General features: G+C 36.4%; 115 protein-coding genes (1 of these 115 running past the window's edge). 2 read left to right on the forward strand and 113 right to left on the reverse strand.

The window, feature by feature from the left end:
* The 99 genes from D569_RS0111680 to smc all read right to left on the reverse strand — a co-directional run.
* Positions 1-203: transposase (locus D569_RS0111680; protein ID WP_018932604.1), on the reverse strand; the 203-nt coding region annotated here is incomplete at its 3' end.
* A 74-nt stretch (positions 204-277) separates the two neighbouring features.
* Positions 278-1,309 carry a recombinase RecA gene (gene recA, locus D569_RS0111685; protein WP_018932605.1) on the reverse strand — a complete coding sequence of 344 codons (1,032 nt, stop codon included), beginning with the start codon at positions 1,307-1,309 and terminating at the stop codon, positions 278-280.
* A gap of 193 nt (positions 1,310-1,502) precedes the next feature.
* Complete coding sequence (locus D569_RS0111690; protein ID WP_018932606.1) at positions 1,503-2,750, reverse strand: competence/damage-inducible protein A; 1,248 nt, start codon at positions 2,748-2,750, stop codon at positions 1,503-1,505.
* A complete protein-coding gene (pgsA, locus tag D569_RS0111695; protein WP_018932607.1) occupies positions 2,750-3,328 on the reverse strand; it encodes a CDP-diacylglycerol--glycerol-3-phosphate 3-phosphatidyltransferase in 579 nt (192 codons plus the stop codon). Before pgsA ends, D569_RS0111690 begins: the two co-directional genes overlap by 1 nt.
* 391 nt (positions 3,329-3,719) lie before the next feature.
* On the reverse strand, positions 3,720-4,616 hold the full coding sequence (locus D569_RS0111700) for a helix-turn-helix domain-containing protein (RefSeq protein WP_018932608.1): 897 nt from the start codon (positions 4,614-4,616) through the stop codon (positions 3,720-3,722).
* Positions 4,617-4,877: 261 nt separating this feature from the next.
* The gene (locus D569_RS0111705; RefSeq protein WP_018932609.1) at positions 4,878-5,135 is read right to left on the reverse strand and encodes a DUF3243 domain-containing protein; all 258 of its coding nucleotides are present in this window, start codon (positions 5,133-5,135) and stop codon (positions 4,878-4,880) included.
* A 187-nt stretch (positions 5,136-5,322) separates the two neighbouring features.
* Complete coding sequence (ymfI, locus tag D569_RS0111710; RefSeq protein WP_018932610.1) at positions 5,323-6,042, reverse strand: elongation factor P 5-aminopentanone reductase; 720 nt, start codon at positions 6,040-6,042, stop codon at positions 5,323-5,325.
* A 9-nt stretch (positions 6,043-6,051) separates the two neighbouring features.
* A complete protein-coding gene (gene yfmH / locus D569_RS0111715; protein ID WP_018932611.1) occupies positions 6,052-7,338 on the reverse strand; it encodes an EF-P 5-aminopentanol modification-associated protein YfmH in 1,287 nt (428 codons plus the stop codon).
* Positions 7,328-8,611 carry an EF-P 5-aminopentanol modification-associated protein YfmF gene (gene yfmF / locus D569_RS0111720; protein ID WP_018932612.1) on the reverse strand — a complete coding sequence of 428 codons (1,284 nt, stop codon included), beginning with the start codon at positions 8,609-8,611 and terminating at the stop codon, positions 7,328-7,330. Before yfmF ends, yfmH begins: the two co-directional genes overlap by 11 nt.
* 214 nt (positions 8,612-8,825) lie before the next feature.
* Entirely contained in the window at positions 8,826-9,548 is a 723-nt protein-coding gene (locus tag D569_RS0111725) for a GntR family transcriptional regulator (protein ID WP_018932613.1), read from the reverse strand.
* A gap of 103 nt (positions 9,549-9,651) precedes the next feature.
* Entirely contained in the window at positions 9,652-11,958 is a 2,307-nt protein-coding gene (locus D569_RS0111730) for an FtsK/SpoIIIE family DNA translocase (RefSeq protein ID WP_018932614.1), read from the reverse strand.
* Positions 11,959-12,083: 125 nt separating this feature from the next.
* A complete protein-coding gene (locus D569_RS0111735) occupies positions 12,084-12,305 on the reverse strand; it encodes a YlzJ-like family protein (protein WP_018932615.1) in 222 nt (73 codons plus the stop codon).
* Positions 12,302-13,021, reverse strand: coding sequence for a ClpP family protease (locus D569_RS0111740; RefSeq protein WP_018932616.1), 720 nt, complete (start codon positions 13,019-13,021; stop codon positions 12,302-12,304). The genes D569_RS0111735 and D569_RS0111740 overlap by 4 nt, the downstream gene beginning before the upstream one ends.
* A gap of 429 nt (positions 13,022-13,450) precedes the next feature.
* Positions 13,451-14,326 (reverse strand): 4-hydroxy-tetrahydrodipicolinate synthase, encoded by an 876-nt coding sequence (dapA, locus tag D569_RS0111745; RefSeq protein WP_026287311.1) that lies wholly within the window; start codon positions 14,324-14,326, stop codon positions 13,451-13,453.
* Positions 14,327-14,655: 329 nt separating this feature from the next.
* The gene (dapG, locus tag D569_RS0111750) at positions 14,656-15,870 is read right to left on the reverse strand and encodes an aspartate kinase (protein WP_018932618.1); all 1,215 of its coding nucleotides are present in this window, start codon (positions 15,868-15,870) and stop codon (positions 14,656-14,658) included.
* 13 nt (positions 15,871-15,883) lie between these two features.
* Positions 15,884-16,936: an aspartate-semialdehyde dehydrogenase gene (asd, locus tag D569_RS0111755; RefSeq protein ID WP_018932619.1), complete on the reverse strand. Its 1,053-nt coding sequence runs from the start codon at positions 16,934-16,936 to the stop codon at positions 15,884-15,886.
* A 94-nt stretch (positions 16,937-17,030) separates the two neighbouring features.
* Entirely contained in the window at positions 17,031-17,621 is a 591-nt protein-coding gene (locus D569_RS0111760; RefSeq protein WP_018932620.1) for a dipicolinate synthase subunit B, read from the reverse strand.
* Between the two features lie 103 nt (positions 17,622-17,724).
* Entirely contained in the window at positions 17,725-18,603 is an 879-nt protein-coding gene (dpaA, locus tag D569_RS0111765) for a dipicolinic acid synthetase subunit A (protein ID WP_018932621.1), read from the reverse strand.
* 263 nt (positions 18,604-18,866) lie between these two features.
* Positions 18,867-19,106: a YlmC/YmxH family sporulation protein gene (locus D569_RS0111770; RefSeq protein ID WP_018932622.1), complete on the reverse strand. Its 240-nt coding sequence runs from the start codon at positions 19,104-19,106 to the stop codon at positions 18,867-18,869.
* Between the two features lie 19 nt (positions 19,107-19,125).
* Positions 19,126-20,343 carry a M16 family metallopeptidase gene (locus D569_RS0111775; RefSeq protein ID WP_018932623.1) on the reverse strand — a complete coding sequence of 406 codons (1,218 nt, stop codon included), beginning with the start codon at positions 20,341-20,343 and terminating at the stop codon, positions 19,126-19,128.
* 663 nt (positions 20,344-21,006) lie between these two features.
* Positions 21,007-23,112: a polyribonucleotide nucleotidyltransferase gene (pnp, locus tag D569_RS0111780; RefSeq protein WP_018932624.1), complete on the reverse strand. Its 2,106-nt coding sequence runs from the start codon at positions 23,110-23,112 to the stop codon at positions 21,007-21,009.
* Between the two features lie 262 nt (positions 23,113-23,374).
* Complete coding sequence (gene rpsO / locus D569_RS0111785; RefSeq protein ID WP_018932625.1) at positions 23,375-23,644, reverse strand: 30S ribosomal protein S15; 270 nt, start codon at positions 23,642-23,644, stop codon at positions 23,375-23,377.
* Between the two features lie 126 nt (positions 23,645-23,770).
* Positions 23,771-24,715 (reverse strand): bifunctional riboflavin kinase/FAD synthetase, encoded by a 945-nt coding sequence (locus D569_RS0111790; RefSeq protein WP_018932626.1) that lies wholly within the window; start codon positions 24,713-24,715, stop codon positions 23,771-23,773.
* A gap of 9 nt (positions 24,716-24,724) precedes the next feature.
* Positions 24,725-25,636, reverse strand: a complete 912-nt coding sequence (gene truB, locus D569_RS0111795; protein WP_018932627.1) for a tRNA pseudouridine(55) synthase TruB — start codon at positions 25,634-25,636, stop codon at positions 24,725-24,727.
* A 199-nt stretch (positions 25,637-25,835) separates the two neighbouring features.
* Positions 25,836-26,192, reverse strand: coding sequence for a 30S ribosome-binding factor RbfA (gene rbfA, locus D569_RS0111800; RefSeq protein ID WP_018932628.1), 357 nt, complete (start codon positions 26,190-26,192; stop codon positions 25,836-25,838).
* Between the two features lie 26 nt (positions 26,193-26,218).
* On the reverse strand, positions 26,219-26,497 hold the full coding sequence (locus tag D569_RS0111805; RefSeq protein ID WP_018932629.1) for a DUF503 domain-containing protein: 279 nt from the start codon (positions 26,495-26,497) through the stop codon (positions 26,219-26,221).
* A complete protein-coding gene (gene infB / locus D569_RS0111810; protein ID WP_018932630.1) occupies positions 26,497-28,581 on the reverse strand; it encodes a translation initiation factor IF-2 in 2,085 nt (694 codons plus the stop codon). Before infB ends, D569_RS0111805 begins: the two co-directional genes overlap by 1 nt.
* A 4-nt stretch (positions 28,582-28,585) precedes the next feature.
* On the reverse strand, positions 28,586-28,906 hold the full coding sequence (locus D569_RS0111815) for a YlxQ family RNA-binding protein (protein ID WP_018932631.1): 321 nt from the start codon (positions 28,904-28,906) through the stop codon (positions 28,586-28,588).
* A 1-nt stretch (position 28,907) separates the two neighbouring features.
* On the reverse strand, positions 28,908-29,177 hold the full coding sequence (gene rnpM / locus D569_RS0111820) for an RNase P modulator RnpM (protein WP_018932632.1): 270 nt from the start codon (positions 29,175-29,177) through the stop codon (positions 28,908-28,910).
* Between the two features lie 12 nt (positions 29,178-29,189).
* Entirely contained in the window at positions 29,190-30,338 is a 1,149-nt protein-coding gene (gene nusA, locus D569_RS0111825) for a transcription termination factor NusA (RefSeq protein WP_018932633.1), read from the reverse strand.
* Between the two features lie 14 nt (positions 30,339-30,352).
* Positions 30,353-30,826: a ribosome maturation factor RimP gene (gene rimP / locus D569_RS0111830; RefSeq protein WP_018932634.1), complete on the reverse strand. Its 474-nt coding sequence runs from the start codon at positions 30,824-30,826 to the stop codon at positions 30,353-30,355.
* A gap of 546 nt (positions 30,827-31,372) precedes the next feature.
* A complete protein-coding gene (locus tag D569_RS0111835) occupies positions 31,373-35,659 on the reverse strand; it encodes a PolC-type DNA polymerase III (RefSeq protein ID WP_018932635.1) in 4,287 nt (1,428 codons plus the stop codon).
* A gap of 586 nt (positions 35,660-36,245) precedes the next feature.
* Entirely contained in the window at positions 36,246-37,946 is a 1,701-nt protein-coding gene (locus tag D569_RS0111840) for a proline--tRNA ligase (RefSeq protein ID WP_018932636.1), read from the reverse strand.
* A 52-nt stretch (positions 37,947-37,998) separates the two neighbouring features.
* Positions 37,999-39,255, reverse strand: coding sequence for an RIP metalloprotease RseP (gene rseP / locus D569_RS0111845; protein WP_018932637.1), 1,257 nt, complete (start codon positions 39,253-39,255; stop codon positions 37,999-38,001).
* Between the two features lie 30 nt (positions 39,256-39,285).
* A complete protein-coding gene (gene dxr, locus D569_RS0111850) occupies positions 39,286-40,428 on the reverse strand; it encodes a 1-deoxy-D-xylulose-5-phosphate reductoisomerase (protein WP_018932638.1) in 1,143 nt (380 codons plus the stop codon).
* Between the two features lie 24 nt (positions 40,429-40,452).
* Positions 40,453-41,235: a phosphatidate cytidylyltransferase gene (locus D569_RS0111855; protein WP_018932639.1), complete on the reverse strand. Its 783-nt coding sequence runs from the start codon at positions 41,233-41,235 to the stop codon at positions 40,453-40,455.
* 14 nt (positions 41,236-41,249) lie between these two features.
* Positions 41,250-42,017: an undecaprenyl pyrophosphate synthase gene (locus D569_RS0111860; protein ID WP_018932640.1), complete on the reverse strand. Its 768-nt coding sequence runs from the start codon at positions 42,015-42,017 to the stop codon at positions 41,250-41,252.
* A 131-nt stretch (positions 42,018-42,148) separates the two neighbouring features.
* Positions 42,149-42,706 (reverse strand): ribosome recycling factor, encoded by a 558-nt coding sequence (gene frr / locus D569_RS0111865; RefSeq protein ID WP_018932641.1) that lies wholly within the window; start codon positions 42,704-42,706, stop codon positions 42,149-42,151.
* Positions 42,707-42,709: 3 nt separating this feature from the next.
* Positions 42,710-43,432 carry a UMP kinase gene (gene pyrH, locus D569_RS0111870; protein ID WP_018932642.1) on the reverse strand — a complete coding sequence of 241 codons (723 nt, stop codon included), beginning with the start codon at positions 43,430-43,432 and terminating at the stop codon, positions 42,710-42,712.
* Between the two features lie 163 nt (positions 43,433-43,595).
* Positions 43,596-44,483: a translation elongation factor Ts gene (tsf, locus tag D569_RS0111875; RefSeq protein WP_018932643.1), complete on the reverse strand. Its 888-nt coding sequence runs from the start codon at positions 44,481-44,483 to the stop codon at positions 43,596-43,598.
* Between the two features lie 79 nt (positions 44,484-44,562).
* Positions 44,563-45,315, reverse strand: coding sequence for a 30S ribosomal protein S2 (gene rpsB / locus D569_RS0111880; protein ID WP_018932644.1), 753 nt, complete (start codon positions 45,313-45,315; stop codon positions 44,563-44,565).
* A gap of 152 nt (positions 45,316-45,467) precedes the next feature.
* A complete protein-coding gene (locus D569_RS0111885) occupies positions 45,468-45,938 on the reverse strand; it encodes a DUF6115 domain-containing protein (protein ID WP_018932645.1) in 471 nt (156 codons plus the stop codon).
* A gap of 10 nt (positions 45,939-45,948) precedes the next feature.
* Positions 45,949-46,254: a hypothetical protein gene (locus D569_RS0111890; RefSeq protein WP_018932646.1), complete on the reverse strand. Its 306-nt coding sequence runs from the start codon at positions 46,252-46,254 to the stop codon at positions 45,949-45,951.
* Positions 46,255-46,318: 64 nt separating this feature from the next.
* Complete coding sequence (locus D569_RS0111895; protein WP_018932647.1) at positions 46,319-47,686, reverse strand: FapA family protein; 1,368 nt, start codon at positions 47,684-47,686, stop codon at positions 46,319-46,321.
* 21 nt (positions 47,687-47,707) lie between these two features.
* Positions 47,708-48,472, reverse strand: a complete 765-nt coding sequence (locus tag D569_RS0111900) for a FliA/WhiG family RNA polymerase sigma factor (RefSeq protein WP_018932648.1) — start codon at positions 48,470-48,472, stop codon at positions 47,708-47,710.
* A gap of 34 nt (positions 48,473-48,506) precedes the next feature.
* Positions 48,507-48,998 (reverse strand): chemotaxis protein CheD, encoded by a 492-nt coding sequence (locus D569_RS0111905; protein WP_018932649.1) that lies wholly within the window; start codon positions 48,996-48,998, stop codon positions 48,507-48,509.
* Positions 48,995-49,621 (reverse strand): chemotaxis protein CheC, encoded by a 627-nt coding sequence (locus tag D569_RS0111910; RefSeq protein ID WP_018932650.1) that lies wholly within the window; start codon positions 49,619-49,621, stop codon positions 48,995-48,997. The genes D569_RS0111905 and D569_RS0111910 overlap by 4 nt, the downstream gene beginning before the upstream one ends.
* Before the next feature lie 4 nt (positions 49,622-49,625).
* The gene (locus D569_RS0111915; RefSeq protein WP_018932651.1) at positions 49,626-50,096 is read right to left on the reverse strand and encodes a chemotaxis protein CheW; all 471 of its coding nucleotides are present in this window, start codon (positions 50,094-50,096) and stop codon (positions 49,626-49,628) included.
* A 10-nt stretch (positions 50,097-50,106) separates the two neighbouring features.
* Complete coding sequence (locus tag D569_RS0111920; RefSeq protein WP_018932652.1) at positions 50,107-52,152, reverse strand: chemotaxis protein CheA; 2,046 nt, start codon at positions 52,150-52,152, stop codon at positions 50,107-50,109.
* Positions 52,153-52,159: 7 nt separating this feature from the next.
* Positions 52,160-53,209, reverse strand: coding sequence for a protein-glutamate methylesterase/protein-glutamine glutaminase (locus tag D569_RS0111925; RefSeq protein WP_018932653.1), 1,050 nt, complete (start codon positions 53,207-53,209; stop codon positions 52,160-52,162).
* A 6-nt stretch (positions 53,210-53,215) separates the two neighbouring features.
* The gene (locus tag D569_RS0111930) at positions 53,216-54,070 is read right to left on the reverse strand and encodes a MinD/ParA family protein (RefSeq protein WP_018932654.1); all 855 of its coding nucleotides are present in this window, start codon (positions 54,068-54,070) and stop codon (positions 53,216-53,218) included.
* A gap of 1 nt (position 54,071) precedes the next feature.
* The gene (gene flhF / locus D569_RS0111935) at positions 54,072-55,181 is read right to left on the reverse strand and encodes a flagellar biosynthesis GTPase FlhF (protein WP_018932655.1); all 1,110 of its coding nucleotides are present in this window, start codon (positions 55,179-55,181) and stop codon (positions 54,072-54,074) included.
* Positions 55,178-57,211 (reverse strand): flagellar biosynthesis protein FlhA, encoded by a 2,034-nt coding sequence (gene flhA / locus D569_RS0111940; RefSeq protein WP_018932656.1) that lies wholly within the window; start codon positions 57,209-57,211, stop codon positions 55,178-55,180. Before flhA ends, flhF begins: the two co-directional genes overlap by 4 nt.
* Before the next feature lie 39 nt (positions 57,212-57,250).
* On the reverse strand, positions 57,251-58,330 hold the full coding sequence (gene flhB, locus D569_RS0111945; protein WP_018932657.1) for a flagellar biosynthesis protein FlhB: 1,080 nt from the start codon (positions 58,328-58,330) through the stop codon (positions 57,251-57,253).
* 3 nt (positions 58,331-58,333) lie between these two features.
* Positions 58,334-59,104 (reverse strand): flagellar biosynthetic protein FliR, encoded by a 771-nt coding sequence (gene fliR, locus D569_RS0111950; RefSeq protein ID WP_018932658.1) that lies wholly within the window; start codon positions 59,102-59,104, stop codon positions 58,334-58,336.
* Positions 59,105-59,107: 3 nt separating this feature from the next.
* Positions 59,108-59,377, reverse strand: coding sequence for a flagellar biosynthesis protein FliQ (fliQ, locus tag D569_RS0111955; protein ID WP_018932659.1), 270 nt, complete (start codon positions 59,375-59,377; stop codon positions 59,108-59,110).
* A gap of 25 nt (positions 59,378-59,402) precedes the next feature.
* Positions 59,403-60,077: a flagellar type III secretion system pore protein FliP gene (gene fliP, locus D569_RS0111960; protein ID WP_026287314.1), complete on the reverse strand. Its 675-nt coding sequence runs from the start codon at positions 60,075-60,077 to the stop codon at positions 59,403-59,405.
* The gene (locus D569_RS22820; RefSeq protein WP_018932661.1) at positions 60,061-60,636 is read right to left on the reverse strand and encodes a flagellar biosynthetic protein FliO; all 576 of its coding nucleotides are present in this window, start codon (positions 60,634-60,636) and stop codon (positions 60,061-60,063) included. Before D569_RS22820 ends, fliP begins: the two co-directional genes overlap by 17 nt.
* A gap of 91 nt (positions 60,637-60,727) precedes the next feature.
* Complete coding sequence (locus tag D569_RS0111970) at positions 60,728-61,090, reverse strand: response regulator (RefSeq protein ID WP_018932662.1); 363 nt, start codon at positions 61,088-61,090, stop codon at positions 60,728-60,730.
* 22 nt (positions 61,091-61,112) lie between these two features.
* Positions 61,113-62,285 (reverse strand): flagellar motor switch phosphatase FliY, encoded by a 1,173-nt coding sequence (fliY, locus tag D569_RS0111975; protein WP_018932663.1) that lies wholly within the window; start codon positions 62,283-62,285, stop codon positions 61,113-61,115.
* On the reverse strand, positions 62,275-63,276 hold the full coding sequence (gene fliM, locus D569_RS0111980) for a flagellar motor switch protein FliM (protein WP_018932664.1): 1,002 nt from the start codon (positions 63,274-63,276) through the stop codon (positions 62,275-62,277). Before fliM ends, fliY begins: the two co-directional genes overlap by 11 nt.
* Positions 63,277-63,301: 25 nt before the next feature.
* On the reverse strand, positions 63,302-63,718 hold the full coding sequence (locus tag D569_RS0111985; RefSeq protein WP_018932665.1) for a flagellar basal body-associated FliL family protein: 417 nt from the start codon (positions 63,716-63,718) through the stop codon (positions 63,302-63,304).
* The gene (locus D569_RS0111990; RefSeq protein WP_018932666.1) at positions 63,708-63,932 is read right to left on the reverse strand and encodes a flagellar FlbD family protein; all 225 of its coding nucleotides are present in this window, start codon (positions 63,930-63,932) and stop codon (positions 63,708-63,710) included. The genes D569_RS0111985 and D569_RS0111990 overlap by 11 nt, the downstream gene beginning before the upstream one ends.
* Before the next feature lie 47 nt (positions 63,933-63,979).
* Positions 63,980-64,837, reverse strand: a complete 858-nt coding sequence (flgG, locus tag D569_RS0111995) for a flagellar basal body rod protein FlgG (RefSeq protein ID WP_018932667.1) — start codon at positions 64,835-64,837, stop codon at positions 63,980-63,982.
* Positions 64,838-64,913: 76 nt separating this feature from the next.
* Positions 64,914-65,273, reverse strand: a complete 360-nt coding sequence (locus tag D569_RS0112000; protein ID WP_018932668.1) for a TIGR02530 family flagellar biosynthesis protein — start codon at positions 65,271-65,273, stop codon at positions 64,914-64,916.
* A 15-nt stretch (positions 65,274-65,288) separates the two neighbouring features.
* Positions 65,289-65,741, reverse strand: coding sequence for a flagellar hook assembly protein FlgD (gene flgD / locus D569_RS0112005; RefSeq protein WP_018932669.1), 453 nt, complete (start codon positions 65,739-65,741; stop codon positions 65,289-65,291).
* Positions 65,742-65,751: 10 nt separating this feature from the next.
* Positions 65,752-67,164 (reverse strand): flagellar hook-length control protein FliK, encoded by a 1,413-nt coding sequence (locus D569_RS0112010; RefSeq protein WP_018932670.1) that lies wholly within the window; start codon positions 67,162-67,164, stop codon positions 65,752-65,754.
* Between the two features lie 28 nt (positions 67,165-67,192).
* Positions 67,193-67,777, reverse strand: coding sequence for a MotE family protein (locus D569_RS0112015; RefSeq protein WP_018932671.1), 585 nt, complete (start codon positions 67,775-67,777; stop codon positions 67,193-67,195).
* A 14-nt stretch (positions 67,778-67,791) separates the two neighbouring features.
* Positions 67,792-68,232, reverse strand: coding sequence for a flagellar export protein FliJ (gene fliJ, locus D569_RS0112020; protein WP_018932672.1), 441 nt, complete (start codon positions 68,230-68,232; stop codon positions 67,792-67,794).
* Positions 68,232-69,548 carry a flagellar protein export ATPase FliI gene (gene fliI, locus D569_RS0112025; protein ID WP_018932673.1) on the reverse strand — a complete coding sequence of 439 codons (1,317 nt, stop codon included), beginning with the start codon at positions 69,546-69,548 and terminating at the stop codon, positions 68,232-68,234. The genes fliJ and fliI overlap by 1 nt, the downstream gene beginning before the upstream one ends.
* A complete protein-coding gene (gene fliH / locus D569_RS0112030) occupies positions 69,523-70,290 on the reverse strand; it encodes a flagellar assembly protein FliH (RefSeq protein ID WP_169336444.1) in 768 nt (255 codons plus the stop codon). The genes fliI and fliH overlap by 26 nt, the downstream gene beginning before the upstream one ends.
* On the reverse strand, positions 70,283-71,293 hold the full coding sequence (gene fliG, locus D569_RS0112035; RefSeq protein WP_018932675.1) for a flagellar motor switch protein FliG: 1,011 nt from the start codon (positions 71,291-71,293) through the stop codon (positions 70,283-70,285). The genes fliH and fliG overlap by 8 nt, the downstream gene beginning before the upstream one ends.
* Positions 71,294-71,308: 15 nt before the next feature.
* The gene (fliF, locus tag D569_RS0112040; RefSeq protein WP_018932676.1) at positions 71,309-72,907 is read right to left on the reverse strand and encodes a flagellar basal-body MS-ring/collar protein FliF; all 1,599 of its coding nucleotides are present in this window, start codon (positions 72,905-72,907) and stop codon (positions 71,309-71,311) included.
* Positions 72,908-72,951: 44 nt separating this feature from the next.
* A complete protein-coding gene (fliE, locus tag D569_RS0112045) occupies positions 72,952-73,251 on the reverse strand; it encodes a flagellar hook-basal body complex protein FliE (RefSeq protein WP_018932677.1) in 300 nt (99 codons plus the stop codon).
* A gap of 23 nt (positions 73,252-73,274) precedes the next feature.
* The gene (gene flgC / locus D569_RS0112050) at positions 73,275-73,730 is read right to left on the reverse strand and encodes a flagellar basal body rod protein FlgC (protein WP_018932678.1); all 456 of its coding nucleotides are present in this window, start codon (positions 73,728-73,730) and stop codon (positions 73,275-73,277) included.
* 2 nt (positions 73,731-73,732) lie between these two features.
* Positions 73,733-74,125: a flagellar basal body rod protein FlgB gene (gene flgB / locus D569_RS0112055; protein WP_018932679.1), complete on the reverse strand. Its 393-nt coding sequence runs from the start codon at positions 74,123-74,125 to the stop codon at positions 73,733-73,735.
* Between the two features lie 861 nt (positions 74,126-74,986).
* Positions 74,987-75,763 (reverse strand): GTP-sensing pleiotropic transcriptional regulator CodY, encoded by a 777-nt coding sequence (gene codY / locus D569_RS0112065; RefSeq protein WP_018932681.1) that lies wholly within the window; start codon positions 75,761-75,763, stop codon positions 74,987-74,989.
* A 17-nt stretch (positions 75,764-75,780) separates the two neighbouring features.
* A complete protein-coding gene (hslU, locus tag D569_RS0112070) occupies positions 75,781-77,181 on the reverse strand; it encodes an ATP-dependent protease ATPase subunit HslU (RefSeq protein WP_018932682.1) in 1,401 nt (466 codons plus the stop codon).
* 19 nt (positions 77,182-77,200) lie between these two features.
* A complete protein-coding gene (gene hslV / locus D569_RS0112075; protein WP_018932683.1) occupies positions 77,201-77,743 on the reverse strand; it encodes an ATP-dependent protease subunit HslV in 543 nt (180 codons plus the stop codon).
* 12 nt (positions 77,744-77,755) lie between these two features.
* On the reverse strand, positions 77,756-78,661 hold the full coding sequence (gene xerC / locus D569_RS0112080) for a tyrosine recombinase XerC (protein WP_018932684.1): 906 nt from the start codon (positions 78,659-78,661) through the stop codon (positions 77,756-77,758).
* A gap of 832 nt (positions 78,662-79,493) precedes the next feature.
* Positions 79,494-81,572, reverse strand: coding sequence for a type I DNA topoisomerase (topA, locus tag D569_RS0112085; RefSeq protein WP_018932685.1), 2,079 nt, complete (start codon positions 81,570-81,572; stop codon positions 79,494-79,496).
* 266 nt (positions 81,573-81,838) lie between these two features.
* The gene (gene dprA, locus D569_RS0112090; RefSeq protein ID WP_018932686.1) at positions 81,839-82,738 is read right to left on the reverse strand and encodes a DNA-processing protein DprA; all 900 of its coding nucleotides are present in this window, start codon (positions 82,736-82,738) and stop codon (positions 81,839-81,841) included.
* 64 nt (positions 82,739-82,802) lie between these two features.
* Positions 82,803-83,705, reverse strand: coding sequence for a succinate--CoA ligase subunit alpha (gene sucD / locus D569_RS0112095; protein ID WP_018932687.1), 903 nt, complete (start codon positions 83,703-83,705; stop codon positions 82,803-82,805).
* 35 nt (positions 83,706-83,740) lie between these two features.
* Positions 83,741-84,907 carry an ADP-forming succinate--CoA ligase subunit beta gene (gene sucC, locus D569_RS0112100; protein ID WP_018932688.1) on the reverse strand — a complete coding sequence of 389 codons (1,167 nt, stop codon included), beginning with the start codon at positions 84,905-84,907 and terminating at the stop codon, positions 83,741-83,743.
* 114 nt (positions 84,908-85,021) lie between these two features.
* The gene (locus tag D569_RS0112105; protein WP_018932689.1) at positions 85,022-85,303 is read right to left on the reverse strand and encodes an EscU/YscU/HrcU family type III secretion system export apparatus switch protein; all 282 of its coding nucleotides are present in this window, start codon (positions 85,301-85,303) and stop codon (positions 85,022-85,024) included.
* Entirely contained in the window at positions 85,300-87,369 is a 2,070-nt protein-coding gene (locus D569_RS0112110) for a hypothetical protein (protein ID WP_018932690.1), read from the reverse strand. The genes D569_RS0112105 and D569_RS0112110 overlap by 4 nt, the downstream gene beginning before the upstream one ends.
* Positions 87,370-87,384: 15 nt before the next feature.
* Positions 87,385-88,146 (reverse strand): ribonuclease HII, encoded by a 762-nt coding sequence (locus D569_RS0112115; RefSeq protein WP_018932691.1) that lies wholly within the window; start codon positions 88,144-88,146, stop codon positions 87,385-87,387.
* 693 nt (positions 88,147-88,839) lie between these two features.
* On the reverse strand, positions 88,840-89,685 hold the full coding sequence (gene ylqF / locus D569_RS0112120; RefSeq protein WP_018932692.1) for a ribosome biogenesis GTPase YlqF: 846 nt from the start codon (positions 89,683-89,685) through the stop codon (positions 88,840-88,842).
* Positions 89,686-89,708: 23 nt separating this feature from the next.
* Positions 89,709-90,260: a signal peptidase I gene (gene lepB / locus D569_RS0112125; protein WP_018932693.1), complete on the reverse strand. Its 552-nt coding sequence runs from the start codon at positions 90,258-90,260 to the stop codon at positions 89,709-89,711.
* A gap of 98 nt (positions 90,261-90,358) precedes the next feature.
* Positions 90,359-90,703 (reverse strand): 50S ribosomal protein L19, encoded by a 345-nt coding sequence (rplS, locus tag D569_RS0112130; RefSeq protein ID WP_018932694.1) that lies wholly within the window; start codon positions 90,701-90,703, stop codon positions 90,359-90,361.
* Between the two features lie 120 nt (positions 90,704-90,823).
* Positions 90,824-91,567, reverse strand: a complete 744-nt coding sequence (gene trmD, locus D569_RS0112135) for a tRNA (guanosine(37)-N1)-methyltransferase TrmD (protein WP_018932695.1) — start codon at positions 91,565-91,567, stop codon at positions 90,824-90,826.
* On the reverse strand, positions 91,567-92,076 hold the full coding sequence (rimM, locus tag D569_RS0112140) for a ribosome maturation factor RimM (RefSeq protein WP_018932696.1): 510 nt from the start codon (positions 92,074-92,076) through the stop codon (positions 91,567-91,569). The genes trmD and rimM overlap by 1 nt, the downstream gene beginning before the upstream one ends.
* A gap of 17 nt (positions 92,077-92,093) precedes the next feature.
* Positions 92,094-92,480, reverse strand: a complete 387-nt coding sequence (locus tag D569_RS0112145) for a YlqD family protein (RefSeq protein ID WP_018932697.1) — start codon at positions 92,478-92,480, stop codon at positions 92,094-92,096.
* A 729-nt stretch (positions 92,481-93,209) separates the two neighbouring features.
* Positions 93,210-93,437 (reverse strand): KH domain-containing protein, encoded by a 228-nt coding sequence (locus D569_RS0112150; protein ID WP_018932698.1) that lies wholly within the window; start codon positions 93,435-93,437, stop codon positions 93,210-93,212.
* A 17-nt stretch (positions 93,438-93,454) separates the two neighbouring features.
* Entirely contained in the window at positions 93,455-93,724 is a 270-nt protein-coding gene (rpsP, locus tag D569_RS0112155) for a 30S ribosomal protein S16 (RefSeq protein ID WP_018932699.1), read from the reverse strand.
* A 78-nt stretch (positions 93,725-93,802) separates the two neighbouring features.
* Positions 93,803-95,164: a signal recognition particle protein gene (gene ffh, locus D569_RS0112160; protein ID WP_018932700.1), complete on the reverse strand. Its 1,362-nt coding sequence runs from the start codon at positions 95,162-95,164 to the stop codon at positions 93,803-93,805.
* A 12-nt stretch (positions 95,165-95,176) separates the two neighbouring features.
* Complete coding sequence (locus tag D569_RS0112165; protein ID WP_018932701.1) at positions 95,177-95,494, reverse strand: putative DNA-binding protein; 318 nt, start codon at positions 95,492-95,494, stop codon at positions 95,177-95,179.
* Positions 95,495-95,572: 78 nt separating this feature from the next.
* Complete coding sequence (gene ftsY, locus D569_RS0112170) at positions 95,573-96,571, reverse strand: signal recognition particle-docking protein FtsY (protein WP_018932702.1); 999 nt, start codon at positions 96,569-96,571, stop codon at positions 95,573-95,575.
* Between the two features lie 18 nt (positions 96,572-96,589).
* Entirely contained in the window at positions 96,590-100,156 is a 3,567-nt protein-coding gene (gene smc, locus D569_RS0112175; protein WP_018932703.1) for a chromosome segregation protein SMC, read from the reverse strand.
* Between the two features lie 148 nt (positions 100,157-100,304).
* Here smc and D569_RS0112180 point away from each other — a divergent pair, with 148 nt between their 5' ends.
* A complete protein-coding gene (locus tag D569_RS0112180; RefSeq protein ID WP_018932704.1) occupies positions 100,305-100,526 on the forward strand; it encodes a DUF1128 domain-containing protein in 222 nt (73 codons plus the stop codon).
* Between the two features lie 445 nt (positions 100,527-100,971).
* Here D569_RS0112180 and rnc read toward each other — a convergent pair whose 3' ends face one another.
* The 9 genes from rnc to D569_RS0112225 all read right to left on the reverse strand — a co-directional run bounded on the left by rnc (position 100,972) and on the right by D569_RS0112225 (position 110,318).
* On the reverse strand, positions 100,972-101,658 hold the full coding sequence (gene rnc, locus D569_RS0112185) for a ribonuclease III (protein WP_018932705.1): 687 nt from the start codon (positions 101,656-101,658) through the stop codon (positions 100,972-100,974).
* Between the two features lie 231 nt (positions 101,659-101,889).
* Positions 101,890-102,123 carry an acyl carrier protein gene (gene acpP, locus D569_RS0112190; protein WP_018932706.1) on the reverse strand — a complete coding sequence of 78 codons (234 nt, stop codon included), beginning with the start codon at positions 102,121-102,123 and terminating at the stop codon, positions 101,890-101,892.
* 35 nt (positions 102,124-102,158) lie between these two features.
* On the reverse strand, positions 102,159-102,899 hold the full coding sequence (gene fabG, locus D569_RS0112195) for a 3-oxoacyl-[acyl-carrier-protein] reductase (protein WP_018932707.1): 741 nt from the start codon (positions 102,897-102,899) through the stop codon (positions 102,159-102,161).
* 2 nt (positions 102,900-102,901) lie between these two features.
* Positions 102,902-103,846 (reverse strand): ACP S-malonyltransferase, encoded by a 945-nt coding sequence (gene fabD / locus D569_RS0112200; RefSeq protein ID WP_018932708.1) that lies wholly within the window; start codon positions 103,844-103,846, stop codon positions 102,902-102,904.
* Between the two features lie 3 nt (positions 103,847-103,849).
* Positions 103,850-104,854 (reverse strand): phosphate acyltransferase PlsX, encoded by a 1,005-nt coding sequence (plsX, locus tag D569_RS0112205; protein ID WP_018932709.1) that lies wholly within the window; start codon positions 104,852-104,854, stop codon positions 103,850-103,852.
* Positions 104,851-105,432, reverse strand: a complete 582-nt coding sequence (gene fapR, locus D569_RS0112210) for a transcription factor FapR (protein ID WP_018932710.1) — start codon at positions 105,430-105,432, stop codon at positions 104,851-104,853. The genes plsX and fapR overlap by 4 nt, the downstream gene beginning before the upstream one ends.
* Before the next feature lie 103 nt (positions 105,433-105,535).
* Complete coding sequence (gene recG, locus D569_RS0112215; protein ID WP_425401989.1) at positions 105,536-107,578, reverse strand: ATP-dependent DNA helicase RecG; 2,043 nt, start codon at positions 107,576-107,578, stop codon at positions 105,536-105,538.
* 643 nt (positions 107,579-108,221) lie between these two features.
* Entirely contained in the window at positions 108,222-109,886 is a 1,665-nt protein-coding gene (locus tag D569_RS0112220; RefSeq protein WP_018932712.1) for a DAK2 domain-containing protein, read from the reverse strand.
* A gap of 69 nt (positions 109,887-109,955) precedes the next feature.
* The gene (locus D569_RS0112225) at positions 109,956-110,318 is read right to left on the reverse strand and encodes an Asp23/Gls24 family envelope stress response protein (RefSeq protein ID WP_018932713.1); all 363 of its coding nucleotides are present in this window, start codon (positions 110,316-110,318) and stop codon (positions 109,956-109,958) included.
* A 442-nt stretch (positions 110,319-110,760) separates the two neighbouring features.
* On the opposite strand from D569_RS0112225, the gene rpmB reads away from it, so the two are divergent.
* Entirely contained in the window at positions 110,761-110,949 is a 189-nt protein-coding gene (gene rpmB / locus D569_RS0112230; RefSeq protein ID WP_018932714.1) for a 50S ribosomal protein L28, read from the forward strand.
* Between the two features lie 65 nt (positions 110,950-111,014).
* Here the strand turns inward: rpmB and spoVM are convergent, their stop codons facing one another.
* From spoVM to pknB, 5 genes are all read right to left on the reverse strand, one after another.
* Entirely contained in the window at positions 111,015-111,113 is a 99-nt protein-coding gene (spoVM, locus tag D569_RS25135) for a stage V sporulation protein SpoVM (RefSeq protein WP_083939039.1), read from the reverse strand.
* A gap of 111 nt (positions 111,114-111,224) precedes the next feature.
* A complete protein-coding gene (locus D569_RS0112235; RefSeq protein WP_018932715.1) occupies positions 111,225-111,863 on the reverse strand; it encodes a thiamine diphosphokinase in 639 nt (212 codons plus the stop codon).
* 44 nt (positions 111,864-111,907) lie between these two features.
* Positions 111,908-112,555, reverse strand: a complete 648-nt coding sequence (gene rpe / locus D569_RS0112240; RefSeq protein ID WP_018932716.1) for a ribulose-phosphate 3-epimerase — start codon at positions 112,553-112,555, stop codon at positions 111,908-111,910.
* 1 nt (position 112,556) lies between these two features.
* Positions 112,557-113,438 carry a ribosome small subunit-dependent GTPase A gene (gene rsgA, locus D569_RS0112245; RefSeq protein WP_018932717.1) on the reverse strand — a complete coding sequence of 294 codons (882 nt, stop codon included), beginning with the start codon at positions 113,436-113,438 and terminating at the stop codon, positions 112,557-112,559.
* Positions 113,439-115,343, reverse strand: partial view of a Stk1 family PASTA domain-containing Ser/Thr kinase gene (pknB, locus tag D569_RS0112250; protein WP_018932718.1) — the 3' portion only. 90 nt of this gene lie beyond the right edge of the window; only the last 1,905 of its 1,995 coding nucleotides appear in the window; the start codon falls outside the window, past its right edge; its stop codon occupies positions 113,439-113,441.

The raw sequence follows: 115,343 nt of genomic DNA on the forward strand, positions 1-115,343 counted from the left end.
AATTTAAATTGAACAGGATACATCTCCTTCGTCTGCCTTCTTTTTAACCCATCCATTCCTTGGGACTTATATACTTTTACCCATTCAATGATTGATGTTTCGCTAGCCATATTATATTTTTTTGCCAATGATCTATATCCTAGCTTTCCATATAAATACTCTGTGACGAGTTTAATTTTAAATTCTTCACTATATTTAGCCATAAAAACACCCCCGAAAGTTATATTTTTCACTCTAACTTTCGGGGGTCGGTACCTACAGACTACAGAGTTTTTCTTTATTCCTCTAGTAAACTTTCTTGGAGCTCTTCTTCTTCGTTACCATCTTCTATATCATAGTGGGCTCGAATAGAGCGATAGATTTCCTCTGCTACAGCAGGATTTTCTTTTAAGAATTGTTTAGCATTTTCACGCCCTTGGCCAAGTCTTTCATCGTTATAAGAGTACCAGGCACCACTTTTCATCACGATATCCAAGTCAGATCCTATATCTAGAATTTCCCCTTCGCGAGATATACCTTCACCATACATAATGTCAACCTCAGCTTGTTTGAATGGCGGTGCTACTTTATTTTTCACGACTTTAATACGTGTTTTGTTACCAACCATATCATTTCCTACTTTTAACGTTTCTGCACGTCTTACTTCCAATCGAACGGAAGAATAGAACTTCAATGCTCTACCACCAGGAGTTGTTTCCGGATTACCGAACATCACACCGACTTTTTCACGGATTTGGTTGATAAATATAGCCGTTGTCTTGGATTTATTGATTGCACCTGATAATTTACGTAACGCTTGTGACATCAAACGTGCTTGTAAACCGACGTGAGCATCACCCATTTCCCCTTCGATCTCCGCTTTTGGTACTAAGGCAGCTACAGAGTCAATAACAATAATATCAACGGCACCACTACGAACAAGTGCTTCAGCAATTTCCAATGCTTGTTCACCAGTATCAGGTTGAGATAACAACAACTCATCCACATTAACACCTAATTTTCTTGCATATACCGGGTCCAGCGCATGCTCCGCATCGATAAATGCAGCTTGTCCACCTGCTCGTTGTGCTTCAGCAATCGCATGAAGAGATACTGTTGTTTTACCAGATGATTCTGGTCCATATATTTCAACTACACGTCCACGTGGATAACCACCAACACCTAATGCAACGTCTACTGCAATGGAGCCACTTGAAACGGTTGCTACTTTTTGTTCTGCCTGTTCACCAAGCTTCATAATGGAGCCTTTACCGAACTGTTTTTCAATTTGTTTTAACGCCATATCTAAGGCTTGTTTTCTATCACTCACATTAATTCCTCCTTCATATCACTATTACTATCTTACAATCTTTTGGCTCGTTTCACAAGTAAAAAACGAATAAATGTTCCCATTATTTTCATAACAATAAAAACGATTATCGATAAAACGCCAGATGAAATGCATTTTTCCTTTCTTTAACCCTCTAGAAAAAATGCTTTTCTGTTTATGTTAATAAATATTTTCATGGTTTAAGATGATAAAATAACAATTCAAATGCTTTTTTAACTGCTCGATTTCGAATTGCCTGACGGTCACCATTAAATTGAAATTTTTCCGTGTAGTGTTGATCACTTGCATCACATATAGAGATATAAACGGTGCCAACAGGCTGATTTTCCATTTCTTCAGGACCAGCAACTCCAGTGAAACTAATACCAAGTTTTGATTGATAGACTTTCTTTACTTGTAACGCCATAGCTTCGGCACATTGTTTACTAACGGTTCCATAAGCTGTAATAAGCTCATCACTCATATTTAATGCCGAAATTTTGGAGAAAGGTTGGTATACAACAGCTGCACCATTAAATATTGCTGATGCTCCACCTTGGTCCACTACCTTAGAGGCAAACGCTCCTCCCGTCAAGCTTTCAGCACTAGCAATCGTCAACTGTTTTTGCTTCAACAATTCAAATACTTTCTTTTCGATACCAATATTGTCATAGCCATAAAGGTATTGTCCAACTTGTTCTTTTATCTTTAGTTCTATTTTATCAATCAGTTGTTCTGCTTCTTGATTATTTTCCGCCTTAGCAGTAAGTCGTAAAGCTACTTCTCCTTCAGATGCTAAAGGAGCAATTGTAGGATTAGTTTGACTCGATATTAAATCTCTAAGCTCATGTTCTAATTGTGATTCGCCAATCCCAATAAAGTGTAACATGCGAGATCTGATCACTGTATTTAAAGCTAATGTATCAGTTAGAAAGGGTAATACTCCTTCTGTCATAATTGCTTTCATTTCCCGTGGAACACCTGGCATAAACACCCAAAGTGTTTGATTATAGTCTACGATGATTCCTGGTGCGATTCCGACAGAATTATACAACACCTTTGAACCCTTAAACACATGTGCTTGCTTACGATTATTAGGTGTCATCATACGACTATTTTTGATAAAAAAAGCTTCCATTTTATTTAATGTATCTTGATCTTCTATGATTTCTAAACCTGATATATGTTGAAATGCCTCTCTTGTCAGATCATCTTCTGTCGGACCTAGACCTCCTGTTATAAAAACAAGATCAGATCTTTTTCCAGCTTCACGAAAAACGTCGGCCAAGCGATTAAAATTATCACCTACTGCTGAATGATAATAAACAGAAATTCCCTTATCCGCTAATTGTTCTGAGATCCAGGCTGCATTTGTATTAACAATTTGTCCTAACAATAGCTCTGTACCTACTGAAATAAGTTCTGCTTTTACTTCTGTCATTATTTAGACTCTCCCATTACATGCCAATTTTTCACAAAGTATTCTACTCCTGAAACAATCGTAATGATTAAAGCAGCATATAACAAAATAGTATCGATTGGTAATCCAAGTGCAGAAAATGGTACATTATGGAGCAACAAGAAAATGATCGCAGCTATTTGCAGAACCGTTTTTAATTTGCCCAGTTGACCAGCAGCAAGAACAATTCCTTCGCCTGCAGCAACAAGTCGTAACCCTGTAACTGCAAATTCACGACTAATTATAATAATCACTACCCAAGCAGGTGCCATGTCCCAAGCAACTAATAATATAAATGCGGCGGAGACTAATAACTTATCTGCCATTGGATCAAGAAATTTCCCGAGGTTTGTCACTAACTGATATTTCCGAGCATAATATCCATCTAGCCAATCCGTTGCTGAGGCTACCGCAAAAATAATGACAGCAACTAAATGGGCAACAGGAATGGACTGATTAGCAACCTGCCATACTCCCCAATCAAATGGATAAGATAATAATAAAATAAAAAAAGGGATCAGCATAATGCGCGATAAAGTTATTCGATTAGGTATATTCATTACTTAACACTCCTTCATTTTTTAGAAAAACAATCTAAACCCGGCAGATTCAGCTCATCACTGATCGGAACAGGTAACAACTGCGAGCTAGTATTGAGCGGACATTTAGTGCGTTATTCGAAAATCACACTCGTTTTTGGATGTTAGCGGACATTTAATCCCTTATTCAAGTCTTTTCACCCAAAATTTGCGTTATTTTCGCTGAATAGCGGAATAGATGTCCGCAAACAGTCTAAAAACCTCACTTTTGTCACAAATAACGGAACAAATGTCCGCTCAGCCTAGAATTTGGTGATTCGCGTTACTTCTTATTTTATGATTTATGTACATTGTTTTATTTTCTGAAAACATAACCCTCTTTATCAATCAAAAGAGGGTCATGAAATAGTGTTTATTGTTTTTCAATCGTAATCCAAGCTCTTTGAATTTGGGATGCTTGTATCTCATCAGATAACTCAAGTTCTTCACCGTTCAATTCAATATTGATCGATTGTGGTTCTCCAAACCTTAAATATAACTCTTCAACATCTGAAACATCAAGTTCTAATGGGCTTTCATCAGTACTAAACGTTTTTTCATATAGACTGTTACCTGTTTCATCAGCGATTTCAAGCCAATTTCTATTTTCAGTAGTAATCACTAAATTGACATTCTCTTCAGTTGTTGTCAAGTTATAGTAAGACTCGTTATTTTCATAGTTATCCAAGGATATCTCTGTTTCCTGCTCTGGCTCTTCAGGCTCCTCTTCTTCTACTTGTTCTTCGTCTGAGGATTCACTGTCTTCACTTTCCTCTTCTTCACTTGGAGATGTGTCTTGAGCTGGCGGTAATTGCACGGACTCTCCTGCCGTATTATCATCATTATCTGCCGGTGTCGGATCTCCTTCATCTCCGGCAAAAAAACCTTGTCTAAATAACCAAACCAATACGACAATACCAATGATCAATAATACCACAATTACACTCGGTAATAGCGAAAAAATCGCTGGTGTTTTAGTTGTTGGTTTATTTTTTTTACTGCTCTTCACTCGAGAAAGTGCTATACTTTCCTCTTTCTCAAAAGGTAAGTCGCTTTTGTACTCTTCCATTAATTCATCCGGGTTTAAGCCGAGTACTGTTGCATATTCCTTAATAAAAGCCCGTACATAAAAAGAACCAGGCATAACATTAAATCGTTCCTGTTCTATCGCATCCAAATATCTTACTTGTATTTTGGTAAGATTTTGAACGTCATCTAGTGACATATTTTTACTTTCACGTTCTTCTTTTAGTCTTTCTCCGATTCCCATCTTAACACCATCCATCAATCATTAATCTATATTAATCGAATTGTATATGATAACGTACTCTATAATAGTTGACGTTTATTTACTCTAATATGTTTCATTTTAAACAACATATCTTAATCATATCTTAAAATAAAACGATTGAAAAGTGATAATATACATGAAATCTTACAAATTAAAGAAATTTTAATAAAGAAAGACGTGACCATGAAGTTAAAAACCCTATAAAACATATAAATATGCTTTATAGGGTATCATTCTACGTTATTTCGTACCTTCGTTTTGAACAAGCTTTACCATAATATTTGCAATGGCATGTTGTTCTCTCTCATCTGCTGCATTCCACAAGTCACGTAACATTTTCTCTTGATCGTTTTTCGCTTGCACTTCTGTTGATAAATAGTTACCAATATCATAGGCAAGCTCTGAAATTGCTTGATTACTTATACCATTATTTTCTGCATCATGCAATCGATCTCCTAAAAAATCCTTCCATGACTCAAAATTGTCAATTACAGACATGTTCATTCCTCCTTTATCAGCATACATTAGTATCTTTCGATATTTTGATTAAAATATGCATACTAACAATAGGAAGATAAAGTGAACTATCATCAATGGGTTTTGATTATAAACGAACTTATCACGCGGTTCTCCATATCTTAATGTATCGGTCATAGAGAAGTTTTAGCACGATGATAATCAATAATCATCCCCATGCACCGTTAACTCGAATGAGTTCACCTTGTATATACTTAGATTGGTTACTGCACAGAAATTGTACAGCATCTGCAACATCCTCTGGTTTGCCTGCTCTTTGTAAGGGAATGTCTTGAATCAACTCTTGTTTTTCTTCAGCGCTCAAAGCTTGATTCATTTTGGTATCAATAAAACCAGGACTAACACCATTTACATAAACATTACTTGGCCCTAACTCTTTTGCTAAGGATTTGATAAAAGCATTCTGAGCGCCTTTCACGGTGGAATAGGCTACTTCACAGCTCGCACCAATTTCCCCCCATATCGAAGAAATCAAGATTATCCGTCCAAATTTATTTTGTACCATAGCAGGAATTAATGCCTGTGTTATTTTCCAAGGAGATTTCACATGTAATTGGAGCATTTCATCCATATCATGTTCAGCCATATCTTGAAATAAGCCAAAATAAGCCTTTCCGCTCGTATAAACTAGATGATTCATATCATGCGGTACTTGTTTGATAAATTGAGCTAAGCCTTCATTCGTGGCTAAATCTGATTGAACCACATCCAATATTTGATCTTTCGGTATTTGCTCCAGTAGTTGATCTATAGCTATTTTGTTCCGGTTATAATGCAAAAAAAGCGAATGGCCTTGATTTGCTAATTGGTTGGCAATCGCCATCCCAATTTCCCCACTTGCACCAGTAATGATCGTTCTCTTCTCCATTGTTATCCTCTATTCATCTGCTTTGACAAAACAAGTAGAAAGTTGTTCTTCTTTAATCCAATCTCGAGTGAAATCCAGCATATCAGCATGTGTCAACTTTTCCAACCAATCGATACTGTCAAAGAAGTCAATTCCTAATAATTGATAATGCGTGTATTGATTAGCAATGAATTCCAATGAATTCATTGCACGTAATAGTTGGCCGATTTTTTTGCGTTTTATCCGCTCGAAACTTTGATGATCCATGGAAGTGGATTGGAGATTTAACAACTCTTGTTTTATCCTTTGTGCTAATTTTTCTGGATCTTTGGTATTTCCACCTATAATACTAAACCCGAAATTACGTTCTAAATGCGACTCACTACTAAATGATTGATCAATTAGCCCTTCTTCATACAACCGTTCATATGCTACACCACTTTTAGAGAATAAGTGATCTAATACGATATCCATTAACCATTCTTTTTCCATAAATTGTTTTGGATCTTCAGGAATAACATTTTCTTTTATTCCTACCAAGGCTTTCGGAACAGAAACTGGCATGGTGATCGTTAATTCTTTTTTCGCGACTTCCTTTGGTTCATCTGGAAATTTTCTGGTGATCGGTTGTGGTGCTTCAAAGTCTTTTTTAGCTTGGTTATCCTTAATAAAAGCCATTGTTTCTTCTGGATCGACATTTCCAGCAATACACAACACCATATTATTAGGATGATAAAAGGTGTGATAGCACGTATATAAATCGTCTTTTGTTATGTTGTGAATCGATTCCACTGTCCCAGCGATATCAATTTGCACGGGATGATGGTGATAGAGACTTTTAATCGTTCCGAAAAATGCTCGCCAATCTGGTTGATCATCATACATACGTATTTCTTGCGCGATAATCCCTTTCTCTTTTTCAACAGATTGCTCAGAAAAATAAGGATCCTGGACAAAATCTACAAGTGTTTGTAAACTCTCTCGAACCTTTGATGTTGCCGAGAATAAATAAGCTGTTTTGGTAAAAGAAGTAAATGCATTTGCGGAGGCACCCAGTTTTGAAAAATCCTGAAATACATCACGATCTTCTTTTTCAAATAATTTATGCTCTAAAAAATGAGCAATTCCATCAGGAACTGTCTGTAAATTCTGTTCATTTAAAGGAACAAAGCTTTGGTCAATCGAACCGTAATTAGTTGTAAAAATAGCAAACGTTTTTGCCATTTCTTGCTTCGGTAAAATAAAAACACGTAAACCATTTGAAAGTGTTTCTGCATATATATTTTCTTCAATTTGCTGATAATGTTTATGCTTCACTTTGTTCCGCCTCCTTACTCGTCAACAAATATATCGTGTCAAGCTTGATTTTATTTGCAACATGAATTACTTGTTCTTTCGTAACCGTGTTTACTTTTTGTAACAATTGTTCTGGTGTGATCGTTGATTTTGCCAATACACTTTGATAATGTAATTCGATCATCCCTTGGGGGTTATCTAATGTTTCCCGTAACTGATTAACAGTCATTTCTTTCGTTTCGCTTAGTTGATCATCACTAAACTCACCATTACGCATTTGCTCCATTTGTTCCAAAATGATCGTTTTAGCTTTTTCATACTGTTCAGGCGCAATTCCACTAAAGACAAACATTAACCCTTTATGACTTTCAATTCGGGATGCTGCATAATAGGCTAAGCTATGCTTTTCCCTCACATTCATAAATAATTTAGAACTTGGAAATCCACCAAACAAACCATTAAAAACATGTAATGCTGGATAATCTTCATCATTAAACGTAATATTTGTGCGATAACCAAAATGTAATTTAGCTTGCTTGATATCATCTTCTTCTATCAGTGTTTGTTCATTATCTTTTGTTACTTTCATCGCTTTTTCGATTGGTTGCTGCTGACGTTCTTCTACGAGTGCTGTAATTTTTTCCTCAACATCTAAGCCGTCAATATCACCCACTGCAAAAACATCAAGGTGATCATCACTCAATATTTGCTGATAATAAGAATAAAGATCTTCTGCTGTAATCTCATCCAAATCTTCTTCATAACCATGCACACGTAAACGATATGCCTCTTCTTTACACATTTCCTCAATCATCCGTGTATTCGCAAAACTCATTTTATCTTCTTTTAATGATTCTATCTTGCTGCGTAATGTTTCTTTTTCACGAGCAACAATTTTAGGATCAAATGCTTGGTTCACTAATTTTGGTTGATAAATAATTTCCCGAAGAAAAGCAATTCCTTTATCTAATAAATCCTGAGAACCAGCAATATATTGCTCATTCGGCAATTCTAACCGAATCGTAAAGATATGATTCTCCCCTTTTTTACTACTGTCAACCGCTAATATGGTGCCATATAATTCATCAAGCTGTTGTCGTAATTGTATAGCGGTAGGATAATTCTCTGTACCTTGTTGTAAAATATAAGGCAGCAACGCTCTTTTCGTAATATTATCTCTTGTTAAATTTGACGTAAACTTTAATGATAAGTGAATCGTTTTAAATTTCTTTGTATGTATAAGATGTAAATCATACCCTTCTCTTGGGATGACTCGCTCTAAAGTTTCAGTCATAACTCTACTCCTTTAAATTTTATTTTTGTTGTCTTCTATATTCTATCAAAAAAATCCAAATATTATGCTAAATAGGGAAGTTGTCTCCAAAGTATTTTAAACAAATGATCGCATTTCAAACTATTTGAAAAGCTTAAAAACCCGTCTTGTTGTGTCTAAAACGGGTTTTTAAGCTTGCTTATTGGACTTCTTACTTTTCTAGAGAAGGCTCACTTTATAATCTTTTTCTTAAGACGTAAAAACTAAATACATCCGCTCTAAAAAAATTAGCTGAATATAAGACTGGTTCGTTTTCTTTTGTATAATGCATTTGACGTAATAATAACAGCGCCTGATCCGGTTCACAATTTAAAATAGGCGAAATTCTTTCATGATAACCGATTGGTTCAATATAAGCTACAGCATAATCTATTTCTTTTTTTGCATATGTTTTTAAAGCTTGAAATATAGATTCCTGACTGTGAATTAATTCTAATGGCATAATACGTTGATCTACTCTATCTATACAATAAACTACTGGATCACCATCTGCTGTACGTACTCGTTCTAACTGGGCAAATCTTTCAATTTCCAATGGGTCAAAGCGACGCTTATCTTCATCAGTTGGTTCTGTAATTTCTGCAGATATATATTGTACACCAGGCTTTTTTCCTGACTTTTGTATCATTTCGGTAACACTACCTAGCTGCTCAATACCAGAAGATAGAATCGGTTTTGTGTGTACGAAAACACCAACACCAGGTCTTTGTATCAAGATATTTTCTTCTTCTAAAATGGTAATGGCATCTTGAATTTCTTTACGTGTTACCCCTAAGCTTTTTGCCAATTCATACTCAGTAGGTAATTTTTCTTTTTCTTTATAATGCCCGTCCTCTATTAAATTTTTTATATAATGTACCGCAGAAATGGTAGATCCATTATTTAAATTAGATAACATAGCTTCCCCCAACCAATCTATATCCATTGTTTTTATTACAAACAAATATAACACTTTTAGATCGAATAATAAAGAATATTTTGTCTCTTTTGCATTTTTAGGACTAGGATGACGAATTTGCTGTCATGTCATCTGATGACTGACTTTGTAAAACTGTTCGAGGTTTTGAGCCTTCATATGGACCTACAATTCCTCTATCCTCCATAGCATCTATTAATCGAGCTGCACGTGTGTAACCAATCCGAAAACGCCTTTGTAGCATGGAAACACTGGCACTTTGCATTTCCAGCACTAACTGTACCGCATCATCAAAGAGGTCATCATCTACCTCTTGGACCACTTCTGTTTCTTCTTCTGGAATCATCTCTTCCTGATATTGTGCTTTTTGTTGCTCAACACAATGATCCACGACACGCTCGACTTCTTCATCAGATAAGAAGGCACCTTGGATACGGACTGGTTTGGATAAACCAACTGGGATAAAAAGCATATCCCCACGTCCTAGCAATTTCTCAGCTCCACCAGAATCCAGAATGGTTCTGGAGTCAGTTTGTGATGAAACACTAAATGCTATACGTGACGGAATATTCGCCTTGATAACTCCGGTAATGACATCAACAGACGGACGTTGCGTTGCAATAATCAAATGAATTCCAGCTGCTCTGGCCATTTGAGCAAGCCTTGTAATAGCATCTTCCACTTCATTCGATGCAACCATCATTAAATCAGCCAACTCATCAACAATGACGACAATATAAGGAAGTTGAGGTTGTTGATCCTCTTCTGCTGCATTATGTCGCTTAATATATTCATTATACCCTTCTATATTTCGTGTACCAGTTTCTGAGAACAGATCGTAACGTCTTTCCATTTCGGCTACGACTTTCTTTAATGCTCTTGAAGCTTTTTTAGGATCTGTTACCACAGGAGTCAGTAAATGCGGGATGCCATTGTAGACATTTAATTCAACCTTTTTAGGGTCAATCATCATCATTTTTACTTCGTGTGGTTTAGCTCTCATTAGCACGCTTGTAATAATACCGTTAATACAAACACTTTTACCACTTCCTGTTGCCCCCGCAACCAATAGGTGTGGCATTTTATTTAATTCTGCAATCACAGATTCACCAGCAATATCTTTACCAAGAGCAAATGCCAACTTATTCTGAATGTGATTCTTTTTAGATTCTAGCACTTCACGTAATGTAACCATAGCTGTCTCTTCATTCGGCACCTCTATTCCTACAGCGGATTTCCCTGGAATAGGTGCTTCAATACGAATATCCTTAGCAGCTAAAGCAAGTGCCAAATCATCATGTAGGTTAACAATTTTACTTACTTTCACACCTGCTTCTGGGTATACTTCATATTTTGTTACCGATGGACCAACATGCACTTTGGTAACCCGTGCTTTTACACCGAAGCTTTGAAAGGTTTTTTCTAATTTGCGAACCACTCGTTGTATATATGTTTTTTCTTGTTGTTTACCAAAGTTTTTAGGAAGCTCTAGTATGTTCATTGTTGGTAATTGATAATCCTCGTTCTCAAATACTGTTGTCGGTAGTTGCTCTGGCTCAGTTGTATTCCAATTGTCTTCTTTAACCTCTTCGTTAACTTCTAATTCATCTGTATCTATTGTCTCTATCACTTCTTCATTATTTGCCTGCTCTGTCATCTCTAGATCTTCATTTGCGTATGCAATAGCTGGTAGTTCACTTTCATCCTTGTCACTTTCAAGTAATGTATCATTATTTTCTTTCTGTTCTTTTTCTTGCCTTTTCTCCTTCCATTCTACCAATCGTTGTTTACTGTGTTCTAGCTTCTCTTGTAATTTATGAAAAGCCTTTGAAAATACATCCCCGATTGATAGATTGCTAAACACAATTATCCCTATTAACATGAGAAAAGCAGCAACAATCATTGCGCCAGAAAAAGAAAAAAGAAAGTAGCTAATCGCAAACATGATTGCTGCAATCATTCCTCCACCTAGAAAAAAGGTATCTCGGTCGCCTTGAATATAATCTGTGAAAAATGTAAAACTTTGACCTATAATCGAAGGATAATCAGTTGTACGACTAAACGCTTCTTGAAACGTAAGAATATGAGTAAGCAACAAAAGACCTGCCAAAACTAAGTACGTACCTATCCATTTGCGGGTTGATAACTTTGGCCACTTTCGTTTCACCATCAGAAATACCCCAACAATTAACAAAAAAAGTGATACAAGAAAATACCAATTTCCGAAGAAAAACCTAAAGATATTTTCCAATAATGATGAAACGGCTCCATCGCTTATCAAAGTAGCTCCACTACCGAAAATAGCTAAAAACACTAATAATAAACCGAGCAATTCTTTTTTTATATTATTTTTTAAGGGTTGTTTTTTTCTTCTTTTTTTTCTTTTTGCCATATAAACACTCCTCGAGTCCCTATTAATATGTATGAAATACCCTTGCTGTTCGTAAGCAAGGGTGTCTAATTAGGCTCTATTTCTGATTTCTATTATAGCATAGAATCAAAAATAGAACGAATATTCTATTGAAGATTTTCATGACTCGGAATAATCGTTCCCGGTGAGAAATGTTCCGCTAAATAATCATTTGGATCTGTAGATAATAATTGAACAATTCGCATATCACCGTTCTCTAACCTTTGGATACAGCATGGTTTGCTTTGGAAGCTAATTATTTCATATTGCTGGTAATCTTGTTCGGAATAATGAATATCCTCATAACTAAGCGGTGTATATAATATCATTGGATCAACTCCTGAGAATCCTTTTTCCCTTCGATTAACTCATTAAGTTTTGACATTGCTCCACTAATACCGCCAACTTCATTAATTAAACCGTACTTCACAGCATCTTCTCCGACTACATTTGTACCAATATCCCTTGTTAAATTTCCTTTTTCGAACATTAATTCTTTTAATTTGTCTTCCTTAATATTGGAATGACTAGTTACAAATTGAAGGACTCGTTCTTGCATTTTATCAATATATTCAAATGTTTGTGGTACACCAATCACAAGCCCTGTAAGACGAATTGGATGAATCGTCATTGTTGCTGATGGAGCGATGAAAGAATAATCGGTTGATACAGCTATCGGAACACCAATGGAGTGACCTCCACCTAACACAACAGAAACAGTTGGTTTAGATAGTGATGAAATCATTTCTGATAAAGCAAGACCTGCTTCGACATCACCACCGACTGTATTTAATACCACAACTAGCCCTTCTATTTTCGGGTTTTGTTCGATTGCAACTATCTGTGGGATGAGATGTTCATATTTGGTTGTTTTATTTTGTGGTGGCAATTGAACATGCCCTTCCACTTGACCGATGATGGATAACACATGAATATTAGAGTCTGGTGCATTCGGTATGGTGGATTGTCCTAACTGTTGAATCTTTTCAACAAGTGATGATGATTGCGATTCTTTTTCTTTTGTTTCTTGTTTTTGTTGTTTCATACCTAATTACCCCTTTTCATCATAGTAGTAATTAGTATGAACCACCTAGCTTATTTCATTCTGTACCCTTAACTGTTATGGAAAAAATTTTTCGATTCGAAACCTATTGATTTAAACCTTGAAAAATAATTCGCGAGCGGACATTTAGTGCGTTATTGGTCGGAATAATCACCAACTTTCGGTGTTGGCGGACATTTAATCCCTTATTTGCTTCATTTCGACTTCAATTAGTTCTATTTTTGGTGAATAGCAGAATAGATGTCCGCAGGCAACCGAAAAACGAAACTTTTGTCACAAATAACGGAACAAATGTCCGCACTCAGTCCGGTATATGCTATGGTTAAGTTGTTTTATAGTTTATGTATTTGGTTCAATTTTTTTGCAGTTGAAAAGAACCTGTTTCATCGTGATGGAAACAGGTTCTAACCATTATTGAAATGATTCAATTACTCTAAATAAGTTTTGTTCCTCAAATGGCGATAACGGTACTAATGGTAAACGTACAGAGCCTACATTGATTTGTTGGTATTTCAAGGCAGACTTGACTGGTGAAGGAGATGGTGCCATAAATAATGCACGCATGATCGGAAGTAACTTACGATGAAGTCGACTTGCTTCTTTCACTTTACCTTGTTCGAATAATTCAATCATTTCTTTCATTTCTTTACCAATAATATGGGAAGAAACGGAAACAATCCCTGAACCACCAATAGATTGGATTGGTAAGGTTAGTGAATCATCACCACTATATACAGAAAAGCCGTCCTCTGCCTGTTCTAATATAGAAGCAATTCCATCCAGATCACCAGTAGAATCTTTAACCGCCACAATATTCTCGATTTGTGACAAAGCAACAACTGTTTCTACATTCAAGCGCACGACTGCTCTTGAAGGAATATTGTACAACATAATTGGTAATTTGGTCTCTTTAGCGATCGCAGCATAGTGCTGATATAACCCTTCTTGATTGGGTTTATTATAATACGGGGTTACAACTAGAGCACCATCAATTCCTATTTGTTCTGCTTCTTTGGTTAGTTCGATCGACTCTTGTGTATTATTACTTCCGGTTCCAGCAATAATAGGTACTCGACCATCCACCACTTTCACGACGTGTTTAAATAATGTGATCTTTTCTTCATGGCTTAACGTTGGAGATTCACCTGTTGTACCTGCTACAACAAGTCCATCTGATCCCGTAGCAATCAAATGTTCGATCAATTGTGTCGTTATATTTAAATCCATACGATTATTTTCATCAAAAGGTGTCACCATTGCAGTTAACAGTCTTCCGAAATCCATAATGTCACCATCTCCTTTCCAATCTCCTTCACCTGATTTGCAAATGCTAAACATTGATTAGTATAATTTTGCTTCATTTAGTGGTTTTTATTTACAATACGCTCTAAAGTGCGTGTTCAAAAAGTTGCCAAATTAAAAGCAAGAAGGCCGAGGCGGCCCAGTTTCAAGTAGCGGAACGTATGCATTTAATACGTGAGCAACGGAGAAACAAGCTAACGAAGAGATTCGCCGCTTATTATTTGGTGACTTTTTGAACAACATCTTATATAGAAAAATGGCGAACATAATTATGCCATGAATATACGATTTCATCAATAGAAAATTGCAATTTTTTATTTTTCTAATCGAAAAGCTTCATGTAATGCATTAAGCGCTGTTTCTAAATGGACATTTTGAATTAAGACCCATATAGTTCGATGACTATCTGCTGATTGTAAAATCGGAATATTTTTATTAGTTAACGTCTGTACGATTTTTGATGTAACTCCAGGCACTCCTGACATACCTGCTCCAACTAATGATATCTTTGCACAATCTTTCGTAAAAATCGGTTCAAGCTCTAATGACTCTAAAACTTGCTTCGCTAAATCTTCGTCTCGTTCAAATATCGTATATATTACACCATTTGGTGATATATTGATAAAATCAACAGAAATACCCGCCTCAGCCATCGCTTTAAATACTTTCACGTGTATTTGTTGCGGTTCTTTCACCTCTTGAATTTTTATCTGAGTAATCTGATTAACATATGCAATTCCTGTAGCCAAACGATCATGTATACTCTCCGAATAATCAGTTTCAGGAATATTGGTAATAAGTGTTCCTTTATCATTCAGTTTTGTAGCACGCACTCTAATTGGAACATTTGCTTGCATCGCAATTTCTACCGCACGAGGATGGATAACTTTTGCTCCTTGATACGCTAAATTACATATTTCTGTATAGGAAATAGTATCTAATTTTTGTGCTTTCGTAACAACCCGCGGATCTGCTGTCATAATACCATTCACATCCGTAAATATATCTACATACTCCGCTTGTAAAGCTGCTGCCAATGCAGTGGCAGAGGTATCACTCCCACCCCTGCCAATGGTTGTTATTTCATTATTTTCCGTTTTTCCTTGAAATCCAGCTACAACTACTACTTGATGGTTACTTAAAACATCGTATAAATGTTTGGTATCTACCGTTTTAATTTGGGCATTGGAAAAGTTACTAGTCGTAATAATACCCGCTTCTCCACCAGTCATTGCAATAGAATGAATTTGATGTTCCAGTAAATCATGCGAAAAAACCGTCGCAGAAATGGTTTCTCCACAAGACAATAATAAATCTTTCTCCTTATTACTTAACATAGAATGATTTCCATCGATTAATGATAATAAAGCATCTGTTGAGTAAGGTTCAGGGTAACGCCCCATTGCTGAAACAACTACAACTACCTTATAGCCTTCAGCTAGTGCCTCTTTTATATGGCGAATCGCGTATTCTCTGGATTCTTTATTTTTAACAGATGTACCACCAAATTTTTGTACCAATACCCGCATGTTCCCACCTCATTTATTTATTGAGCCAGTTATTTTTAATTAGAGATTCAGCAATTTGCACGGAATTCCAAGCAGCTCCCTTTAACAAGTTATCGGAGACTACCCATAAGTGAAATCCTTTCCCATTATCCAAATCTTTACGGATACGGCCTACAAACACATCACTCTTACCTGCTGCTTCCAACGGGGTAGGATATACTTGATTGGCTGGGTCATCTTCTAAGACAACACCATCCGCGTTACTAATTGCTTCTTTAAACTGATCAACGGTTACGTCATCTTTATCAACTTCAACATATACACTTTCTGCATGAGATGTAAAGAATGGTAATCGTACACAAGTTGCTGCAACTTGAACAGATTCATCATGCATGATTTTCTTTGTTTCATTGATCATTTTCATCTCTTCAAATGTGTATCCATTTTCTTGGAAAACATCAATTTGAGGTAATGCATTAAATGCAATTGGGTAGTGATGTTTTTCCCCAGATACAGGTAATAATTCTGGCTTTAATTCTTCACCATCTAAAAAAGCTTTGGACTGAGAATGCAATTCCTCGACGGCCTCATTTCCAGCTCCTGATACTGCTTGATATGTCGAAACAATTACTCTAGACATACCAAACTTATCTTGAACTGGTTTAAGAGCAGCTACCATTTGAATGGTAGAACAATTTGGGTTTGCGATGATTCCATTATGCTTCTGGATATCTTCTTCATTTACTTCTGGTACCACTAGTGGTACTTCAGGATCCATTCGGAATGCACTTGTATTGTCAACAACTACTGCACCACGTTTTACTGCTTCGGGTGCTAACTTTTTAGATACTGATCCACCAGCTGAAAACAGAGCAATATCAACACCTTCGAAACTTTCTGGTGTAGCTTCCTGCACCGTATAGGTTTTACCCTGAAACTCCATTTCTTTTCCGGCTGAACGTTTAGAAGATAATAACAGTAATTCGTTGATTGGAAAGTTCTTTTTATCCAATGTTTCTAGCATTTTTGCTCCTACTGCACCAGTAGCACCTACTACTGCCACATTATATTGTTGTCCTGTTGCCATGTTTATTGTCCCCTTCCATTTGATTCAATGTTTAATTTGATTATCTTTTTTATCATAACATATTATCGATTATTCTTTAATTATTTCATCATAATTACTTGTTTCTTTCTATAACTACTGGCTGTATTTGCTTATATTCAAGAGCATTCTCTACCGTTTCCGGAATGAGTGTCATATCTGATACCATTGAATTTGGTTTCTTTATCGGATCGTCCTGACCAAATGGTACGAAATATATTAGCTTAGTAGACATTAACCTCATTAAATTAACACCATTTAAGCCTAACGCATCATTGGTTGAAACGCCAATGACAACTGGATTTCCATTTCTAATCGTTGCTTTCGTTGCCATCAGAACAGGACTGTCGGTTATGGCATTAGCGAGACGGCTCATGGAATTACCAGTCAAAGGAGCTAATATCATAGCATCTAATGGTTCGATCGGTCCTAACGGTTCAGCATCTACAATAGTTGCGATCGGTTCTCTACCTGTAATTTCTTTAACGCGATCCATATGATCTTGAGCTTTACCGAATTTACTGTCAGTCTCTTTAAATGTATAGGAAACAACTGGCACTAATTCGGCACCTAACTCGACTAATTTCTCCATTTGTGGAAAAACATCTGCATAAGTACAATGTGATCCAGTTAAACCAAATCCAATCTTTTTCCCTTTAAAATCCACTAAAATACCTCCTATATTCGTAATCTTGATACAGAATCACAGGGTTCACAATTGGGCTTACGTTATATGCCCAGTATATGCCCAGATCATCTGTGTGTTACTGTTAGGAGGTGAATAGTATTTTGGCTATGCGATCAGCCAGAATTTCGCCTGCGGTTGTCGGAGCTACCATTCCCGGCAAACCTAAAGCATGGATCGCTTCTATCCCTCTGGTTTTAGCATATTCAAAATCAATTCCCCCAGGCTTGGAGGCTAAATCGATAATAATCGCCTGACTATTCATTTTTTCAATAAGAGATTTATCTACTACTTTTGCAGGAATCGTATTAATTAAAATTTGACATTTATCTATATATTGCTCGATCTGGTCTAACGGATACGCTTCCCATCCTTTTTCATAAACGCGTGCCAAATCAGTTTCATGCTTGGAAATAACCGCCAGATTAGCTCCAAGACCAGCAAAGCTATTGGCAGTCGTTTCACCAACTCGCCCATATCCAAATACGAATACATTCGAATGATGAATGGTGAAATCGGTATGTTTGATAGCAAGCATAATAGCTCCTTCGGCAGTAGGGATGGAATTATAAATAGCAACATCATCTCTTTCCATTAATTTGATCAAATGTAAACGGTTGTTGCTAATATGCTGATCCAGCTTTTGATTGGATATACCAGTGAAAACTATACAATCTTCTGGTAATGACTGAAACCATTCCTCTGTCAATTGTATTTTTTCATTTGAAAACATTGTTTCGACAAAGCCATCATCATCTATACCGGTAATCGGTAATATGACACCATCTAATTGAGATGTATCCAAATTCTCGATCGTTGACTGCATTACACCTGTGTAGCTTTGCTCTACTTGTTCAAAACCTAATATGCGAATACTTAAGTTATCAATCGTTTTAAGTGCATGTATTAAAGGCAAATAGCGTGCATCGCCTCCAATAATTGCAATATGTTTTGTCTTCTGCATCTTGTCACCTCACTAACTCTCTATCTAAACAATAAATCTTATCTAAAATATCATATGAAAACATGGAACAGAAGTGAAGAGGCAAATATCCTAAGAAATAAGAAAAGCTTTTTCCACAGGAACGAAAGAGGGCAGCCTATGCTAAGATCTGCTCTACAACATATGCCAGAGCTAGAAACTTGGATTATTATCCTCATAGAAGTGCTGAAATATGGCATTAAAATATCTAAAATAAAAAACGAAGCTTCGATTAGCTTCGTTTTTTACACTTCATCTGTTTCCACAATAATCATATCGTCACCGATCTTTTTGATCTGTTTCCAGTCAATTCGTGAATAAGATTCTGACTTTCTTAAGCCAAACATACTGTATTGTGGAATGGTAAAAGAAATGATTTGACCTGTTTTTTCATCAATTTCAAGATCTGTTTGTCCCAAAACACCCAATCTAGAACCTGTAGTTAAGTCAATCAACTCTTTACTGCTTAAATCATTAAAACGCATCATTAACACCTCCAATCTATTATTCAGGTGAAATAATGGCAGTCGCAACTCGATCAGACTGCAATGTATCAAGAATCTGTTGAACATCATCTAATTTGACTTCATCAATTTTTTTCATTATTTCATCAAGGGAAGGATGAGTTTGCAATAATAATTCATTTCTGGCATTTCGGCTCATTTTACTATTTGTACTTTCGAGACTTAACATATATAGTCCTTTTAATTGTTCTTTACTGTTTTGCCACTCTTTATTAGATAAACCATTCATCCTCAATTGATCGACAATATAGTATATTTTATCTTGAACAATATACAACTGATTTTTCGAAGTTCCCGCATAAATGGTTAACAAACCACTATCAACAAAAGCACTATGATAAGAAAAAATGGAGTATGCCATCCCTTCTTTTTCTCTTATTTCTTGGAACAATCTAGAACTCATACTACCACCTAAGACATTATTAACAATCATCATGGCATATTCAAGGTTATCTTCTATCCCTACACCTTCATATCCTAGACAGAGGTGTGCTTGTTCTGTTTCTTTCGTTTGTGAAATTTGCTTAGGATAAAATACTGGTTTGCTTGCACCTTTTTTATCGGGTAATGATTGATTTTCTACAGTTAACGTATCTTCCACTGTTTTAATAAAACTGGAATTCGCATTACCGACGATCGAAACCACAATATTCTCAGGAACATAGTGATTTTGCATATATTGAAATATATCTTGTTGTGCTAGTTGATTAACGGTAGACTTAGAACCTAATATTGGTTTTGCCAATGGATGTTGTTGGTATGCTGCCTCTGCTAATAAATCATGGATAATGTCATCCGGTGTATCCTCTGTCATATTAATCTCTTCTAACACTACATTCTTTTCTCTTTCCATCTCTGTTTGATCAAAAGTAGAGTGAAGTAACATGTCTGCTAAAATTTCGATTGCCAATTCTTTATGCGTATCGAGGACTTTGGCATAAAAGCAGGTGTATTCTTTTGAAGTGAACGCATTAATTTCGCCACCTATGCCATCAAACGCTTCCGCAATTTCCTGTGATGTTCGATTTTCTGTTCCTTTAAATAACATATGCTCGATAAAATGAGATATGCCGTTTAGTTCTGTCGATTCATCTCTTGAACCGGTTTTAACCCAAATACCGATAGTTACTGATCTGACAGATGTGATTTCTTCCAATACAATTCGCATCCCATTACTGCATTCCTTACGATGTAACAAATCAAAATCCTCCTAAAACTATGCTAGTACCTAATTTGCGTAGTAGATACAAACTGCGAAGTAATGTGGTAATTAGATGTGCGGTCACCTAAGACATAATTTTGAAATATATCGTGATGAATAACTACCACTCCGGCTGCCCACTTCCCTTTCCGTGGGGATTGCCCTTCAGCTAACTTTTTCGAGCAAAAACCGCTCGAAAAAGTGGATCTTCAGGTCAAACAATTCCCACAGGAGTGAAAGTGAGCGGCCTTCGTTAAGAAATGCTCCACAACACTAATCAGAAATCAACCAGTCGATTTCTCCACCATATGTAGCAGAATTACAGCCGATTAGAACTGTAGTAAAACAAAAAAGTTAGTTCCATAAGTTCATTTCTTTTTATAATCAGAGAACAAAAATAGCGTAGGCAGAATACGGAGACTCCTGTGGGACTCACGAGAGCTGAAGATCCACTTTGCAAAGTGGTTTTCTTCGCAAAGTTAGCTAAAAACCGCCCACGGAAAGCGCAGTATTCTGCCGGAGCGGTTTGAATGCACTCTCTAAATCAAGAATGATGGTAGAGAGCAATTCCTTGTCCTCGTTACTGCGCAGTTTATGTATGATGTAATCCTTTACCTGAAGGTTTAAAAAAAGAAACTGGTTGGCCAGCTTCTTCATTGATTAATTGTTTTCTTTTTGTTCGATAAGTACTGCTTTTCTTGAAAGATTGATGCGTCCTTGACGGTCAATTTCTTTTACTTTAACCATAATCTGATCGCCAATTGACACTACATCCTCTACTTTGCCGATTCTTTCCTCGGCTAATTCTGAGATGTGCACTAATCCTTCTTTTCCTTTAAATAATTCTACAAAAGCACCAAATTTTTCAATACGTTTCACTGTACCGAGGTACATTTGTCCAACCTCTACTTCACGTACTATATCTTCAATTAATTTCTGAGCTTTTTTGTTCATCTCTGTATCAGTTGAAGAAATAAAGACATGTCCATCTTGCTCAATGTCAATTTTGACACCAGTCTCTTCAATAATTTGATTGATTTGTTTACCACTTGGACCAATCACATCACGAATTTTATCTGGATTAATATCCATTGTTAAAATTTTCGGAGCATAATCAGATAATTCATGTTTAGGCTCTTGAATTGTTTCTAACATATGAGAAAGGATGTGCATACGTCCCTTTTTCGCTTGTGTTAGAGCCTCATCAAGGATTTCACGTGATAAGCCTTCAATCTTAATATCCATTTGCAACGCTGTAACACCTTTTTCAGTACCCGCTACTTTGAAGTCCATATCTCCTAAGAAGTCTTCCATACCTTGGATATCACTTAAGATCGTATAATCTTCACCAGATTTAACAAGCCCCATCGCTATACCAGCTACTGGTGCTTTAATCGGAACACCTGCATCCATCATTGCCAATGTACTTGCACAAATACTTGCTTGAGACGTTGAACCATTAGATTCCAATACTTCTGAAACAAGACGAACGGTATAAGGAAATTCTTTTTCATCTGGTATTACTTTTTCTAATGCACGTTCACCCAATGCACCATGACCGATTTCACGTCGTCCCGGTCCACGGATTGGTCCAGTTTCCCCTACACTGAAAGATGGGAAATTATAGTGGTGCATAAATCGTTTTGATTCCTCTGCATCCAAACCATCTAAGATTTGTACATCTCCTAATGCACCTAATGTACATACACTTAATGCTTGAGTTTGACCACGTGTAAATAATCCAGAACCGTGAGTACGAGGTAAGACACCAATTCTTGAAGACAACGGTCTGATTTCGTCAATTTTTCTTCCATCGGGACGTACTTTTTCTTTCGTAATTAAACGACGAACTTCTTCTTTAACAATCTTGTCTAATACAGTAGCTACTTGTTTTAATGTATCAGCGTCTGCCTCAGCTTCTTCATACTCTTCTTTTATTTCTGCTTTTACTTGTTCAATTGCTTCCTCGCGCGCATGCTTTTCTTGTACTTGAATTGCTTCCACAAGTCGAGCTTTTGCTTTATTTTCTACTTCTTCTACAATGGAATCATTAACTTCGAATAATTGAATTTCCATCTTCTCTACTTGTAATGCTTCAATGATTTCTTCTTGAAAAGCAATTAATCGTTTGATTTCTTCATGACCAAACATGATCGCTTCTAACATAATTTCTTCCGGTACTTCATTTGCTCCTGCTTCAACCATGTTAATCGCATCTTTAGTACCAGCTACTGTTAGATCAATATCACTTTTTTCACGTTCTTCCAATGTTGGATTAACAACGAAATTTCCATCGACTCTTCCTACTACAACACCAGCAATAGGTCCTCCAAAAGGAATATCAGATACACTTAAAGCAATCGATGAACCGATCATTGCCGCGATTTCAGATGGCAAGTTTTGATCCACACTCATTACGGTACTAATCACCTGTACCTCATTTCGGAAACCATCTGGGAACAACGGGCGGATCGGACGGTCAATCAGTCTTGACGTTAATACAGCTTTTTCACTAGGTCTACCTTCTCTTTTGATGAATCCTCCCGGAATTTTCCCAACCGCGTATAAACGTTCTTCATAATTGACGGTTAACGGGAAGAAAGGTAAATCCTTTGGTTCTTTTGAAGCAGTTGCAGTTGCTAATACAGCAGTATCACCATAATGCACCATACATGCTCCATTTGCTTGCTTGGCTAGTTCACCAATTTCCACTCGGAACGGTTGACCAGCGATTTCAGTTGAAAATACTTTCTTTTCTTCTACCATTATAGTACTCCTCTCAAAACAACTATGCTTGTACATGACTACTTTTTATTTTAGCATGTTGTTTCCACATATGTAACTAGTTCTATTGATTAAACATTATTCGGAATAGTATTAGTATTTTCTATTTTGCCTAGAAATAATCAATATGTTATTCATTTATTTCATCAACATCAAGAAAAAATATACTTATTCCGTATTAGGTTGTGTTTCACTAGTTTTTTACATACAGAAAAAGCGGGATCACTCCCGCTTTTTAGTTGGTTTATCGACGTAAACCTAATTTTTGAATTAGTGTACGGTAACGAGCAACATCTTTGTTACGTAAATAGTTTAACAAGTTACGACGTTTACCTACCATTTTTAATAGACCACGACGTGAGTGGTGATCTTTCTTATGAGTACGTAAGTGGTTATTCAAATTATTGATTTCCTCAGTAAGGACAGCAATTTGAACTTCTGGTGAACCAGTGTCGTTCTCATGTGTTTTGAATTCATTGATGATTTCGTTTTTACGCTCTTGTGTAATAGCCATCCTATTCACCTCCTATTATTTCAGGTTGAACCCCTATCCCCTAGCAATCGCCGGAGAAATCGAATTGCCAAGTGGATGGTTTCCGTATTAAAGGTTACAACTTTTCGACTTAAAATGCAAGTGGTTTTATTCATTTATTGCAAAAAATTCACGACTTTGGTCTTCATCATCTTTCAGCTTCTCTACCAATTCATCGATTCCAGAGAACTTTTCTTCATCTCGAATAAACTTTTTCCAATAGACGACTATCTGTTCGCCATAAATATTCTCATCAAAATCGAATATGTGTACTTCAAGTTTTGTATTTTCCCGATCATCTGTAAATGTTGGGTTATATCCAAGGTTTGCCATACCATAATAATGCTTATCTCCAACTTCTACTTCCACAGCATATACACCAATTCTAGGTAAAAAATAATAATCCTCTATTTTGATGTTTGCAGTTGGATAGCCAATTGTTCGACCACGTTTATCTCCATGAATAACTTCTCCAGTTAAAGAATAGGGCCTTCCAAGTAAGATCTCTGCTCTTTCCATATTCCCTTGCTTCAACTCATGACGGATTCTAGTTGAACTAATTTTTTCTTCCTGATAATCTAATCTGCTGATCGTTGTAATCTCCAGTTCATTACCAGTAAACTCATGAATATTTTCCATATTACCTGAACCTTTATGTCCAAACGTAAAATCAAATCCCGCCACTAAGTGAGAAATATGTAGATTTACAATAAAATGGTCAATAAATTGTTTTGGTGTTAATTTCGCTAATGATTGATCAAATCGAATAATATATACACGATCCACCCCTGATGCTTCCATCTTTTTAATTTTATCATCAATAGGGGTAATATAGCGCACTTGTTCTTTTGGTTTTTGTAATACTACAGAAGGATGCGGATCAAAAGTAATTACTGCAGATTCTTTTTTTGATTGGTTGGCAATATTCATTGCTTGTTGTATTACTGCCTGGTGTCCCTTATGAACCCCATCAAAAAATCCAATAGCAGCTACAGTATCCGGCAAATTTTCTCTTTTTAAGTCATGGGGATATACAAGTGATTGCACTTCCACCTGTCTCACCTACTTTCTTTCATTCAATCTGAAAACACGTGCTGGTTTTATTTCTTTCTTATTATCATGTACTTGATATATAGCTACCATTCTATCGTGAAAGGTTACGCGAAAAAAAGGTGTCTTAGGCATTGGGCTAGGTAATGGTAACTTTTGCCCATGTAAAACTTTTTCCATCGTTTTTTCGTCGATTGCCCAATTATCTAGATGAGCAAGACCTTGATTGATCGATATAAGTGGTACTGGTTGGTTTTGATCCAAGCACTCTTGAATTTGGTCAAGAGTAACTGTATCTTGTTCTGATAAATTCCCTGTAGCTATTCTCACTAAATGTGACATATGGGATGGGAATCCTAAAGCTTTTCCAATATCAACACATAGTGTACGGATATATGTACCTTTTGAACATGTAACTTCAAATTCTACTGATTGCGTCTTCTTTACTTTATCATATGTAGTAGACATAAAACGAATATTGTGAATCTTCACTTGACGAAACGGTCTTTCAACTGGTTCATTGGCTCTTGCATATTCATAAAGCTTTTTGCCATTCACTCTAACTGCAGAATATAAAGGAACTTGCTGGGTAATGACCCCACAGAATTCTTGTATTACTCGAAGAATAGCTTCTTTCGATACTTCGATTGCAACGTTCTCATCTTGCTGAATTTCACCTGTGTGGTCTTCTGTATCGGTAGAGTAGCCTAATGTTGCCGTTGCTCGATATGTTTTTGTCGTATCTGTTAAATAAGGAACAATTTTGGTCGCTTCCCCTATACAAATAGGTAGAACCCCTTCTACTTCCGGATCTAAAGTACCTGTATGCCCTACCTTTTTGGTGCCAAGTAATTTTCTTACCTTAAAAACACAATCATGTGATGTCATTCCTTTACTTTTCCATAATGGTAAAATCCCGTCCATACGTCACCTCCACTCTATATATTGTAGACAAAAAAAGTATAATTCATCGTTTTTTCCTTAGCGATGGTTATGCACTCAGCAAAAATTCAGTACGGAAGAGAGCATATCCTTACTTAAGTTACTGCACAGTTTATGTATACTGTTTAATTTCGTTGTTTCAGTCAGAAAACCCTTGTTGAAAGACAAGGGTTTTCCATTCTTACTGTTCTTTTTCAGACTCGTTTAATTCTCTCAGGATATGCTCAATTCGGTTACCTCGTTCAATTGTATCGTCAAAGTCAAACATTAATTCAGGTGTCTTTCTTAACCTGATTCGTTTACCAATTTCTGAACGGATAAACCCTTTTGCTTTGGCAAGACCAATTAACGTATCTTGCCTTTTATTTTCATCCCCTAAAACCGAGATAAATACCTTTGCCTGCTGCAAGTCTCCGGTAACTTCTACATCTGTGATGGTAACAAATCCTACTCGAGGATCTTTGATTTTGCGGGATATGATATCACCAAGCTCTTTTTTCATTTGTTCGGCGACTCGATTAGAGCGTAGTTCCCCCATCTGTATCACCTCTTTCCTAGCTTACTTCATCTTATTTCAGTATTTGTAATAGTCCGTTCAATTTCCGTAAAGGAATCGAGTATACCTAGTGCTTGTTGGATAATTTGCTGACCAATTTCACTCGACTCCGAGACGGTGACTATTCCCAGTTTAGATCGTTGCCATAAGTCTTGATAATCCATTTCAGAGATGGCAATATTTAAATCTTTACTAAGACGATTTTTAATTCTTTTTAATACAGATCGTTTATCCTTTAACGAATGACATTCATACAAAAAGATTTCAACTTCTGCATAGGTAATCATTAAATTTCAATTTCCTCCATTACATATGCTTCGATTATATCGCCTTCTTTAATATCATTGTAGTTTTTAATCGTAATACCACATTCGTAATTTTGGGCAACTTCTTTGACATCATCTTTATAGCGTTTCAATGTATCAATTTCACCTTCATAGATGACTACACCATCACGAATTAAACGAACACCAGAATCTCTCGTGACTTTTCCATCTGTAACATAAGCTCCTGCTATCGTACCAATTTTGGACACTTTAAAGATTTCTCTTACTTCTACTTGACCAATTACTTTTTCTTGATATTCAGGGTCTAAGAGACCTTTCATAGCAGCTTCTACTTCTTCAATTGCTTTATAAATAACACGGTGAAGACGAATATCAACATTTTCAGATTCTGCTGCTTTTTTCGCGTTATTATCCGGTCGAACATTAAACCCAATAACAATAGCATTAGATGCTGAAGCGAGAATAATATCTGATTCTTTAATTGCGCCAACACCTGTGTGAATAATGTTGACTTTAACACCTTCTACATCAATTTTTTGCAATGATGCAGCTAATGCTTCGGCAGATCCTTGTACGTCTGCCTTAATAATCACATTAATGTCCTTGATATCACCTTGTTTAATTTGTTCGAATAAGTCATCCAAGCTGACACGAGATTGTGTACCACGTTTTTCTTCCAATTGTTTTTCTTGTCTCATTTCACCGATTTGTCGCGCTTGTTTTTCATCTTTAAATACAACAAATCGATCTCCTGCTAATGGCACATCATTAAGACCTGTAATCTCAACAGGTGTTGAAGGTCCAGCTGAGTTAATACGTTTACCTAGATCATTTACCATCGCACGAACACGACCAAACGTATTACCAACTACAATCGGATCTCCTACTTTTAGTGTACCATTTTGTACAAGTAATGATGCAACAGAACCTCGACCTTTATCCAATTGTGCTTCAATTACTGTACCATTAGCACGACGGTCTGGATTTGCTTTTAATTCTTCCACTTCTGCTACAAGGAGGATCATTTCTAACAAGTCATCGATTCCTTCTCCTTTTATCGCAGATAGTTGTACGAAGATCGTATCTCCACCCCAGTCTTCTGGGATTAATTCATATTCTGTTAATTCTTGCATTACACGATCCGGATTTGCGCCTTCTTTATCCATTTTGTTCACTGCTACAATTATTGGTACTTCCGCTGCCTTAGCATGGTTGATCGCTTCAACAGTTTGAGGCATGACACCATCATCAGCTGCTACTACTAAAATAGCAAGGTCTGTAATTTGAGCACCACGTGAACGCATGCTCGTAAATGCTGCGTGGCCCGGTGTGTCTAGGAAAGTTACTTTTTTATCGTTTTCTCTTACTTGGTATGCACCAATATGTTGAGTGATTCCGCCTGCTTCACCCTCTGTAACTTTCGTATGGCGAATAGAATCAAGTAAAGTAGTTTTCCCGTGGTCTACGTGCCCCATAATCGTTACAACTGGAGGACGTTCCTCTAATTTATCTGGATCATCTTCTTCAATATATGTTTCAAGGTCTGCTTTATCAATTTCAATTTCTTGTTCTACTTCTACTCCATATTCACCACAAATTAATTCTAAAGCATCTTCATCAAGGTCTTGGTTTTTCGTAGCCATAACCCCTAAAAACATAAGCTTTTTAATAATTTCATTTGTCTCTTTATTTAACTTTTCTGCCAGTTCTCCAACAGTTATAGAACCTGAGTAAGTTATTTTTTCAGGCTGTTGTGGTTGAGTATTAGTTGGCTTTTTAGCCTCTGGTTTGTTGTTTTTCTGATTGTTTTTCTGATTGTTTTTCTGATGTTTATTATTCTTTTTCTTGTTAGATTGTTGATTATTATTGGGCTTTGTGTTTTTGGATTGTTTATGACCCTGTGCCTTTTTTGGTTGCTCTTTTGGCTTTGGTTGAAAGCTTTGATCTAGCTTTGCTTTCATCTCATCAGAAATAGTAGACATGTGGTTGGAAACCGGAAGCTCTAATTCTTTTAGTTTATTAATAACTTCCTTACTGGTTTTATTTACTTGCTTAGCGTACTCATATACTCGTATTTTTGACATACGTTCACCCCCGAATATTTTCATCAAGTAATGCAATTAATTTCTTCGCAAATCCATTTTCATGAATGGAAATAGCTACACGACCTGATTTACCAACTGCTTGTGAAAGTGTTTCTCGATCGTCTACGAAGAAATACGGAATATGATAAAACGTACATTTATCTGTTAATTTCTTTCGAGTCTGATCGCCTATATCACTTGCAATTAATACAACTTTTGACTTTTTTGACTGAATTTCTTTGACAATGAGTTCTTCGCCAAACGTACATTTTCCAGCACGGTTGGCTAATCCAATTATATTAAGATAAGATTTATGATTGACCACATTATTCGCCTTCAATCTGTTTTCTTAATTCATCATATATTTCTTGTGGAATCTTGATTTCTAACTGTTTTTCTAGCGCACCATTTTTCTCTGCTTTGTCGATTACTTGTAAATCCTTTGACACATAAGCTCCTCGCCCATTTCTCTTGCCAGTAGGATCTACAAATACCTCACCTTCTTTGGTTTTCACCACTCGAATTAATGACCCTTTAGGCATCATTTCTTGAGTTACGACGCATTTTCTTAATGGTACCTTTCGTTTTTTAGCCATATGAATACCTCCTTACTTAAACAGATCTTCGTCCATATCTTCGTAGGATTCTTCATATTCCAAGCTATCCTCATATTCTAGGGCCTCTAGACTTTCTTCAATTTCTTCTTCTGAAATTAGGCCTTCTTCTTTTGCTTCAGATTCACTTTTAATATCAATTTTCCAACCTGTTAATTTGGCAGCCAATCTAGCATTTTGCCCTCGTTTACCAATCGCAAGTGATAATTGATAATCTGGAACGATTACAGTAGTTGCCTTTTCCTCTTCATCAACATTAACTTGGATCACCTTGGATGGGCTAAGTGCGTTGGATACGTAGACTACTGGGTCCTCAGACCATTCTACAATGTCAATTTTTTCTCCTTTTAATTCATCAACAATCGTTTGTACTCTTTGTCCTTTTTGACCAACACATGACCCTACTGGATCAATTTCTGGATCCTCCGCATGAACAGAGATTTTAGAACGATCTCCTGCTTCACGCGCAACAGATTTAACTTCAACGGTTCCATCATAAATCTCCGGTACTTCCATTTCAAATAATCGCTTCAATAAACCAGGATGTGTTCTGGATACAAAAATATTAGGTCCTTTATTCGTATTTTCCACTTTGGTTACAAACACTTTAATTCTGTCATGAACATGATATGTCTCGGTTGGCATACATTCCGATTCTGGCAATTTGGCCTCGACTTTACCTAAATTTACATAAATAAAACGACCGTCCATCCGCTGAATCGTACCATTCATAATGTCTTCTTCACGGTCAATATATTCATTGTAGATGATGCCTCGTTCTGCTTCTCGAACTCGCTGTGTTACCACTTGTTTTGCGGCTTGAGCAGCTATTCGACCAAAATCTCTTGGTGTTACTTCAATTTCTATTACATCACCAATCTCATATGCCGGATTAATATTATGTGCTTCTTCAAGCGAAATTTGTTGATTATGATCTTCTACCTCTTCTACAATTTCTTTTTGAGCAAACACACCCATCGTTCCAGCTTCCTCATTTAAATCCACTCTAACATTGGTTGCTGATTTAAAATTCTTTTTATAAGCAGAAATTAAGGCAGCTTCTAACGCTTCCATCAGAATCTCTTTGTTAATTCCTTTTTCCTTTTCTAAATAATTCATCGCATCGAACAATTCTCTGTTCACGAATTTCTCCCCCTTTAATCAAAAGTTACAGCTAGACGAGCTTTCGCAATTTTGGCAAATGGAATTTCCACTTCTTTTTGCACCGTTTTTTCTTTATATTGAATAGTTGCGTAACCATCCTTGAAGCCAACTAAATCTCCAGTGAATTCCTTTTCACCTGCAATCGGCTCATACAGTTTTACATAGACATGTTTTCCGATATGCTGTTTGAAATCAGCCTCTTTTTTTAATGGACGTTCTACGCCTGGTGAAGAAACTTCAAGGAAATATGCTTCATTAATAGGATCTTTCTCATCTAACTCGCTACTTAACCTTTCAGAAACTTGACCACACTCTTCAATATCTACACCGCCATCCTTATCGATGTATACGCGTAAAAACCAATTTGGTCCTTCTTTTTCATAGACAATATCTACAAGTTCTAAAGAAAGCTCATCTAATATGGGTTGAACTAGTTCTTCTGTTTGCTGCACTATCTTGTTTGCCATTCTGATACCTCCTCCACTGCGAATATGTTCTTTAAGATATATTTCCCATATTTATTAAACGATACACACATAAAGTGAGACTTCCCACAGTGAGTTTGTTGTCCTAGACTGAGAATTAGCAATCCTTATCAAAGTGTTAGACCTCACCTGATCCTCCCAAATTTTTTCGATTTATTAGACCTTGAAGCGAGTCATTTACGGACGATTAACACTGTGATAAAAGGGCTCTAATACAAATGTTGGGTGTTCATTATATTTATTTTTCCGATAAACGCTGTTCAAAAATTTAAAGTTGATAAATAATCTATGTAGCCCAACAAGTTTCATGGAACCATTCACATTTAGTGAAGTCGGAATGATAAATCCCTTGCCAATAATGGCAAGGGATTTATCAAAACCCTATATCGCTCTTTGTTGATACCTAAGAAGAAAGAGTGGGAAGGCCCACTCTTTCTGTCCGCATCAAATGAAATCTGTATAAAATATAGCATGAATGGCGGAATAATGCAAGAGATTTACTGGATTTATCCAATAAAAAGTTCCTTATTAAAACAGGGATAATTGATTTTTCTCTGCCATTCCGTCTAAACAACCATGTTGATCCAAGTATTCCAATACAGTTTTAGAAATACGGCTACGTTCTCTTAAATCTTCTTTTGATAAGAATTCTCCGTCTTCTCGTGCTTTCTCAATATTGATTGCTGCATTTGTTCCTAATCCATCAACTGCATTGAATGGAGGGATCAGACTGTCACCATCTACTAAAAACTCCGTTGCGGAAGAACGATAGAGGTCTACTTTTTGAAAATGGTAGCCTCGTTCACTCATTTCCAATGCTAATTCTAAAACAGTAAGTAAACTTTTTTCTTTAGGTGGCGCATCATTACCTTTATCCAGAATTTCTTTGATCCGTTTGCGCATTGCTTCTGACCCTTTGATCATCGTATCTAATTCAAAGTCATCAGCTCTTACAGTAAAATATGCTGCATAAAAATAAATTGGATAATGGACTTTAAAATAGGCTATTCGAATCGCCATTAATACATAGGCAGCAGCGTGTGCTTTCGGGAACATATATTTTATCTTTTTACAAGAATCGATATACCAATCTGGTACATCGTGTTTTTTCATTTCTTCGATCCACTCTGGCTCTAAGCCTTTCCCCTTACGTACAAACTCCATAATCTTAAAGGCAAGTGATGCCTCTAAGCCTTTGTGCATTAAATACACCATGATATCATCACGACAACCGATAACATCTGGTAATCCACAAATACCATTATTAATAAGTTCTTGAGCATTACCTAACCATACATCAGTCCCGTGACTTAGACCTGAGATGATAACTAACTCTGCAAATGTTTTCGGCTTGGTATCTTCGAGCATTTGGCGTACGAATCTTGTACCGAATTCAGGTACACCTAATGTTCCGGTCTTACACATAATTTGGTCTGGTGTTACACCTAACACTTCAGGACCGGAAAATATTTTCATTACTTCATCGTCATCAGTCGGTATTGTTTGTGGATCAATACCACTTAGATCTTGAAGCATGCGAATCATAGTCGGATCATCGTGTCCAAGGATATCAAGTTTCAACAAGTTATCATGAATCGAATGGAAATCAAAGTGTGTTGTCCGCCATTCCGAATTTCGATCATCTGCTGGATATTGAATCGGGGTAAAATCATAAATTTCTTTATCATCTGGTACAACAATGATACCACCAGGGTGTTGTCCCGTTGTCCGTTTAGCACCGGTACACCCTTTTACCAACCGGTCAACTTCTGCTTGTTTCAGCGTTAATTCTTTGTCACTTGCATACCCTTTAACATATCCATAAGCTGTTTTTTCGGCTACCGTACCAATTGTTCCTGCTCGGTATACATTATCTTCGCCAAAAAGAACTTTCGTATAATTGTGGGCACGTGGCTGGTATTCACCGGAAAAGTTCAAGTCAATATCTGGAACCTTGTCCCCTTTGAAGCCTAAGAAAGTTTCAAACGGAATATCTTGTCCATCTTTCTTCAATTCTGCATCGCATTTTGGACATTTCTTATCAGGCAAATCGAAACCACTACCGACTGAACCATCATTAAAAAATTCACTATACTTACATTCTGGACATACATAGTGAGGTGGTAATGGATTAACTTCTGTAATCTCGGTAAAAGTCGCGATTAATGAAGAACCGACAGATCCACGTGATCCTACTAAATAGCCATCATCTAATGATTTTTTTACTAGCTTTTGTGAAATTAAGTAAATAACCGCAAATCCATGGCCAATAATACTTTTTAGTTCCTTTTCTACCCGCTTCTCTACAATTTCCGGAATCGGTTCACCATAGACTGATTTAGCAAAGTTATAACTTAATTCGCGAATTTCTTCTTCAGCCCCATCAATATTTGGTGTATATAGATCTTCTTTTACTGGTTTAACCTCATCAATTTGATCGACAAGTGTATTTGGATTGGTGATTACAATTTCTTTTGCCTTTTCTTGTCCTAAAAACGAAAATGCATCCATCATCTCGTTCGTTGTACGAAAATACGTATTCGGTAAAGTTTGTCTGTTTAATGGATTACCACTTTGGGAAGCGATCAGTATTTGTCGGTAAACCATATCATTCTTTTCTAAATGATGGACATTTCCTGTAGCAACACAAGGTTTACCTAGTTCTTCAGCAAGTTGAACAATGTTGCGAATAATATCAAATAATTGCGCTTCATTCTGAACTAATTCTCGATCATAAAGATGCACAAAATTTTCAGGAGGTTGAACCTCGATAAAATCATAGAACTGCGCAACCTTCTCAGCTTGTTCTTTTGATTTTTGCATCATCGTTTCGAATACTTCACCTTGGTCACATGCCGTACCTACTAAAATACCTTCGCGATATTGTTGTAATTTAGACCGAGGTATACGTGGAACACGGTAGAAATAATCAATGTGTGCTAACGAAACCAATTTATAAATATTTTTCAACCCTTCTTGATCTACAGCTAATAATGTAGCATGGAAAGGGCGAGAACGTTGATAAGCATTGCCTTCTCCCATATGCTGATTATATTGGTTATGATTCACAATACCTCGCTCAATAGACAGTTTAACAAACTTCCATAATAAATAACCCGTTGCTTCTGCATCATAAATCGCACGGTGATGTTGGGTAAGCTCGATATCAAGCTTCTTACACAACGTATTTAAACGGTGATTCTTTAATTCAGGGAACAGTAGACGAGCTAATTCCAACGTGTCAATAACAGGATTATTTGCTTCTTCATAACCAATACGCTTAAATCCGGTATTTAAGAATCCCATATCAAAATCAGCATTATGTGCTACTAAAACAGCGTCTCCCATCCATTCATGAAATTCTTTTAATACTTCTTCCACTTCTGGCGCATCTTTTACCATGTCATCTGTTATACCAGTTAGATTAGTAGTAGTTTCGGATAATGGGTGGTGCGGATTAGCAAAAGATTCATAACGATCAATTATTTCTCCATTATGGACTTTAACGGCAGCGAGTTCGATAATGGTATCATATATTGCCGATAATCCTGTCGTCTCCACGTCAAATACAACATACGTATCTTCTGCTAAGACACGGTCTGATTCATTATAGGCAATTGGTACACCGTCATCGACAATGTTTGCTTCCACACCATACACAACTTTCACACCATGTTTTTGTCCAGCAGCATATGCTTCTGGATAAGCTTGAGCTACGGCATGATCTGTAATGGCAATTGCTTTATGTCCCCATTTACTAGCTTGTTCAATCAATTTCGAAGCGGCCACAACGGAATCCATTTGACTCATTAATGTATGTGCGTGTAATTCAACTCGTTTTTCATCATCATAACCATGATCTTCTCTAGTAATCGAAGCTACCTCTTGGATATCTTTGGCCATCATTGTTAGTTCATTTGAGAAATTATCAGTCTGAACCATCCCTTTAGCCTTAATCCACATACCTTCTTTTAACTGTTTGAACTTCTCCGCATCTTGGTCACCTTTTGAGAACATTTTTATCTGAAAAGAATCGGTATAATCTGTTACTTTAAGTATTAATAAATGTCTACCAGAACGTAATTCTCTAATTTCAGCATCAAAAACAAACCCTTGAAAAATAATATTTTTCTCTTCTTCTACTACATCTTTCATTGGAATAGAATTTTCTTTGATAGGATATCCAAGCTGAACTGGACCTGATGGGCTTTCAGGTTTCGCTTCTTTTGCACGCTTTTCTTGTTCTTTAAAGGCTTCTTCTACTTTTTTACGATCTTCCATCGCCTTCGCCTGTTGGAATTTTTCAATTTCCTCTTGTTGTGCGGCTACTTCAAGTTGAATAAGTTGTTTTGGTAAACCAACTTTCATACAGAATTGATCAAATTGTGATTGAATAGTTTTACTCCACTGTGCCTCAATTTGATTACTCACAGTTAACATAATATTATTATCGTTAAATAGGGGTTTCTTATTTTCAAAGGTACGATATTTAGGAGATTCACTCATCAATTCTGATAGAAATATTTGCCAATAACGGAATCGCTCTTGTTCGTCTAACGCATGTTGATCCACTCTAATCGTCCATGAAACTTTAGCAATAGATGAAAAAGCATCAGTCAATTTCAAAATAAACGCTTGATATATATCAGCAGGGATCGTTTGTTCAAGGTGAAAATAGAAGTGCCATAATGGATTAGACCGATAAACCTCCAGCTTTTCAATAGCACCATTTTGAAAGTATTTATTTTTCATATCATCAGCAATACCAATCTGTTTCATTAGTAACTGAAATTTTTCCTGACTAGAGATACTCATCTTCGATCTCCTTTACCTATTAATCTTCCTATTATTTTATCATAAGACAAAACCAGTTCCATCCTCTCTCCTAAAAAACTCGTAACTGATACATACTGCGACTAGTGAAAATACTGTTTGTTCGAAACTAAATGCACAGTCACCTATGAGGTAATTTTGACATATATCGTGATCATAACCGCCACTCCGGCTGCCCACTTCCCTTTCCGTGGGGTTTGCCCTTCAGCTAACTTTTTCGAGCAAAAACCGCAGAAAAATTTTGTTACATGAGTTCATTTCTTTCTATAATCAGAGAACAAAAATAGCGTAGGCAGAATACGGAGACTCCTGTGGGACTCACGAGAGCTGAAGATCCACTTTGCAAAGTGGTTTTCTTTGCAAAGTTAGCTGAAGCCGAGCCCACGGAAAGCGCAGTATTCTGCCGGAGCGTATGGCAGCACTCATCAAAATTCAGTACGGAAGAGAGCAAATCCATGTCCAGTTACTTCGTAGTATATGTGTAAACTATAACATGTTTTATTGAATGGTTGTCTTTTGGTTAAATAGATAATTCCCTTGCCTGCGATGTTGAGACAAGGGAATGTAATTATTTTAGTAATGAATTGATTTTATCAATTAATTCTGACACGTGAAGATCTTCTTGCTCCCCGTTCTCTCTTAACTTGCACTCTACGTATCCTTCTGCAGCTTTTTTACCAACGGTTATTCTAACTGGCAATCCGATCAAATCACTATCAGCAAACTTAACACCAGGTCGTTCTTTTCGATCATCAAATAAAACGGAGATATTGTTTTCTTGCAGTTGTTCATAAATTTTCTCTGCTAGAACCTGCTGTTCCTGGTTTTTCGGATTTACTGCAATTAAATGGACATGATATGGCGTAATTTCTTTTGGCCATTTAATACCATTATCATCATGATATTGTTCTACAATTGCAGCTAGAGTCCGAGACACTCCAATACCATAACAACCCATTGTCATCGTTGCTTGTTTACCTTGTTCATTTAAATATTGTGCGCCTAATTTTTCTGCATAGAATTGACCTAATTTGAATATATGACCAACTTCAATTCCTTTAGCAAACTTAATCTTACCTTGACCATCTGGAGACGGATCCCCTTCTTGAATAAAACGAAGATCTTGATAGGAAGACACTTTAAAATCTCGATCTGGGTTTACATTTCGGTAATGCTTGTCATTCTTATTAGCACCGCAATAGCCATTACGAATAACGGAAACGGCATGGTCAGCAATAACTTCGATATCTTCAGGTACATCAATAGGTCCAACCGAGCCTACTTCTGTATTCAATAGTTGTTTTGTTTCATGCTCTGAAGCTAATTCTACATTAGTAGCAGCTAACGCATTCTTCAACTTAATATCATTGATTTCATGGTCACCACGAGATAAAACTAAAACAAATCGTTCATCTACTTTGAACAGTAAAGACTTAATCCCTTGTTCTAATGGTAGACCTAAAAATTCAGAGACTTCCACCATAGTTTTATAGCCCGGTGTATCAACCATTTCTAAATCCAGTGCAGCTTCATCACTCTGTTCATATGTAACATGGACCGGTGCCATTTCAATATTAGCGGCAAAATCAGAAGTATCGGAATATGCGATTGTATCTTCACCGATCTCTGATAATACCATAAATTCATGCGTATCTTTACCACCCATTGCACCCGAATCAGCAATAACGGCTCGGAAATTCAAGCCACAACGAGTAAAAATGTTTGAATAGGCTTGATACATTTTTTGATAGGCTTCATCAAGACTTTCTTGATCGGTGTGGAACGTATAAGCATCTTTCATAATAAATTCTCGTCCTCTTAAAAGACCGAATCTTGGACGTTTTTCGTCACGGAATTTCGTTTGTATTTGGTACACATATAGAGGTAGTTTTTTATAACTTTTTACTTCATCACCAATAAGGCTTGTAACAACTTCCTCATGTGTTGCTCCAAGTGCAAACTCTCTTTCATGACGATCGTTTAGCCGCATCAATTCGGGCCCCATCGTATACCATCTTCCTGTTTCTTTCCACAGGTCAGATAGTTGCAGAGCTGGCATTAACATCTCGACAGCTCCTGCTTTTTCCATTTCTTCACGTACAATTTTCTCGACATTTTTTAATACTTTATTGCCCATTGGTAAAAAGCTATATACACCTGAAGCTGTTTGTCTAATAAATCCTGCACGGACTAACAACTGATGACTTTTAATCTCAGCATCAGCAGGTGTTTCCTTTAATGTAGGAATTAAAGTTTGACTTTGTCTCATCTTCTCAACTCACCTCGATAATTTCAATATTACCCGTATAGATTAGCTAACATCACAAAAACAGTCTCTGGATATCATTCCATGTAACGATGATCATCAGTAGCATCAATAATGCGAAGCCAATGAAATGAACAACACCCTCTTTTTGCGGATCGATCGGTTTACCTCGGACTGCTTCGAGCCCGACAAATAAGAGCCTTCCCCCATCTAATGCAGGTAACGGCAATAAATTAATAATTCCTAAATTAACACTTAATGCTGCTGTCCACATTAAAAAGTTCATAAAGCCTGTTTTGACAATTTGATCTGTAGCGTCGTATATTCCAACGGGTCCAGATAATACATCTATAGAGAATTGACCAGTTATCAACTTCCCTAAATTGGTTAAAATCATAGTTGACCACCGATATGTTTCTTCTAAACTATAAGGAATGCTTCGGACGAACGATTTCTCTGTCGCTTGAATTACACCTACTTGTCCAAAATCTCCCTCAGGTGATTCGATTAATGCCGGAGTGACTTCAAGTGGAACTTGTTGTTCGCCACGTAAAACAATCATTTCCAACGTTTCATTCGGACTTTCTTGGACAATTTCTTGAAATTCTTCCCATTTACTAATACTTTGACCTTCAATTTCAATAACTTTATCATCTGCTTGAAAACCAGCTTCTTGTGCAGGGCTATTATCTGCGACAGCCCCGACCTGCATCTCTTTTACTGGAACACCTTGTAAATTAGCTAACACAAGAAAGATTACTATTGAAAGTACAAAGTTCATGAATGGTCCTGCGAACAATTGTAAACCTCTTTGACCAACTGTTTTTGAGGAGAACTGACGATCGTATGGTGCGATTTGGGTTGCTTTCTCATCCATAATAAAGGATGCTTTTCTATTGACATGGAAGGAATACTTTTCATCTTCATTAATTTCATAGCCTTGAATGGTTAAAGCATGATCTAAATCAATATGCTCTACTTCAATCACAAAAGCATCGGGATGTTTCTCTTTATTGTTTACAATAATTTCTTTTACTTCGCCGTCATTATTAAAAGTTAAACCGATATGTTGACCTGGTTTAATATCAATGATTTCCGGGTCTTCGCCAGCAACTCGTACATATCCACCCATTGGTAATAGTCTTATGGTATATAACGTTTCGTTTTTTACCGTAGAGAATACTTTAGGTCCAAAACCAATTGCGAACTCCCGAACAAGCATCCCGGTCTTCTTAGCAACATAAAAGTGACCAAACTCATGAACAAATACAAGTAGTCCAAACATTAAAATAAAGGCAATAACAGTTGTCACTTAGGAGCACTCCTTCCCTCTAACACTTCCTTAATATTTTTCGTACGTTTTATTTCTTATTTCCTGATCGATCGCATTGATTGTTTCTAAATCAGGCTGTTCAACAAAACTATGGTTTTCCATAGCATTCTCGATTACTTGTTCAATCTCTAGAAAGGTAATCTTTTCATGCAAAAATAAATCTACTGCAGCTTCATTTGCCGCATTCAACACTGTAGGTAATGAACCACCTTTATTACCTGCATGATAAGCAAAAGCTAAACACGGAAATCGTTCCATATCCATTTTTGAAAAATGCAGTGCACTCATTTCTACTAAATCAAGGCTGTTGGATGATGACAGTGGCAATCTATCTGGATATGTTAGTGCATACTGAATAGGTACACGCATGTCAGGAGTTCCCAATTGAGCAATAATACTTTTATCAGCATATTCAACCATGGAATGGATAATACTTTCTTTATGCTGAATGACTTCTATTTTGTCGTAAGGTACATCAAATAGCCAATGCGCCTCAATGACTTCTAGCCCTTTGTTCATCATGGTAGCAGAATCAATCGTTATTTTAGCCCCCATACTCCAATTTGGGTGATTAAGAGCATCAGTCACTGTTACTCCTTGAAGCTGATCTCTCGTTTTATCACGGAAACTGCCACCTGAAGCCGTTAAAATGATTTTATTGATATCTTTGTGTGACTCGCCATTAAGTGCTTGAAAGATAGCCGAATGCTCACTATCTACAGGTAATAAGTTAACACCATACTGTTTAGCTGCTTTCATAACTAAGTGGCCTGCAGTAACCAATGTTTCTTTGTTAGCTATCGCAATTTGCTTTTTGTGTTTGATCGCTGTTAGAGTTGCCCCTAATCCAACACTACCCATTACTGCATTCACTAATACATCTGTTTCTGGATCAGCACTAACCTCTTCCATTCCTTCTTTCCCAACTAATACCGTGTTTTGATCAGTATTAATTAACAGTTCATTGCGGATTTTTTCATCTTGAACTACAACTTTTTCAGGTTTGAATTCCGCTATAATTTCTTTAGCCTTGTCTACATTTTTACCAAAAGCGATCCCATATAACCGAAACTGATGAGGATGCTCCCTCATAACATCTAATGTTTGTAAACCTATAGAACCTGTTGCTCCTAATAAAGTGATGTTTTTCATAACTGGTACTCCTAATAATAATATCTATGATATAAAATGAATAAAATGTAATAAAGGAAAAACAAATAACCAACTATCAAAGCGGTCTAGTATCCCACCATGACCAGGCAATATTTTTCCAGAGTCCTTCACATCATAATGCCTTTTGATAGCAGACTCGACAAGATCTCCTATTTGAGCAAATATAGAAGCAATTATTGTAACGATAACAACTAATAACATAGATTCATGTACATGGAAAAAGTACTGAAAAATAATGGCTACTATACTAGCTACTAATATTCCGCCAAGTGCTCCTTCGACAGTTTTCTTTGGACTGATTTGCGGCCAAAGCTTGTGCTTGCCAAATGCTCTTCCGAAAAAATAAGCACCTGTATCAGTTGACAATATTACTAGAATAGCATAAAAAATATAAACTAGTCCATCATCTACTTCCCTAGTTTGGATGAAATAATGAAAGCCCAAACCGACGTAAATCGATGCTAAAATTAAAAAGCCTGCATCTTCAAATGTAAATTTATTTTTAACTAACACTGTATAACCTAGCAAAACTAATACAAAAAACATGAGTAACTCTAGGCGTGTAGAAAAGATTAAATATTCATCTTGAAATAACAAAGACCATAATAAAATAACACCTAAAACAGTAGGGATTGGATACTTGGTCATCCTTCTCATATGTAAAAGTTCCAGAAAACCTATTGTGGCAATGATATACATGATTATTTGAAAGGGTAAACCACTTAAAAATACAAATGGGAAGAAAAGCAAAATTGCAATAATCGCAGTAATAATTCTTGTTTTCATATTATTTTCACACCTTATATTCCACCATAACGACGTTTTCGTTTCTGAAAATCGTTGATAGCTTTCTCAAATTCTGCTGTACTAAAATCAGGCCACAATGTATCTGTAAACCATAATTCTGTATAAGCGGATTGCCAAAGTAAAAAATTACTAAGTCTTAATTCACCACTCGTGCGGATTAATAGATCAGGATCTTTAATATGAGAAGTATATAAATGGTCACTAAGTGTAGTTTCTGTAATCTCTTCGATTCCATACTTACCTTCTTGTACTTCTTGGCAAATCTCTTTGATCGAACGGATCACCTCAAACCTACTACCATAGTTAATTGCAATATTTAATATTAACCCATTATTTTCTGCAGTTTGATCTTTAGCTTTCTGAATCGCTGCTTTTGTATTTTTAGGTAAGTCATCGAATTCACCAATTGTTTGGATACGAACATTTTCCTCCACTAATTCGGGTAAATAATGCTGCAAGAAATCGATAGGCAACTTCATAATATATTCTACCTCAGTTGATGGTCGTTTCCAATTCTCAGTTGAAAATGCATACAATGTTAATATTTCAACTTGTAATTGATTGGCTGCCTTTACAATTCGCTTAACATTATCCATTCCTTCTCGATGACCAGCAATACGCGGTAATCCTCTTTTTTGTGCCCATCTGCCATTCCCATCCATGATGATGGCAATGTGCTTAGGTGAATTTTCAGACACTGTTTGTGATACTTCTACAGTGTTGTCTTTACTATTCTTAAAAGGAAGTTTAAACAAACGCATAATTATCCTCCATCATTTAAAAACCGTTCTATTCAATATGCCATATATGTATGGCTATCATGTAAAGTGGAAAAACCCTCTTCTTATTAAGAGGGCTTCTACACTCATCATATATTCTACCTTTTTTTTGCTTAGACTTCCATAATTTCTTGTTCTTTTTCTTTCGTTAATTCATCAATTTTTTGAATATGTGAGTCTGTTATTGATTGTACATCATCTTGGAAACCTCTTAACTCATCTTCTGTAAGGTCACCATTCTTTTCATCTTTCTTTAATTGATCATTAGTGTCGCGACGAATATTACGGATTTGCACTTTTGATTCTTCCGCATACTTGCCAACTACTTTTACTAAATCTTTACGACGCTCTTCTGTTAATGGAGGAATACTGATTCGTACTACATTACCGTCATTTGATGGTGATAAACCTAGATCAGCTTTTTGAATAGCCTTTTCGACATCAGAAACGGTAGATTTATCAAATGGTGTTATAACCAATAACCGAGCTTCCGGCACAGAAATAGATGCCAGTTGGTTTAATGGTGTCAATGCACCATAATATTCCACTTGTACACTATCTAATAATGCTGGGTTTGCTCTTCCCGCTCTTACTGTCGCCAGATTTTTAGAATATGCTTTTACCGCTTGATCCATCTTCTCACGAGTTTCTTTCATTAATTGTTCAGACATGTTTTAGCTCCCCCTTATAATGGTTCCTATATTTTCGCCAATTACAGCTTTCTTAATGTTTCCTTCCTCTGAAATGGAGAATACAAGTAAAGGAATGTTGTTATCCATACACAATGATGATGCCGTTGAGTCCATTACACCTAATCCTTCATTTAAAATTTCTAGGTAAGATAACTCATCGTACTTTTTAGCTTCTTTATTAACTTTTGGATCAGCAGTGTATACACCATCTACGTTATTTTTAGCCATTAAAATAACATCTGCTTCCACTTCCGCTGCTCGTAAAGCTGCAGTTGTATCAGTTGAGAAATATGGATTACCCGTTCCAGCAGCAAAAATAACCACACGTTTTTTCTCTAGATGTCGAATTGCTTTACGACGAATATATGGTTCTGCTACTTGACGCATTTCGATGGAAGTTTGGACACGTGTTGGAATGCCTACATTTTCAAGACTATCCTGAAGAGCTAAGGAGTTCATGACAGTAGCTAACATTCCCATATAATCAGCATTAGCTCGATCCATGCCCATTTCACTTCCTACTTTACCACGCCATATATTGCCACCACCAACAACAATTGCAACTTCTACACCTAATTCAACTATATCTTTTACTTGTTTTGCCACTGATTGAATGATAGATGGCTCAAGACCAAATCCTTGTTCACCACTCAGAGCTTCTCCACTTAATTTAAGAACAATCCTTCTGTAGTTAGCAGTAGCCATAATTACCTCCATATATGTAAATATTATAAAGAAAACGAAGATTTTAGCCAAGTAAAAGGGTAAGAATCTCCCATTTCCTAAAATATATTAGTAAAAACACTTGGTTTATCATTGTTACTTTTCAAAGAAAAGGGACACCAAGTGCCCCTCTTTTTAATCAAAGTTATTTTTTGTTTACTTGACTCATTACTTCTTCAGCAAAGTTATCTTCACGCTTTTCAATTCCTTCGCCAACTTCATAGCGAACGAAAGATTTAACTGTTGCATTGTGATTTTGTGCAACTTGTTTTACTTTTTGATCAGGATCTTTTACAAAACTTTGCTCTAATAAGCAAATTTCTTCAAAGAACTTGTTAAGACGACCTTCTACCATTTTTTCAACAATATGTTCTGGTTTACCTTCGTTTAATGCTTGTGTTTTAAGTACTTCGCGCTCTTTTTCGACATCTTCTGCTGAAACAGCATCACGAGATAGATATTTAGGATTTACAGCAGCTACGTGCATTGCAATATCTTTGGCTACTTGTTCATCAGTTGTTCCTTCAAGAACTGTAACTACACCAATATTACCACCCATGTGGATATATGCTCCAAACGCATCATTATCCGTTTTGTTAAATAGTGTAAAACGACGCAAGGAAATTTTCTCACCGATTTTTGCAATATTGGAATTGATGAATACTTCTAGTGTTTCACCGTCACCATTAAGTGGTTGTTTTAAAGCATCTTCAACAGTTTCTGGTTTTTGAGAAAGAATGTGTTTAGCAAGATCCTGTGCTAACGTCTTAAACTGATCGTTTTTGGTAACAAAGTCTGTTTCACAGTTTAATTCTAATAATACTGCTTCGTTTCCAGAAACTTCTACATACGCAGAACCTTCCGCAGCAATACGGTCTGCTTTTTTCGCAGCTTTAGAGATACCTTTTTCACGTAGATAATCAATAGCTTGCTCGATATCACCATCAGTTTCTTGAAGTGCTTTTTTACAATCCATCATACCTGCACCAGTTTTTTCTCTTAGTTCTTTTACTAATTTTGCTGTAATTGCCATTAGAATTTCCTCCTTTAATATCATATATTGCTGAAAAAAAGGTGATAAAAGGTCTCCCTCTTATCACCAAAACCTTTAATTACTCTTCTACAGATTCAACTTCTGCTTCTTCTGTAGCTTCTGCTTGCTCAGCAGCTTCTTCTGTTACTTCTCCTTGTTTCGCTTCTAAAATAGCATCTGCCATTTTACCAGTAAGAAGTTTCACAGCACGAATAGCATCATCATTCGCTGGGATTACATAATCAATCTCATCTGGATCACAGTTTGTATCAACAATACCTACGATCGGAATGTTTAATTTATGTGCTTCTGCAACAGCAATACGTTCTTTTCTTGGGTCGATAATGAATAAAGCATCAGGAATTTTATTCATTTCTTTAATACCGCCTAAGAATTTCACTAGGCGTTCTTTTTCTTTAAGAAGACCTACAACTTCTTTCTTCGGTAATACATCGAAAGTGCCGTCTTCTTCCATTTTTTCAATATCTTTTAAGCGGTTGATACGTTTGCGAATTGTTTCAAAGTTCGTTAATGTTCCACCTAACCAACGTTGGTTTACAAAGTACATTCCTGAACGGATCGCTTCTTCTTTTACTGATTCTTGTGCTTGTTTCTTTGTACCTACGAATAAAACAGTTCCATCATTTTCAGCGATTTCTTTTACGAAATTGTACGCTTCTTCTACCTTTTTCACTGTTTTTTGTAAGTCAATAATGTAAATGCCGTTACGCTCTGTGAAGATATATTTCTTCATCTTTGGGTTCCAACGGCGTGTTTGATGTCCAAAATGAACACCAGCTTCTAGTAGTTGTTTCATTGAAATAACTGCCATTATTTTTCCTCCTGTAAATTGGTTTTTATTCCTCCATTTGTTTCATACGATACAAGGACTAGTGAATAGCACCCCTTGTACCTTCCACAAACGTGTGTATTTAACACCGAAAACAAATATACCATAATGTATAGTTGCAATCAAGCGATATTTCATTTTTTTTGTTGAAATTTCAATAATAGCTCAACTTCTGTTTTACCCTTGTCCAGCTCTTTCGCTATTTCATCTACTGTATAACCTTTTTCATGCAAATGTAACACAGAAGCTGTAGTTGAACGTTCTACAACATCTTCGACTTGTTCAACATGTGAAATGGCTTGATATTCTTTTGTTGACTGTTTAGGTGTATGGACTTCCTTAACAGATTTACTGGCTTCATGTTGTTTTTGATTATTATTATCTGAGTTGTTACTATTAAACTTTTCCACTTGTTGTACAAATTTCTCGTTTTCTTCTTTTAATTCTACCAGATAAACAGCAAGAGTGTCTTCGATATTCTTCACTTGCTGGTTCACGTTATCTTCTACCCCAGCTAATGTATCTTGTTTTAATTTCAGTTGTCGAATGATGACAAAAGTTACAATATGAATGATAAAACTAAACAATAACAATATATATAGCATAATCTACCTCTTAACCACTAAAATCCACTTTATTTCCTAAGTAAGGATGTTTGTATTGATGTTGATGTTGTTTCTCTTTTTTCTTATCTTCCGATACTTCTTGGAAGTGGCTGTCCCTTTTTTGCTTGTTGTTTTTTAGTTGTTGACTTGCTTCTTGTTCCAAAACTTGCTTTCGTCTTCTCAAGTCTTCTTTAGCCATTGATTGTGCTAGTTGATTCTGATCAATCCTGCCTTGTTGCTGCATCTGATCCTGTATTTTACCAGCATCCTGTGTTCTAGGCAACGCTACCTGCATTTCTACTGCTTTCCAACTCATGGGATACCTCCAATATTTGAAATAAATATCCGCACTTTCATTTGTTTCCAGTATAACAGTTTAGCTATAAAGATTGAATCGTTATTTCTTTTTCTTCTAAGTAAGCTTGAAAATATTGATGCTCTTGATATAAAACCCGTTTATATTTACCAAACATTAATTCAACATTCTCATACGCTTTTCCTTTAACCATTAATTTCATACCAGCATAATTACCGATTTCAAATTCTAATTCATTTAATTCGTCCTCAATTAACTGTAACTTTTCATTAGTTTTATCAAGCATATTACGCTGTTTTAATAACATAATTCTTTCTTTTGTTGGTAGTTCCCCTACAGCATCTTTTTTCTGCTTCAATTGGTCACCTAAGATTCGTAATTTCTGTTGGTTCTCTTTTAATTCTTTTCGATTTTGTTTTAAACCGCTTACACGATCTAAGATTTTTTTACTGATTCCAAACGCTAATTCCGTTTTTGAATTTGCCAAATTCCCTAAATTCTTTACTTCCATGATTTTTCCAGCTGAACAACTACCTCCAATGATACTTCCGTTCGTACAGAAAAGATTATGTTGCGCAACACAGTTGGAATGCATGATCGACTTCTTCACCTTCAGATCTCTACCTGCCGTTACTTCAGCTTGATTAATATAACCTACTTCTATATCCGCATCAGCCGTTACAATGGCTTTCTCCATACCTGCAATACCTTCTCTTATTAAGACATTACCACCTGCATGAATATAGGATGCTTCTACAATTCCATATACCGTTACATCACCATTTGCTGTTACACTATAACCAGTGGGAACATTACCTTTAATCATTACGGAACCATTAAATTGTATATTACCTGTTTCAAGGGATAAGTCACCATTTACTTCATAAAGTGGATACACATTTATAACTTGATCACCAACAGATAATTGCCCATCTGAAGTGGCAATAAATGTATAAGTTGATTCATCAAAAGAAACATTTTCTCCTGATCTACACTTATAAGGCTTGCCTTTCCTTTGTTTAACTGGGTTATGAAAGATATCCATCCCTTGTTCACCATCGGTCGGTGGTATTAATTGTGCCAAAATGTCATTTGTCTCAACCATTGGGATTCTAGTAATGTCTCTAAAATTCGTTTTTTCTTCTTCGGCTAAAGAACTGTCTGTTGATTGCTTTACGATTAATTTACCATCTGTACCGTTTTCCGGCTTTTTCCCTTCTGCGATGATAAATTCCTCATCGGCTATTAGTTTTTGTTTCCAATCTATCTCAGCTAGATTCATAACTCCGAATTCAATGTTATAACTTTTGAGTAACTCTTGAATATCTTCCTCTGTTATGTCTTCGATTGCATCTGGATCTTTCACATACAGCGTAGCCACTAATCGATTTTTCGAGATATTAATATCTATTTTTTCTTTTATTTCATTCATGATCAAGCCCCGCCTATACTCTTATATTTTTTTATATAAATGACGAACTTTTACTATCGCTTGTTTATGAATTTGTGAGATCCTTGATGTTGTTAAGCCTAATACTTTACCGATTTCGGTAAATGTTAATTCCTTATCATAAAATAAACTTAATACCATTTGCTCATTTTCGTTTAATTGTTGGATACACTTCGATAATTCTAGATAGTTTTCCTTTTGTACCATATTATCTTCAGGTAACGGCTCTCGATCATCTGGAATAAGATAACCAATTCCTTCTTTTGTATCTTCGGAGTTATTTTTACTTTTCTCCTCCATTGATAACAAGTTAGCAAAAAAACTATCCTTCAATGAATCCTCTACTTCTTCCACAGTTAAACCTAGATAGTCAGCAACCTCTTCTGTCGTTACTTCTCGTTGAAGTGATTGTTCTAATGATTCCATTGCATGGTCAATTTTTTTCACCTTATCTCTTGTCGTTCGAGGAAGCCAATCTTCTTTTCTTAATCCGTCAATGATGGCTCCCTTGATCCGAAAAGAAGCATAGGTATCAAATTTTAAATCACGACTATTATCAAATTTTAATATCGCATCAAACAATCCAAATAACCCTAAACTTTTGATATCATCTTTGTTAACACTTTTAGGCAGATTAACAGCGATTCGTTGGACATGGTAATGTACCAGATACATATAGTTTTCTATTAATTCATTCGTATTATCTTCACTTTTGTTGCTTAACCATTTATTCCACAAACTTTTTTCCATAGACGTATCTTTGACCATCGAATCACCTCATTTCAAAAATAATGAATCCTAATTAAATTTGCATAATTCCACTATTTACTGTTCTTACTTCGAGCATGCCTGTTTCGATATCGAATTCGATTGTTCTCCCTTTATTGCCACCTACATCCTGCGCTACTACCGGAATTTTATGTTCCCTTAATTTAGCAAGCACCGCTTCGACATTGCGTTCACCAATTTTTAACATATTGTTATCTGACTGAAAAGAAAACATATGTGCTCCACCTGCTATTTTCGCTTTCAACTTAGATTTACTAACACCTTCCGTTAAGAGTTGCTCCAATAATAAATCAATCGATGTATCTGCATACTTCATTTCGTTTACTAAACTTTTTTTCGATGCAGTTGAATCTGGTAACATGACATGTGCAAGTCCTGCTATCTTCTGTTCATAGATGACAACTCCTACGCAAGATCCTAGTCCAGATGTTTTTAAGGTATTTGGTATTTGTGTTACTTTTAAATCTGCTATACCAACTTTTACAACAGTAGTTATGATTGTCATTCCTCTTCGACCCCTAGTGCTTTGAAAATTTCATCAAAAGAGTCAGGGTCTGGTAATAAAAAGAAATGGCCTTTCACCGACTCGTTTGACTGTTCTTCTTCCTCAATCATCGTATCTATGATAATGGCATAATCACTTTCCTGCGAAATCTCAAGAAGCCCTTGCATCAATATAGCGGCTGCCATATCAATCGTTAGATTAGGAACAGTTGGTTGCATATTAATAGATGTAAAATCAGATAAAGCAGATAAGTAAGATCCTGAAAGAATATTGCCAATTTCAGAAATAGCTGAAATAGCGAGATCATTTTCTTCGATATTATCTCCTGATGTACCTGTCAATTGTTCCACTAATGAACTTGATTCTTCTGGTGATAGTACAAAAAACATACTCCCAGGTGCTTCACCTTGTATTCTTAAAAATACACTTACAATGACTTGTTCTGGCCCACCTACATAATCCATTAATTCATTAAAATCAACAATCCTAATAGATGGAATAGACATTTCTATCTTTTTTCCTAATAAGCTTGAGAGTGCTGTAGCAGCGTTCCCAGCACCAATATTACCAACTTCCTTTAATACGTCTAAATGATGTTGCGATAAGTTTTCCATCTGGACCATTTATCTAACCTTCTTGTCCTAAAAATGCTGCCTGATAGGATTCTTGGGATAATACTTTTTGCAATTCTAAAAGCATAATCAACCTTTTGTCGACTTTTGCTACTCCACCTATATAATCTGAGTCAACTGTTCCAATAACCTGTGGAGCAGGCTCAATAGCATCTTCTGGAATATATAAAACGTCATAGGCAGCATCTACAATAAAACCAACATCATAGTTCTCCATATGAATAATGATGATTCTTGTACTTTCTGTATGCTCTGCCTTTTCCATTCCGAAGCGCTCGCGTAAGTCGATAATTGGTGTAACTACACCACGAAGATTAATAACACCTTTTACGAAATTAGCTGTCTTTGGTACTCTCGTAATATGTTGCATCCGCTCGATAGCTCCGACGACTTCTACAGGAATCGCATATTCTTCTTTGTCCAATTCGATAATAATCGATTGATGATTGCTAGTTGTTTCTTCCATGCTACCCCTCCTAGTTTATTAATGTGTTCGTATCAACAATTAACGCTACTTGTCCATCACCTAAAATAGTGGCACCTGATATTGCAAATACATCTCCTAAATAATCGCCTAATGATTTTAAAACAACTTCCTGTTGACCAATGAATGTATCCACAACTAATCCTGCCATCTTGTCCCCTTTGCGAATAATAACAACGGAATATAGTTCATCGTCTTCTTCTTCAGTTGGTACTTCAAATACATTCTTTAAATCTATTAATGGTACTACTTTTCCTCGGAAATCTATTACTTCTTTGTTGTGAGCATTTAGAATTTCTGATTTGCTTATAATTGCTGTTTCAATAATAGATGATAACGGAATCGCGTATTTTTCTTTCTCTACTTCTACTAAAAGAACAGATATAATCGACAGCGTTAATGGTAATTGAATAGAGAATAGCGAACCTTTTCCTTCTTCTGATTCGATCGTAATCGTTCCACCAAGTGACTCGATAGTATTTTTTACTACATCTAAACCTACTCCACGACCTGAAACATCACTAATCTTATCAGCCGTAGAGAACCCGCTTGACATGATCAACTGATATACTTCTTTATCTGTTAACTGCTTAGCTTCTTCTTCTGTAATAACGTGATTAGAAACTGCTTTGTTTACCACTTTTTCTCTGTTTATTCCTGCTCCATCATCAGAAATTTCAATAAAGACGTGATTTCCGCTATGATACGCTTCTAATAATAAATGTCCTTCTTCATTCTTTCCTGCTTCCTGTCGTTTCTCAGGCGTTTCAATCCCGTGATCTAATGCATTTCGAATTAAGTGTACTAATGGATCACCAATTTCATCGATAACAGTTCGGTCTAATTCCGTTTCTGCACCAACAATTTCAAGGTTGATCTTTTTGCCTAAATCTTTTGAAAGCTGACGCACCATTCTTGGAAAACGATTAAAGACTTGTTCAATTGGAACCATACGCATATTTAATATAATATTTTGTAAATCACCCGAAATTCTCGACATGCGCTCTACAGTCTCTTGTAATTCTGCATGTTTTAGATTTGCTGAAATCTGCTCTAAACGGCCTCTGTCGATGACTAATTCCTCAAACAAATTCATTAAACCATCAAGACGGTCGATATTGACCCGAATCGTCTTACTTGCAACACCTTTGGCAGCCTTTTTCTTGCTTTCATCTGTGGTTTTATTATTAGATGATTCCTTACCTTCATTTGATTGTTTTTCAACATTTTCTTTCTCTTCATTATGTTCTTGTGCGCTCGCAACTTGTTCGAACGTTGATACAATAACTTCCTCTATCTCAGACACTTTTAGAATTTTTTGCTTTACATCTTCAGCGCTATCCTTCGTTACTAGTAGCACATGAAACTGCAGGTCAAAATTTTCTTCTTCTAATTCTTGAACTGTTGGATCGGCCTTAATTACTTCACCAATTTGTTCTAAGACTTCAAACACCATATATACACGAGCAGCTTTTAATAGACAATTGTCATTTAATTTCACCGTTACTTCTAGGTTCTCGAAACCATTTTCTTTTGATTGATCTAATATTGCTAATTCAAATTGATCTAGTCGGTCAAAATGTGCTTGATCACTTGTCGCTGTATTTGTTGTATTGATACTTGTGTTCGTAGTCGATTCATTTACCTTTTCAAAACCTTGATTACTTTCGATCGCTTGTAAGGTATTCACAAGTTCTTGTACATCTGAGGAACCATCGCCGCCTTCAGCAATATCTAATACCATTCCCTCCAGTTGGTCGACCGCTTGAAAAATTACATCAATGATCTCAGAAGTTATTTTCACTTGATCATTTCGTACTGCGTCTAGGACATTTTCCATCTTATGAGTTAAATCAGCTAGGTCTTGGAAACCCATTGTCGCTGCCATACCTTTTAATGTGTGTGCAGATCGGAAGATTTCGCCTACTGTATCCATGTTTTCCGGTTCGTTTTCTAAAATTAATAGTTGATCGTTTAAAGATTGAATATGTTCTTTACTTTCTTCAATAAATACTTCAAGATACTCGTTATTTTCCATCGGTATTTCACCTCTTCGTTTGGATTTTTTGCACTAACGCATCACTAATATTGTCCAAGTCTTCTACATAATCTACTAAACTAGTTTTTACTGCTGCTTGAGGCATACCATAAACTACACAGGTTTCTTCCGACTGAGATATAGCAATGGTTTTAGGATGTCTTTGTTTGAGGTGTAACAGACCATTTGATCCATCACTCCCCATACCTGTCAGTATGACTGCAAGAGGGTGACACTCTTTTACATTGGCAATCGATTCAAACAGTACATCAACTGATGGCTGGTGTCCATTAATCGGCTGTTCTGTTTTAACTTCTGCATATAATCTGCTGTCGCGTTCTTTTACTTTAAATTGCTTACCCCCAGGCGCTAGGTATACATTGCCATTCTCTATTAAATCTCCATCTTCTACCTCTTTAACCGTGATATTGGATAATTTATCAAGACGCTCAGCCAATGATTTGGTAAATCCTTTTGGCATATGCTGCACAATAACAACCGGTGATGGAAAACCAGCTGGCAACTTAGTGATGACTTGTTGTAATGCTCGTGGTCCTCCTGTGGAAGAACCTATCGCGACAATTGGACGGTTACTTGAAATAGGTTTATAGCTTTTCCTTTTAATAGAAGATGACGAATTGATCGATAACTTGTAATTAGCACGTGATGCATGCTCTACTTTTTGAACTATCTCTGATTCAACGTCTCTAATATTTAAAGATATAGATCCTGAAGGTTTTGCGATAAAGTCAACAGCACCGTAAGACATTGCCTCTATCGTTTTATCTGCTCCAGATTTCGTTAAACTAGAAAGCATAACAACAGGTGTTGGCCTCTTTTTCATGATTTCTTTTAACGTTGATATACCATCCATAAGCGGCATTTCTACGTCTAATGTAATAACATCAGGCTTTAATTCCAACACTTTCCGCAACGCATCTTCACCATTTCTTGCCGTACCAATCACTTCTAAATAAGCAGATGAATGAACAATATCTGAAATCATTTTTCGCATAAATGCTGAGTCATCAACGACTAATACAAGTTTTTTATTCATAGATTTCTACCTTTCTGTAATTAATCTTCTGAGTTTGTTGAGAAATCCTGAGTCATCTGATTTTGTTGATGGTTCCCCTAGGTACTGATTAGCAACATGTTCGATTGCCACTGATGCTTTTGATTTAGTGTTATGTATAAGAAAAGGTTGCTGTGCTAATACAGCATCTGTAACAGCTGAATCATCAGGTATTGTTCCAAGCGGGATAACATCATGATGTAAAAATCGTTTCACAGCACTATTCATCCGATTCATGATATCGACACCCTGCTTTTTATTTTTCACTCGATTAATAATTAAATGAAACTTTATTGGTTGTTGCAATAACACATGCTTGATCATGGAATATGCATCCGTCATCGAAGTTGGTTCTGGAGTTGTTACAAGAATACATTCATCAACTGCTAAAATATAATGGATCGTTTCTCGTGTAACACCTGCCCCCATATCAAAAATGATGTAGTCATATTCTCTCATCAGTAGTTCTAATTGCCCAAGGAAGTGATGCAATCTTTCCTCATCAAGATAGAAAATATGATCTTGTCCACTACCACCAGCAACATAAGACAGTGAGTTTGGACCTATTTCTATAATATCATATATCGACAAATTATTCTCGAATAGATTTATAATAGAATAGTTAGAACTTTTTCCTAATAATATGTCAATATTACCCATACCAACGTCCAGATCAAATAATAAAACTTTTTTTCCTTTACTAGCTAAGGATAAAGAAAAGTTTAATGCAATATTAGACTTTCCTACGCCTCCTTTACCACTAACGATAGCTATCGTTTTTGCATGATAATGACTGTGAACCCCTATTAATTTTTGTCTAAGCTTTGCTGCTTGATCAGCCATTTTAATCACCAACTATTAATTTTGCAATTTGATCTATAGAACTTTCTTCAATATCATCTGGTACATCCTGACCATTTGTCATATAGGCAATTCCAATTTGATATTTTAAGCATAAATTTAATACAGGACCATAAGTAGTTGTTTCATCTTTCTTTGTTAAAATAAGTTGTTTGATTGGAATATTATCAAATTGTTGATATATATCTTCTAGATCTTTTGCCCTAGTAGTTAAGGAAAGGACTAGATACGTATTGACCTCGTGGTTTAAATCAACTATTTTACCTAATTCTTTTATATATTTTTCATCTCTGAAATTTCTACCAGCTGTGTCAACGAAAACATAATCATACTCTCGAAACTTTTCTTTCGCTTTTTGATAATCATCCAAATTATATGCGATTTCTATTGGGACATCTAAGATTTTTGAATAAGTCTTTAGTTGCTCAATCGCAGCAATTCGATACGTATCTGTTGTTATAAATGCTACTTTTTTTTGGCGGTTTAATACACAATGAGCAGCTAGTTTTGCGATCGTTGTCGTTTTTCCTACCCCAGTAGGGCCAACCAGATGAATAAACTGTTTATCAAATATTTCCCCACCGAAAGTCCCTTTGTTTGCAATACGGTGCTTAACTTCAAAAGCAAGCTGATCCCATACTTTAATTTCCGCTATCTCCTCATGATCAAATCTTGCTTGAATAGATTCGATTAATTCATAAGCGATTGTCTCATCTACTTCTTGCTTGACTAAATGATCGTAAACCACTTGATAGGGTAGCTTAAAGGCCATATCCTTTGTCGTATTCTTTTGCATCCATTGCTTCATTTCTCGCAATTCTTTTAAGACCTCTTCTTGATTTGGATTCTTACCTGAAGAATGAGTATCTAATTTAGGTTCTACTAGCTGTTTACTCACGTTATTCCTTCTCTTTGGCAGTTTTGTTTGATCCATTGCCGCTAAGACTTCAATTTTTCTCTTCTTAAAAAGTCCCAAAAATCCGCCTTCATGTATGACCTTAGAGTTTAAAATAACAGCATCTGACCCTAATTCTTTTCTGACGACTTGCATCACTTCTGGCATTGTTGCACCTTTGAATTTTTTTACTTTCATGCTACGTTCACCACCCCGATGCTTTGAATTTCTGCAGTTGGTTCAATCTCATTGTAAGACAGGACAATTACATGTGGATAAAAGCGGTCTAATAATTGTTTGAAATACATGCGAATGGTCGGTGAACATAAGATAACTGGCGTCTCTTCCTGTAAACTCATGTTCTCGACATTTTCCGAAACAGAATAAATCACTTGTTGTTGTGTATCAGGATCCATTGCTAAGTAACTTCCATGCTCGGTTTGTTGTATGTGTTCAGCAATTAATTTTTCCACTTCACCTGAAACAGTGATCACTTTTAGTTGTTGCTTACCTTGTACGATATCATTGGTAATTTGAACGGATAATGATTGTCTTACATATTCGGTCAGTAAATCTGTATCAGTTGTCATTTTGGCAAAATCGGCTAATGTTTCAAAAATAACGGGCAAATTCTTAATAGACACATTTTCACGCAACAACTTAGCTAAAACTTTTTGGACATCTCCAACCGCTAATGGCTCTGGTGTTACTTCTTCTACTAAAATCGGATTGGACTCTTTCAAATGATCAATTAATTGTTGTGTTTCTTGACGACCAATTAATTGGTGTGCAAAACGTTTGATTAACTCTGTTATATGCGTCGATACAACAGATGGAGGATCTACAACGGTATAACCAGACATTTCTGCATCATCTCGAACATCTTCCGTAATCCATTTAGCAGGTAACCCGAATGCCGGCTCCACTGTATCAATACCCTCTAATTCATCATCTTCAATTCCTGGACTCATCGCTAAATAATGATCAAGTAGTAGCTCTCCTCTAGCAATTTCATTTCCTTTTATTTTAAGCCGATATTCATTAGGGTTTAACTGAATATTGTCTCGAATTCTTACCACTGGAATAACTAAACCTAATTCAATTGCTAATTGACGTCTAATCATTACAACTCGGTCTAATAAATCTCCACCCTGATTAGAATCAGCTAACGGAATTAAGCCATAACCAAATTCGAATTCAATCGGATCCATATTAATCAGACCAACTACATTTTCTGGTGATTGCATTTCTTCCGATTCTGCTTCATCTACCTGTTCATCACTTGGAGCTTCATCTACCTGCGTGCTTCTCGATAACAGATATGCACTAACAATTAATACAGCAGCGATCATCGTTGTCAGAAGAAAATTGATCGGTGTTAAACCTAAAAAGAAAATCGTACCACCCGCGATATAAAGTAGTGTAGGATATCTCAATAATTGTTTGCTGACATCCGCACTCAAATTACCATCTGAGGCAACTCTAGTAACCACGATCCCAGTAGCTGTTGATATTAGTAAGGCTGGGATTTGACTAACTAATCCATCCCCAACGGTTAACCGCATATATATATCAATAGCTTCATTAAAACTCAATCCAAGCTGTGCCATTCCAATAATTAATCCAAAGATAATATTGATGAGAACAATAATGATACCTGCAATGGCATCACCTTTTACGAATTTACTGGCACCATCCATTGCGCCATAAAAATCAGCTTCATGCTCAATTTTTTCACGTCGTTCCTTTGCTTGTTGTTCATTAATCATTCCTGCATTTAAATCGGCATCGATACTCATTTGCTTACCTGGCATTGCATCTAATGTAAAGCGAGCAGCAACTTCTGATACACGCTCACTACCCTTGGTAATAACTAAAAATTGAATAATCACTAAAATAACGAACACAACAAAACCTACCAAAGGATTATCTCCGATAACGAAAGTACCAAATGTCTCCACTACGCCACCTGCATCTGCCTCTGATAGAATAGATCTAGTAGTTGATACATTCAAACCTAACCGGAATAATGTCAATAGCAATAGTAAAGAAGGAAAAACAGAGAATTGCAATGCCTCTGTTGTATTCATGGAGACTAAAATCACGATTAATGCTAGAGATATATTGGTTAAAATTAAGATACTTAATAACCACCCTGGAAGAGGAATAACTAACATAATAATAATAGATATAACACCAAATAAAACGGAAAAATCTCTAGCTTTCATCTTCTTACAACTCCTTTACGTAAAACACACAAACGGTTCTTAAATCTTCTTTTCAATTCGATAGACATATGCTAAAATTTCTGCTACAGCTTGGAAAAATTCTTCACTTATGATTTCATCAATCTCGACTTGATCATATAATGCTCTTGCTAAAGGTCGATTTTCTACCATTACCACATCATGGTTTCGAGCAATATCCTTGATTCGCATCGCAACAAAATCGACACCTTTGGCAACAACATATGGCGCATCTGCCTTTCGTTCATCATATTTAATTGCAATCGCATAATGAGTTGGATTGGTGATCACCACATCTGCATTAGGTACTTCACTCATCATCCTTTGCATCGCCATCTGTCTTTGCTTTTCCTTAATTTTTGATTTGATCAATGGATCCCCTTCAATATTTTTATGTTCATCTTTCACATCATTTTTAGACATTTTGTTTTGTTTTTCAAAATCATATTTTTGATAAGCATAATCAATCACCGAAATAATCAGCAAACCGATTGCCGCTGCAACTCCCATTTGAATCGTCATCTGTCCAAAGAAAGCTAATGCACCATGAACGTCTTTATCGACTAGCATCATCATTTCATCTCGATTGATCCATATGATTGAGAACGTGATCACTCCTACAACGACAATTTTTAACAACGATTTTACTAACTCCACCAGTGCTCTGGCAGAAAATATCCTCTTCGCACCTTGAATCGGATCAATTTTATTTAACTTCATTTTTAGTGGTTCAGTTGTAAATAGAAAGCCTATTTGCATAAAGTTTGAAGCTAGCCCGGCTACAATTGCAATAAGCATAATGGGCGCGATAGCAATACTTATTTGGGACAAAACATCTAAAAACATACGGAAAAGTTCTTCTTCAGTTACATCATGATGAATATATTCTGTAAATGATTTGCTAAACATTTCTGACATCGTGCTTTTCAGGTTATCACCTGTCACTAGTAAAATAATAAATACAAAAAATAGTAAAATGGCTGTATTTACATCTTGACTTTTGGCAACTTGCCCCTTTTTACGAGCGTCTTGTCTTTTCTTCGGAGTAGCTTTTTCTGTTTTTTCGCCTGCGAAATATTGAAGATCAAGCCTTAATTGCATCTATTAAGCACCCCCGAACATTTGAATAAGACTTTGCATCGTTTCTAACGTATATTGAAAAAGTTGTTGCACAACCATCATATAAAAAGTTACAAACATAAATAGTACAGCAAAGGAAACAAAAATTTTCAGTGGAAGTCCTACAACAAAAACATTTAGTTGCGGGACGGTTCTGGCAATAATACCCAACGCTACATCCACTAAAAACAAACAACCAACTATTGGAAGAGCTAATTGAAATGCCATTAAAAACATTTGGCTGAACGTTTGCAGAATCAAATCTAGACTATTAAATTGAAATAACTGATCTAACGGCAACTCTTCAAAACTATACATTAGCCCATTAAGTAGTAGGTGATGACCGTCAACTGATAACAAAAAAAGAATAGCGAGCGTATAAAAGTATTGTCCTATTAATGGACTTTGAGCTCCAGTTTGCGGGTCAACAACATTTGCAATCGCAAAACCCATTTGAAAATCGATAAAGCCACCTGCAATCTGAATAGCGGATAAAATTAAATAGGCAATTAAACCTAATAATAAACCGATGACTGCCTCTTTCATAATGAGTAAGATATACAAGCCATCAAATGCAAGCTCAGGGATATCCAGTGTATAAAACATAATCCATGCTATAAAAACACCAATACCAATTTTTAATTGTGTTGGTATATTTCGATAAGAGAAAATCGGTACTGTTGCAAAAAATGATATGACTCTGACTAGGATTAAAATAAATGCCGGAAAACGATTGATATCTATTAACTCAAACATATCCTATCCCACAAACTGATTCATATTTTCGAATATATTTGTTGCAAATTCTACCATTGTTGCTAACATCCAAGGGCCAAATATAACAATACCTAATAAAACAGCAACAATCTTCGGTATGAATGCAAGTGTTTGTTCTTGAATTTGGGTAGTAGCTTGAAAAATACTTACTAATAAACCTACTACTAGTGCCAATATAAGAATTGGGCCTGCCACCATTAATATGGTGAATATCCCCTGCTCGGCTAATGAAACGACAAATTCTCCACTCACTATCAGTATCTCCTCTCAAACTATGTCAAAGTGGTAAGAAACCATCTAATAATGAATGCGTAATTAAATACCACCCATCTACTAGAACAAACAATAATATTTTAAATGGTAATGAAATCATTACTGGCGGTAACATCATCATCCCCATAGACATTAAAACACTTGCAACTGCCATATCAATGACTAGGAATGGAACAAATATCATAAAGCCCATCTGAAAAGCAGTTTTTAATTCGCTAATTGCGAAAGCTGGAACTAATGTTGTCAAAGGGATATCTTGAACAGTTTCCGGTCTTTCTATTTTTGCATAATTCATGAATAACGCTAAATCTTTTTCCCTTGTATGTTTCGACATAAACTCTTTGATGGGGATACTAGCATTATCATATGCTTCTTCTAACGTTATCTCTTCCTCGAACAACGGCTGTAATGCTTCCTCGTTTACCTCTTGAAATGTAGGTGCCATAATAAAAAATGTCATAAATAAAGCGAGACCAATCAGTACTTGGTTTGGCGGCATTTGCTGTGTTGCTAGAGACGTCCGCACAAAAGATAAAACAATCAAAATTCTAGTAAAGCTAGTCATCAATATTAAGATACTAGGAGCCAATGAAAGAACAGTTAATAATAAAAGTAAACGGACAGATGTAGATATACTCTCAGGATCTGTACCAGAGAAAACATCAATGAGATGAATCATCATTTTTTCGACTACTTTCCTTCAGTTTTTGATATACTTTCTTTCTTCCTTCTTTCATTGTATTAAGCTCCTTATTAAATAGCGAAGTGAAGTTTTGATTGCTACTTTTCGTTGACTCTACTGGTTGTTTCGTCAATTTCGCCTTGAGTTTATCTAAAGAATCACTTGTTTCTTCTTGTTTCATTAACTGTTCGATTGTATTAGGGTCCGTAATTTCCATCAACAATTCAATATTATCTGCAACACCGATGACATAAAAACGCTCCCCTATTTTTATCGTTTGAATCGATTTATTCGATCCAACGGTTATACCACCATAATTCTCAATTACTTGATGCTTTTTGAGAAAACCGTTTTTTTTACGCAAAAACTTTGAGATCAGCACAATCAAACCAATTACTACAGCTAAGGAGAGAATGAGTTTAAAGAAACTACCTATAAAACTAGGCGAATCAACAGCCAGCTGATCATCGGTTTCTGTGACTCCTTCACTTTCATCCACTTCATTCTCTTCTTCTAGTTGTATTTCTTCTTGATTATCCAATATTTCATTTACCATTCTTGCTTCTAGATTTATTGGTAAAAGCCATACTAGAAGGGAAATAAAAAATATGCTAATACATGATTTCAGGTTAATGCTAATCACCTCATTAACCTAAAACTTTTGAAATGGCTTCGATTACCCTATCAGCTTGGAATGGTTTTACAATAAAGTCTTTAGCCCCTGCTTGAATTGCATCAATTACCATTGCTTGTTGTCCCATAGCAGAACACATAATAACCTTAGCATCTCCATTGATACTTTGTATTTCTTTTAAAGCAGCAATTCCATCCATCTCTGGCATTGTAATGTCCATTGTTACTAAGTCAGGTTGTAATTCTTTATATTTTTCAACAGCTTCTTGGCCATCTTGCGCTTCTCCTACTACGTCATACCCATTCTTTGTTAAAATATCCTTGATCATCATTCTCATAAAAGCAGCGTCATCTACGATTAATACTGTTTTAGCCATGTTTATCCATCCTTTCAATTATCTATTTTAGTTGCTTTAATCTATCTTCTTTACTTACGATATCTGTTACCCGCACACCAAAGTTTTCATCGATAACGACTACCTCACCTTTAGCTATCAGTTTTTGGTTGACTAATATATCAACCGGTTCACCTGCAAGTTTATCTAATTCTACAATAGAACCTGAGGATAGTTCTAAAATCTCTTTTACCGTTCGCTTTGTTCTCCCTAACTCGACCGTTACCTGTAATGGAATATCCATTAATAAGTCTAGATTTCGTTTTTCGCTTTGTTGTAAAGGTACATCATCAAAGCTTGAGAATGCTGCTGCTTGAACCCCTTGACTTGTTCCTGCTGATTGAGTTCCTAATTGTTTTGGCTGATGAGTACCGCTCTGTGCTTGTTGTTGAACCGGTTGTGTATTAGGCACAGGCTCAGTAGCCTCATGATGTTGATTGATTTCAGTGTCATCAGTCGTTTGATTATTTGATGCACTTGTTTCCTCTGATGAATTCAGTAATTGATCTACTAAATCTTTAGCAAACGTAACGGGTAACAACTGCATTATTTTGGAATCTATTAATGTACCTATTTTTAATTGAAACGAAACCTTGATTAAGACATCATCATCAGGCGTTAAGAATTGTGTTTCTTCTTCTGTTACATCCATAATAGATGTTGTCGGTGGAGAAATATCTACCTTTTTATTAAAAACAGTAGACATACTTGTCGCTGCAGTTCCCATCATTTGATTCATTGCTTCTTGAACAGCACTTAAATGGATATCATTTAACTCCTGTGATTCGGGATTCCCATCTCCACCAAGCATGAGATCAGCAATAATGGCAGCATCTTTTGATTCGAGTATAAATAGATTTGCTCCACTAAAGCCTTCTGTATATTTCACTTCTATTCCAACATATGGTACAGGAAATTCTTCCTCTAATTCACCCTTATGAAGAACACTAATGATTGGTGTTGTAATCTCTACTTTTTGATTTAATAAAGTTGAGAGTGTGGTTGCCGAGCTTCCAAAGGATATATTTCCAATTTCTCCCAAAGCATCTTCTTCAATAGATGATAGGCATTCATCTGTGGAAGGAGCCTCATTTGAATTCACATCTTCATTGGTATCATCAGAACCATTTAATAGCGCATCTATTTCGTCTTGGGATAACATTCCATCATTCATCATCGTGATCCCCTCCCTTAATTTCGTCTATTACTTGTACTGCAATCTTTTGTTTTTTCTTTCCTGGTTGTACAAGAAATTTAGGCTCTTGATCAACTTGTAATGTTAAAGCTTGATCAATACTCTTATCCAGTACAATGGTGTCATCTATTCCTAAAAATAAAAATTCTTCTAATGTAATCGATGTTTCACCTAATATGGCTGTCATATCCAAACTTGTCTGTTTGATATTATAAGAAATAGATTCATATTCTTCTGGTTTTCTCTCTTTAGAATTTTCATTTTGCATCCAATAATGAACAGATAATTTAGGTATAATCGGTTCAAGTACTACATGAGGGATACAAATGTTAATCATACCGCTACTATCACCAATGGTAGTATCCAGAGATACAACGACAACTGTTTCATTAGGCGAAACGAGTTGTAAAAATTGTGGATTTACTTCAAAGTCCTCCAACATTGGATCAATATTAACTACTGAGCTCCAGGCTTCTTGAAGATTGTCTAAAGCTTTTTCAAACAGTTGTGACATCAGAGTTGTTTCAATCTCGGTTAAGTTATCAATCTTATTAACACTGCTTCCTTTACCACCTAGCATACGATCCATCATGGCATAAGCTATATTTGGATTGAATTCAAAAATAATTCTTCCATCCAATGGTTCAACACTGTAGACATTTAAAATTGTTTTGCTTGGAATCGAGCGAATGAACTCTTCATAAGGAATTTGATCTACCGAAGCAACAGAAATATGTACATAAGTTCTTAACTGTGCTGAAAAATACGTTGATAACAATCTAGCAAAGTTATCATGAATTCTGGAAATACTTCTAATTTGATCCTTAGAAAATCTTAATGCTCTTTTAAAATCATATACTTTTACCTTTTTATCTTTTTCTTCTTCTTTTAATTGATTGGCATCCATTTCACCAGATGATAAAGCTGATAATAAGGCGTCAATCTCATTTTGCGAAAGAACTTCATCTGCCATTTTTCCACCTCCATTCGGAGTAAACTTACTGGATAACTTTACTTATAATTAAGACATCGACGATTTGACCTTCCGTCATATGTTTATTCATAGCTGTTTTCATATCACTTTCTAACTCCGATAAATTGTCTTGAAAGTCATTTGCTGTTAAATCAACTGAAGATTTTATAAATTCATTTTTTACTTGGAATTCTCTTTTTTCAATTTCTTCTAATGCAGCTTTACTATTTGTAATAAATTGAAATTGAATGAGAACGAAATTACCATCATTTAAATCTGTTCTTATTTCTTCGGTTGTATAAGAGTATTTCACCATATCATCAATTGACATTGCCGCGCCTTCATCGGGGTTACTGTCTAATAGAAAATATAATGTTACAGCTCCTGCTATCGTAATGATTAATAAAACGACAACCAGTATTTTTATTAACTTAGGATTCATTACCTTGTTCACCTACTTCTCTTTGAAGTTGAATGAGACCAATTTCCTTATAAAACTCTCTCACCATTTCCTTGACAGCTTCTTCTGATTCTTTCACAAACAATTTTTTCTGATTGGTCAAAGTGATCGTTGTATCTGGAAAAGACTCAATCCGTTCTATGTATATTGCGTTAATCGTAATCGTGTCACCTTTTAATTTGGTTAATGTAATCATAGATTTAGAGAGTTAAGGATTAGAGCCTTAACTCTCTTCCTCCTTTTTTATCGTTTTAAGTTCACCAGTTCCTGTAAAATTTCATCAGAGGTTGTAATAATTCTAGTATTTGCTTGAAAACCACGTTGAGCAGTAATCATTTCAGTAAATTCTTCAGAAAGATCGACGTTTGACATTTCTAATGCCCCTGCAACAATAGAAGCTGTTCCACCTTCTTCAGGTTGATAATAAATCGTATCATCTTCACCAGTTTCAAACTGACCGTCGTTAACAGTAGTCTGATACATATTTGACCCTACCTTTTCCAAGCCACCTTCATTAGCGAACTTACTTAAAGCAATTTGCCCGGCAACTCTTGTTTCTCCATCTTCAACATAATTAACTACTCCATTTCCTTCAATACTGAAACTTGAAGCAGTATCAGGGATATTAATAATCCCAACTTGACTATGGTCGATATCGTCAATGGACGAAGGCTCATCTCCTTGTGGTTGAAAACCCATTAAATATTGACCATTAGCATTTACGATATTACCATCATCATCTAGATACATATTACCTGCACGTGAGTACTGTAATTCATCACCTTCTTGAAAAACAAACATGCCGTCCCCTTCTAATTGAAGATCCAATGGGCGCTCTGTCGTTTGACGATTTCCTTGTGTATGAACATTATCAATTGAACCTAATTGAGAGCCTGTCCCGACTTGAGCAGGATTGATCCCCCCACGATTAGCAGTTGGAGCACTTGCACCAGAGACAGTTTGACTCATCATATCCTGAAAAGTTGCGCGACCTTTTTTAAAACCTGCTGTATTTACGTTGGCTATATTGTTACCTACTACATCTAATTTTGTTTGAAAACTCTTCATACCCGAAATACCAGCATACATTGAACGTAACATTTATAACTTCCTTTCCATTTTTTATTAAGCTATCGCTGTCGGTTGATAGCTTGTAAGCCTCCCTTGTGGGTCCAGCCTAATCCATTACGATCGTTCCATTAATATTGGTAAAGATTTTACTGCTTAACTCACTTTTATCCAATGCAGTTATCACTTTCTTACTTTCTGCATTAACAATAAATGCTGCATCACCCATTATCACTAATGACTCTTTTACACCTTTATCCTTAGCTTGATCTAGTTTCTCGTTCATCTTGTTCCAATCTGTATCACTCAAATGAATATCTCGCTGAATCATTCTGTCACTAGCATGTTTACTTATTTCAATTTCCTGTTGTTGTTTTAAGACTTTAGCAAAATCACTAGATTTATTTTGTTGAACTGTTAAGTTTTTTGGAACAAGTGGATGATGATAAGCATGAATCCGATTATCCATAGTATCCCTCCTCTTTTATTCCGCGGAAGGATCATTGATTCTGAGTACCTCATCGGTAAATATGTTCGTTTCATTCTCTAACTCTATTACAGCATATCCATTCTTTTGGGAGATAGCTTTTACTTCACTAGTTAGTATCTCTTTTGGTTCTGCCACTTCACCTGTTTTCTCATCTATCCGATAATAACTAACTTCTTTTCCGATTAAATGACTGTATTGTATAACTGGAGAAACGGTTTGATTTTGTACTAACGTATCAATAGAATTAGACATGTTCATCATTTGCTCTAACGATGAAAAAGTTGTCATTTGTGAGATAAACTCTTTATCCTCCATCGGATTTAGTGGATCCTGATTTTTTAGTTGTGTCATTAAAATTTTTAAAAACTCATCTTTCCCTAAACTATTGTTAACCTCTCTTGATTGATTTTGGTTAGATAAATAATAGGATGGATCAATAGAAGTCATTGTTTATCACCTACACTTTCGCGTCCATCAAGATGTCGTGGAAACTTAGATTTTGATGTTCTGCATTATTCTCTTCCTGCTCCTGATCGTTCGTCTGTTCCTGCTGATCTTCTCCTTGAGAATTCAGGTTGTCATCCGTTAATTCTTCTTGGTTAACCTGACTAAAGTTTTCTTGTTTTTCAATGATTACTTGTTGTGGCGAGAACATATGACGAAGCTGCTTTAAGTTCCCTTCTAACAATTCCTTAGCACCTTGTGTACTAGCAATCATTTTAACTGTCATTTCGCCATTGATTTGCGTTAATTTAACCGTAATATCGCCTAAATGTTCTGGTTGAAGCTTTAACATCAGCTGATTAGTCCCACTTGCTAGTTTCATGAAATTGCTTTTTTGCATGACTTGCTGAAATTGATCAATAAGTTGTTTCTGTACTATTTGTTGATCACTATTTGTTTGGGACAAATGAATCACATATTGTTGTACCTTCGATTGAACTTGTTGAGTACCAGTATCATTTCTAACGATTTGCGCTTGCTCCTGCTTCATTACAGGTTCTATTCTTTCCATTGCACCTTCAATCCACCGCTTTACATCTTGTTGCGTAACTTTTTGCGTACTTCCATAATGTTGTTGCATGGACGTGCGATTTTGAAAGTTTGCTAATAACTTAGACCATATTTCATTACTTTTCTCATTGGTAGCTTCTGTTAGAAGGTTCTGTGCTGCATGCAATGACTGATTATTCATTTGTGACCATTGCTTCAACAATTGTAAGATTTGTTTGTAATCACGACTACTAATAGTTTGATTTTGAATTTGTTGTAGCATTTTTTCTGTTTGTTCTACTAATGATTTTGCTTTTTCAGTTAAAGCATCTTCTCTGCTTTGGTTTTTTTGAACTATATTATTTTGTACAAGAAAGCTATCGCTAAAATAAAAATTAGTATATTGTTCTGGTGTCTTTTGAGTTTCACCAAATTTACTCTCGCCTATGTGATCGATTTCTAGCAACTTCTTGATCAAGTCCATTAATACTTCTTGATCCTCTACCTCAAGCTGCCCTTCTAATAAATCTATCTGATCATCATTTAGGTTCTCCGTGATAAATGTCATTAATTCCCCTTGTGATAAAGCTTTATTGTCAGTGTTCTCAAGCTTATTGTTGATCATGTTGAGTATGTCAGCTATTCCATCCAACTGTTCTTCTGATAAACTTCCTAAGGACTCTCGTAGCGATTCTGTATCAATTAGATTTACTAACCTTTTATCAGCTTCGGGTTCCGATATACTAGCTAGTTGTCTATTGTTTATCATATTGGATGACATAAGATCAGAAAAACCTTTTCCCTCTACTTTATCTCTTATAGTATTAAGTGCGGAAACAGCTGAGCCATTTGCAAACCATTCAGGTGCTACTATCATTTTTTCACCCCCTTTCAAATTCGTTTCATTATTCATTCACTAATAAATCTGAATATTCTGCCGCTATTTCCGGGTCCATCTCACCTAAGATTTCTCCTCTAACTTCTGAATCTAATTGACGTAACAATGGAACAGCGATGCTAGTCTCCATTGTTTCCATTATAGGTGCTGCCGTCTTTGATTTCATTGCCGTAAAGGAAGCAGCAAGCTCCTCATATGAATCTGAACTTTCGGTATCACTCTCTTGAGCTTCTTCCAATTCTACTATTTGTGAAGACAAATCTGATATTTCTTCTTCCAATTCAGAAATAGTTCCATCTTTGGATTGAACGTCATATTGCAAGGCATCGATCTCTTCTTGAAGGCTATCAATTTGTTGATCCTTCTCAGCCATCTGATTAGCATGTAATTCTTCTTGATCCGTTGTCACATGCTCGTCTATAAATGGAACCTTATTCAATGTTTCCTTGGTATATTTACCAACATCCACGCCCATAAAGTATAGGATGACTACCGCAAACAGTAATGCAACAATTAACGGTACAACTATAACTATTAACCACTGAAAAATACTCGGTTTTTTTTCTTTATTTTTCTTTGGATTGGTCGCCATTTCTTCACCTATCCTTACTTTTCTATATACTTACGAATGGAAATTTCATCCATTAACATTAAGTTTTTTTTATCTTCTAATTGTCTATACTGCTGTTCTTTTTTGTCGATAATTTTTTCTATTTTTTTTACTTCGATATAATGCTCGGTTACATACTCTTGTACTTGGTCCATATACTTTCTTGCTGCATCTACTTTTTTTTGAACATTTACTATCGCGGGCATAAGAAAGTCTAAATATTGATGATAGGATTTGATTGTTTCAATTTGGGACTTGTCTGACAATGACTGCTTATAGCTTTCTTCAATCTTCTCTTTCTTTTTCAGCAAATCATATAAGTGACTTGCATGCTTTTCAAATTCCGCTGTGGCTTCTTGAAATTTAAGTTGGGCGTCGTTTTTTTCATTTTCTCTTATCATTCTGATCTTTTCATAACCATGTAATTGATTCATCATCAGAAATTACTCCTTTTTGCCAGTTCTTGTAATTGTTGAAGCGCCGTTTTTTCATCTGCGTTTTCATTCATATCCTGCTTCAAGACGTTTAAAATCCCTGGTTGAAGTTGAATCGCCTGGTCAACGGATTTATTAGAGCCTCTTTTATAAGCCCCTATTTGAATTAACTCTTGATTATCATCATAGGTAGCTAGAATAGAACGAATTTTCTGCGTTAATTCCAGCCTTTCTTTTGAAACAATCTCAGGCATTACCCTGCTTACAGACTGCAGAACATTGATCGCTGGGAACTGCCCTTTTTCAGCTAATTTACGATCCAAAATATAATGACCATCCAAGATACCTCTTGTTGTATCAGCAATTGGTTCGTTAAAGTCATCACCATCCACAAGAACGGTATAAAAAGCTGTAATTGAACCATTTTTACTAGTACCTGTCCGTTCCAACAGAGATGGTAGCATCGCAAAAACGGATGGAGTGTACCCTTTTGTTGTTGGTGGTTCTCCAATGGCAAGTCCTATTTCTCGCTGTGCCATAGCTACCCTTGTAACGGAATCCATCATCAAATTCACATCATAACCCAAATCCCGAAAGTATTCGCTAATTGCTGTTGCTGTATATGCACCTTTAATTCGCATTAAAGCAGACTGATCAGAGGTGGCAACCACCACAATAGATTTCTTTAAACCTTCCGGACCTAACTCGCGTTCAATAAATTCTTTTACTTCTCTCCCACGCTCGCCAATCAGAGCAATTACATTGATATCGGCATTACTATTTCGAGCAATCATACCTAACAGCGTACTTTTCCCTACACCACTTCCTGCGAAAATTCCAATTCTTTGGCCTTTTCCAACTGTTAACATCGTATCAATTGCTTTTACGCCAATCTGAATTGGTTCTTTAATTCTAGGTCTTTCAATTGGATTAGGTGGAGCTTGCTCTGTTGGATACTCTTTTAACCCTTTAGGTAAATGAGAACCATCTAGTAAATTACCAGTTGAATCAATTACCTTGCCGATTAATGCTCTACCTACCTTGATTTGCAATGCATTTTTGCTTGCTTCTACTAAACAACCTGCCGCAATATTATGCAGTGTCGAATAAGGCATTAAAAGGACTTTTTTTTCGTAAAAACCAATTACTTCTGCCATGATTTTTTCATTCTTCTTTTTCGTGTGGATATAGCACACTTCACCAATGCGTGCTTCAGGGCCTCTTGCTTCAATTAATAGCCCAATTACACGGTCTACTTTTCCATATCTTTTATAGGCATCTAAATCATGAATTTCATTCAGTATCATTTGTGTTTTCACGTGTGATCTCCTCCACTACATGAAAAAGTCTCGTTCTAATCTCTTCTAATTGGCTGTCAACAGAAGCATCAATTCTTCCAGACGGTGTTTCGATAATAATTTGTTCTCCTTGCAACTCAACCGACGGATATATTCTAAATTCTATATCATCATGAATGATCGAACTTAACTCATCCTTATTTTCGATAAGAAATGGATAATAATTACTGGAGACAAATAATTTAATGTTTGACTGGTCTTTTACCTGCTCTATCAAAGATTGCGCAATTCCAACAAATTTCGCATGATCTTGTTGGATAGACTGTTTCAAAACTTTTTCAGCTACAGCCATTGCAATTTGTAAAACTGTCTCATCACTCTCTGCAACAATTTTGTGATATTCCTGGTTAGCCGTCTTCAGTACGTCTTTAGCTTCTTTGACTATCTTCTGAAATTGTTGAATACTATCTTCTTGCCCTTGTTTAAAACCCTGTTGATAGCCTTCTTGTTGGGCCTGTTCCATATAGTGTGCTTTTTCTTGCTCCCACTCCTGGCGCCATTGATTGATTTCTGCTTGTACTTCTTCTTTCCGTTGTTCTGTTTTATTTAATGTTTCTTGATACTTCTGTTCTGCATCCTCTATTTGCTGGTAGATATTATGTAACGTTTCTTGATCATCTTGTTCAGTTGAATGTTGGTTTGTTTTCGGTGTTTCTATTTTTCGTAACTGTATTTTCCTTGGTGGTAAGGAGCGATTAGACAATAATATCATCTCCTCCACCTCTAGCAATGACAATCTCGCCAACTTCTTCTAATCTTCTTATAACAGATACTATACGCGATTGTGCTTCTTCTACATCACGTAATCGAACTGGCCCCATAAATTCCATTTCTTCTTTGAATGTTTCTGCCATTCGTGTAGACATATTATTAAAGACAATTTCTTTCACTTCATCACTCGCAACTTTTAAGGATAAGCGTAAATCATCATTTTCAACTTCACGAATAACACGTTGGATAGCACGATTATCAAGTGTAACAATATCTTCAAATACAAACATTCTTTTCTTGATCTCTTCTGCTAATTCTGGATCATCAATTTCAAGCGTATCTAAAATCGTTCGCTCCGTACTTCGATCCACACCATTTAACACTTCTACAACTGCTTGAATACCACCAGTTTGTGTATAATCCTGTGAAACAGTAGTAGATAGCTTTCGTTCAAGAATTTGCTCTACCTCGGATATGATTTCCGGAGATGTAGAGTCCATAACTGCTATCCGTCTTGCAATATCAGCTTGCATTTCTTGTGGTAATTCTGACAAAATCTGAGCAGATTGTTCAGAATCCAAGTAAGATAAAACAAGTGCAATTGTCTGAGGATGTTCATTTTGAATAAAATTTATTATTTGATTAGGTTCAGCTTTCCTTGCGAAATCAAACGGTTTTACTTGTAAGGAGGAAGTCAGTCTGTTTAGGATATCACCTGCTTTTTCCTCTCCTAAAGCTTTTTCAAGAACGGTTTTTGCATAACTGATACCACCTTGAGAAATATAATCCTGAGCCATCGCTATCTCATGGAATTGCTCCAAAATCTCATCCTTTTGCGTCCCATCAACTTTCTTAACAGATGAGATTTCTAATGTGAGTTTTTCAATCTCTTCTGGCGTTAAATGCTTATACACTTGGGCAGAAACATCCGGACCTAGAGAGATTAATAAAATAGCAGCTTTTTGTTTTCCGGTCAGTTGTTGTCTTTTAGCCATGATTATTAACCTCCTTTAATCCTCTGTAATCCAGCTTCTTAATAGTTTCGCGAATTCTTCTGGCTTTTCCTGAGCGTATTTCTCTAATTGTTTTCTTCTCATCGAGGAATCTGAGTCATCTGTATGTGTGATTGGCGGAACTTCCTGTTCTTGAATTTCCGAGGTTTCTACCTCTTCAATCACTTCTTCCTCTTCTGAACGCCTTCTTCTTAACATCCATATCAATACAATAATTGCTATTAGCAACAAGGCTCCTACTATGTATACCCACGCTGGAATAGTTGGACTAACTGCAGGATTTGCTATAGTATCCGTTCCTTCAAATGGCTGAAATACGATTGATACTTTTTCCTCTGGTGCAATGTCACCATATGATTTATCAATAGAAGTAGATATAATCGAGTTTAAAATAGAAGCGACACTTTCCTCTACATTCGCTTGTTCCTGTGCAGTAAGTTGTTCAACTTCTCCATCACCTATTACTCTCGTATTATCTATCGCTACTTGGATACCTAAATCTCTGATTTTATATGGACTTTCTACAATGTCTCTTTGAATTCGATTAAATTCATTATTAACGGATTCTTTGACAAGTTCGTAGTCTCCTACGTTCCCTTCTAGCCCTGCCGGATAGTTAGCAATTTCTCCTTCTTCAACTCCAACTGCACCATCTTCTGGTTGCGCACCTGTAAATGATTCAGTAATGGTTTCAATGCTGACTGGTAACGTGTCATTTTCTTCATCAACCGGTTCTACTAATTCTTCCACTCGTTGTTCTTGCGTAAAATCAACATCAGCAGTAGCTGAAATAGCTACTTTATTCATCCCTATCATAGAACCTAACATTTTTTGAACATTTCTCTCGATATCTTTCTCAATATCGCTTTTAATTTGTTGTTGTGAAGTGTATGTATCACCATTCCCTGAAGCATGTTGATTATTTAAATCAAAATACTCAAAATGTTGGTTCATAATTACGATATCATCTGTAGAGAGATTAGGGATTGATTTTGAAACAAGATGATACAAAGCATTGACATTACTCGGTTCAAATTGATATCCAGGTGCAGTTTCAATCACGATTGATGCTGTCGATGGTTGTTGTTGATCACTAATAAAAACCGGTTCTTCTGGTATATTAAGATTTACTTGCGCTCCATTAATCCCATCAATTTGCGTAATTAAATTTGCTAATTCCGTCTGCATTGCATCCAGTTTCATTACTTCAAATTCATTGTCAGTTACTCCCCATGAACTGTTCTCAGCAAAAAAAGAATAGTCAATACTTCCGCTATCTGGTATCCCTTGTGCAGCAAGGTCTACTAACAACGAATCCGCCATTGTTTCCGGAACTTTAACTCCAGTGCCGGCGTCGGTAATTTCATATTTAACACCACGAGCATCTAATTCTTCTGTAATCTGCCCTACTTCCTGTATGGACAAATCATTATATAGTGCTACCATATCACTTTTGGCAGATGTCATTACTGTGACGAGAACGATGACAGCTATAAGTGCTGCAATTCCACCGAAAATTAACCCTTTTTGCTTTTTTGACATCGATGTGTAATAGCTAGATACTTTATCCTTGTATTGTTTGAATTTCTCGTTCATTTTGTGCCCCCAAAAATCATTACTTGCTTACAACAATCAATGTATTAAACTTGCATTCTCATTACTTCGTTGTATGCATCCACCATTTTTTTCTGAACTTCTACACCGGTTTGTAGCATAATACTTGCTTTTTGCGCTGTGATCATAACGTCGTGTAGGTCATCGATTTCTCCCTTAGCAAGTGCTTCTGTTTTTTGATCTGACTCGTGTTGTGCCTTATTAATACTGTCGATTGCTTTTTTAAAACTATCAGCAAATTGTTGTTGTGATTCTCCTACTGTTTTCTTTTTGTTCACAGTCTCAGCCGTATTGGGCTGAATGTTTTCTAATGAGTAAATATTCATTTTATGTATTCACATCCTTTTTACTATTTGCCAATTTCCAGTGCTTTCATCAACATTGTTTTAGAAGCATTCAAAGAAGTGACATTTGCTTCGTAGGACCTTGTAGCACTCATCATGTCAACCATTTCTTTTAATGGATCGACATTAGGCATTTCTACATAACCATCTTCATTTGCGTCAGGATGATTAGGGTTATACACTTGTTTGAACGGTTCTTCATCATCTACAATTTGAGATACTTTCACTCCATCCCCAGTGGTTTCTCCTCTTTGGGTAGTCCGATTAAGAATGGATGAAAAACTTTGATCTTTAGGACTGAACACTGTCATTTTTCTTCGATATGGTTCATATTCCCCATCTGCATTGACAGTCGCTCTTGTTGTGTCTGCATTGGCAATATTGGAAGAGATCGTATCCATTCTTAGACGTTGAGCGGTCAGACCACTTCCGCTTGTATTAATCGCATTAAATATGGACATGGTTAACTACCTCCTCTTATAACACTTTGTAAACTATTAAACTTGCCATTCATCCGGTCTACTAATCCCTGATAGTAGATTTGATTTTTGGCTAATTCTGTCATTTCCTTATCGATATCTACGTTGTTTCCATTGTGGTTATACATGGTGCTGCGATCTGTTGTTATATGTATATTCGATTTGTCTGCTGAAAAAGGAATATGTCGTTGATTCGTTCTTGTTGCTTGAAATTGTTCCGATAATTCATTTTTCAATACATCATTGAATTGAACTCGTTTCGCTTTAAAATTCGCTGTGTCTGCATTCGATATATTATGTGCTATCGTTTTATTCTTTACAGAAGCATATTCAAGTGAATTTTCCAGCGTCTGAATAGTCCCACTAAAAAAAGACATTTAAAAAATTCCTCTCTTTTTTTATTTTAACCGCCATAAAAATCATTTATCTATCGAATATTGTAAAGTAAATGATCTACACTGTCTATGACTTATCGTCATATTCTGACTAAAGTAGGGTATATTTTTTATCCGAGCAGGACTTTAGTCTTATTATTTGATTGGTAAATTTGTTATTTTATGTGTTTTTATGTCGGATTAAATCATAAGACTTGATTCATAATTCATACAAATCGCGTAAAAAAATACAAAATCAACCTTTTCATATCTTGCTTTTGTATAAAAGTTATGATTCGGGTGGTTATACACTTTCCTTAAAAATTAAGAAAAACCAGCTAACCCCCGCCGGTCCTTTATTACTTTAGTAGTAATGATGAAATATTTGAACAGCTCGACCACCGCTCCGGCCCCCTTCCCTTTCCGTGGGGTTTGTCCTTCAGCTAACTTTTTTGAGCAAAACCCGCTCAAAAAAGTTAGCTGAAGGTCAAACAATTCCCACAGGAGTTGAAGTGGGCGGTCTTCGCTAGTATCAGGCTCTACAACGCTAGCATGAAGTAACACAGATGCTTTTATACTCACGTATAGCGGTCCATTGTAAAGAACGTCGACCTATTACTTATGACAAGAATTGTTGCACCTTCTCATAGCGGAGACTCTTCGGGAATAGCGCGAGTCAAAATCCACTTTGCAAAGTTAGTTGAGGTCATGAACGTGGAAAGCGAAGTAATTAGTCGTAGCGTTGCCAATATACATCAAACATCTCAAAATAACTACTTGGCTTAACGCAGTCATTGCACTGATTTTATACTTTCTTGTCTGAGAACAAAAAAAGATCTCCTCATTATTTAGAGGAGACCGTTTTTAGATGCTATGATGTTTGAGTTCGTTTAAGAATTTGTTGTTTAATACTTTAATATATGTTCCTTTCATTCCTAATGATCTGGATTCGATGACACCAGCACTTTCTAATTTTCTAAGTGCATTTACAATGACAGAACGAGTAATTCCAACACGATCAGCTATTTTACTAGCTACTAGTAATCCCTCATTGCCATCCAATTCTTCGAAAATATGCTCAATTGCCTCCAATTCACTGTATGACAATGAGCTTATCGCCATTTGTACTACTGCTTTACTGCGAGCTTCTTCTTCTATTTCTTCTGTTTTTTCATGTAATATTTCCATACCAACTACAGTTGCACCGTACTCCGCCAACACTAGATCACCATCATCAAAACTATCTGACAATCGACTTAAAATAAGGGTTCCGAGTCGCTCACCACCACCAATAATTGGTACAATGGTCGTTAAACCTTGGGCAAACAAATCACGATTTTCTACTGGAAAAGCGGTGTATTCACTATCGATATCAATGTTTGTGGTTGTAGTTGAGATATTAAATAAATTATCTGTATACGTTTCTGGAAACTGCCTTTCTTCCAGCATTTTTTTCATTCGCTCGTTTTCAATCTGTTGATTAATCGCAAAACCTAATAACTTTCCTTTACGACTGACAATAAATATATTTGCTTCAATAACATCCCTTAACGTTTTCGACATATCTGAAAAATCAACTGATTTCCCTTTGGTTTTTTGGAGCATAGCATTAATTTCCCTTGTTTTTTCTAATAATTGCATATTTTTCACCATCCATATTATAAAATAAATTGACTTAAATCTTTGTTCGTTGCTATTGATTTTAATTTCTCATTCACATAGTTTTCTGTTATTTCAATATTTCCAATTCCAATTTCAGAAGCCTCATATGATAGTTCTTCCAATAATTTTTCTAAAATAGTGTGTAATCTTCTTGCCCCAATATTGTCCGTTTCCTGATTTACTTCATATGCAATTTCTGCTAAGCGATTAATTGCTTCCTCTGTATATGAAATAGTTATCCCTTCTGTTTCCAACAATGCTTTATATTGCTTCAATAGTGCATTGGAAGGCTCTGAAAGAATTCGTTTGAAATCTGCCACCGTTAACTTTTCAAATTCTACACGGATTGGAAAACGTCCCTGCAACTCAGGAATAAGATCAGAAGGTTTAGCCATATGAAAAGCTCCAGCTGCAATAAATAACATGTGGTCTGTCTTAACCGCACCATATTTGGTAACAACCTGAGAACCTTCTACAATCGGTAATATATCGCGTTGTACACCCTCTCGTGATACATTGGCAGATTGTTCCTGTTTAACTGCAATCTTATCCATTTCATCGATAAAAATAATACCCGTCTGCTCTGCCTTTTCGATCGCTTTTTGTGTGACATCATCCATATCAATTAACTTTTGTGCTTCCTGCTGAGTTAAAACTTTTCTAGCCTCTTTTACTATTAAGCTTCGTTTCTTTTTCTTTTTAGGAAATAGCTGTCCTAAAGCATCTTGCATATTCATTCCCATTTGTTCCATACCAGAACCTTGTAACATATCGAACATATTTGATGCTTGTTCCTCAACTTCTATCGTTACCGTACGATCTTCTAATTCACCAAGGTCTAATAATTTTTTTGTTTGCTGTCTTTGCTGTTTAATATTTTCTTTTTCTTGTGAATCATTCGTATCTTCTGTATTGTTTTGCTGCTGATTCGGGTTCATGAAAATGTCAAATGGATTTTTGGACGTAGTCGTTTTCTTCTTAGATGGAACCAGAATTTCGACTAGCCGTTTATTTGCTAGCTGTTCGGCTTTTTCTTTTACTTCTTCCATTGCATCTTCTTTCACCATTCGTACGGATGTTTCTACAAGATCACGAATCATTGACTCCACATCACGACCAACATAACCCACTTCCGTATACTTAGTAGCTTCAATTTTAATAAACGGAGCACCGACTAGTTTCGCTAATCTTCTGGCTACCTCAGTCTTACCAACACCAGTTGGACCTATCATTAATATATTTTTAGGAACAATCTCATTCTTTAGTTCTTCAGGCAATTGCATTCTTCGGTACCGATTCCTTAGAGCAACTGCCACCGCTTTTTTGGCATCTTGTTGCCCAATTATGTACTCATTTAATCTTTCAACGATTTGTTTTGGCGTTAAACTGATAGACACGAGCATCATTCATCCTTTCTTATTCCAATTCTTCTAACACAAGCTGGTTATTGGTAAACACACAAATTTCTCCTGCAATTTCAAGAGAGGCTTTTGCAATATCTTTCGCTTCCATACCTAAAGCATGTTTTTTCAACGCTCTTCCTGCACTTAAAGCATAATGACCACCTGAACCGATTGCAAGAATACCATCATCAGGCTCTATTACTTCACCAGTACCTGACACTAATAGTATTTCCTGTTTATTCATTACGATTAACATCGCTTCCAGTTTTCGTAAATATTTATCATTCCGCCAGTCTTTTGCTAGCTCAACAGCAGCTCTTGATAAATTGCCATCAAATGTTTCCAGTTTTGTTTCAAAACTTTCAAACAGAGTAAACGCGTCTGCTACTGAGCCTGCGAAACCTGCTAAAACTTGATCGCGAAATAACCTTCTTACTTTTTTTGCTGTATGCTTCATTACCACTTGATTTCCAAATGTCACCTGCCCATCACCACACATTGCAGACTTCCCATTGTGCTGGATAGCAAATATCGTGGTTGCATGAAATGAGTCCATTCTTAATTCCTCCTACCGCTTCGCTCTCGGATGAGCTGTTTTATATACATTACTTAATCGATCTTTTGAAACATGTGTGTAAATTTGAGTGGATGATAAATGAGAATGTCCTAATAGCTCTTGTACCGCTCTTAAATCTGCTCCATTATCAAGCAAATGCGTGGCAAAGCTATGTCGTAATTTATGCGGATGAATATGTAATGTTATTGCTGCCTCTTCCACCAATTTATTGATAATTAACCTTATTCCTCTTGCTGTCAGCGGATTGCCTCTTGCATTCAGAAATAAAATATTTTGCGGTTGGCTTTTTTCCGTTATTAATGATGGTCGGCTTTCCTTGATATAAATTTGTAAAGCTTGATTAGCATAATCCCCGAAAGGAATATATCTTTCCTTGTTACCTTTCCCTGTTACTAAGATGGTTTGAAGATCAAAATCGATGCTGTCTAATTGTAATTGAACACATTCACTAACACGAATCCCGGTACCGTATAAAACTTCCAATATAGTAATATTTCGTTTGCCAAGTGTAGTACTTTGATCGATCGACTCCATTAGTATCTTCATTTCCTCTTGGTAGACAAATTCAGGGATGGTATGAGCAGTTTTTGGTAAATGTAAATGAACAAAGGGATTCTCTAATACAATTTGTTCTCTCAGCAAAAACTTATAAAACGACCTTAACGTAGAAATACGGCGGTTAATCGACCTCTTAGATAACCCCTTATCATATAGAGTAGTTAAATATGTGCGAATAATACTATAATCTACATCCTTTAATGACGAAATATTTTCTGAAGTCAAAAACTCAAAAAAGTCAGCTATATCTTTTTCATACGCTTCAATCGTCAGTTTGGATGCATTTTTTTCGATTTGTAAGTAATCTAAATAAGCTAGCCAATTTTTAAAAAAGTTCATAAGTCACCTCTAAATGCGTTAAAATATTAACACAATAGATTCAAGACTGCAATTAAATTTGCAAAATTGTCACTACTTTCTCCATTATTACATTGATTCCCTATTATTAGATGCTTTAAACCAATACAAATGAAGCCTTTTAGTTATAAATACACTATACTATTTTTATCGTAACATTCTTAGAACTTTTTAAAAAAGGATAAGAAATTAGATTAAGAAAAACTGAGCAAAATTCGCTCAGCCCTTATGACTAAAAAGCTAAAGGTTTACCATTTCTCTAGCATCCATTTTGAAATATTTGAACAGTCTTACCACCACTCCGGCTGCCCACTTTCCTTTCCGTGGGGTTTGCCCTTCAGCTAACTTTTTCGAGCCAAAACCGCTCGAAAAAGTGGATCTTCAGGTCAAACAGTTTCCACAGGAGTGAAAGCGGGCGGCCTTCGCTATATATATGTACTACAACATTTGTCAGATTAGGCAATTTCAGTTGTTATCCCTGTGAAAGTACTAGGAAATTACTAATAAGGTCTATAAAACCCAATAACCTTTTTCTACTATTCGTCGTAGAAAAAGAATAGCGAAACGGCCAGCCATAGCGATTGACTTGCACTAGCTAGCTTTCAGCTATTCTTGCTTCTTAAAATATACGTATTGAATCACCTTTTCCTATTATACTTGCTTATAAAAGTTGTGATATCAATGGTTTTATACTTTCCTTACAAGTAAGAATAACTGAGCAATCCGCTTATTCCTTATCACTACATACTTTACATTCCAAGTAAAAAAAGGTGACTCCGCTTCATTTGTCGGAATCACCTTTAACGTGGTTTACTTATTTTTGTTCTTCTTCTTTATAGTCACATGTTGCACATTGAACTTGTACTTTCTTCTTTGACTTTTTCTCGACCAACATATTGTTACACTTCGGACAGTTTCTTCCGACTGGCTTATCCCAGGAAATGAATTCACAATCAGGATAATTGTCACAACCATAAAATGTTCTTCTTTTCTTGGTTTTTCTTTCTACGATATTGCCATCTTTACAATTCGGACATTTAACTCCGATTTCTTTTAAGATTGGTTTCGTATTTCGACAGTCAGGAAAATTAGAACATGCTAAAAATTTACCATAGCGCCCCATTTTATATACCATTTCGTGACCACATTTTTCACAGTCAATGCCAGCAGGTTCATCACGAATTTCAACTTTCTCCATTTCCTTTTCAGCCTTTTGTAATTGTTTCTCAAACCCTGAGTAAAATTGGTCAATAATTTTAACCCATTCTGTTTTCCCTTCTTCGATCGCGTCTAAATCACCTTCCATTTTTGCGGTGAAGGTAACATCAATAATCTCAGGGAAAAATTCCTCTGTTAGTTTGATAACAATTTCACCTAACTCCGTCGGGACAAACCGGCGATTATCAAGAGCAACATAACCACGTCTTTGAATGGTATCTAACGTAGGAGCATATGTTGATGGTCTGCCGATTCCTTTTTCCTCCATTGTTTTCACTAATCTCGCTTCTGTATATCTTGGAGGTGGCTGTGTAAAGTGTTGATTTGGTGTGATTTTTTCAGCTTTTACGGTTTCGCCCTCGGTTAAATCAGGTAACCATTTATCTTTTTGTTTTTGCTGATCATCAGAACCCTCAATATATACTTCCATAAAACCTTTAAATTTGATCTTGGAACCAGTTGCTCTAAACTCTACACCTTGATTGGTTAAATGAACAGTCATAGTATCCATAACAGCCGGTGCCATTTGGCTGGCAATAAATCGTTCCCAAATTAACTTATATAACCTAAATTGATCCCTAGACAGGACTGATTTTAGTGATTGTGGATCTCTCAAGGCATTTGTTGGTCTAATCGCTTCATGGGCATCTTGTGCACCTTCAGCATTTTTAGATTTTTTTGTGAAACCGGTAAATTCTTTTCCATATTTGTTTTCGATAAACTGACTTGCTTGCGATTTAGCAGTATCTGAAATCCTTGTTGAATCCGTACGCATATATGTTATGAGACCTGTAATACCACCTTCACGTTTACCTAGATCTATACCTTCATATAATTGTTGTGCTACCATCATCGTTTTTCTCGCTCGGAAATTAAGCTTTCTTGCAGCTTCTTGTTGTAATGAAGAAGTTGTAAAAGCTGGCGATGGATTACGTTTTCTTTCTCGCTTCGTAACTTTTTCTACTAAAAAATCTTTTCCTTTTAAAGTAGATAAAATATTATCGACATCTTCTTTGGAATGAAGTGCTTGTTTCTTACCATCTATCCCATAAAAAGCACCCTCAAAGGATTGTTTCCCCTTTTTAAAAATAGACTCGATACTCCAATATTCTTCTGGTTTAAAATTTTTGATTTCATTTTCACGATCAATAATCATTTTAACTGCAACAGATTGGACACGTCCGGCACTAAGACCTTTTTTCACTTTTTGCCATAGTAGTGGACTGATATTATAACCAACTAAACGATCTAAAATTCTTCGCGCTTGTTGTGCGTCTACTAAATCCATATTGATCGTTCTTGGATGTTTAAAAGAGTCCTTTACGGCATCTTTGGTAATTTCATTAAACACTACCCGACATTCAGAGTCTAAATCAATATTTAAACTATGTGCCAAGTGCCATGCTATTGCTTCCCCTTCACGGTCAGGGTCGGCCGCGAGGAAGATTTTATCTGCTTTTTTAGCGGCGGTTTTCAACTCTTTTAATACAGGACCTTTTCCACGGATCGTTATATATTTAGGCTCGTAGCCATTTTCAACATCCACACCTGTTTGACTTTTTGGAAGATCCCTTACGTGCCCCATCGATGCTTTCACCTTATATTTTTTTCCTAAATATCTTTCAATAGTTTTGGCTTTTGCCGGTGATTCAACAATTACTAGATATTGCGCCATATTACTTACACCCTCCCAAGAGGCAAAATCATTTCGTATTAATTCATATTATAAAATAGGACTTTCATCAACAAGGTTACTTGTGACCGTTGATGATTGGCTAACTTATCAGGATATTAGTATCCGTAAATAAAACCTTGAAGTGATGGATTCACGGATGGTCGTCACCATGATAAATGTTTGCTGTTAGATATGATAAATCTTCCCTATTATTAAATACTTTGTTAGTGTTTGTCAAACAAAGCAATAACAAAATTGCATAAATTTCATTTATTTTCCTTCTGATACTCCCTGTTTGGCTGGTATTCTTCTAAAATATCACGACTTGATTGAACTAATTTTGCACCATCTTTAATCAGTTGATTACATCCTATGCTTGTTTCTGCTAGCACTGACCCAGGAACTGCAAACACTTCTTTCCCTTGCTCTAAGGCCTGATCAACGGTAATGAGGGTACCGCTTTTTTCTTTAGCCTCAATAACTAGTGTTCCAAAGCTTAATCCACTAATAATTCTATTTCTCTCAGGAAAATGATACTTTCTTGGAGGTTGATCTGGAGGATATTCCGATATAATTAAATTTTTTGCTACTAATTGGCTATATAAAGATATATGTTGCTTTGGATAGATATGTTCAAAACCACTACCAAGTACAGCAATTGTTGGACTTTGATGCTGTAAGGCTAGCTGATGGGCAAATCCATCGATACCGATAGCCATACCACTCGTAATCAGAAAATCATTTTTGAATAATGGAGTAAGAATATTAGCCATGATGGACCTTGCGAATTTTGAAGGATATCTCGTTCCTACGACACTGAGGTTGGGTGAATGGGAAAGTAGCCTTTGATTTCCGTTGAGGTATAATACTAATGGAGGATCTGGAATTTCTCGTAGACTAGCAGGGTAATCTTCACTAAATATGGTTATTACAAAATATGTCTTTACGTAGCCTACTATTTTCTGTTTGAGTGACTTATCCTGTAATCGTTCTACTAGGAAAGATGCCTTTCTATCATTAATATGAAAATTTTCTTTCCATTGTTGTTTGTTCCATCGATATATCTGTTCCAGTTCTGGGTCCTTTTTCATTACACTCCATATCAATTTACGATTTGTACCAATAAGGTAATGCAAATGAATTAATCGCCATTCTTGTTTTTCCATTCATATATACACCTCTTTCCATATAAGAAATAAGCTGAGAAGATTCTCAGCTTATTTCAGAAATTTAGTGTGTCTTACATTTATCATGTAGACCTTTCTCTTTTAAGACATTTATTAATGTTTCTCCCATGACAGAAGGTGTTTCCGCTACTTGTATGCCACAAGCATTCATTGTTTTAATTTTTTCTTCAGCCGTACCTTTACCACCTGAAATGATCGCTCCTGCATGACCCATACGTTTACCTGGAGGCGCAGTAGCACCACCAATAAAGCCAACTACAGGCTTTGTCATATTTGCTTTTACCCATTCGGCAGCTTCTTCCTCTGCTGTACCACCAATTTCACCGATCATCATCACTGCTTCTGTTTCAGGGTCTTCATTGAAGGCTTTAAGCGCATCAATAAAGTCAGTACCGTTGACAGGGTCACCACCAATACCTACAGCAGTAGACTGACCAAAACCATTCTCTGATAGTTGGTGTACCGCTTCATATGTTAAGGTACCCGAACGAGAAACAACCCCAATATGACCTTTTTTATGAATATATCCTGGCATAATACCAATCTTACATTCTTCTGGCGTAATAACACCTGGACAGTTCGGTCCTACTAATCTCGTTTTCTTGCCTTCCATGTACCGTTTTACTTTGACCATATCCATAACTGGAATATGCTCTGTAATACAAATAACAAGATCTAGTTCAGCATCCACTGCTTCCATAATAGCATCTGCAGCGAATGGAGCTGGTACATAAATAACCGATGCATTGGCACCTGTTTCATTTACAGCGTCTGATACTGTATTAAATACAGGTACTCCTTCAACTTCTGTACCACCTTTTTTTGGTGTTACCCCACCAACAATTTTCGTCCCATATTCTAGCATTTGTTTGGTATGGAAAAGTGCTGTTGAACCAGTTATACCTTGAACAAGCACTTTGGTATCTTTATTAACAAAAACACTCATGTAAATGGATCCTCCTTTTTTCCTTAGAGATAAATTTATGCTTCATTAACAAGTGCGACAATTTTCTCTGCACCGTCTGCCATTGACTCAGCTGGTGTAATGTTCAAGCCAGATTCAGCTAAAATTTTCTTACCAGCATCTACATTTGTACCTTCAAGTCGAACTACTAAAGGAATAGTTAAACCAACTTCCTTCGTTGCTTGGACCACACCTTCTGCAATAACGTCACATTTCATAATTCCACCGAAAATGTTTACAAAAATACCTTTTACATTGTCATCCGACAGAATGATCTTGAATGCTTCCGTTACTTTTTCTGCAGTTGCTCCGCCACCAACATCCAGGAAGTTAGCCGGATCTCCATTATAATGTTTAATAATATCCATGGTTGCCATTGCAAGACCAGCACCATTTACCATGCATCCAATATTACCATCAAGCGCAATATAGCTTAGATCATACTTAGACGCTTCGATTTCTTTTTCGTCTTCTTCATCTAAATCCCGATACTCGACAATATCTTTTTGACGGAATAGAGCATTATCATCAAAGTTAAGCTTTGCATCTAATGCTAAAACGTCACCATCACCTGTCGTAACAAGTGGGTTAATTTCCGCAATGGAGCAATCTTTTTCGACAAATACTTGGTATAACCCCATCATGAATTTAACCGCTTTCGACAAGTATTCTGCTGGAATATTAATATTAAATGCCAGACGTCTTGCTTGATATGGTAATAAACCAGTAACTGGGTCAATTACTTCTTTAAAGATTTTTTCAGGTGTCTTCTCTGCTACTTCTTCGATTTCTGTACCGCCTTCTTCTGATGCCATCATGGTCACTCGTGAAGTAGCACGATCTAACACAAGGCCGACATAGTATTCTTTTTGGATGTCGCAGCCTTCCTCAATCAGTAAACGCTTTACTTCTTTGCCTTCTGGTCCTGTTTGATGTGTTACCAGCGTTTTCCCTAAAATTTCATCAGCATATGTACGGACTTCATCGATATTTTTAGCTACTTTCACACCGCCTGCTTTACCTCTTCCCCCAGCGTGAATTTGAGCTTTTACAACCGATACCGCTGAACCTAATTGTTCCGCAGCTTCCACAGCTTCATCTACTGTATAGGCTACTTTTCCGTTAGGTACGGCAACACCGTAACTGCGCAAAATCTCTTTGCCTTGATACTCGTGAATATTCATCTTTCATCCTCCCATCAATTAATCACTGCATTCTCATTGTATAAAAAAGTGCCTTCAATTGTCTAGAAAAGACTATGCATATTTCTAGCTTTTTTCTAAAAAGAGATAGATTCATTATTTTTCGGCTGCTTTTTGGTCTACTTGATAAATATAAGCAAACACTTCTGCCACTACTTGATATAATTCCTCCGGTATCTGTTCATTTATATTTAATTCTGATAATAATTCTACAAGAGACGGGTCAGATTGAATCGGAATATGGTTCTTTTTTGCTCTATCCAAAATTTCTTCTGCCACATAACCTTTACCTGTTGCGGTTACTTTTGGGGCTACATCTGTTTCCGCATCAAACTGTAAGGCTGCTGCCCGTTTTCGGTATCTTTCTTGCTCTGTCATACCCGATAATCAATCCCTTCCCTTTTAATAGGTTTATATGCTGTATGGTTACTATTTATTGCGTGCGGCTCTTTATCTGATAATGCCTTTTGTGTAACAGAAGATAATTGATAATTTAAGTCGGACAGTTTCTCTTTTAATAAAGGTGTGAAAGTATCCATTAAAGCTTTTATACCTTGTTGGTCATTGTAGACCGAAATATGCACGATTCTTTTTTGAATCGACATGGTAATCATCGTTTCGCCTAATGTATGCAAATGTAGATGAAACAAAACACGACAAAATTCTGGATCAATCTCTTCACTATTCTGACGCTTTTTTCCTTCAAATTGCATACGAATATCCTCTGCTAAACCAAAGCGTTCACCAGGAATTTGAAAGCTTTGTTGGGTAATCGCTTGTTCATCTTGCACCATATTTAATTGCATTCCTGTTAAACTTTGAATCAAGCGTTGCATCTGATTATTGGCTATATCCGGATGCTGTTGATTTGCTAATAATAGATTTTGCTTTAAAGAATGATCGATTTCTCTGGTATGACTCGTTACTTCTGCTTGTTGAATCACTTGACGAACCAATTGCAAAAATTGATCTTTATTTACAACTTGATCATTTGCTTCTAATGATAGTAACAGCTGTCGAACTAGAGTTTGATCAGACTGAGGTATTTGTTGCAAATTGATTCGTTGCATCACTTCAGCTACCTGTTGATTTTGTGTCATTGTCGGTTGTGCTTGATTAATCCATTGCTCCATTACCTGCCGATCTTGTGGTGACATTGCCGTCATCAGGGCTTGCCATAATGGACTAGTACTATACGTCGTGCTACCCGAACGGATAGCTTGTGCTTGTTGTGCTTCATCTTGCAGTCCACTAGTTTGTACAAAATGCTTCATCAAATGTAAAAATTGATCTTTTACTTGTAGTGACTGTGGCTTTGCAGTATCTAGATGTAACAATAAGGCACGAAGCCTATTTTGCTCGGGTTGTGGCAACTGTTGTGCATCCAGTTGTTGTAACAAGGTTAGAACTTGTCGATCTTGACTCACATTTGGCTGTGATGATGACTGTAACCACTGTTGAACCATTTGCTGGTCTTGGCTTGGTATTATTTGCATTACTTTTTGAAAAAAGGATTGTTGCTGTACCATATTTTTAAAGGTGTTCGTCACCGATCCTTGTTGCACCATTCGTTCAAAACGTTGTAAAAATGATTGAAACGTGTGGCGTTCCCCTTGCTGAAATGGCAATTGTTGCTTTAGTGTTTGATTCAGTTGTTGTGCGATATCCTGTGTTTGATCATTCGTTAAGCGCACGCCATTAGTTACCTGTTGTATAGACGAGAGTTGATCAGGTATTGCTTTTGACAATACTTGTTCAAGCGCTGGTTGATTAGTATACACAAACTGTTGTAACATCGATTGAGCTCGTGATGGTGATGGACCACCAAATAGTGAAAGTTGTTGTTGCAATTGTGATAACAAGGAATTACTTTGATTAAATGGTGCTAATTGCTGATGCAGTTGGTTCATTTGTGTACCTATTGGAGTTGATTGAAATGCCTGCAAACTTCGAAACACTTGTTCTGTTAGGGGGAAATTTTGCTTTGTCATTACGAAAAGCAATTCCCGATTGGTACTATTCCCACCAAATTGCTCTAAAAGTTTAGCTAATGCTTGCCCATCTTTATGGGTAAATGGTATGTTTTGAATAACAAGTTGTTGCATCAAGGTTTTTAGCGGTTGGTTATTATGTAATCCGAGTTGCTGCATGATTTGGTCGCTTAGTTGCCTATTACTTTGAAGTGGTGAATCACTTATTTTTTTTAGGCGTAGCACATCCCCAACAGACGTTACTTGAAAGAGATAATCCTGTTTGGAGGTCAATGATGTTTCCAATTGGGCCACCACTTGTGAACCACCTAACTGAATCGCCGCTCTTTGGTTAGGGTATAATTCGAGTACTTTTCCGGTTAACATTTGCCCTGGTTTTAGAGCATTTTGTGTCACATTCATTCGTGTATTTTCAGAACGCAATACGTTTGAAAATGAAGGAATGCTTCGCATATGGCTACCTCCTCTCTACGAATAGGATTTCAGAAAGCTTTTGCGGTGATAAGGTGTTAAACCATGACCGTTTATTGCATCTAAGTGCTGTTTCGTTCCATATCCACTATTTTGATCAAAAGCGTATGCAGGATACTGTTGATGTAACTTTTCCATCATGTCATCACGTGTTACCTTGGCAATGATGCTGGCAGCAGCAATCGAAATACTTTTTTGATCTCCTTTTATGATTGCATCACTAGGTACGTCTAATTTCTCCAGGTTTACTGCGTCGATAAGTACATAATCTATTTGTTTTAGCTTGTTTAACGCTTGATACATCGCTTTTTTTGAAGCTTGTAAAATATTGATCTCGTCAATTTCACCGGCATCCACAATTCCTACAGCATAGTCAATCGCATGCTTGGTGATATATTGATAAAATAACTCTCTTTTGTTCTTTGATAATTTTTTAGAATCATTTATTCCTAATAATTCGAAATCATTTGGTAAAATAACAGCAGCTGCTACAACTGGTCCAGCTAGTGGTCCTCTGCCAACTTCGTCTACGCCTGCAATATATGTAATGTCTTTATTCCATAACGCTTTCTCGTTTTGACACATTGTTTCAAATAGTTCTTGTTGAGCTTGTGCCTCTTGTTGTCTTTTTTCATATTGTTTAAGTAATTTTTGCACGCCTTTGCGCTGATCTTGGTACAGTACTTGTAATACGTCTTCAGCGGGTTGTTCTTTTGTTAAATAATGTTTAATTTCATTAATCGTCCATTTTTCCTTCATCGCTCAAAAACCTCGTTTCCTAATTTATCGGCACTTTTTCAAAAAAATAAAGAATTATAATTGCTTCTCTCAATAAAGAAAAACGTCATCTGATTCGCAGTAGATAGATACTGCGAAGTAATGAAAGGAGAAAAAGTGAGGCTTTCTCCCATTCTGCTTAATGATGAGTGCTCACATACGCTCCGGCAGAATACTGCGCTTTCCGTGGGCTTGGCTTCAGCTAACTTGGTGAAGAAAGGCACTTCACCAAGTGGATCTTCAGCTCTCGCTGTCCCACAGGAGTCTCCGTATTCTGCCTACGCTGTGTAAATAATTCTACCTTATATAAGAGGAAATACTCGGGAACCAGTACCCGTGTGTTACTTCTTTCAATAATCAGAACACTACGCAAAGCGGAGGCAAGATACGTAGACTCCTACGGGAACAGCGCGAGCCGAAGACCCCGCAGGAAAGCGATCTTTGCTTTCTGAGGAGGCTAAGGCCGTGCGCGTGGAAAGCGAAGTATCTTGCCGGAGCGCATGTAAGAACTCAGCAAAATGCAGTACAGGAAGAGAGCAAATTCTTGTCATGTTATTTCGCAGTATATGTATTTTGTGCTTTCTTTTCATACAAAAAGTATACACTCACTCGTTTCCATTGTAATTGAAACGGGGTGTATACTTTTATGGGCGCTTTGTACTTCTACATATCCTGTTACTCGGGCTGTTCAAGTGTTATCTTTCCTAATCTTCCGGATCGCAAGTCTTGGAGGATGATATCTGCTGTTTTCTCAAAATTCACTCTGCCACCTGATTCAAGGCTACCTCTTCCTCTACCGATTTGTTCAAATATTTCGTTCATATCCTCATTATCTTCCGATATTTGATAACGTTCTATTAATAGAGAAGGATAAGTGGATTGTAAATACTCAATCACAAACGCAGCGATATCTTCTATTGGCAACAACTGATCCTTGATTGTACCAATAGCTGCTAATCGATAACCAACTACTTGCTCCTCAAATTTTGGCCAGAGTATTCCGGGTGTATCCAATAACTCAAAATCCTTTTTTACTTTGATCCATTGTTGGTTTTTAGTCACACCTGGTTTGTCTCCCGTTTTAGCTATTTTCTTCTGAACTAACCGATTGATTAAGGTTGATTTTCCTACATTCGGTATTCCAATAATCATGGCACGAGCGGGTCTTGGACGAACCCCTTTTTTCTTTAATCGATCCATTTTCTCTTTAGCCATGTCCTTTGCTGTTTGAATGACATGTTGGATATCTTTTCGTTCATTTACATTCACCGCAATGGCAACCATGCCTTGTGCCGAAAAATGGTTAAGCCAATCTTTTGTCGACTCCGGATCAGCTAAGTCATCCTTCATTAACACTACCATTTTTGGTTTTTGATTTAATATTTGCTGTAAAAGAGGGTTTTGTGAAGAAGCGGGCGCCCTTGCATCTACTAATTCAATCACAAAATCAACCAATTTTAATTTTTCTTGTACTTCTCTTTTCGCTTTGGCCATATGTCCAGGAAACCATTGTATTGTCATGTATCCACCTCATTTCTACTATGTTAATCTACGAAGCCAATCTTATCCACGGGCCAATACGTTACACCAGCAATTCCTACTACTTGATCTATCGGGATGAATCCCAAATGTCTACTATCTGTAGAATTTGGTCTATTATCCCCCAAAACAAACACATGCCCCTCCGGTACTTCTTCAGCATTCCCCGGAATATCTCGCAAAGAAAAATTAGTTGTGTAATTCGATTGCTCATTGGCTATTTCATCTTCAATAAATGGTTCTTCAACTGGTTGTCCATTAATATATAACTGGTCATCTTGATAGACAATGGAATCACCTGGTAAACCAATCACCCTTTTTATGTAATCCTTCTTCGTCGTAGCATGAAAAACAACAACATCAAAACGATCTGGCTCACCAAACATTACACTTATCTTATTTACAATCATTCGATCCTTATTTTCAAGAGTTGGTAACATGGAAGGACCATCAACAATAATCGGTACTGCAATAAACATGCGAAACAAAATCACGATCAATCCTGTAATAATAATGGTTTTAATCCAATCAACCCAGTCAACCTTTTTTTCAGCCATGAAAGATCCCTTTCCTTCATACACTCCAAGTGTTTCTAAAATATTCTATAGAAGAAAAAGGAGCCTGACAATGCAAGCTCCTTTTTACACGATACTCATTAGCGAATTTCTTTAATACGCGCAGCTTTACCACGTAGGTTACGTAGATAATAAAGCTTAGCACGACGAACTTTACCACGACGACTTACTTCGATTTTTGCAATTCGTGGTGAATGCACAGGGAATGTACGTTCAACCCCTACACCGTAAGAAATTTTACGAACTGTAAATGTTTCACTAATACCACCGTTTTGGCGTTTAATGACAACACCTTCGAATACCTGAATACGTTCACGGTTACCCTCAACAACTTTCACGTGAACTTTTACTGTATCACCAGCACGGAACTCAGGTAAGTCAGTTTTTAGTTGATCTTTTGTAATTTCCTCGATTAAATTTTGCATTCTGTTACACTCCTTCCAAACCAATGCTCTTAACGAATTAGACCGCAGCGGAACATCGTTTATTCACCTTAAGCGTTCACTTAAGCACAACTATCAATATAGCATATCAATCACGGGAATTCAACTATTTTCTTGTGAAGTTTCCCATTCTTTTATCCACGTTTTTTCTTTTTCGGTTAATTGCAGATGTTGTAATAAATCTTGTCTTCTATCATAAGTCCTTTTTAACGCTTCTTTTCTGCGCCATTCTTCAATATGGGCATGATTTCCTGATAACAATACATCAGGTACTTTTAAACCGCGGAAATCAGCAGGTCTCGTATAATGAGGATGCTCTAATAACCCCGTTGAAAAAGAATCCTGAACCGCTGAATCTTCGTTACCTAATACGTCTGGTAACAAACGGACAACACTGTCAATGACGACCATTGCTCCTAATTCTCCACCTGTAAGCACATAGTCTCCGATCGAGATCTCATCGGTTACAAGCTCTGTTCTAATTCGCTCATCATAGCCTTCATAATGGCCACATATAAAGATTAAATGTTCTTCTTTTGCTAGTTCTTCTGCTTTTTTTTGCGAGTATGTTTCTCCTTGAGGACACATTAAGATGATACGGGGTTTTTGGGTGGTATTTTTTTCGATCGCCTCTACTGCATCAAAAATAGGTTGAGGCTTTAATACCATCCCAGCTCCTCCACCATAAGGATAATCATCTACTTTATTATGTTTATTATCCGTATATTCACGGAAATTCACATAATTATAGTGAAAAGCACCTGAGTCATGTGCTTTTTTTAAAATGGAAGATTGAAAAACACCGTTAAACATTTCTGGAAACAATGAGAGTATATCTATTTTCATCAGTCTAATAACCCTTCCATTGGTTCAATTTTAATAAGTTGCTGATTTATATCTACTTCTTTCACTACTTGTTCAATATAAGGGATTAAATATTCCTTTCCCTTCTGCTTCACAACCCATACATCATTTGCGCCAGGTGAAAGAATTTCTGTAACCTTACCAATAAGTTCACCATCGATTGTTTCCACTTCACAACCAATAATCTCATGATAATAAAACTCGTTCTCTTCTAAATCTGAAACTTCACTTGTTTTAATAACCAACAATGATTCTTTAAAGTGTTCTACTTCATTGATATTGTTAAATCCTTCAAAATGTAATAAATCAAAATTTTTGTGTACACGATGGCCATCAATAGTAACTGGTTTCAATTCCTGACTATCTTTTCCTTTAATCCATAAGGTAGTGCCAACTTCGAAGCGTTCATCGAAATCGGTAATACGAACTACTTTTACTTCTCCTTTAATACCATGCGTATTGACAATTTTCCCTACTTTTAAATGATCCATTTATTTCATACCACCTGTTATGTAATTTTCTTAATCATGCCATCCTTTATAATAATGGATTTTTGTTCTGTTAAGTCATCCCAGTTCATACCTTCTTCAATATCGATAACTGCTTCAACTTCTCCATCATTAATTTCACTTCCAATTGGTAATATTTCCAACTGTTCGAGTTTGTATTTATACCAATTAATATGGTCCTTCCGATTAGATAACTCTTTTTTGAATTTGGCTGCGATATCAGCTTTTTTGTTGGCTGAGCGTTGTTCTAATTTTTTCTGCTCAAATTTTAATTGTTCACATTCCTGTTCAAGTTGAAAAATTTTAAATTGGTATTCTTCTCGCAATTGTTCTTTACTTTGATCAGTTACTATTTTTTTGACGGCTACTTTTTTAATAATTTTCATTGTTTCAGCCTCTCTCTCATCCCTATTAAAGAGTATGGAAACACCTATCAAAAGAATAGCATGTCACCAAACAAAAGCGCAAGTATACACTAGAAAACCCGCACACTAACCTCCCCTCACCTGATTCGTAGTAGATATATACTGCGAACTAGTAAAAATTTGTGGAGTGAAGCTTTCTTCCATTCTAACTTTAACTGAGTGCTTACTTACGCTCCGGCAAGATACTACGCTTTCCACGGGCACGGCCTTAGCCAGGGAACTACTTGAAATAACTTCTTTGCTCCCTTGCACCGAGGAAGCCTGCTACGAAGCATTACTAGAAGACGCAGGTGCATCACGGGGTCTTCGGCTCGCGCTGCGTCGTGAGGAGTCTACGTATCTTGCCTCCGCTTTGCGTAATGTCCTGAATTTTGAAAGAAGTAATAACAGGAAATGGTTACTGAGCAGTTCCAGGTAGAATTATCTAAATAGCGTAGGCAGAATACGGAGACTCCTGTGGGACAGCGAGAGCTGAAGATCCACTTTGCAAAGTGATTTTCTTTGCAAAGTTAGCTGAAGCCGAGCCCACGGAAAGCGCAGTATTCTGCCGAAGCGGTTTGCATGCACTCTCAAAGTGAAGCATGGTAGAGAGCAATTCCTTGTCCTCGTTACTGCGCAGTTTATTAATACAGCGCTCTATTTATTTAACCGTTCTGCTAAAAAAAGAGGGGGCTTTTCGCCTCCCTCTTTTTACATGATATCTAAATAGATTTTTTTATTAGATTTCATTCCAGCTGCATAAACAACTGTTCGTATTGATTTGGCAATGCGACCATTCTTGCCGATCACTTTACCTACATCATTTTCATGAACTTGCAGGTGATACACAACTTTGTTTTCCTCTTCTTGTTCGGTCACAACGATGTGCTCAGGATGATCGACTAACGGCTCCACAATTGTTTCAATCAAAGATTTCATCGAATCACATCACTTTATTATTGATTTTTTGATTCGTGGAATTTCTTCATGATGCCTTCATTTGAGAATAAGTTACGTACCGTATCACTTGGTTTCGCACCTTTAGTCATCCAATCAAGTGCTTTATCTTCATCTAATTTCACTTCAACCGGGTTCACTACCGGGTTATATGTTCCAATTTGCTCGATAATACGTCCATCACGTGGAGAACGAGAATCAGCAACTACGATACGATAGAATGGATTTCTTTTAGATCCCATACGTTTTAAGCGAATTTTTACTGCCATGTTTAACACCTCCATATAAATATCTAACACAAGATAGAATTGTATCAGATTTATTTTAGTCTGTAAAGGGTTTTTACCTTACATGAATGGAAAATTAAATCCTTTTGATTTTTTTCCTTTTTTCCCTTTCTTTCCTTGCTGCGAATTCGTCATTTGCTTCATCATTTTCTTCATTTCTTCAAACTGTTTCAACAAACGATTCACCTCTGAAACAGAACGACCTGAACCTCGAGCAATACGTTTACGACGACTGGCATTAATCACACTTGGATCTTGACGTTCTTTTGCAGTCATGGATTGGATGATCGCTTCCACATGGGAAATTTGCTTATCATCAAAATCGACATTTTTAAGACCCTTCATTTTGTTAGCGCCAGGTATCATATCAATTAATTCATCCAACGGTCCCATGTTTTTCACTTGGCCCATTTGTTCGAGAAAATCATCTAGTGTAAAGGAAGCAGACCGCATTTTCTCTTCTAATTCTTTAGCTCTTTTTTCATCAACATTTTCTTGAGCCTTCTCAATTAGTGAAAGAACATCTCCCATGCCTAAAATACGAGATGCCATTCGTTCCGGATGGAATACTTCCAATTCATCTAACTTTTCACCCATACCTGCAAATTTAATCGGCTTTTCTGTAACAGCTTTAATTGATAAAGCTGCACCACCGCGTGTATCTCCATCAAGCTTCGTTAAAACAACACCAGAAATATCTAATTGTTCATTAAAGCTTTCAGCTACATTAACTGCATCCTGACCAGTCATGGAGTCAACCACTAAAAATACTTCATCCGGATTTACATTTTGTTTAATTTGAATCAATTCATCCATTAATTCATTGTCGACATGAAGACGACCAGCAGTATCAATGATGACATAATCCAGATGTTCCTCTTTAGCACGTTCCATCGCTTTATTGGCAATATCCACTGGATTTGCATCGGTTCCCTCTGAATATACTGGCATATCTAATTGTTTACCTAAGGTTTCCAGTTGATCAATTGCTGCGGGACGGTAAACATCAGCGGCAACTAATAATGGCTTACGATTATATTTTTTACGTAATAAATTGGCTAATTTACCAGTAGTTGTTGTTTTACCGGCACCTTGTAAACCAACCATCATGATTACAGTAGGAGGCTTATCTGCCACAGCGATTTTACTTTCATCGCCACCCATTAATTCTGTTAATTCTTCTTTTACCACTTTGATAACCTGTTGACCTGGAGTTAAACTTTCCATTACTTCCTGGCCAACTGCACGCTCTTTCACTTTCTTAATGAAATCTTTTACGACTTTAAAGTTTACGTCCGCTTCTAGTAAAGCTAAACGAACTTCTCTCGTCATTTCTTTGACATCCTGTTCCGTTACTTTACCTTTTCCCTTAATTTTTTGAATGGTATTTTGCAGGCGGTCGGCTAAACCTTCAAATGCCATACTATACGCCCCCTATTCGATTTCAATAATCTGTTCTACTTTTTCTTTCAGTACTTGGTCTTCTGTCAATGTAAGCAATTCCTGAAGTAGACTTTGTCGCTTTAAAAACTTCTGATAGAGACCAAGCTTTTCCTCATATTCCTCTAACATTTGTTCTGTTCTGCGAATGTTATCATAAATTGCTTGTCTTGATACATTAGATGTCTCCGAGATTTCCCCTAATGAGAAATCTTCTACATAATACATCTCCATATAATTTCGTTGCTTGTCAGTTAGCAATTGTTGATAAAAATCATAAAGAGCGTTAATCCTTGTCGTTTTTTCTAACATAATAAGGACACCTCGTTAAGTAAAATACCTTTACACTCCAGTCTAATCATCTTAAAGCAATACTGTCAAGTCTCAAGACTATTCTTCTTCTTCTAACAAATCTGCAAATAAACCGTACACAAATGCATGCGGATCAAAGGTTTGCAAGTCTGTTACCTTTTCTCCAAGTCCTACTAATTTTACTGGTGTGCCTAATTCATTTCGGATTGCCAAGACGATACCACCCTTAGCTGTACCGTCTAATTTAGTTAATACGATTCCGGAAACATCTGTTGCTTCTGAGAATGTTTTCGCTTGGCTCAAAGCATTTTGTCCAGTCGTGGCATCAAGCACAAGCAACACTTCATGAGGTGCATTGGGAACTTCCCGCTCGATTACCCGTTTTACTTTTGCTAATTCATTCATTAAATTAACCTTATTCTGCAAACGACCTGCGGTATCGCAAAGTAATACATCAGCATTACGGGATTTTGCCGCTTGAATACCATCGTAAATAACGGCAGCTGGGTCACTGCCTTCATTATGTTTAATAACATCAACACCGACACGTTTTCCCCATTCATTTAACTGTTCAATAGCTCCGGCACGGAATGTATCACCTGCAGTTAATAATACCTCTTTACCTTCTGATTTTAATTGATGTGCTAACTTACCAATCGTTGTTGTTTTTCCAACTCCATTAACTCCAACAAAAAGGATTACTGTTAAGTCATCTTGTTGCATATTTAATGAACTATCTTCTGATTCGTCATTATCGCCCTGGTAAATTTCGACCAGTTTTTCAGAGATCACTTGTTTTACTTCATTAGTATCTTTAATATTTTGTCTTTTTACTTCCATTTCAAGTTCTTCAATTAACTCCATCACAGTTGTCACACCAACATCAGCTGCGATCAACACTTCTTCGAGATCTTCGAAAAAGTCTTCGTCCACTTTTCGATAGCGAGCAACTAAATCATTAATTTTTTCGGAGAATGACTTCCTTGTCTTACTTAAGCCATCTTTATACTTATCTGATACTTCTTCTTGATTATCTGTTGCTTGAAATTTATCTTTCAGTTTTTTCAGGAAACTCATTTTTCTACCTCCTCGCACTTATGCTTCTAAAAGCTCTGGCGCTTCTTCTAATTTGACAGAAACTAAGCGTGATACACCTGATTCCTGCATGGTAACACCATATAATACATCTGATTCTTCCATTGTACCCTTTCTATGTGTAATCACAATAAATTGGGTGTTCTTACTATAATGTTTCAAATATTGGGCAAAGCGAGTCACATTTGCTTCATCTAGAGCAGCTTCCACTTCATCCAGTACACAGAATGGAACAGGACGCACACGTAAAATCGCAAATAATAAAGCAATAGCAGTTAATGCTCTTTCTCCACCGGACAATAGACCTAATTGTTGTAATTTTTTACCTGGAGGCTGTGCAATAATATCTACACCAGTTTCTAATAATTGATCCGGATCAGTTAACTTTAATTCAGCATGGCCCCCGCCGAATAAACGTTGGAAGACTACCGTAAATTCTTCTTTAATTTGCGAAAAAGTTTCATTAAATCTTCTAGTCATTTCTTCATCCATTTCCGCAATAATTTCATATAATGTTCGTTTTGCTTCCACTAAGTCTGTTTGTTGACTGGTAAGGAATTCATGTCGTTCTTTAATCCTATCATACTCATCAATAGCACCAATATTTACTGTTCCTAATTCATCAATCGATTTCTTAATTAATTTGACTTGTTCTTTCGCCTCTTCGAGATTGTCTGGTTGTGGGTAATCAGCTTTCGCCTTTTCAAAAGTCATAAAGTATTCACTCTCTAGTAATTGAAGACGATTTTCCAGCTCCAGATCTAATCGGTTTCGTTCAATCTCAATCGTTTGGATCTCCTGTTGTAACTGATACTCCTCTTTTTTCGCTTGTTTAAGCGATTCTTCTAGAGTCGTAACTTTTTGCTGTGTTTCCGATCGTTGTTCACGTAATTGTTGCAACTCTTGCTGCAAAGCTGCTTTTTCTTGTGTTTTGAGATGAATCTCTTCGTCAATTTCTTCTGGTGTCTGTTGGCTATTTTTAACGTCGATCAATTGCTGTAACTGTTCTTGCTTTCCTTTAATCGTCTCGGAAATCTCTGATAATTCATTTTTTGAATTTGCAACCTTCTCTTTTTGATTGGACAGCTTACTTCTTAGCTCTGCTTGCTCGACGTGCAATGTTTGTAATTCCTGTTTCAATTGTTCTTCTTTTGCTTCAAAATTTTGGTGCTGATCTGTTAATTCTTCAATTTCGTTATCTAATTTACTCAATTTTGCTTGTGTTTTTTCAAGGTCTTGTTCAATTTGTTCCAATTGCTGTAACAATAGTTTTCGATCTTCTTCTTGTTGTAATTTGTCCTGATCATAAATGGACAACTGATCATTTAAATGCTCTAAAGACAGTTTCCATTCTTTATAATTGCTTTGGTGTACTTGATATGTTGTGCGAACTTCTTCTAGTTGTCGATAACTATTTTCTTTTTCTTCTTGAAGACTCGCTAATGCATCTTTTTGCTCCCTAATTTGCTTCTCATAGTCCGTTACACGAGTTTGGTATTCTTTATATTTCTTCGTTAATGTTTTTAGTTCACGATCTCTCGTAAATAATGATTGATTGTTTTTCTTTTTGGCACCACCAGACATGGAACCTCCAGGGTTCACCACATCTCCATCGAGTGTCACGATGCGGAATCTTCGTCCAGTTTGCTGTGCAAATTGATTTGCAGCACTAAGTGATCTAGCTATAATAACATTACCTAACAATGCTTGCATGACAGGTTGATATGTGGCTTCATAACGGATTAAATCCGCAGCTACTCCAACATACTCTTCTTCCTGCTCAAGCATTTGGATCAAATTTGCAGGTATCTGTTTCGGTTTCATCGCGTTAATTGGTAAAAAAGTTGCTCTACCTTTGTTTGTTTTTTTCAGCCATTGAATTGCCTCTCGTGCCGACTTCTCTGAATCAACCACAATATGTTGAGCTTGAGCCCCTAAAGCAGTTTCCATTGCATCCACTAATTGATCATCGAATTCAATTAATTCCGGTATCGCACCATGAATACCTGTTAACTTCTGTTGTTCCCTTGCTTTTAGTACTTCTTTTACTCCAAAGTAGAAACCTTGAAAATCTTCTTTTAAGTCCTCGAGCATTTCTTTTTTTGACTTAAGATTTTCAACCATTTGATAACCTTTATATAATTTTTGTTGCATATCTTCTAATAGTTTCGACTCTACCGTTACTTTTCTTTCCAACTGTTCGTACTCTGATTGGCATTTATGTAATTGTTCCTCATCTTGTTTACATTTTTCTTCTGCTTCTTGAACAGCTTGCTTTAACTGAAGACGTTCTTCATGTAGGTTTTCCCATTTAGAAGATTTTGCATGTTGTTTCCCTTCCATCCTCTCCAATTGCTGCTCAATCGAGCTTTTCTCGTTTCGTTTAGCCGCTTGCTCATTTAACCATTCAATATAATCACTCTTAAGTGTCTCGATGTCTTCTTCTATCGTATTTTTACCTTTTTCTAATTGCTCTTGGATATCAGTTACTTGTTCTGATAACTGATGATTTTTATCCTGGTACTTCCTAAGATTAGTTTGTTCATCTTCTAAGCTCTTTAAAAGTATTGCTTTTTTGTTTTCCGACTCTTCTATGTCCTGTTCTAGTTTTTCTTTATTCTCCTGGAAATGTTGAAGTCGTTCATGAAATATCTTTTTATTTCCTTCAAGACTTTCTAGCTTTTGAGTTTCCACAAGCAGTGTTTCTTGTAAGCTTGTGATTTGCTCATCCATTTCTTGTATCCGTGCTTTCAGTTGATCATTTTCTGTCTCTCTTGTCTCAACCCATTGTTGTTTTTCTTTTAATGCATGATATTTATCATCTATTTGTCTTTTCGATGCTTCCCATTTTTCATTCAATAGTTCAATTTCTTTAGCTAACAAACCAACTTCCACATTAGTTAATCGATCTTTTTGGGCTAAGTACTCCTTGGCAATAGATGCTTGCTGTTCAAGTGGTTCTAATTGGCCGTCTATTTCATAGATAATATCTTCCACACGATTTAAATTTTCTTGTGTTTCTGCCAATTTATATTCGGCTTGTTTCTTTCTATTTTTATATTTTAAAACACCTGCCGCTTCTTCAAATATAACGCGGCGTTCCTCTGATTTTGAACTTAATATTTCTTCAACTTTCCCTTGACTTATAATAGAAAACGCTTCTTTACCCATACCTGAATCCATAAATAGCTCTGTAATATCTTTCAAACGGCATGGTTGTTTGTTCATCAAATATTCACTTTCGCCTGAGCGATATACTCGACGCGTTACACTGACCTCGTGATAATCAACAGGTAATGCATTGTCTGAGTTATCTAACACGAGTGTTACTTCAGCAACGTTTAACGCATTACGTGTATCACTACCTTGGAAAATTATATCTTCCATTTTGGAACCACGTAATGATTTTGCTGATTGTTCTCCAAGTACCCAACGGATCGCATCTGTAATATTACTTTTCCCACTACCGTTAGGCCCTACAACAGCTGTAACGCCTGGTACAAATTCTATTTTTACTCTTTCAGCGAAAGATTTAAAACCAATTGTATCTAATTGTTTTAAATACATGTTTAAAACCCCTATTTATTATCATCTAACAACATAACTTGTATGTTGATGTTAATTTATCCTTTGCATTTCAACTTATTTATTTTATCATAAAGAATAGAGTAAGAGAAGGAAGTTTCATAAAATACCGAAACAGGAGTGAATTGATTTGAATTTAGAAGAGAAATCCGAGGAAAATTTAGCACATATTATTCATGAGATGGGAAGAATGTTGCAAGTAGTCAATGATTCTATCATGGACCCTAAAGATTATGACCTTGATAATTATGAAGAATTAAAATCCTTATATGATCTCCTGCAACAGAAAGGAAAACTAACTGTTGCCGAAACCCAAGCATTTATCGCAGAGCTAAGAGAATACCGAAAATAATTAAGAAAAGCGCAGAGCGCCCGTTTAGAAACATAGCGACTGGAACGAATTAACTGAGATAAAGGAATCACGGTAAGCTCGCGAACCGACGATGATTTATCGTAGGGCGATTCGTGAAGTCGTCTAGTTTTTGGCGCTCGAATCTGGACGTGGCTAGACAGGTTGCCTACATGTTATCTACATCCGAAAATTTATAATATTTCCTAGATAAACAAAGTCTTAGGAGTATCTAAGAAAACTCCTAAGACTTTCTAATTCTTACCTTCCAATTAAAAATACTGTTCAATCTTAAGAACATCTATATAATAATTGTAATATTTACCCTATATCCATTGTACCATTTTTAATCATATATACTTAATTTTCTTTTTAATAAGAAACCCCCCGCTTCAACCTTAATTGAAACAGGGGGGTTCACCTTGTCAGACTATTTTATCAATAACTTTTAATGAGACAGAGCGTCTAATGCTTGTTTTGCAGCACGTTGTTCTGCTTCTTTTTTCGTCCGACCTACTCCTTTTCCAGCTGTCTTACCATTAATTGTAACAACAGCGAAAAATTCACGGTCATGTGCAGGACCTTTCTCGTCTACAATGTTGTATTCCACTAGTCTATTCTTATGTTGCTGTACTGTTTCCTGCAATTGACTTTTGTAATCCATCGTATGCGAAAAAGCACCGGTTGTAATCTCAGGGTACACATACTTCCTTAAGAAGCTAATAACTTGATCATATCCTTGATCTAAGTATAATGCGCCAATGAAGGCTTCAAAGACATCTGCTAGTAATGCAGGGCGATTACGACCACCAGTCATTTCCTCACCCTTACCTAATAAAACGTATTTGCTAAAATCAAGTGTCTCAGCAAAGCGAACTAAAGCTGGTTCACACACAATCGAGGCTCTCAGTTTTGTTAAATCCCCTTCCTCTAATTCATTATATTCACGATAGAGGTATTGAGAGACACCCAATTCTAGAACTGCATCACCTAAAAATTCTAACCTTTCATTATCTAGTAGATTCTTTTTCCGGTGCTCATTCACATAAGATGAATGAGTAAAGGCTTGTTTTAACAATGTTTCGTTTTCAAAAAAAATCCCCAATTTTTCCTGAAGCTCTTTAAAATCAGACACATTCTTCACCTACCAACATGAAATCAATCATTGTCATTATTATAAAGGATACATAGCTTATCGCCAACCCTAAATTGTAAAGGTTTTAATAGTTTTAGTTTTGTCTTACTGGATCAGAAACACACAGCTAATGCATTATAAAGGACAAACCCGTTTCATGATGATTGAAACGGGTTATCTTTTAAGACTGTACTCTTAGACAGCCAATACTTATTACTTGATTTAACAGTTCTATTGGTTGCTGTCTATGTAATTTACAGCATCACCTACTGTAGCAATTTTTTCTGCATCTTCATCAGCAATTTCCATGTCGAACTCGTCTTCTAATTCCATTACAAGTTCTACAACATCAAGAGAATCAGCTTCTAAATCATCTTTAAATGATGCTTCAAGCGTAACTTTATCTTCGTCTACATCAAGACGATCGACAACGATTTGCTTTACTTTTTCAAAAGTCTCGGACATTTCACGTCACCTCCTTTCAAAGTATATGTACCTTTCTACATAACCATACCTCCGTCTACTGGTATCGTTTGTCCGGTAACATAATTAGCTAGTTCAGAAGCTAAAAATAAAGCAACATTCGCTACATCTTTCGCTTCGCCTAATTTATTTAATGGAATTAATGCGAGCATTTGCTCTTTCTGTTCTTCTGTGAGTTGATCGGTCATATCTGTTGCAATAAAGCCAGGCGCAATAGCATTGACTAATATATTTCTCGCTGCTAATTCCTTGGCAGTTGTTTTCGTTAAACCAATAACACCCGCTTTGGCAGAGACATAATTTGCCTGTCCAGCGTTGCCGCTTATACCAACAACTGAAGATACATTAATAATCCGACCGCTTTTTTGCTTCATCATTTGACGAGTCACTGCTTTGGTACATAAGAATACCCCTTTTAAGTTAATGTCAATGACATCATCAAAATCAGCTTCACTCATTCGCATCAGTAAATTATCCCTTGTAATACCTGCATTATTCACTAAAATATCAAGACTTCCAAACGTTTTTGTCGTTTCTTTCACCATTGCTTTGACGTCACTTTCATCACTGACATTTGCTTTGATTTTAATTGCTTCTCCTCCGTCAGCAATGATTTGATCCACTACTTCTTGAGCTTTATTTTCACTACCAGAGTAGTTTACCACTACTTTTGCCCCTTTACTAGCAAAAGTTAAAGCAATTTCACGCCCGATTCCCCTTGAGGCACCGGTTATCAATGCGACTTGATCCTTTAACATGGTTAATCCTCCTTCACCCATTCGATAAATTCAGCTAAAGTTGCTACGTCTTGAACAGCAAAAGTTTTCGCACGGCGATTTACTTTTTTCACGAGGCCTGTTAACACTTTGCCACTGCCTACTTCGACAATCGCATCGAGTTGCTCTTCCAATAGCTGTTCGATAATTTCTTCAAAACGTACTGGTGAATATAATTGTTCTACTAGTAATTGTTGAATTTGGTCTTTTTCAATCACTTTTTCAGCGGTAACATTTGCATAAACAGGTATTTCCGCGTCAGACCAATTGATATTATGTACTAACTGTTGAAACTCTTCAGCTGCTGGCTTCATTAGACTTGAGTGAAATGGCCCGCTCACGGGTAACGGTAATACACGTTTTGCACCAGCTGCTTTTAATTGATCGGTCGCTGCATCAATTGCTGATTTCGTACCAGATACAACGATTTGTCCTGGGCAGTTAAGATTAGCAATCTCAATAACGCCATCCACTTGTTCACTAATTTTTTGCAGTTCATTACGTAATGTTTCTTGATCCATTCCTAAAACAGCTGCCATGGAGCCTTTGCCTTCAGGATAGGCATTTTCCATTAACTTACCTCTTTGGTGAACTAAAGAAACAGCATCAGAGTAGGAAATAGCATTCGCTGCAACAAGTGCACTATATTCACCAAGACTATGCCCACTTGTAACTGATGGTGTAATACCATTTTCCGCTAATATTTTTGTAATGGCGGTACTAACTGATAACAATGCTGGTTGTGTATTTTCTGTTTTTGTCAGTAACTCTTTAGGACCTTCAAACATAATCGACGTTAAGTCATAACCTAAACGTTCATTAGCAATAGCGAAGAGCTCTCTTACTTGTGGAAACTCTTCATACAGGTCTTTTCCCATTTCGACTACTTGTGATCCTTGACCAGGATAAACGAAAGCGACTTTTTTCACGATTTATTCCTCCTCAGTAGCAGCTTGCAATGTTTTTACGTCTGCTTCTATCTTTCCGATTACATCTTTCTCTACAATGTTTATTGTTTGTTGGATGGCACTGAAAATGGCTTGTTGATTGGATGAACCGTGTGCCTTAATCACTGGAGCAGCGAGACCAAACAATGCAGCACCACCGTACTCGGAATAATCAAGTTGCTCCTTTAAGCCTTTTAGATCTTTTTTCACAAGTGCAGCAGCGAGTTTAGTTTTGGTATTAGTCATAAATGTGTCTTTAATCATCGAAAACATCGTCAAAGCTGTTCCTTCCACTGTCTTTAATGCAACATTTCCACTAAAACCATCAGTAACAACAACATCTGCCACACCATTTAACAGATCTCTCGCCTCGACATTACCAACGAAATTGATTGGTAGTTGTTGCAATAGCTCAAATGCTTTTTTTGTTAAGTCATTTCCTTTTCCATCCTCTGTGCCAACATTTAAAAGTCCAACACGCGGATTCTTTACTTGACGAACTTTTTCCATATAAATGGATCCCATTAAGCCGTATTGTTGCAGGTGTTGGGCTTTAGCATCCACATTTGCTCCTACATCCAACAATAAGAACCCATCGCCATTAACGGTTGGAAGTGTTGGACTTAAAGCTGGGCGATCTATCCCCTTGATTCTACCGACCACAAACAATCCAGCGCTCATTAAAGCACCTGTGTTCCCCGCAGAAATACAAGCATCTGCACGTCCAGACTTTACTTCGTTTGCCATGAGCACTAAAGAGGCATTCTTTTTTCGACGAACTGCTTTTACAGGTTCATCCTCACTCGTAATTTTTTCTTCTGTATGAATAATTTCAATAGCATCATGTTTTTCCAAATACGGCGTTATTTTGGTTTCATCACCGATTAACGTAATTTCCAAATCATTAAAGTGGTTCACCGCTTTTAATGCACCTAAGACAATTTCCTTTGGTGCGTGGTCACCACCCATAGCATCGATTGCGATTTTCATGATTCGTTCCCTTCCTTCTCTTGAGTCGATCGAAACATTTCAAATACTCCTGAAAAGACCGTTTCGTTATCTACATAGCTAAGCACTTCTACTACAGTCCGATTGTTTTTCTCTGAACCTACCACTCGTGCTTTAGCAATGACTCGTTCTCCCTGTACGACTTGACGGGTAAATTTAATATCAGCGTTTGTTGTTAAGGCTAGTTCATCATTGATAACGGCAACAGCAAGGGAGTTTGCCTGCGCAAATAAATGATGGCCCCGTGCAATTTTATTTCGTGAAAATACATGTTCCGCTGTAATATCCATAATCGAAATTGCTCGTTTATCTAATTCTAAGTCAATAATTTCACCTATAACCTCATCAATCGGCAATGCCTTAACTGTTTCATTCCAATTATTCGTTGCAACAGATTTTATCCGTTCACGTAACTCCGGAATATTTAACTCCATCCGATCTAAACGGATGGTCTGTATGCTAACATCAAATGATTTTGCTAGTGCCTCGTCCGTTATAAAAGGTTTTGCTTCAATCGTTTCTTTTAACAGCGACTGCCGCTCTTTTTTATTTCTTTTCATGAATTACACCGTCCATCTGCAAGTCATCATTTATTCCAACGAAAAAATTATGACTAGGTACTAATAGTAATATATAATACCATTAAAAATTATGCAAGTGAATCTAATTTAATAATTGCTGATCTATTTCAATTTGAGAAAGCAAATACTTAATTAATGCTTGGAATTCGGCCTTTCTCCACCATTCATTTTCGACAATATCAACAGCATCGGCCCTTGCTGTTTCTAATGCACGATAATCATGAACCAAATCTGCTAATTTAAATTCTGGTAGTCCACTTTGTTTGACACCAAATATATCCCCAGGCCCTCGAAGTTCTAAATCTCGTTCTGCCAAAACAAAGCCATCAGTTGTTTCCGTCATAATTCGCATGCGTTCTTTCCCGGTTTCACCTTTAGGATCTGCTACTAAAATACAATAACTTTGCTTATCACCTCTTCCGACACGTCCTCTTAATTGATGTAACTGTGATAAACCAAATCGATCTGCGTCTTGAATCATCATCACCGTAGCATTCGGAACATTGACCCCTACTTCTACAACTGTTGTAGAAACTAATATTTGGACTTTATTTTCGGCAAAGTCATTCATTACTTGTTCTTTTTCTTCTGTATTTAACCTTCCGTGCATAAGCCCTACCGAGGCTTTGCCTTGTAAAATCTCTTGAAGTTGTTGATATAGATCTAGTGCATTCTGAATATCTAATTTATCTGATTCTTCAATTAACGGACAAATAATATAAGTTTGATTACCTTTTTTTATTTCCTTATATATAAAATTAACGGTTCTTTCAAACATGTTATGCTTGACCCAATATGTTTCAATTGGTTTCCTGCCTTTAGGCATTTCATCTATTTTGGAAACATCCATATCTCCGAATGCAGTAATAGATAACGTTCTCGGAATAGGTGTTGCAGTCATAAATAAAATATCTGCTAAAATCCCTTTTTCACGTAATGTATTACGTTGTTGCACACCAAATCGATGTTGTTCATCGATAATAACATATCCTAAATTTTGAAAATTAACATCATCCTGAATAAGTGCGTGTGTTCCGATTACAACATCACATGATCCATTTTCAATTTCTGTTAGCATTTCTTTTCGCTTTTTGCCCTTTATTGATCCAGTTAATCTGTGTACCCGAACATCATCCGGTAGTAACTGTTTTAAAGATTCTTCATGTTGTTCCGCTAAAATTTCTGTTGGTACCATCAAAGCAACTTGCTTTCCGGCTTTAACAACACCATAAAGACTAATAACAGCTACAGCAGTCTTACCTGAACCTACATCTCCCTGTAATAATCGATTCATTCGGTATGGTGATTGCAGATCCTTAAAAATTTCTGCTAATGCTTTTTTCTGAGCAGAAGTTAAAGCAAAAGGGAATTGTTTAATCAACTGTTTTACTTTTTCCATGTTGATCTCTTTTGCATTACCTTTTGTAGCTTCCCGATTTCTCTTTCGATAGAGCTGCATTTTTATTTGAAACAGCAATAATTCTTCATAGATAAACCGCCTCTTCGCGTGCTTTAATTGTTGGAATGAAGATGGAAAATGAATATTTTCCAAGCCATCGGTCCGATTTGGTAATTTGTATTTATCTAAATAAGAAGTTGGGAGAATTTCGGTAATTTGATCTCGGTAGGTAGACAATGCACTCTCGATTATTTTTTGGAATTGAGCATTTTTAATGTCTCCTTTGGAAGAGTAAATCGGGGTAATAGGACTTGAGCCGTCTATTGTGCCCTTTTTATAATTATCAATTGTGATTTGCAACCGGTGTTGATCCCATTTTCCATTTACCGATACTTCCTCACCTGGAATAAAGTGCTTTTTGGCAAAGGCACGGTTAAAGAGAACACCCTTTACAACTGCTCCATCAACACGTAAAGAAACAACCATCCGGGATTTTTTTCTTTGATAAAATTGTACAGTTGGCTCATGGATAACTTCACCAACTATTGTCACTTTTTCATTATGTATCAGTTCGTGAAGTGGTTTTTGCTCATAATGATCATATCGGTTCGGAAAGTAATATAGCAGATCTTCAATTGTATAGATGCCAATTTGCTCGAGTGTTTCAGCAAGCTTCGGTCCGACACCTTTCACTTCTTGAACAGAAATATTATTCATTTCAATCACACTCTCTTAATTCAAATATGTAATCCAATCCACCAAGTTCACAGTAGATATATACTGCGAAGTAATGAAAATTTTGTGAAGTGAGGCTTTCCTCCATTCTTTCCATAGGAAGTACTGGAATACCGCTCCGGCAGAATACTGCGCTTTCCGTGGGCTCGGCTTCAGCTAACTTTGCAAAGAATACCACTTTGCAAAGTGGATCTTCAGCTCTCGCTGTCCCACAGGAGTCTCCGTATTCTGCCTACGCTGTGTAAATAATTCTACCTTATATAAGAGGAAATACTCTGGAACCAGTACCCGTGTGTTACTTCTTTCAATAATCAGAACATTACGCAAAGCGGAGGCAAGATACGTAGACTCCTCACGACGCAGCGCGAGCCGAAGACCCCGTGATGCACCTGCGTCTTCTAGTAACGCTTCGAAGTGGCTTCCTCGGTGCAAGGGAGCAAAGAAGATACTTCCAAGTAGTTCCCTGGCTAAGGCCGTGCCCGTGGAAAGCGAAGTATCTTGCCGGAGCGCATGTAAGAACTCAGCAAAATGCAGTACAGGAAGAGAGCAAATTCTTGTCATGTTACTTCGCAGTTTATGATTTTGTGCTCAAATTGGATAAAAAGCTCTATCGCCTTGGATAGAGCTTTTGGTTTTATTCAATAGAAAAAATATAAGAGTAGATCGGTTGGTTCCCTTGATGAACTTCCACTTCTATATCTTCAAAATTATCCTCTATAAATGCAATAATCTCATTTTCTTCTTGATCAGTTGTTTCTTCCCCTCGAATAACAGTAACAATCTCATCTTCATCTGCTTCAATCATTTCAGTTAATAATTCCTTAATAACTGTCATTTGATCAGCATTCGTTACTTTTATTTTTCCATCAGCAAGCCCCATATAATGACCATTTTCAATCGTCATGCCTTCTATCTGAGTATCACGAACGGCATAGGTAACCTGGCCAGTTTTCACTTCCTGGCTTGCATCTGTCATGGCTTCTTTATTGTCAGCTAAACTAACCTCAGGATTATACATTAACATAGCCGACATACCTTGTGGGATTGTTTTCGTTGGCACTACTGCTACATTAACTTCCGCTAGTTCTGCAGCCTGTTCAGCTGCCATCACAATATTTTTATTATTAGGCAATATAATAACATTTTCAGCATTTGCCTCTGCAATAGCATTCGTTAAATCCTGTGTACTTGGATTCATCGTTTGCCCACCTTGAATCACAACTGTTGCACCTAAGCTTTTAAATAACTCTGTTAAGCCATCTCCCATTGCAACTGTTACTACTCCAAAAGGTTGCTTTGCTTTAGGCTTCTCTTCTTTCTGATCAACAATGTTGGAATGTTGCTCTCTCATATTCTCTGCTTTTAAATGAATAAAGCTACCAAATCGTTGACCTAAATTGAAAACATCACCAGGGTATTCTGCATGAATATGAACTTTAACGATCTCGTCGTCTGATACAACTAATAATGAATCACCGTGCTCACTTAATTCTTCTCTAAAAGCAGCTTCATCATATGGATGATCTTTTAATTTATCTTCTTCAAAACGAACCATAAATTCTGTACAATAACCATACTCTATTTCGTCAGTACTCATATAGTCTTGTGCTAGTTTGTGATGCTCTGCACTGACAAGGTCATCTAAATCCATTGTGTCATCCTGAGAAGATTCCGGAACTTCTTCTCCTTTCAACGCAGCTAAAAACCCTTCATAAATAACTACTAATCCTTGTCCACCACTGTCTACTACTCCTACTTCTTTTAGTACTGGTAACAGTTCCGGTGTTCTCTTCAAAGATTGTTTAGCAGCTTGAACAACTTGTTCCATAAAGGCAACAATATCCTGTTCCTCTTCTGCGATTTTCTTTGCTTCTACAGCTGTGTCTTTTGCAACTGTAAGAATCGTTCCCTCTACCGGTTTCATTACTGCTTTATAGGCAGTATTCACACCACTATCAAGCGCTGTAACAAAACTTTCAATATCTAACTTATCTGTTCCTTCTAATCCTTTAGCAAAACCTCTGAATAATTGGGATAAGATAACTCCTGAATTACCTCTAGCACCCATTAGTAATCCTTTGGCAAATGCATTAGCTACTACTGAGACACTTTCATGGTTTGCTTTTTTTACCTCGTTTGCCCCTGAGGTAATGGATAAATTCATATTTGTTCCAGTGTCGCCATCAGGTACTGGAAAGACATTTAATGCATCTATTTTCTCAGCATTATTTGCTAAACTATGCGCACCAGCTAATACCATATTGGCAAACAATGCCCCGTCTATATTTTTTTGCGTCACTTGCATGTTCCTCCCTCTGCTCCTTTTTCCGGAATAACGAATTTTGCATGATATAGTAGATAATCGTAATTAATCTTGAATCACACGTACGCCTTGAATATAAATATTGATTGACTTAATTTTTAAACCGAGTGTTTTTTCAAGATTATATTTCACCTGTGATTGGACGTTATGTGCAACTTCAGATATTTTTGTACCATAGCTTACAATGATATACATATCAATGTGCACATCTTCCTCATCTTGTCGAACGACAACACCTTTGGCAAAGTTTTCTTTTCTCAAAATTTCTGCAATACCATCACGTAGTTGTTTTTTCGATGCCATACCAACAATACCATAACATTCGATGGCAGCACCACCAGCGATAGTTGCTATTACTTCATTAGTAATCGTTACATGACCATCTTCTGTTTTTAGTTCTATTGACATATTTTATCCTCCTTCTTAAATAAATAAAAGAAAAAGTTCCATCAGCGTCTACACCATTTTATAGTTGAGTTTTGATTTGATTATTAGAAAAAATGGCTTATTACCAAGTTACTAGCGAAGTCTTTAATTATTTTATAATATGTAGGTTCTAAAGTTTCACTACGTCGAATCATTTCACTGCTAAAATTTTAAGTTCCTACAGCGTCAGAGAAATTAATTTAAGGGTATTCCATTATAGAATGTATGAAAATCACGTCTATGTCAAGCAATTATAAGAAATGCCTTGTACGACCTCTATAAAAACAGCGTGCCCCTATCGTAACTTACGCATCCCTCTCTATCATTAACTCGTAAATACTTTTCTAATTTGAAATTGCAAAATCATAAAAACTATGATAAATTATATAAGTATGGATTGAGTTAGGTAGGAGGGAACGAAATAATGGGACGTAAATGTGTAGTAACTGGTCGTAAAACGACTTCAGGAAATAAGCGTTCACACGCTATGAATGCTAATAAGCGTAACTGGAAAGCAAACGTACAAAAAGTTAGAATCATGGTTGACGGCAAACCAAAACGTGTGTATGTTTCTGCTCGCGCGCTTAAATCTGGCAAAGTAGAACGCGTTTAATTTTATAATCAACTCTTAAAAGAAGAGAAGAGAAAAGGCTCCTGTATACAAGGAGCCTTTTCTCTTTATTTCTTCCCTGAACCCAACAATGCCCGAATGAAACCACCGATAAACCGCGGGAGCTTAATTGTATAAAATTTCATCATACCCCTCCTCTTCACCATGAAGACATAACCTCATCATTATCATTACAACATCTGATTCTTTTACAGCTTATGAGGATACATGACTATAATTGCATACCTTTCCATATTTTCATAAGATTTTACGGAATTCTACTCCGTACTCTTTATCATTATTAATATGCCATCATTAAAGAAAAAAGTACCTTGTTCCTTAATTAATTGATTGGATATACAACGAGTACTTCCCCAAGTAACTGTATAATTATCTAACGGATAATAGAATCCATCTAAGGTCAGCCCCTTAACAGTAGGGGTTAGCGGTATAAATGATATTAGTTCAGAACTATTCGCCTGGATATTGTATTGACCTGGCTTATAAATAGATAAGATATTTTTATGATCAATTATTTTGGCATTAACGTTTTTTTCCAATAGGCAATAAAGAAGCTGAATATTCGCTAATTCATGGTCCAGCCTACCAGCAGTAACACCAAACAAAAAAATGGAAGCAGGCTGATAGGAAAGAGCTGCTTCTACTGCTAATTCTAAGTCTGTTTCATTTTTTTCTGGAGGAAATTCACGAAAAATATTTGCCTGCTTTTTAATGACTAGTTTTTCTTCGTTATCAAGTGAATCAAAATCACCTATTGCAATATCAATAGGTAATTGCTTCCTTAAAAGATAAGAAGCACCTAAGTCTGCACCTATCCAAATATCGATATCATCCCGATAGGAAAGTAAAGAGGCAAGTGCTTTTTCAGGTCCTCCTGCGACGATCCCGATATTCACATCAAACAACCCTTCCTTATTTAAATAATCAATACCGAAGAGATCTAGTTTCTAAGTTTTTGAATAGCTGACGCCCGATCTTTTTCATTAAATATTGCACTTCCAGCTACTAGAACATCTACACCTGCTTCGACACATTGTTTCGCTGTTTCTTCGTTTACTCCTCCATCTACTTCAATTTCAAATGATAAATCTAATTCTTCACGCCATTGTACAGCTTGTCTTACTTTATCTAACACTTCCGGGATAAATGTTTGTCCACCAAACCCAGGGTTAACGGTCATAAACAGAACAAGTTCGACATCTTTAATAATCGGTTTAATCATTTCCACTGGTGTTGCTGGATTAATAACAATCCCAGGTTTAACACCTGCATCTTTGATCATATGTATAGTTCGGTGTAAGTGGGTACAGGCTTCAACATGAACGGTTAAGATATCTGCACCAGCATCAATAAAGTCTTGGATGTAGCGATCAGGGTTTTCAATCATGAGATGTACATCAAGGGTTGCATCTGTTACAGGTCGAATAGCAGATAAAACTACTGGTCCAATTGTAATGTTTGGTACAAAATGTCCATCCATCACATCAACATGTATATAGTCTGCCCCTCCTTTTAATACATCTTCAATTTCTTCTCTTAAACTGGAGAAATCAGCTGATAAAATCGATGGTGCTATTTTCGTACTCATGTTAATACCTCGGCTTTCTATTTTTAATTTCTTCTACAAATTGTAAATAGTTTTGATAACGATCTTCTAAGATTTCTTGTTGATCTAAAGCTACTTTTACTGCACATTTAGGCTCTTTAATATGCATACATCCTCTAAATTTACACTGATCTTGTAAATCAACGAACTCCGGAAAACAGCTTGGTAATTCTTCTAACGCAATTTCTTTAAAATCTAAGGCACTGAACCCAGGTGTATCCGCAATTAACCCTTGTTCAAATGGGATAAGTTCTACATGTCGAGTTGTATGCTTACCTCTGCCTAAACTTTCTGATATGTTATCTGTTTCTAATTGTAGACCAGGTATAATTCGATTCAGAAGTGATGTTTTTCCGACGCCAGATTGCCCGGCAAAAACAGAAACTTTATTTTTTAGGTACACAGATAATTGTTGGTTTACTTCCTTATCTTTCGTAGAGAGAAACTCCACTGTATAGCCGATCTTCTTATAATAAGCGAGCTTATCTGTAATAAGCACAGATTCTTGTTCCGTTAGTAAATCCATCTTAGTAAAAAACAATAATGGTCTGATCGCTTTGGACTCAACCAATACCAGAAATTTATCTAAAAGGTTAAGACTTAAATCCGGTTCTTTAACAGAGGTGACAATAATAGCTTGATCCACATTGGCTACCGGTGGACGTGTTAATTGATTGTCACGTCCATCGATAGAAAGAATATAACCTTCTTTTTTATCGCGGTATTCAAATTCGACAAAGTCACCAACAAGAGGGGTAATCTTTTTTTGGCGAAAAACCCCTCTTCCCCGGCATTGGACAAGACCACCTTCATATTGCACATAATAAAAACCACTCAGTGCCTTGACAATTTTACCTTTTGGCATTTACTCACCCTCTACATCTTCATATGTTAATGTTTTTTCTATGATGATTTCGTCGTCTTTAATCACTTTATACGTCCCTTCGTCATCAGGTTCAATCGTTAATTCAATCGTGAATGTTTTATCTTCTGTAATCATTTCGACATCTTGATATAGTTCTGAAATTTCGTTATTCATATCCCCTACATAAATACTGATTTCTTGAGGTTCAGGTTCATCTGTATCCTCATTATTCTCACCAGTATATGGTACGGTAAAGGATTCAGTATGCGTTATAGGTTCTTTGGGCTCAGGCCCTTTAGATACTGTTAGCTCAACAACTTCGCCCTTTTCAATCTCTTCATTTGCAGATGGGTTCTGCTCAATGACATGACCTTCTTCCACTTCATCATGATGCACCTCTTTAACATCAGCTGAAAGATCTCTGTCTTTTAAATAATCGGTTGCTTCATCCACATGTAAGCCGATCAATCTGTTTAATGTTATTTTTTCTGGTCCTTTACTAATTTCAAAAATAACATTTGTATCTCGAGGTACTACTTCATCACCTGGTGAAGGTTGATATTGAGCAATAATTTCGCCTACTGGACGATCCGAGAATTCCTCGTAAAACTTAACATCATTAAACCCTTCTTCAAGAAGAAATTCTTCAATACGTTCATAGTCCTTGCCAACATAATCATCGAAAACAATCGCCTCAGGTCCTAAACTGACATAGACCGTTATATCTTTCCCTTCTTTAACCGTGTCATTGGGACGCGGATAGGTTTCGATCACGTGGTTTTCTTCTACTTCTTCATCGTGCTCTTCTTCCTTCAACACATTCAATTTTAAATCTTCTAATTCTTGAAGTGCTTCTTCATAACTTAATCCGGAAACATCCGGAACTTGTACATCTTTCGGTTGAAATAAACTAGGTAACACGAACAATGCTAATAAAATTGCCCCGAACAAGATCACAAATAAGCTAGTAACCCAAATAAACGTTTTTTTACGCTTTTTCTTTTTCTTTTCTTTCGGTTTATCCTGTTCTTCATTATTAGTACCATTCGTTACGATTGTTGTCTCTTCATCAACCGCATTGTTCTTTACACTGTCATCATCTTTCACAATCGGTATAGCCTTTGTAATCGTATCGTCAGTGTCTGGTGGCTCGTATTTAGCTACATGCAATTGGTCTGGATCTAATGCATGTGTTAATTCAGCTTCCATTTCGAAAACTTCCTGATAACGATGAAACGGATCTTTGGCTGTTGACTTTAAGACTATATTTTCTACAGATTGAGGTACTCTCGGATTAAATTCCTTGACTGACGGTGTTTCAGATTGTAAATGTTTAAGTGCAATCGAAACGGCTGATTGCCCCGAAAACGGCAACTGACCTGTTAATAATTCAAATAAAACAATTCCTAGGGAATATATATCTGATTTGCGATTAGCTTTGCCACCTCGTGCTTGTTCTGGTGACAAATAATGTACGGACCCTAACATCGAATTGGTTTGTGTTAAAGCAGTTGCACTTAATGCAATCGCAATTCCGAAATCAGTTACCTTGATTTGACCATAAGGGTCGATTAATATATTTTGCGGTTTGATATCACGGTGAATTAAGCCATTTTCATGTGCATGTGAAATAGCAGAAGTAATTTGCGTCATAATTTCTATGACTTCCTCTACTTCTATCGGTGCATGCAATTGTATGTATTGCTTTAACGTCATTCCATCCACATATTCCATCACCATATAATATATTTGATCTTCTTCCCCAACATCAAAGATATTCACGATATTTGGATGTGATAAGCTCGTAGCTGCTTGTGCTTCCCGATGAAATCTCGTAATAAACTCATCATCATTGGCATATTCTAAACGTAATACTTTAATCGCTACCTGTCTCTCCAGAATAGT

The sequence above is a fragment of the Gracilibacillus lacisalsi DSM 19029 genome (assembly GCF_000377765.1).
Lineage (GTDB): Bacteria > Bacillota > Bacilli > Bacillales > Amphibacillaceae > Gracilibacillus > Gracilibacillus lacisalsi.

Coding starts and splice junctions, on each gene's coding strand:
- D569_RS0111840 (WP_018932636.1), bottom strand. CDS start 37,946: ATGAGACAAAGTCAAACTTTAATTCCTACATTAAAGGAAACACCTGCT.
- D569_RS0111905 (WP_018932649.1), bottom strand. CDS start 48,998: ATGACAATCATAACTACTGTTGTAAAAGTTGGTATAGCAGATTTAAAA.
- D569_RS0111895 (WP_018932647.1), bottom strand. CDS start 47,686: ATGAATGAAATAAAAGAAAAAATAGATATTAATATCTCGAAAAATCGA.
- D569_RS0111885 (WP_018932645.1), bottom strand. CDS start 45,938: ATGCTATATATATTGTTATTGTTTAGTTTTATCATTCATATTGTAACT.
- fliY (WP_018932663.1), bottom strand. CDS start 62,285: ATGATGAATGATGGAATGTTATCCCAAGACGAAATAGATGCGCTATTA.
- D569_RS0112110 (WP_018932690.1), bottom strand. CDS start 87,369: ATGCGAAGCATTCCTTCATTTTCAAACGTATTGCGTTCTGAAAATACA.
- D569_RS0111985 (WP_018932665.1), bottom strand. CDS start 63,718: ATGAATCCTAAGTTAATAAAAATACTGGTTGTCGTTTTATTAATCATT.
- dxr (WP_018932638.1), bottom strand. CDS start 40,428: ATGAAAAACATCACTTTATTAGGAGCAACAGGTTCTATAGGTTTACAA.
- flgD (WP_018932669.1), bottom strand. CDS start 65,741: ATGACTTCTATTGATCCATCCTATTATTTATCTAACCAAAATCAATCA.
- D569_RS0111725 (WP_018932613.1), bottom strand. CDS start 9,548: ATGTTATCTAATTTAAATAATGGATCTACCATTTCTGCGGTACATTAT.
- tsf (WP_018932643.1), bottom strand. CDS start 44,483: ATGGCAATTACAGCAAAATTAGTAAAAGAACTAAGAGAAAAAACTGGT.
- codY (WP_018932681.1), bottom strand. CDS start 75,763: ATGCAATTATTAGAAAAAACAAGGGAAATTAATGCTATGCTCCAAAAA.
- D569_RS0111705 (WP_018932609.1), bottom strand. CDS start 5,135: ATGTCTGTAATTGACAATTTTGAGTCATGGAAGGATTTTTTAGGAGAT.
- flgC (WP_018932678.1), bottom strand. CDS start 73,730: ATGTCCATATTTAATGCGATTAATACAAGCGGAAGTGGTCTGACCGCT.
- fliP (WP_026287314.1), bottom strand. CDS start 60,077: ATGATTCATCTCATTGATGTTTTCTCTGGTACAGATCCTGAGAGTATA.
- D569_RS0112225 (WP_018932713.1), bottom strand. CDS start 110,318: ATGTCAATAGAACTAAAAACAGAAGATGGTCATGTAACGATTACTAAT.
- trmD (WP_018932695.1), bottom strand. CDS start 91,567: ATGAAAATAGATATACTCTCATTGTTTCCAGAAATGTTTAACGGTGTT.
- plsX (WP_018932709.1), bottom strand. CDS start 104,854: ATGAAAATCGCAATCGATGCTATGGGTGGTGACCACGCACCAAAGGAA.
- D569_RS0111735 (WP_018932615.1), bottom strand. CDS start 12,305: ATGATATTATATACACCGCTTAGTTATGAGGATATTCATTATTCCGAA.
- D569_RS0111690 (WP_018932606.1), bottom strand. CDS start 2,750: ATGACAGAAGTAAAAGCAGAACTTATTTCAGTAGGTACAGAGCTATTG.
- rpsB (WP_018932644.1), bottom strand. CDS start 45,315: ATGGCAGTTATTTCAATGAAACAACTACTAGAAGCTGGTGTTCATTTT.
- rpe (WP_018932716.1), bottom strand. CDS start 112,555: ATGAGTACGAAAATAGCACCATCGATTTTATCAGCTGATTTCTCCAGT.
- spoVM (WP_083939039.1), bottom strand. CDS start 111,113: ATGGTGAAGAGGAGGGGTATGATGAAATTTTATACAATTAAGCTCCCG.
- fliE (WP_018932677.1), bottom strand. CDS start 73,251: ATGAATATTTACTCATTAGAAAACATTCAGCCCAATACGGCTGAGACT.
- flhA (WP_018932656.1), bottom strand. CDS start 57,211: ATGAAAGCTAGAGATTTTTCCGTTTTATTTGGTGTTATATCTATTATT.
- D569_RS0112115 (WP_018932691.1), bottom strand. CDS start 88,146: ATGAAGGAAAAATGGACGATTAATGAAATTAAACATTATTTAACAAAA.
- frr (WP_018932641.1), bottom strand. CDS start 42,706: ATGTCTGAACAATTAATGAAAGAAACTCGTGAGAAGATGGATCAAGCG.
- truB (WP_018932627.1), bottom strand. CDS start 25,636: ATGGACGGGATTTTACCATTATGGAAAAGTAAAGGAATGACATCACAT.
- pnp (WP_018932624.1), bottom strand. CDS start 23,112: ATGGTAGAAGAAAAGAAAGTATTTTCAACTGAAATCGCTGGTCAACCG.
- D569_RS0112165 (WP_018932701.1), bottom strand. CDS start 95,494: ATGTTAGAAAAAACGACAAGGATTAACGCTCTTTATGATTTTTATCAA.
- ymfI (WP_018932610.1), bottom strand. CDS start 6,042: ATGGAGAAGAGAACGATCATTACTGGTGCAAGTGGGGAAATTGGGATG.
- rplS (WP_018932694.1), bottom strand. CDS start 90,703: ATGCAAAATTTAATCGAGGAAATTACAAAAGATCAACTAAAAACTGAC.
- ffh (WP_018932700.1), bottom strand. CDS start 95,164: ATGGCATTTGAAGGTTTAGCCGACCGCCTGCAAAATACCATTCAAAAA.
- lepB (WP_018932693.1), bottom strand. CDS start 90,260: ATGGCTGAAAAAAAGGTTGACTGGGTTGATTGGATTAAAACCATTATT.
- fliG (WP_018932675.1), bottom strand. CDS start 71,293: ATGGCTAAAAGACAACAACTGACCGGAAAACAAAAAGCTGCTATTTTA.
- rpmB (WP_018932714.1), top strand. CDS start 110,761: ATGGGACGTAAATGTGTAGTAACTGGTCGTAAAACGACTTCAGGAAAT.
- rpsO (WP_018932625.1), bottom strand. CDS start 23,644: ATGGCTATTACACAAGAGCGTAAAAACGAAATCATCAATGAATTCAAA.
- D569_RS0111990 (WP_018932666.1), bottom strand. CDS start 63,932: ATGATTACATTAACCAAATTAAAAGGTGACACGATTACGATTAACGCA.
- D569_RS22820 (WP_018932661.1), bottom strand. CDS start 60,636: ATGGTAAATGAAATATTGGATAATCAAGAAGAAATACAACTAGAAGAA.
- fapR (WP_018932710.1), bottom strand. CDS start 105,432: ATGAAAAGAAATAAAAAAGAGCGGCAGTCGCTGTTAAAAGAAACGATT.
- D569_RS0112105 (WP_018932689.1), bottom strand. CDS start 85,303: ATGACAGAGCAAGAAAGATACCGAAAACGGGCAGCAGCCTTACAGTTT.
- D569_RS0111890 (WP_018932646.1), bottom strand. CDS start 46,254: ATGAGTTGGAAAGCAGTAGAAATGCAGGTAGCGTTGCCTAGAACACAG.
- fliR (WP_018932658.1), bottom strand. CDS start 59,104: ATGTTTGAGTTAATAGATATCAATCGTTTTCCGGCATTTATTTTAATC.
- smc (WP_018932703.1), bottom strand. CDS start 100,156: ATGTATTTAAAACAATTAGATACAATTGGTTTTAAATCTTTCGCTGAA.
- D569_RS0111970 (WP_018932662.1), bottom strand. CDS start 61,090: ATGGCTAAAACAGTATTAATCGTAGATGACGCTGCTTTTATGAGAATG.
- fliF (WP_018932676.1), bottom strand. CDS start 72,907: ATGAACGAGAAATTCAAACAATACAAGGATAAAGTATCTAGCTATTAC.
- infB (WP_018932630.1), bottom strand. CDS start 28,581: ATGTCAAAAATACGAGTATATGAGTACGCTAAGCAAGTAAATAAAACC.
- pyrH (WP_018932642.1), bottom strand. CDS start 43,432: ATGGCTACTGCTAACTACAGAAGGATTGTTCTTAAATTAAGTGGAGAA.
- D569_RS0111770 (WP_018932622.1), bottom strand. CDS start 19,106: ATGCGTTTTAATGATTTAAGCAGTAAAGAGTTGATTGACTTAACTACA.
- dprA (WP_018932686.1), bottom strand. CDS start 82,738: ATGGAAAAACAAGAATGGCGATTAATTCATTTGCATTACCTTATTGGT.
- acpP (WP_018932706.1), bottom strand. CDS start 102,123: ATGTCCGAGACTTTTGAAAAAGTAAAGCAAATCGTTGTCGATCGTCTT.
- flgB (WP_018932679.1), bottom strand. CDS start 74,125: ATGTCTTTTTTTAGTGGGACTATTCAGACGCTGGAAAATTCACTTGAA.
- fabG (WP_018932707.1), bottom strand. CDS start 102,899: ATGTTAAAGGATCAAGTCGCATTGATAACCGGTGCCTCAAGGGGAATC.
- D569_RS0111805 (WP_018932629.1), bottom strand. CDS start 26,497: ATGATTACCTATGCAGAAGTTGAAATCTTTTTGTATGAATGTCATTCG.
- rsgA (WP_018932717.1), bottom strand. CDS start 113,438: ATGCCAAAAGGTAAAATTGTCAAGGCACTGAGTGGTTTTTATTATGTG.
- D569_RS0112015 (WP_018932671.1), bottom strand. CDS start 67,777: ATGGCGACCAATCCAAAGAAAAATAAAGAAAAAAAACCGAGTATTTTT.
- flhF (WP_018932655.1), bottom strand. CDS start 55,181: ATGAAAGTAAAAAAATTCAAAGGTGCAACAATGCCAGAAGTGATGCAA.
- D569_RS0111925 (WP_018932653.1), bottom strand. CDS start 53,209: ATGAATAAAAAACTTGTATTAGTCGTTGATGACTCAGCATTTATGCGA.
- dpaA (WP_018932621.1), bottom strand. CDS start 18,603: ATGCAGAAGACAAAACATATTGCAATTATTGGAGGCGATGCACGCTAT.
- rimP (WP_018932634.1), bottom strand. CDS start 30,826: ATGGCAAACAAGATAGTGCAGCAAACAGAAGAACTAGTTCAACCCATA.
- flhB (WP_018932657.1), bottom strand. CDS start 58,330: ATGCAATTAAGGCTTGATCTTCAATATTTCGCAGGCGAAAAAACAGAA.
- D569_RS0111740 (WP_018932616.1), bottom strand. CDS start 13,021: ATGAAACAACAAAAACAAGAAACAAAAGAAAAAGAATCGCAATCATCA.
- D569_RS0112010 (WP_018932670.1), bottom strand. CDS start 67,164: ATGATAGTAGCACCTGAATGGTTTGCAAATGGCTCAGCTGTTTCCGCA.
- sucD (WP_018932687.1), bottom strand. CDS start 83,705: ATGAGTGTTTTTGTTAATAAAGATACCAAAGTGCTTGTTCAAGGTATA.
- fliM (WP_018932664.1), bottom strand. CDS start 63,276: ATGGCAGATGAAGTTCTTTCGCAAAATGAGATTGACGCCTTATTATCA.
- pgsA (WP_018932607.1), bottom strand. CDS start 3,328: ATGAATATACCTAATCGAATAACTTTATCGCGCATTATGCTGATCCCT.
- rbfA (WP_018932628.1), bottom strand. CDS start 26,192: ATGGGGGAACTACGCTCTAATCGAGTCGCCGAACAAATGAAAAAAGAG.
- rpsP (WP_018932699.1), bottom strand. CDS start 93,724: ATGGCAGTAAAAATTCGCTTAAAACGTATGGGATCTAAAAGAAATCCA.
- D569_RS0111910 (WP_018932650.1), bottom strand. CDS start 49,621: ATGGTCCAGATGGAAAACTTATCGCAACATCATTTAGACGTATTAAAG.
- D569_RS0111855 (WP_018932639.1), bottom strand. CDS start 41,235: ATGAAAACAAGAATTATTACTGCGATTATTGCAATTTTGCTTTTCTTC.
- D569_RS0111700 (WP_018932608.1), bottom strand. CDS start 4,616: ATGGGAATCGGAGAAAGACTAAAAGAAGAACGTGAAAGTAAAAATATG.
- D569_RS0112150 (WP_018932698.1), bottom strand. CDS start 93,437: ATGAAATCTTTGATTGAAACAATTGTGGAGCCGTTAGTCGATCATCCT.
- D569_RS0111730 (WP_018932614.1), bottom strand. CDS start 11,958: ATGGCAAAAAGAAAAAAAAGAAGAAAAAAACAACCCTTAAAAAATAAT.
- D569_RS0111860 (WP_018932640.1), bottom strand. CDS start 42,017: ATGCGTTTGTTTAAACTTCCTTTTAAGAATAGTAAAGACAACACTGTA.
- D569_RS0111915 (WP_018932651.1), bottom strand. CDS start 50,096: ATGGAAGAAACAACTAGCAATCATCAATCGATTATTATCGAATTGGAC.
- dapG (WP_018932618.1), bottom strand. CDS start 15,870: ATGCGGGTATTGGTACAAAAATTTGGTGGTACATCTGTTAAAAATAAA.
- flgG (WP_018932667.1), bottom strand. CDS start 64,837: ATGTTACGTTCAATGTATGCTGGTATTTCGGGTATGAAGAGTTTTCAA.
- D569_RS0111930 (WP_018932654.1), bottom strand. CDS start 54,070: ATGGCTGATCAAGCAGCAAAGCTTAGACAAAAATTAATAGGGGTTCAC.
- topA (WP_018932685.1), bottom strand. CDS start 81,572: ATGGCGCAATATCTAGTAATTGTTGAATCACCGGCAAAAGCCAAAACT.
- yfmF (WP_018932612.1), bottom strand. CDS start 8,611: ATGACTGAAACTTTAGAGCGAGTCATCCCAAGAGAAGGGTATGATTTA.
- ftsY (WP_018932702.1), bottom strand. CDS start 96,571: ATGAGTTTCCTGAAAAAACTGAAAGATAAATTTCAAGCAACAGATAAT.
- D569_RS0111835 (WP_018932635.1), bottom strand. CDS start 35,659: ATGAGTATCTCTAGTCAGGAAAAATTTCAGTTACTAATGAAACAGATT.
- rimM (WP_018932696.1), bottom strand. CDS start 92,076: ATGGATCATTTAAAAGTAGGGAAAATTGTCAATACGCATGGTATTAAA.
- rnpM (WP_018932632.1), bottom strand. CDS start 29,177: ATGGCTAAAAAACGAAAGGTACCATTAAGAAAATGCGTCGTAACTCAA.
- D569_RS0111920 (WP_018932652.1), bottom strand. CDS start 52,152: ATGGAAAATAACGAGTATCTTGAAGTATTTATTGAAGAAAGTAAAGAA.
- D569_RS0112000 (WP_018932668.1), bottom strand. CDS start 65,273: ATGGATAATCGGATTCATGCTTATCATCATCCACTTGTTCCAAAAAAC.
- D569_RS0111900 (WP_018932648.1), bottom strand. CDS start 48,472: ATGGTCAAAGATACGTCTATGGAAAAAAGTTTGTGGAATAAATGGTTA.
- D569_RS0112145 (WP_018932697.1), bottom strand. CDS start 92,480: ATGAAAATTATTAAAAAAGTAGCCGTCAAAAAAATAGTAACTGATCAA.
- fliJ (WP_018932672.1), bottom strand. CDS start 68,232: ATGATGAATCAATTACATGGTTATGAAAAGATCAGAATGATAAGAGAA.
- ylqF (WP_018932692.1), bottom strand. CDS start 89,685: ATGACAATACAATGGTTTCCTGGACATATGGCCAAAGCGAAAAGAGAA.
- hslV (WP_018932683.1), bottom strand. CDS start 77,743: ATGGACTCATTTCATGCAACCACGATATTTGCTATCCAGCACAATGGG.
- asd (WP_018932619.1), bottom strand. CDS start 16,936: ATGGCAACAGGACAACAATATAATGTGGCAGTAGTAGGTGCTACTGGT.
- sucC (WP_018932688.1), bottom strand. CDS start 84,907: ATGAATATTCACGAGTATCAAGGCAAAGAGATTTTGCGCAGTTACGGT.
- xerC (WP_018932684.1), bottom strand. CDS start 78,661: ATGAACTTTTTTAAAAATTGGCTAGCTTATTTAGATTACTTACAAATC.